General features: G+C 52.9%; 120 protein-coding genes, 1 tRNA gene and 1 pseudogene (1 of these 122 running past the window's edge). 81 read left to right on the plus strand and 41 right to left on the minus strand.

What is annotated here, in order from left to right:
- Positions 1–63: 63 nt before the first annotated feature.
- A protein-coding gene (locus tag OGW13_RS17810; RefSeq protein WP_287116334.1) for an IS3 family transposase occupies positions 64–1,211 on the plus strand; the annotation gives its coding sequence in 2 pieces (ribosomal slippage) (positions 64–301 and positions 301–1,211; 1,149 coding nt in all).
- 181 nt (positions 1,212–1,392) lie between these two features.
- Here the strand turns inward: OGW13_RS17810 and OGW13_RS17815 are convergent.
- From OGW13_RS17815 to OGW13_RS17830, 4 genes are read right to left on the minus strand one after another with little or no spacing between them, the layout of a single operon-like run.
- On the minus strand, positions 1,393–2,577 hold the full coding sequence (locus tag OGW13_RS17815; protein ID WP_200016610.1) for a phage integrase Arm DNA-binding domain-containing protein: 1,185 nt from the start codon (positions 2,575–2,577) through the stop codon (positions 1,393–1,395).
- A 2-nt stretch (positions 2,578–2,579) separates the two neighbouring features.
- Complete coding sequence (locus OGW13_RS17820; RefSeq protein ID WP_150391003.1) at positions 2,580–2,789, minus strand: hypothetical protein; 210 nt, start codon at positions 2,787–2,789, stop codon at positions 2,580–2,582.
- Positions 2,790–2,831: 42 nt separating this feature from the next.
- The gene (locus tag OGW13_RS17825) at positions 2,832–3,551 is read right to left on the minus strand and encodes a hypothetical protein (protein WP_233622516.1); all 720 of its coding nucleotides are present in this window, start codon (positions 3,549–3,551) and stop codon (positions 2,832–2,834) included.
- A 6-nt stretch (positions 3,552–3,557) separates the two neighbouring features.
- Positions 3,558–4,100, minus strand: a complete 543-nt coding sequence (locus OGW13_RS17830) for an HD family hydrolase (protein WP_200016611.1) — start codon at positions 4,098–4,100, stop codon at positions 3,558–3,560.
- Positions 4,101–4,618: 518 nt separating this feature from the next.
- On the opposite strand from OGW13_RS17830, the gene OGW13_RS17835 reads away from it, so the two are divergent.
- A complete protein-coding gene (locus OGW13_RS17835) occupies positions 4,619–4,972 on the plus strand; it encodes a hypothetical protein (protein WP_395242236.1) in 354 nt (117 codons plus the stop codon).
- Here the strand turns inward: OGW13_RS17835 and OGW13_RS17840 are convergent.
- Positions 4,947–5,189, minus strand: coding sequence for a hypothetical protein (locus OGW13_RS17840; RefSeq protein ID WP_233622517.1), 243 nt, complete (start codon positions 5,187–5,189; stop codon positions 4,947–4,949). The two genes, OGW13_RS17835 and OGW13_RS17840, sit on opposite strands and share 26 nt — an antisense overlap.
- A 257-nt stretch (positions 5,190–5,446) precedes the next feature.
- On the opposite strand from OGW13_RS17840, the gene OGW13_RS17845 reads away from it, so the two are divergent.
- On the plus strand, positions 5,447–5,647 hold the full coding sequence (locus OGW13_RS17845; RefSeq protein ID WP_156594907.1) for a hypothetical protein: 201 nt from the start codon (positions 5,447–5,449) through the stop codon (positions 5,645–5,647).
- Between the two features lie 25 nt (positions 5,648–5,672).
- Here OGW13_RS17845 and OGW13_RS17850 read toward each other — a convergent pair whose 3' ends face one another.
- The 4 genes from OGW13_RS17850 to OGW13_RS17865 form a co-directional block, all read right to left on the minus strand.
- Entirely contained in the window at positions 5,673–6,098 is a 426-nt protein-coding gene (locus OGW13_RS17850; protein WP_156594906.1) for a hypothetical protein, read from the minus strand.
- Positions 6,095–6,553: a type II toxin-antitoxin system HicB family antitoxin gene (locus OGW13_RS17855; RefSeq protein WP_156594905.1), complete on the minus strand. Its 459-nt coding sequence runs from the start codon at positions 6,551–6,553 to the stop codon at positions 6,095–6,097. The genes OGW13_RS17850 and OGW13_RS17855 overlap by 4 nt, the downstream gene beginning before the upstream one ends.
- Positions 6,550–6,795 (minus strand): type II toxin-antitoxin system HicA family toxin, encoded by a 246-nt coding sequence (locus OGW13_RS17860; protein WP_156594904.1) that lies wholly within the window; start codon positions 6,793–6,795, stop codon positions 6,550–6,552. The genes OGW13_RS17855 and OGW13_RS17860 overlap by 4 nt, the downstream gene beginning before the upstream one ends.
- Before the next feature lie 71 nt (positions 6,796–6,866).
- Positions 6,867–7,571, minus strand: coding sequence for an XRE family transcriptional regulator (locus OGW13_RS17865; RefSeq protein WP_156594903.1), 705 nt, complete (start codon positions 7,569–7,571; stop codon positions 6,867–6,869).
- Positions 7,572–7,677: 106 nt separating this feature from the next.
- On the opposite strand from OGW13_RS17865, the gene OGW13_RS17870 reads away from it, so the two are divergent.
- The 20 genes from OGW13_RS17870 (at position 7,678) to OGW13_RS17965 (ending at position 20,153) form a co-directional block, all read left to right on the plus strand.
- Positions 7,678–7,941: a transcriptional regulator gene (locus tag OGW13_RS17870; protein ID WP_090049459.1), complete on the plus strand. Its 264-nt coding sequence runs from the start codon at positions 7,678–7,680 to the stop codon at positions 7,939–7,941.
- 28 nt (positions 7,942–7,969) lie between these two features.
- Positions 7,970–8,524: a YmfL family putative regulatory protein gene (locus OGW13_RS17875; RefSeq protein ID WP_200016613.1), complete on the plus strand. Its 555-nt coding sequence runs from the start codon at positions 7,970–7,972 to the stop codon at positions 8,522–8,524.
- A 163-nt stretch (positions 8,525–8,687) separates the two neighbouring features.
- Positions 8,688–8,867: a DUF4222 domain-containing protein gene (locus OGW13_RS17880; protein ID WP_044256264.1), complete on the plus strand. Its 180-nt coding sequence runs from the start codon at positions 8,688–8,690 to the stop codon at positions 8,865–8,867.
- Complete coding sequence (locus OGW13_RS17885; RefSeq protein WP_090049453.1) at positions 8,857–9,711, plus strand: conserved phage C-terminal domain-containing protein; 855 nt, start codon at positions 8,857–8,859, stop codon at positions 9,709–9,711. Before OGW13_RS17880 ends, OGW13_RS17885 begins: the two co-directional genes overlap by 11 nt.
- The gene (locus tag OGW13_RS17890) at positions 9,711–10,589 is read left to right on the plus strand and encodes a phage N-6-adenine-methyltransferase (RefSeq protein ID WP_156594901.1); all 879 of its coding nucleotides are present in this window, start codon (positions 9,711–9,713) and stop codon (positions 10,587–10,589) included. The genes OGW13_RS17885 and OGW13_RS17890 overlap by 1 nt, the downstream gene beginning before the upstream one ends.
- Positions 10,582–12,564 (plus strand): DNA cytosine methyltransferase, encoded by a 1,983-nt coding sequence (locus tag OGW13_RS17895; RefSeq protein ID WP_156594900.1) that lies wholly within the window; start codon positions 10,582–10,584, stop codon positions 12,562–12,564. The genes OGW13_RS17890 and OGW13_RS17895 overlap by 8 nt, the downstream gene beginning before the upstream one ends.
- The gene (locus OGW13_RS17900) at positions 12,561–12,881 is read left to right on the plus strand and encodes a LexA family protein (RefSeq protein ID WP_320338654.1); all 321 of its coding nucleotides are present in this window, start codon (positions 12,561–12,563) and stop codon (positions 12,879–12,881) included. The genes OGW13_RS17895 and OGW13_RS17900 overlap by 4 nt, the downstream gene beginning before the upstream one ends.
- A complete protein-coding gene (locus OGW13_RS17905) occupies positions 12,878–13,267 on the plus strand; it encodes a RusA family crossover junction endodeoxyribonuclease (RefSeq protein ID WP_046401832.1) in 390 nt (129 codons plus the stop codon). Before OGW13_RS17900 ends, OGW13_RS17905 begins: the two co-directional genes overlap by 4 nt.
- A 16-nt stretch (positions 13,268–13,283) precedes the next feature.
- A complete protein-coding gene (locus OGW13_RS17910) occupies positions 13,284–13,967 on the plus strand; it encodes a phage antirepressor KilAC domain-containing protein (RefSeq protein ID WP_156594898.1) in 684 nt (227 codons plus the stop codon).
- A complete protein-coding gene (locus OGW13_RS17915) occupies positions 13,964–14,953 on the plus strand; it encodes a DUF968 domain-containing protein (protein WP_156594897.1) in 990 nt (329 codons plus the stop codon). The genes OGW13_RS17910 and OGW13_RS17915 overlap by 4 nt, the downstream gene beginning before the upstream one ends.
- A gap of 13 nt (positions 14,954–14,966) precedes the next feature.
- A complete protein-coding gene (locus OGW13_RS17920; protein WP_141227573.1) occupies positions 14,967–15,725 on the plus strand; it encodes an antitermination protein in 759 nt (252 codons plus the stop codon).
- 194 nt (positions 15,726–15,919) lie between these two features.
- Complete coding sequence (locus OGW13_RS17925; RefSeq protein WP_156594895.1) at positions 15,920–16,132, plus strand: hypothetical protein; 213 nt, start codon at positions 15,920–15,922, stop codon at positions 16,130–16,132.
- A 202-nt stretch (positions 16,133–16,334) separates the two neighbouring features.
- A complete protein-coding gene (locus tag OGW13_RS17930) occupies positions 16,335–17,387 on the plus strand; it encodes a DNA-methyltransferase (RefSeq protein ID WP_141227572.1) in 1,053 nt (350 codons plus the stop codon).
- Between the two features lie 143 nt (positions 17,388–17,530).
- Positions 17,531–17,854: a phage holin, lambda family gene (locus OGW13_RS17935; protein ID WP_090049440.1), complete on the plus strand. Its 324-nt coding sequence runs from the start codon at positions 17,531–17,533 to the stop codon at positions 17,852–17,854.
- A complete protein-coding gene (locus tag OGW13_RS17940) occupies positions 17,838–18,287 on the plus strand; it encodes a lysozyme (RefSeq protein ID WP_046401840.1) in 450 nt (149 codons plus the stop codon). Before OGW13_RS17935 ends, OGW13_RS17940 begins: the two co-directional genes overlap by 17 nt.
- On the plus strand, positions 18,284–18,820 hold the full coding sequence (locus OGW13_RS17945; RefSeq protein WP_046401841.1) for a DUF2514 domain-containing protein: 537 nt from the start codon (positions 18,284–18,286) through the stop codon (positions 18,818–18,820). Before OGW13_RS17940 ends, OGW13_RS17945 begins: the two co-directional genes overlap by 4 nt.
- A 243-nt stretch (positions 18,821–19,063) precedes the next feature.
- Complete coding sequence (cspE, locus tag OGW13_RS17950) at positions 19,064–19,276, plus strand: transcription antiterminator/RNA stability regulator CspE (RefSeq protein ID WP_042319517.1); 213 nt, start codon at positions 19,064–19,066, stop codon at positions 19,274–19,276.
- Positions 19,277–19,286: 10 nt separating this feature from the next.
- Positions 19,287–19,475 carry a cold shock small protein YmcF gene (gene ymcF / locus OGW13_RS17955; RefSeq protein WP_071887719.1) on the plus strand — a complete coding sequence of 63 codons (189 nt, stop codon included), beginning with the start codon at positions 19,287–19,289 and terminating at the stop codon, positions 19,473–19,475.
- 65 nt (positions 19,476–19,540) lie between these two features.
- The gene (locus OGW13_RS17960) at positions 19,541–19,771 is read left to right on the plus strand and encodes a hypothetical protein (protein WP_043001123.1); all 231 of its coding nucleotides are present in this window, start codon (positions 19,541–19,543) and stop codon (positions 19,769–19,771) included.
- Between the two features lie 208 nt (positions 19,772–19,979).
- Positions 19,980–20,153: a GnsA/GnsB family addiction module toxin gene (locus OGW13_RS17965; RefSeq protein ID WP_141227697.1), complete on the plus strand. Its 174-nt coding sequence runs from the start codon at positions 19,980–19,982 to the stop codon at positions 20,151–20,153.
- A 3-nt stretch (positions 20,154–20,156) separates the two neighbouring features.
- Here the strand turns inward: OGW13_RS17965 and OGW13_RS17970 are convergent, their stop codons facing one another.
- The gene (locus OGW13_RS17970; protein ID WP_197069167.1) at positions 20,157–20,534 is read right to left on the minus strand and encodes a hypothetical protein; all 378 of its coding nucleotides are present in this window, start codon (positions 20,532–20,534) and stop codon (positions 20,157–20,159) included.
- Between OGW13_RS17970 and OGW13_RS17975 the strand changes: the two genes are divergently transcribed.
- The 24 genes and pseudogenes from OGW13_RS17975 (at position 20,503) to OGW13_RS18095 (ending at position 43,422) form a co-directional block, all read left to right on the plus strand.
- Positions 20,503–21,048: a terminase small subunit gene (locus tag OGW13_RS17975; RefSeq protein WP_044258782.1), complete on the plus strand. Its 546-nt coding sequence runs from the start codon at positions 20,503–20,505 to the stop codon at positions 21,046–21,048. The two genes, OGW13_RS17970 and OGW13_RS17975, sit on opposite strands and share 32 nt — an antisense overlap.
- On the plus strand, positions 21,023–22,945 hold the full coding sequence (locus OGW13_RS17980) for a phage terminase large subunit family protein (protein ID WP_141227571.1): 1,923 nt from the start codon (positions 21,023–21,025) through the stop codon (positions 22,943–22,945). The genes OGW13_RS17975 and OGW13_RS17980 overlap by 26 nt, the downstream gene beginning before the upstream one ends.
- Positions 22,945–23,151 (plus strand): phage head-tail joining protein, encoded by a 207-nt coding sequence (locus OGW13_RS17985; RefSeq protein ID WP_043001120.1) that lies wholly within the window; start codon positions 22,945–22,947, stop codon positions 23,149–23,151. Before OGW13_RS17980 ends, OGW13_RS17985 begins: the two co-directional genes overlap by 1 nt.
- Positions 23,148–24,740, plus strand: a complete 1,593-nt coding sequence (locus OGW13_RS17990) for a phage portal protein (protein WP_141227570.1) — start codon at positions 23,148–23,150, stop codon at positions 24,738–24,740. Before OGW13_RS17985 ends, OGW13_RS17990 begins: the two co-directional genes overlap by 4 nt.
- On the plus strand, positions 24,721–26,046 hold the full coding sequence (locus tag OGW13_RS17995) for a S49 family peptidase (RefSeq protein WP_141227569.1): 1,326 nt from the start codon (positions 24,721–24,723) through the stop codon (positions 26,044–26,046). Before OGW13_RS17990 ends, OGW13_RS17995 begins: the two co-directional genes overlap by 20 nt.
- Before the next feature lie 9 nt (positions 26,047–26,055).
- A complete protein-coding gene (locus OGW13_RS18000) occupies positions 26,056–26,385 on the plus strand; it encodes a head decoration protein (RefSeq protein ID WP_094465318.1) in 330 nt (109 codons plus the stop codon).
- Between the two features lie 70 nt (positions 26,386–26,455).
- Positions 26,456–27,481, plus strand: coding sequence for a major capsid protein (locus OGW13_RS18005; protein ID WP_125339894.1), 1,026 nt, complete (start codon positions 26,456–26,458; stop codon positions 27,479–27,481).
- 46 nt (positions 27,482–27,527) lie between these two features.
- On the plus strand, positions 27,528–27,926 hold the full coding sequence (gene gpFI / locus OGW13_RS18010; RefSeq protein ID WP_125339893.1) for a DNA-packaging protein FI: 399 nt from the start codon (positions 27,528–27,530) through the stop codon (positions 27,924–27,926).
- An 11-nt stretch (positions 27,927–27,937) separates the two neighbouring features.
- Positions 27,938–28,291 (plus strand): head-tail joining protein, encoded by a 354-nt coding sequence (locus tag OGW13_RS18015; RefSeq protein ID WP_125339892.1) that lies wholly within the window; start codon positions 27,938–27,940, stop codon positions 28,289–28,291.
- A 9-nt stretch (positions 28,292–28,300) separates the two neighbouring features.
- On the plus strand, positions 28,301–28,855 hold the full coding sequence (locus OGW13_RS18020; RefSeq protein WP_200016476.1) for a phage tail protein: 555 nt from the start codon (positions 28,301–28,303) through the stop codon (positions 28,853–28,855).
- Positions 28,852–29,250 (plus strand): phage minor tail U family protein, encoded by a 399-nt coding sequence (locus OGW13_RS18025; RefSeq protein ID WP_125339890.1) that lies wholly within the window; start codon positions 28,852–28,854, stop codon positions 29,248–29,250. Before OGW13_RS18020 ends, OGW13_RS18025 begins: the two co-directional genes overlap by 4 nt.
- A 7-nt stretch (positions 29,251–29,257) precedes the next feature.
- Positions 29,258–29,995, plus strand: a complete 738-nt coding sequence (locus OGW13_RS18030; RefSeq protein ID WP_125339889.1) for a phage tail protein — start codon at positions 29,258–29,260, stop codon at positions 29,993–29,995.
- A gap of 34 nt (positions 29,996–30,029) precedes the next feature.
- Positions 30,030–30,443, plus strand: a complete 414-nt coding sequence (gene gpG / locus OGW13_RS18035) for a phage tail assembly chaperone G (protein WP_125339888.1) — start codon at positions 30,030–30,032, stop codon at positions 30,441–30,443.
- Between the two features lie 8 nt (positions 30,444–30,451).
- Positions 30,452–30,766 (plus strand): annotated as a pseudogene (locus tag OGW13_RS18040) (phage tail assembly protein T); the annotation flags it as partial.
- Complete coding sequence (locus tag OGW13_RS18045; RefSeq protein ID WP_125339887.1) at positions 30,750–33,263, plus strand: phage tail tape measure protein; 2,514 nt, start codon at positions 30,750–30,752, stop codon at positions 33,261–33,263. The pseudogene OGW13_RS18040 and the gene OGW13_RS18045, both read left to right, overlap by 17 nt.
- Positions 33,264–33,268: 5 nt before the next feature.
- Positions 33,269–33,616, plus strand: coding sequence for a phage tail protein (locus OGW13_RS18050; RefSeq protein WP_043001107.1), 348 nt, complete (start codon positions 33,269–33,271; stop codon positions 33,614–33,616).
- Positions 33,613–34,368, plus strand: coding sequence for a phage minor tail protein L (locus OGW13_RS18055; protein WP_044258177.1), 756 nt, complete (start codon positions 33,613–33,615; stop codon positions 34,366–34,368). The genes OGW13_RS18050 and OGW13_RS18055 overlap by 4 nt, the downstream gene beginning before the upstream one ends.
- A gap of 1 nt (position 34,369) precedes the next feature.
- Entirely contained in the window at positions 34,370–35,080 is a 711-nt protein-coding gene (locus OGW13_RS18060) for a C40 family peptidase (RefSeq protein WP_043001105.1), read from the plus strand.
- 91 nt (positions 35,081–35,171) lie between these two features.
- Complete coding sequence (gene yecR, locus OGW13_RS18065; RefSeq protein ID WP_043001104.1) at positions 35,172–35,498, plus strand: YecR family lipoprotein; 327 nt, start codon at positions 35,172–35,174, stop codon at positions 35,496–35,498.
- 56 nt (positions 35,499–35,554) lie between these two features.
- The gene (locus OGW13_RS18070) at positions 35,555–36,145 is read left to right on the plus strand and encodes a tail assembly protein (RefSeq protein WP_043001103.1); all 591 of its coding nucleotides are present in this window, start codon (positions 35,555–35,557) and stop codon (positions 36,143–36,145) included.
- A 52-nt stretch (positions 36,146–36,197) separates the two neighbouring features.
- The gene (locus tag OGW13_RS18075) at positions 36,198–39,401 is read left to right on the plus strand and encodes a TipJ family phage tail tip protein (protein ID WP_287116335.1); all 3,204 of its coding nucleotides are present in this window, start codon (positions 36,198–36,200) and stop codon (positions 39,399–39,401) included.
- A 7-nt stretch (positions 39,402–39,408) separates the two neighbouring features.
- Positions 39,409–40,371, plus strand: coding sequence for a DUF6453 family protein (locus tag OGW13_RS18080; RefSeq protein ID WP_287116336.1), 963 nt, complete (start codon positions 39,409–39,411; stop codon positions 40,369–40,371).
- Between the two features lie 9 nt (positions 40,372–40,380).
- Positions 40,381–42,738, plus strand: coding sequence for a tail fiber domain-containing protein (locus tag OGW13_RS25770; RefSeq protein WP_353622488.1), 2,358 nt, complete (start codon positions 40,381–40,383; stop codon positions 42,736–42,738).
- A 282-nt stretch (positions 42,739–43,020) separates the two neighbouring features.
- Positions 43,021–43,422, plus strand: coding sequence for a hypothetical protein (locus OGW13_RS18095; protein ID WP_125340102.1), 402 nt, complete (start codon positions 43,021–43,023; stop codon positions 43,420–43,422).
- 125 nt (positions 43,423–43,547) lie between these two features.
- Here the strand turns inward: OGW13_RS18095 and OGW13_RS18100 are convergent, their stop codons facing one another.
- Positions 43,548–43,787 (minus strand): DinI family protein, encoded by a 240-nt coding sequence (locus tag OGW13_RS18100; RefSeq protein WP_044258164.1) that lies wholly within the window; start codon positions 43,785–43,787, stop codon positions 43,548–43,550.
- 82 nt (positions 43,788–43,869) lie between these two features.
- Between OGW13_RS18100 and OGW13_RS18105 the strand changes: the two genes are divergently transcribed.
- The gene (locus OGW13_RS18105; RefSeq protein ID WP_287116337.1) at positions 43,870–44,259 is read left to right on the plus strand and encodes a HumD family translesion DNA polymerase; all 390 of its coding nucleotides are present in this window, start codon (positions 43,870–43,872) and stop codon (positions 44,257–44,259) included.
- 100 nt (positions 44,260–44,359) lie between these two features.
- On the opposite strand, the gene OGW13_RS18110 is transcribed toward OGW13_RS18105, so the two are convergent.
- The 3 genes from OGW13_RS18110 to OGW13_RS18120 form a co-directional block, all read right to left on the minus strand.
- Positions 44,360–44,436 (minus strand) — tRNA-Pro (locus OGW13_RS18110).
- A gap of 73 nt (positions 44,437–44,509) precedes the next feature.
- Positions 44,510–46,270: an LPS biosynthesis-modulating metalloenzyme YejM gene (gene yejM / locus OGW13_RS18115; RefSeq protein WP_061069852.1), complete on the minus strand. Its 1,761-nt coding sequence runs from the start codon at positions 46,268–46,270 to the stop codon at positions 44,510–44,512.
- A gap of 31 nt (positions 46,271–46,301) precedes the next feature.
- Positions 46,302–46,529 (minus strand): YejL family protein, encoded by a 228-nt coding sequence (locus tag OGW13_RS18120; protein ID WP_042317936.1) that lies wholly within the window; start codon positions 46,527–46,529, stop codon positions 46,302–46,304.
- A 180-nt stretch (positions 46,530–46,709) separates the two neighbouring features.
- On the opposite strand from OGW13_RS18120, the gene yejK reads away from it, so the two are divergent.
- The gene (gene yejK, locus OGW13_RS18125) at positions 46,710–47,717 is read left to right on the plus strand and encodes a nucleoid-associated protein YejK (protein ID WP_044268661.1); all 1,008 of its coding nucleotides are present in this window, start codon (positions 46,710–46,712) and stop codon (positions 47,715–47,717) included.
- Between the two features lie 51 nt (positions 47,718–47,768).
- Here the strand turns inward: yejK and rplY are convergent, their stop codons facing one another.
- Together rplY and radD are read right to left on the minus strand one after the other, a co-directional pair.
- Positions 47,769–48,053, minus strand: coding sequence for a 50S ribosomal protein L25 (rplY, locus tag OGW13_RS18130; protein WP_043000095.1), 285 nt, complete (start codon positions 48,051–48,053; stop codon positions 47,769–47,771).
- Between the two features lie 124 nt (positions 48,054–48,177).
- Positions 48,178–49,938 (minus strand): DNA repair helicase RadD, encoded by a 1,761-nt coding sequence (gene radD, locus OGW13_RS18135; RefSeq protein ID WP_054175996.1) that lies wholly within the window; start codon positions 49,936–49,938, stop codon positions 48,178–48,180.
- 151 nt (positions 49,939–50,089) lie between these two features.
- Between radD and rsuA the strand changes: the two genes are divergently transcribed.
- The 3 genes from rsuA (at position 50,090) to OGW13_RS18150 (ending at position 52,690) form a co-directional block, all read left to right on the plus strand.
- Entirely contained in the window at positions 50,090–50,797 is a 708-nt protein-coding gene (gene rsuA, locus OGW13_RS18140; protein WP_043000097.1) for a 16S rRNA pseudouridine(516) synthase RsuA, read from the plus strand.
- 15 nt (positions 50,798–50,812) lie between these two features.
- Positions 50,813–52,003 carry a Bcr/CflA family multidrug efflux MFS transporter gene (locus OGW13_RS18145; RefSeq protein WP_043000098.1) on the plus strand — a complete coding sequence of 397 codons (1,191 nt, stop codon included), beginning with the start codon at positions 50,813–50,815 and terminating at the stop codon, positions 52,001–52,003.
- Positions 52,004–52,345: 342 nt separating this feature from the next.
- Positions 52,346–52,690, plus strand: coding sequence for a YejG family protein (locus OGW13_RS18150; protein WP_043000099.1), 345 nt, complete (start codon positions 52,346–52,348; stop codon positions 52,688–52,690).
- A gap of 3 nt (positions 52,691–52,693) precedes the next feature.
- On the opposite strand, the gene yejF is transcribed toward OGW13_RS18150, so the two are convergent.
- The 9 genes from yejF to OGW13_RS18195 all read right to left on the minus strand — a co-directional run bounded on the left by yejF (position 52,694) and on the right by OGW13_RS18195 (position 64,368).
- On the minus strand, positions 52,694–54,283 hold the full coding sequence (gene yejF, locus OGW13_RS18155) for a microcin C ABC transporter ATP-binding protein YejF (RefSeq protein WP_061069854.1): 1,590 nt from the start codon (positions 54,281–54,283) through the stop codon (positions 52,694–52,696).
- Position 54,284: 1 nt separating this feature from the next.
- Complete coding sequence (locus OGW13_RS18160) at positions 54,285–55,310, minus strand: ABC transporter permease (protein ID WP_043000101.1); 1,026 nt, start codon at positions 55,308–55,310, stop codon at positions 54,285–54,287.
- Entirely contained in the window at positions 55,310–56,404 is a 1,095-nt protein-coding gene (locus OGW13_RS18165) for a microcin C ABC transporter permease YejB (RefSeq protein WP_044258612.1), read from the minus strand. Before OGW13_RS18165 ends, OGW13_RS18160 begins: the two co-directional genes overlap by 1 nt.
- A complete protein-coding gene (locus OGW13_RS18170) occupies positions 56,405–58,219 on the minus strand; it encodes an extracellular solute-binding protein (RefSeq protein ID WP_044258738.1) in 1,815 nt (604 codons plus the stop codon). It lies immediately after the preceding gene.
- 102 nt (positions 58,220–58,321) lie between these two features.
- Positions 58,322–59,878 carry a cyclic di-GMP phosphodiesterase gene (locus OGW13_RS18175; RefSeq protein ID WP_043000103.1) on the minus strand — a complete coding sequence of 519 codons (1,557 nt, stop codon included), beginning with the start codon at positions 59,876–59,878 and terminating at the stop codon, positions 58,322–58,324.
- Between the two features lie 185 nt (positions 59,879–60,063).
- Positions 60,064–60,633 carry a bifunctional murein DD-endopeptidase/murein LD-carboxypeptidase gene (gene mepS / locus OGW13_RS18180; RefSeq protein ID WP_043000104.1) on the minus strand — a complete coding sequence of 190 codons (570 nt, stop codon included), beginning with the start codon at positions 60,631–60,633 and terminating at the stop codon, positions 60,064–60,066.
- Between the two features lie 413 nt (positions 60,634–61,046).
- Positions 61,047–61,760 carry a phosphatase PAP2 family protein gene (locus OGW13_RS18185; protein WP_043001882.1) on the minus strand — a complete coding sequence of 238 codons (714 nt, stop codon included), beginning with the start codon at positions 61,758–61,760 and terminating at the stop codon, positions 61,047–61,049.
- A 38-nt stretch (positions 61,761–61,798) separates the two neighbouring features.
- Positions 61,799–62,785 (minus strand): CobW family GTP-binding protein, encoded by a 987-nt coding sequence (locus OGW13_RS18190; protein WP_187250956.1) that lies wholly within the window; start codon positions 62,783–62,785, stop codon positions 61,799–61,801.
- 116 nt (positions 62,786–62,901) lie between these two features.
- Entirely contained in the window at positions 62,902–64,368 is a 1,467-nt protein-coding gene (locus tag OGW13_RS18195; RefSeq protein ID WP_287116338.1) for a mannitol dehydrogenase family protein, read from the minus strand.
- Positions 64,369–64,573: 205 nt separating this feature from the next.
- Between OGW13_RS18195 and uxuA the strand changes: the two genes are divergently transcribed.
- Positions 64,574–65,764: a mannonate dehydratase gene (gene uxuA / locus OGW13_RS18200; protein ID WP_216081305.1), complete on the plus strand. Its 1,191-nt coding sequence runs from the start codon at positions 64,574–64,576 to the stop codon at positions 65,762–65,764.
- Positions 65,765–65,987: 223 nt separating this feature from the next.
- Here the strand turns inward: uxuA and yeiP are convergent, their stop codons facing one another.
- Positions 65,988–66,560: an elongation factor P-like protein YeiP gene (yeiP, locus tag OGW13_RS18205; RefSeq protein ID WP_287116339.1), complete on the minus strand. Its 573-nt coding sequence runs from the start codon at positions 66,558–66,560 to the stop codon at positions 65,988–65,990.
- Between the two features lie 150 nt (positions 66,561–66,710).
- Between yeiP and OGW13_RS18210 the strand changes: the two genes are divergently transcribed.
- Entirely contained in the window at positions 66,711–66,965 is a 255-nt protein-coding gene (locus OGW13_RS18210; protein WP_043000107.1) for a YkgJ family cysteine cluster protein, read from the plus strand.
- Here the strand turns inward: OGW13_RS18210 and setB are convergent.
- A complete protein-coding gene (gene setB, locus OGW13_RS18215; RefSeq protein WP_044326537.1) occupies positions 66,962–68,143 on the minus strand; it encodes a sugar efflux transporter SetB in 1,182 nt (393 codons plus the stop codon). The genes OGW13_RS18210 and setB overlap by 4 nt on opposite strands.
- A gap of 369 nt (positions 68,144–68,512) precedes the next feature.
- On the opposite strand from setB, the gene fruB reads away from it, so the two are divergent.
- From fruB to OGW13_RS18245, 6 genes are all read left to right on the plus strand, one after another.
- Positions 68,513–69,643 (plus strand): fused PTS fructose transporter subunit IIA/HPr protein, encoded by a 1,131-nt coding sequence (fruB, locus tag OGW13_RS18220; protein ID WP_044266153.1) that lies wholly within the window; start codon positions 68,513–68,515, stop codon positions 69,641–69,643.
- Entirely contained in the window at positions 69,643–70,581 is a 939-nt protein-coding gene (gene fruK / locus OGW13_RS18225) for a 1-phosphofructokinase (RefSeq protein WP_043000110.1), read from the plus strand. Before fruB ends, fruK begins: the two co-directional genes overlap by 1 nt.
- Before the next feature lie 16 nt (positions 70,582–70,597).
- Positions 70,598–72,289 carry a PTS fructose transporter subunit IIBC gene (gene fruA, locus OGW13_RS18230; protein WP_044258626.1) on the plus strand — a complete coding sequence of 564 codons (1,692 nt, stop codon included), beginning with the start codon at positions 70,598–70,600 and terminating at the stop codon, positions 72,287–72,289.
- Between the two features lie 283 nt (positions 72,290–72,572).
- Positions 72,573–73,514 (plus strand): pseudouridine kinase, encoded by a 942-nt coding sequence (locus OGW13_RS18235; RefSeq protein WP_044258740.1) that lies wholly within the window; start codon positions 72,573–72,575, stop codon positions 73,512–73,514.
- Positions 73,502–74,437, plus strand: coding sequence for a pseudouridine-5'-phosphate glycosidase (locus OGW13_RS18240; protein ID WP_044258629.1), 936 nt, complete (start codon positions 73,502–73,504; stop codon positions 74,435–74,437). The genes OGW13_RS18235 and OGW13_RS18240 overlap by 13 nt, the downstream gene beginning before the upstream one ends.
- An 85-nt stretch (positions 74,438–74,522) precedes the next feature.
- Entirely contained in the window at positions 74,523–75,773 is a 1,251-nt protein-coding gene (locus tag OGW13_RS18245) for a NupC/NupG family nucleoside CNT transporter (protein ID WP_043000113.1), read from the plus strand.
- A gap of 55 nt (positions 75,774–75,828) precedes the next feature.
- Here OGW13_RS18245 and OGW13_RS18250 read toward each other — a convergent pair whose 3' ends face one another.
- The 3 genes from OGW13_RS18250 to OGW13_RS18260 form a co-directional block, all read right to left on the minus strand.
- Positions 75,829–76,920, minus strand: coding sequence for a sugar kinase (locus OGW13_RS18250; RefSeq protein WP_043000114.1), 1,092 nt, complete (start codon positions 76,918–76,920; stop codon positions 75,829–75,831).
- 2 nt (positions 76,921–76,922) lie between these two features.
- The gene (gene nfo / locus OGW13_RS18255; protein WP_043000115.1) at positions 76,923–77,780 is read right to left on the minus strand and encodes a deoxyribonuclease IV; all 858 of its coding nucleotides are present in this window, start codon (positions 77,778–77,780) and stop codon (positions 76,923–76,925) included.
- A 103-nt stretch (positions 77,781–77,883) separates the two neighbouring features.
- A complete protein-coding gene (locus OGW13_RS18260; protein WP_043000116.1) occupies positions 77,884–78,933 on the minus strand; it encodes a YeiH family protein in 1,050 nt (349 codons plus the stop codon).
- Between the two features lie 99 nt (positions 78,934–79,032).
- On the opposite strand from OGW13_RS18260, the gene yieE reads away from it, so the two are divergent.
- Positions 79,033–79,896 carry a DNA-binding transcriptional regulator YeiE gene (gene yieE, locus OGW13_RS18265; RefSeq protein ID WP_054176002.1) on the plus strand — a complete coding sequence of 288 codons (864 nt, stop codon included), beginning with the start codon at positions 79,033–79,035 and terminating at the stop codon, positions 79,894–79,896.
- 185 nt (positions 79,897–80,081) lie between these two features.
- Complete coding sequence (gene lysP, locus OGW13_RS18270) at positions 80,082–81,551, plus strand: lysine-specific permease (protein ID WP_044258633.1); 1,470 nt, start codon at positions 80,082–80,084, stop codon at positions 81,549–81,551.
- Between the two features lie 64 nt (positions 81,552–81,615).
- Here the strand turns inward: lysP and OGW13_RS18275 are convergent, their stop codons facing one another.
- The gene (locus OGW13_RS18275) at positions 81,616–83,601 is read right to left on the minus strand and encodes a ligand-gated channel protein (RefSeq protein WP_090049695.1); all 1,986 of its coding nucleotides are present in this window, start codon (positions 83,599–83,601) and stop codon (positions 81,616–81,618) included.
- A 284-nt stretch (positions 83,602–83,885) separates the two neighbouring features.
- Entirely contained in the window at positions 83,886–84,722 is an 837-nt protein-coding gene (gene fghA / locus OGW13_RS18280; protein WP_061069857.1) for an S-formylglutathione hydrolase, read from the minus strand.
- Between the two features lie 308 nt (positions 84,723–85,030).
- Here fghA and folE point away from each other — a divergent pair, with 308 nt between their 5' ends.
- The 6 genes from folE (at position 85,031) to mglC (ending at position 91,945) form a co-directional block, all read left to right on the plus strand.
- A complete protein-coding gene (gene folE / locus OGW13_RS18285; protein WP_043000121.1) occupies positions 85,031–85,699 on the plus strand; it encodes a GTP cyclohydrolase I FolE in 669 nt (222 codons plus the stop codon).
- A gap of 14 nt (positions 85,700–85,713) precedes the next feature.
- On the plus strand, positions 85,714–86,871 hold the full coding sequence (yeiB, locus tag OGW13_RS18290; RefSeq protein WP_287116340.1) for a DUF418 domain-containing protein YeiB: 1,158 nt from the start codon (positions 85,714–85,716) through the stop codon (positions 86,869–86,871).
- A gap of 142 nt (positions 86,872–87,013) precedes the next feature.
- Entirely contained in the window at positions 87,014–88,039 is a 1,026-nt protein-coding gene (galS, locus tag OGW13_RS18295) for an HTH-type transcriptional regulator GalS (protein WP_044258641.1), read from the plus strand.
- 294 nt (positions 88,040–88,333) lie between these two features.
- Positions 88,334–89,332, plus strand: coding sequence for a galactose/glucose ABC transporter substrate-binding protein MglB (gene mglB / locus OGW13_RS18300; protein WP_043000124.1), 999 nt, complete (start codon positions 88,334–88,336; stop codon positions 89,330–89,332).
- A gap of 66 nt (positions 89,333–89,398) precedes the next feature.
- Complete coding sequence (gene mglA / locus OGW13_RS18305; RefSeq protein ID WP_043000125.1) at positions 89,399–90,919, plus strand: galactose/methyl galactoside ABC transporter ATP-binding protein MglA; 1,521 nt, start codon at positions 89,399–89,401, stop codon at positions 90,917–90,919.
- Between the two features lie 15 nt (positions 90,920–90,934).
- Entirely contained in the window at positions 90,935–91,945 is a 1,011-nt protein-coding gene (gene mglC / locus OGW13_RS18310; RefSeq protein WP_043000126.1) for a galactose/methyl galactoside ABC transporter permease MglC, read from the plus strand.
- Between the two features lie 51 nt (positions 91,946–91,996).
- On the opposite strand, the gene OGW13_RS18315 is transcribed toward mglC, so the two are convergent.
- From OGW13_RS18315 to OGW13_RS18340, 6 genes are all read right to left on the minus strand, one after another.
- Positions 91,997–92,236: a DUF2542 family protein gene (locus OGW13_RS18315; protein ID WP_043000128.1), complete on the minus strand. Its 240-nt coding sequence runs from the start codon at positions 92,234–92,236 to the stop codon at positions 91,997–91,999.
- Between the two features lie 2 nt (positions 92,237–92,238).
- Positions 92,239–92,958: an outer membrane permeability protein SanA gene (gene sanA / locus OGW13_RS18320; protein WP_043000129.1), complete on the minus strand. Its 720-nt coding sequence runs from the start codon at positions 92,956–92,958 to the stop codon at positions 92,239–92,241.
- Between the two features lie 202 nt (positions 92,959–93,160).
- A complete protein-coding gene (gene cdd / locus OGW13_RS18325) occupies positions 93,161–94,045 on the minus strand; it encodes a cytidine deaminase (protein ID WP_043000130.1) in 885 nt (294 codons plus the stop codon).
- 129 nt (positions 94,046–94,174) lie between these two features.
- Positions 94,175–94,870 (minus strand): CidB/LrgB family autolysis modulator, encoded by a 696-nt coding sequence (locus tag OGW13_RS18330; protein WP_044258648.1) that lies wholly within the window; start codon positions 94,868–94,870, stop codon positions 94,175–94,177.
- Complete coding sequence (locus OGW13_RS18335) at positions 94,867–95,265, minus strand: CidA/LrgA family protein (RefSeq protein ID WP_043000132.1); 399 nt, start codon at positions 95,263–95,265, stop codon at positions 94,867–94,869. Before OGW13_RS18335 ends, OGW13_RS18330 begins: the two co-directional genes overlap by 4 nt.
- Before the next feature lie 131 nt (positions 95,266–95,396).
- Positions 95,397–96,305 (minus strand): LysR family transcriptional regulator, encoded by a 909-nt coding sequence (locus tag OGW13_RS18340; RefSeq protein WP_042317990.1) that lies wholly within the window; start codon positions 96,303–96,305, stop codon positions 95,397–95,399.
- A 126-nt stretch (positions 96,306–96,431) separates the two neighbouring features.
- On the opposite strand from OGW13_RS18340, the gene mhbT reads away from it, so the two are divergent.
- From mhbT to OGW13_RS18380, 8 genes are all read left to right on the plus strand, one after another.
- Complete coding sequence (mhbT, locus tag OGW13_RS18345) at positions 96,432–97,790, plus strand: 3-hydroxybenzoate transporter MhbT (protein WP_043000133.1); 1,359 nt, start codon at positions 96,432–96,434, stop codon at positions 97,788–97,790.
- 11 nt (positions 97,791–97,801) lie between these two features.
- A complete protein-coding gene (gene gtdA, locus OGW13_RS18350) occupies positions 97,802–98,839 on the plus strand; it encodes a gentisate 1,2-dioxygenase (protein WP_090049700.1) in 1,038 nt (345 codons plus the stop codon).
- Between the two features lie 14 nt (positions 98,840–98,853).
- Positions 98,854–99,555, plus strand: coding sequence for a fumarylacetoacetate hydrolase family protein (locus tag OGW13_RS18355; protein ID WP_181627631.1), 702 nt, complete (start codon positions 98,854–98,856; stop codon positions 99,553–99,555).
- Positions 99,556–99,563: 8 nt separating this feature from the next.
- On the plus strand, positions 99,564–100,208 hold the full coding sequence (maiA, locus tag OGW13_RS18360) for a maleylacetoacetate isomerase (protein ID WP_043000136.1): 645 nt from the start codon (positions 99,564–99,566) through the stop codon (positions 100,206–100,208).
- Between the two features lie 14 nt (positions 100,209–100,222).
- Positions 100,223–101,416, plus strand: a complete 1,194-nt coding sequence (locus tag OGW13_RS18365; protein ID WP_043000137.1) for a 3-hydroxybenzoate 6-monooxygenase — start codon at positions 100,223–100,225, stop codon at positions 101,414–101,416.
- Between the two features lie 93 nt (positions 101,417–101,509).
- A complete protein-coding gene (dusC, locus tag OGW13_RS18370) occupies positions 101,510–102,448 on the plus strand; it encodes a tRNA dihydrouridine(16) synthase DusC (RefSeq protein WP_187250961.1) in 939 nt (312 codons plus the stop codon).
- 144 nt (positions 102,449–102,592) lie between these two features.
- On the plus strand, positions 102,593–104,032 hold the full coding sequence (gene mdtQ, locus OGW13_RS18375) for a multidrug resistance outer membrane protein MdtQ (RefSeq protein ID WP_287116341.1): 1,440 nt from the start codon (positions 102,593–102,595) through the stop codon (positions 104,030–104,032).
- A 67-nt stretch (positions 104,033–104,099) separates the two neighbouring features.
- Complete coding sequence (locus OGW13_RS18380; protein ID WP_044258656.1) at positions 104,100–104,861, plus strand: SDR family oxidoreductase; 762 nt, start codon at positions 104,100–104,102, stop codon at positions 104,859–104,861.
- A 5-nt stretch (positions 104,862–104,866) separates the two neighbouring features.
- Here the strand turns inward: OGW13_RS18380 and OGW13_RS18385 are convergent, their stop codons facing one another.
- Positions 104,867–105,436 (minus strand): DedA family protein, encoded by a 570-nt coding sequence (locus tag OGW13_RS18385; protein WP_043000141.1) that lies wholly within the window; start codon positions 105,434–105,436, stop codon positions 104,867–104,869.
- 163 nt (positions 105,437–105,599) lie between these two features.
- Here OGW13_RS18385 and OGW13_RS18390 point away from each other — a divergent pair, with 163 nt between their 5' ends.
- Entirely contained in the window at positions 105,600–106,187 is a 588-nt protein-coding gene (locus OGW13_RS18390; RefSeq protein ID WP_043000142.1) for a Yip1 family protein, read from the plus strand.
- 165 nt (positions 106,188–106,352) lie between these two features.
- The gene (pbpG, locus tag OGW13_RS18395; RefSeq protein ID WP_044258658.1) at positions 106,353–107,300 is read left to right on the plus strand and encodes a D-alanyl-D-alanine endopeptidase; all 948 of its coding nucleotides are present in this window, start codon (positions 106,353–106,355) and stop codon (positions 107,298–107,300) included.
- Here the strand turns inward: pbpG and OGW13_RS18400 are convergent, their stop codons facing one another.
- Positions 107,301–107,855: a GNAT family N-acetyltransferase gene (locus OGW13_RS18400; RefSeq protein WP_043000144.1), complete on the minus strand. Its 555-nt coding sequence runs from the start codon at positions 107,853–107,855 to the stop codon at positions 107,301–107,303. It abuts the gene before it with no gap.
- Between the two features lie 112 nt (positions 107,856–107,967).
- Complete coding sequence (dld, locus tag OGW13_RS18405; RefSeq protein WP_044258660.1) at positions 107,968–109,689, minus strand: D-lactate dehydrogenase; 1,722 nt, start codon at positions 109,687–109,689, stop codon at positions 107,968–107,970.
- Positions 109,690–109,905: 216 nt separating this feature from the next.
- Here dld and bglX point away from each other — a divergent pair, with 216 nt between their 5' ends.
- The 3 genes from bglX to OGW13_RS18420 all read left to right on the plus strand — a co-directional run.
- Positions 109,906–112,203: a beta-glucosidase BglX gene (gene bglX, locus OGW13_RS18410; protein ID WP_090049707.1), complete on the plus strand. Its 2,298-nt coding sequence runs from the start codon at positions 109,906–109,908 to the stop codon at positions 112,201–112,203.
- Positions 112,204–112,344: 141 nt separating this feature from the next.
- The gene (gene osmF / locus OGW13_RS18415) at positions 112,345–113,262 is read left to right on the plus strand and encodes a glycine betaine ABC transporter substrate-binding protein OsmF (RefSeq protein ID WP_044258663.1); all 918 of its coding nucleotides are present in this window, start codon (positions 112,345–112,347) and stop codon (positions 113,260–113,262) included.
- Between the two features lie 15 nt (positions 113,263–113,277).
- Positions 113,278–113,780, plus strand: partial view of an ABC transporter permease gene (locus tag OGW13_RS18420; RefSeq protein ID WP_043000148.1) — the start only. The gene runs 664 nt beyond the window's last position; 503 of the gene's 1,167 nt are visible here — the first part of the coding sequence; it begins with the start codon at positions 113,278–113,280; the stop codon falls past the right edge of the window.

The raw sequence follows: 113,780 nt of genomic DNA on the forward strand, positions 1-113,780 counted from the left end.
TGAATCGCCACGGGTTTAACAGACACCTCAGAGTCATTTAAGATGGCTTAAAGAGAGGTGCCCATGAGCGGTAAGCGTTATCCCGAAGAGTTTAAAATTGAAGCAGTCAAACAGGTTGTTGATCGCGGTTATTCTGTTGCCAGCGTTGCAACACGTCTCGATATCACCACCCACAGCCTTTACGCCTGGATAAAGAAGTACGGTCCAGATTCTTCCACTAATAAAGAAGAGTCAGATGCTCAGGCCGAGATCCGCCGTCTCCAGAAAGAGCTGAAGCGGGTTACCGACGAACGGGACATATTAAAAAAAGCCGCGGCGTACTTCGCAAAGCTGTCCGACTGAGGTACGCCTTTATCCGTGACAACACCTGTTGCTGGCCTGTTCGCCTGCTCTGTCGGGTGCTGGATGTTCATCCCAGTGGTTTTTACGCCTGGCTTCAGCAGCCGCATTCACAACGCCATCAGGCAGACCTGAGGCTGACAGGGCAGATTAAACAGTTCTGGCTGGAATCGGGATGCGTCTATGGTTATCGCAAAATCCATTTGGATCTGCGGGACAGCGGGCAACAGTGCGGAGTGAACAGAGTCTGGCGACTGATGAAACGTGTCGGGATAAAGGCTCAGGTCGGATACCGGAGCCCGCGGGCACGTAAAGGCGAGGCCAGTATCGTGTCGCCCAACAGGCTCCAGCGACAGTTCAATCCGGATGCTCCGGATGAGAGTTGGGTAACGGACATAACCTACATCAGGACCCACGAAGGCTGGCTGTATCTTGCCGTGGTTGTTGATCTGTTCTCACGCAAAATTATCGGCTGGTCCATACAATCCCGGATGACAAAGGACATTGTCCTGAACGCACTGCTGATGGCTGTATGGCGGCGTAATCCCCAAAAACAGGTGCTGGTTCATTCGGATCAGGGCAGTCAGTACACAAGCCATGAGTGGCAGTCGTTCCTGAAATCACACGGCCTGGAGGGCAGCATGAGCCGTCGCGGTAACTGCCATGATAATGCGGTTGCAGAAAGCTTTTTCCAGTTGTTGAAACGTGAACGGATAAAGAAAAAAATCTACGGAACGCGGGAAGAAGCCCGCAGCGATATTTTTGATTACATCGAAATGTTTTATAACAGTAAGCGTCGGCATGGTTCCAGCGATCAGATGTCACCGACAGAATATGAAAACCAGTATTATCAACGGCTAGGAAGTGTCTAGATTATCCGTGGCGATTCAGTCTCTCAAAGATCAAAGGATCATTTGTGACTACAGACTATGCGATACGATAACCGGCACTCAGTCAAGCGTTGCGATAAGAACTGCAGAGAAACTAATGCAGCGCTGTGTCGATATGAAAAAGTCGTAAGCCTCTTAAAAAAGGCCTCATTTGAGGCCTTTTTTATTTTCTACTGCAGTAGATTTCCCCATGTGGAACGACAATCCAATCTATATGGTTTTGCGTATAAATCTTGGTTGACTTCGCATCGCTGTGCGCCATTCTTCCTTGCGGATCTATGCCCTGTTTATCAAACAGGTGGGCAGCTAAAGCACGTATTTCATGGAAGGTTGGCCTTTCATCCATAGCTAGGTGGTTGCATAACCCGAGCTTGTCGCGTACAGCAGAGAATGATCGGCTTAAATAGTCCGGGGCCACTTGAGTGGGATGCGAGACCTCTTTACTCCGTTTTACCTGTCGTTCCGGGATCCGATGAACAACATACGGACTGGCCACATTATCCCGGCTATCATCAATGATGCGTTTTAACTCATCACCGATGGGGATCGCAACGTGAGACGCCTCCTTCTTCTGTACCTTTTGGCGGTGTATGTACAGAGTTCCATATATGTCGTTTTCTGGCTGTTCGAGCCAGACACAACCACATACACCGTTTTTCGGTTCCCGAATTGAATACCGGATCCGCGATACCTCGAGGCGAGCATGTGTTGTCTGTAGGGCCAAGTCCATCGCTGTTCTTAACCATGGTTCCGCAGCGCGACGGATAGCCATGAAATGATCGAGAGACAGACGTTGTCTTTTCTTCTCTTCGGTCCTGCGCATTTTCTTCCGGGTTGCCGGGTTATCAAGCATCAGGGATTCATCGACCGCATACGAAAACAGCTTTTTAAGGAAGCTGACTTTTCTGTTTTGCACGTTCGCAGACGCGCCGGAATGGTATTGATTGATGTATGCGTTAACGTGCTCCAGATCAATATCGCAGGCCGGAACATTAACGAAGAACTCTTTCACGCGTAGAGCGTCATTATTCCAGTCATCCAGGGTGCTCTGAGAAGGGCGCTCGTCCTCAATAGCTCGGGCCATTATGTGATCCACATGTTCAGCAAATGGTTTGGCTTCTCCAGTAACCCCACCTGATTCTCTAATGAGATTATCAACCGACGGGGAAAGCTCTGGTCTCATTCTCAGGTTGTACTCTCGGGCGATAGCTATTGCTATGGCTCGATCCTTACCTATATTTTTTTTCTTTCCGGTAATAAGTGTGAATTTATAAACACCGCGATCTTTATCAAAAACCAGATAGTCTGGCAGATGTCGGTATTCTCTTTTTCTTGGCCTTGCCGCCATGGTCAGCCCTCATTAATTAACTGGCGAACAGCTTGACTAACCATTGAGTCGACACCCCATTTTTCTGTTTCGCAGACAAAAACAGAACCGTCCACGATACGCCCCATGAGTAAACCATTCTCGACCCAACGTTTAATAGTTCGATTGTCAGGAACTGAGTCATTGGTGAATTCACGACGCCCCCATTGACTCGCCTTCATTAGCTTTGCCATGGCTGTTTCTCCACTTAGCCCGGCTGCACCCGGGCTGTAACATCAAATATCAGTGCTGGTGGCTGAATGCAATGGTGATGCAGCGAGCATCTTCTGATAAGCGGCATCCATTGCTGTAAATGAACCCGTTAGCCCAAGCAGAAGAAGCATCGCTTCAGTCGGTTCTTTTGGTACCAGCGCATAGCCATCCGGAATTACTGGAGAGCTCAACTCATCACCATTACTTACAGGTTGGCTACCTTTGGCGCCGCGGCAGACATCAGGAGGAGTAAACCCGATAACCTGATCGCCCTCGGTCACCAGGCGAATTAACATGGCCAGGTTATCGATCAGCTCGTATTCAACCTTGTTCCAGTCCCCACGCCCTTCCGTGTAGTGGATAACCTCTTTAATAACCTCTCCGCTTTCTTCTGCCACTTTGTTCAGAACATAGTTCGGTTGCGGAAATTTAAGCATTGCTTTATGTGCCCGTATACGCGCAGCGGCGATAAGTGATGAAAAGTAATCATCCTGCGCTGGCGGTACGGTGTAGAGAGGACTAGGAGCAACATCATGACGGCGCCAGCGGATGTCGCACTGGCGCTCCTCGTTAGGTGATGACCATGCCACTACGTCAGCCACAGGCTCAGCCTCCAGCGATGCCAGCGCGATTTCAGCAAGAACCAGATCCTTTTCTGCATTTTCAACGCCCGGAAAATCTTCGGCTTGTGATTTTCTCTCCCGCGCCCACTCTATTAACTGCTCTTTTGTAAATTTCATCATTCCTCCTTACCGATGCCAGCGGCGGCGCAGCTCCATCAGTTCATTGAACCGGTTAATGAACAGGCCGAAGGCCTGGCCGGGGCGCAAAGGATGAATTTCGAATAAATCTGTGGGTGGAATACCTTCAAGAATCGGCCATATGGAGCCGTCGTCGATATCCAGATCCCGGCGTTCGGTCGCGAGCATTGTCAGGTCGGCATATTTAACGAGGGATGTCTCGTCGAGCGGCAGGCCGAATTTCAGGCGGATCAGTTGATCCGTGCGCGTCTCGATCCGGCGGTAATCTGGCAACAATGCTTTCAGCGGGGCTGGGATGTCTAGGCAGTACGCCTCTGCCGCGTCATGCATCAGTGCTTCAAAGGCGAACTCTGGCGCCACGAGTTGACTGCACAGAACGGAATGCTGCGCCACGCTGTAAAACTCCGACAGGTGCCCCGCGAAGCGGCAGATATTTGAAAGCGCACCGGCGATATCCTCGATATCAATATCGTCAATGGTGGAGTTGATATAATCGAACTTCTTACCGGAAAGAGTCTGGATAAAACTCATCGTTAGTTCTCCTTAGTTGGTGCGCTGCACCGCACGATTTTTGGTTGCACGAATCCCTAACCATAAGGCGATTAAAAGTTTTGGTTTCGTTTCAGTAAATGCCCCATCCAGAGGCACTTAGTGCAACGGGCGACCGCCATCGCCAGTTAGTTTCTCCACAAAACAGACAAGAGCACCTGCGGTTGCAGCCGCCCGGGTGGATTGGGTTATGAGCCCGTCACCCGGTGATGCTCTTGTCTGTTTTGTAAAAAAGGCGGTACCCAGGTAGAACATTATCTTCGTCCCCCTTTTGTCAGGTTGAAGACCCTGGTACCGCCAAGACTACACACAGCTTTCTTTCTTCCTGGTACCACGCTGGCTACGTGATTGGGTTGTGGCGCCAGATGCTTATCTTCTGGTTACCTCTAAGGGCTGCAATTCACCACAACTGCAAGCGCACTCCGCCGTTTCACACCTGTCACCCATAACTGGTAAGTGAAGGAGTGCGCTTGCATGTTGTGCCCTGAAAAGGCTGGCGGTTGCCGGAAATACACGGGAAAACACCGGGCCGCCAGAACAGGGATGAACTTCTTATTGTTTTTATCCACATCAGGCGTGGTGGTATCCTTATTGGTGCCCATACCAAGCAAGGAAAACAGATGCTTAAGTCAACACTTATTGCTAAATGCCTCACTCGCTGCGGAATGCTTCCTGATATCGCAACTGGTGAAGCTGCTGTACGTGATATTTTTGAAGAGTATTTCCCACGTCACAGCTTTGAAAAATGGAACACTCATCTTGATGATGATGTCATTCAGCATTACCTCGAGGCATCGCGAGGAGCTGGGACCATCAAGGTTAATTTTTTTATTGAGGATCTCTGGGATTACTGATCGTCATCGAACCAAAAGTTTTGAAATCTGGATGTAAAATCGTTTTCCCGGAGGCGTTGGCTTCGCATTCCAGCTTTTCCGGGTCCATCAAAGCTTTAGTCACTGCTTCCATAAAACTTATGTAATCTGCAGCGACGGCGGTTTCAGTTTTAATTGCAGTAAACAATGCACCGTTTACCCGAATCTCAATCATTCGTCCTGGCTTGCTCTTTTGCATAATCAACTCATTAATCATCTAAATCACAGTTGCGAATCATCCGGTCATTCATACGCCACCGGCGGCTACTTCGTGGGCGTCCTACCTGTTCGCTGTCATTGAAATGATATTGCTACTTAAAGTAGTAAAAATCAACTACAAAAAGTAGAAATATCAGGTAAACTAAACCTATTTCACTTAACCAACTGAATTAAAAGATAAAATATTATATTTTGAGTTTGTGGTATGATTAAAAAACACTAGGTGGGGGATAAGAAATGGGTTACGGTGAGGATAAGGCAGGATTGATAGTCAACGCATTGGGTTTGGCCGTGGTTGATCTGATAGCAGCAGGAGTACCGATCACGAAAGATAACTTAATCGAACAACTTGTGCGTAACCAGCAAGATGCCACCAAAGTGATAGAGAAGAAGACAAACAGGGATGCTGCTGAACTGGTGAGAAAGGGCAATAAATAACCCGGCGTGAAAGCCGGGTTTATGCCTAAGTGATTTTTCTATGCCAGGGTAGTTTTATTGTTTCTATCATTGTATTTTTTAACAATGATTCGAGAGCTAATTTTCCAGAAAGGGATATATAATTCTCGAAAAACCATAGGTTACTTTCAAATTCTTCATTTGTAAGCTCTTTATCTGATAAGTATTTGAAAACTAATGATAAAGAAACATCACATTCAAACGCCAGATTCTCATCAAGGTATTCTTCTGTTGAGAGGCCATTGTAGGCTTTCAGTATGGCAACGGTTTCTAAGTAAATGTATTGAAGTTCTTCTGATTCTTTTTCTGCTGTAAACTTGAGTTCAGTAAAATCGACATTGAATCTACCCCCTTCAACATCGGAATTATCGTGGTCAACAAATCGTGATGAAGTTACATCGAATCCATCGAAGAATATTTTCTTTGTGATCAATGTTGTATTCTCCCTTCGTCTTGTGCGGTCCATACAAAATTTGACTGTTTTCTATGTGAAGTAGTAAATCGACCTCTCGATATTGCCGTAACCGATTCAAAATGATAATGAATTTCTTTTTTGGCGCTTAACTTTTCACTAACAGCCTGCTTGATGAACTCATTTAACTTCATACCATTTTCAGTTGCTGCCAGATATGCTTTCTGATGTAACTCAGAACCAATTCTAATGTTAAAGGTGCCGCTCATCGGTTTTTCTGGCTTTTTGCCTAGGCTTTTGCATGTGTCTAGGTAATCGTCGACAGCTTCTCTAAAAGCTGCTTCAAGATCGTTAATGGTTTCTGCTTCGTAGGTCACAAGGTCATTGATGCATTCAATTTTTCCATGGAGAATCTTGTCTTCATATGAAAGCTCAATGCTGCCATAAAAGTCTTTATATTTAAGAATGCCGCTCATAGATTATCCAACTCATCAAGTACCAATTTCACGTTTTTCAACGCATATTGCTTCACTATGCTCCCTGGGTGAGGGCAGTGAATACTAATCACTCTGTTGCTTGCGTTAACGAACTTTCGTCTTGAACCAGAGCCATTGAGCATACTAAAACCGTAACTATTTAGGAGCGTCACTAGCTCATCCCAAGTGTAGTTCTTAGGTATAGAGTTTAGGCGCTCTCTAAGCTTCTGCTGTTTACTCACAGTTAGTATATCCTTACCCAATGGAGTAGCAACTAAAAACTAGTTGCAAACTATAACAGGGACTGAACAACTTACAATTTATTGTATTTTATAGATTCATGAATCAATGCCTTACCCATAACGTAAAGCTGGTCTTGCGATTTTTCATCGATGTACCATTTTTCATAGGCTGGGTTATCAGACAGGACGGCCAACTTATCACCCTGCATTTGCAAGCGCTTAACATGGAATGTCTTACCGTATACGAAAGAGTAAACGCCGTCGGTCTGGAAGTGACGAACTGAGATGTCGACGAATAGTCGATCACCCGAAACGAGGGTTGGGGACATACTGTCGCCGTTAACGGTCATGACCTTCACATCTTCTGGATCGCGATTTCCAAAAAGTACTCTGGCATGTTCAGTAGTGAACTCGATGGCGTAGAGCACTTCAACATGATCCGAAAGCATGTAGGTACCTGGGCCGGCACTAACCGCTAGATCCAAAACCTCTACGCGGTATACGTTAAGATTTTCAGGTGAGCTTTTGCTCTCCATCTTCTTACCATCTCCCTTATCGCCAACACCATACTCTAGATATGAAGCTGATGATCCCAGCGCCATAGCAAGCTTATTCATTACTTTAGCACGAGGTTTTGCCGCACCGATTGTGTACCGGCGCACCATCTCATATGTCACGCCAGTTAGACCCGTGAGCTGAGTAACAGATATACCTCTGTCAGCCATTAACTCACTCAGTCGTTTAGCGAAATCAGGGTGTTTTTGTTCTTCTACCATAGGTAGAAGATTACGCACATAACACGAAGTAGTCATTTCTATTTTAAGTAGTTGCTATTTGCTACTTTAGGTAGCATTATTCCTCTACACTTTAGAGGAGCCGTATATGTCATCTCAAAATCTCACCGAGAAAGCTGTTAAAGCAGCGGGGAAATCTCTATCTGAGGTAGCCCGGCGCTTTGGTTTCAAATCAACACAATCCGTCGCTAATTGGGTGATTAATAATCAAGTTCCATCTGAAAGAGTTTTACAACTCTGTGAGCTTGGTTGCTGGTCAGTGACCCCTCATGAATTGAGACCAGATATTTACCCAAATCCTAGCGATGGTCTTCCTGAAGAACCCTTAAAAACTAACGTGTCGGCTGCATAAGAGTAACCACATAAAAATGGGGGTAACCGTGGGTAAAGAACCTGAATGGAAAGTCGAACGTCAGCCTAGTTGGCTGGTGGCCGCAATTAAAAAGACCATTACCGATCTGCCTGGTGGTTATGCTGAGGCGGCAGAGTGGTTGGGGGTAACAGAGAACGCGCTATTTAACCGCCTACGCGTAGATGGCGATCAGATCTTCCCTATGGGCTGGGCGATGGTGTTACAGAAAGCTGCAGGTGTTAGCTACATAGCTGATGCGTTTTCTCGTCAAACAGATAACGGGATCCACATTCCAGGCGCTGCGCCAGAGATAGAGAACGAGGAGATAGGTTTAAAGCTGGCTGAGCTGGTGGGCAGACTCGGGGATCTGGTCAATGCATACCGTTGGTATATCGACGACGGCGTTGTTGATAAGGGCGAGTGGCAGAGCCTTAACGACATCGCATATCAGTTCAGGGTGACCCTGATGACCTTCCTGAATTTGATTTCTCGTGTTTACTGCCTGCCAGAAAAGAGTGACGCCCGCGAGTGTGCAGCTCCGGGCGCCGTGGCGTGTCGTATCAGTGGAGAAACTAACGCATGAACAGTTTAACGGTAAAGAACCGCATACCGCAACTACGTGCATTCCCTGTTCGGGGTTACATCATGTTTAGGTATGAGCGCATGGTATCAGGCCGCTGGGTTCCCTGTAACCACAGTCGGGCGATGGCAATTGTGGGGGGATGGCGCCGTAGAGGGGAGTCCTTATGCGAGAACTTAACCGATGGTTCAAAGACCACTACGGCATCCCGGTTCGCGTTATCAGATGGGAACCGGAAACCCGCCGCGTTATCTACCTGCGTAAAGGCTATGAGCATGAGTGTTTCAGCCCGCTTGAGCAGTTTCAGCGAAAGTTCAGGGAAATAGAGGGCGACTATGAGCACTAAATTGACAGGCTATGTATGGGATGCCTGTGCAGCGTCAGGAATGAAGTTATCCAGCGTGGCCATCATGGCGCGCCTGGCTGATTTCAGCAATGACGAAGGTGTCTGCTGGCCTTCCATCGAAACAATCGCGAGACAGCTTGGTGCAGGCGTCAGCACTGTCAGAACGGCAATAGCGAAGCTTGAAGCCGATGGCTGGTTGTCACGCAAAGCGCGGCGACAGGGCAACCGAAATGCCTCCAATGTTTATCAGTTGAATGTGGCAAAACTCCAGACAGTTGCATTCGCTCACCTGTCAGATTCTGACCCGTCAAAATCTGACGCATCAAAATCTGACCCGTCAAAATTTGAGGCGTCAAAATCCGGTCAGAATGGCGGTTTTCACCCGTCAGAATCTGGCGGGGATCCGTCAGTAAATTCAACTACTGATCCATCAGGTAAAAAACCTTCTTGTCCGGTTGCGTCGCAACCAGACCCTGAAGTTGCGATCACCGATAACGCCATTCTGGTTTTAACCCATTTGAACCAGGTCAGCGGCTCGCGGTATCAGAAATCTAAAACCTCGCTGGAAAATATTCGTGCTCGTCTGCGTGAAGGTTACAGCGTTGCTGACCTGCAACTGGTTATCGACCTGAAACACGAGCACTGGAACGGCAACGATGAGCAGTACCAGTACATGCGCCCTGAAACACTGTTTGGCCCGAAAAAATTTGAGGGGTATCTGCAAAGCGGGATCCGCTGGGACAAGAAGGGGCGTCCGCCACGTGAATCCTGGGGCGAAAAGAAACATGACCCAATGAAGGTCGGTCCGGTTGATACCAAAATTCCAGAGGGGTTCAGGGGATAATGACAAACAAATATTGCCAGGCGCTGGCGGAATTGCGTAGCAAACCAGCCCACGAACTGAAAGAGGTTGGCGATCAATGGCGTACTCCGGAGCTGTTGTTTTGGGGGATTAACGCAATATTTGGGCCGTTGGTTCTGGATCTGTTTGCTGACGACGATAACGCGAAGTGCCCGGTCTGGTACACAGCCGAAGATAACGCGCTGATGCAGGATTGGTCGGAAATGCTGGAGTCAATCGGCGGGGCCGCATTCGGTAATCCACCCTATAGCCGCTCTCAGTACCACGAGAAGCAGGCGATCACCGGCATGACCCACATCATGGATCACACAATGGAGATGCGTGAAAAGGGTGGGCGTTACGTGTTCCTCATTAAAGCGGCGACAAGTGAAACATGGTGGCCGGAAGACGCCGATCACATCATGTTTATTCGCGGTCGCATTGGTTTCGATCTCCCTATGTGGTTTGTTCCTGCTGACGATAAGCAGAAACCCACTGGTGCTTTCTTTGCTGGCGCCATTGCAATCTTCGATAAGTCATGGCGCGGCGAGCGTTTCAGCTACATCAGCCGTACCGATCTGGAGGAAAAAGGGAAGGCGTTTATGTCGCTGGTCACATTTGCCGCTGGCAAGGCCCAGCAGGCAGAAACAGTACAGCCACCTGCGCCGCTGACATTACCAGAAGTCGAATCGCGTATCTGGCCTCTCGAGGTTGGTCTGGTGTTTAACCAGGTGGATGGCGTCGACGCCCTGACTGAGTCACAGCAGAACAAGCTGAAAGGCAATATCAATCAGCTATGGCTTGAACGTATGCCCACCAGCGAGATTATTGCCGTTGCCTCTGGTCTTGCCAGCAGCATGCAGGGGGTGACTCATGCGTGAGATTATCGTTGATAACTTTGCTGGCGGTGGCGGCGCGTCAACCGGTATTGAAATGGCGATTGGTCGTAGTGTTGATATCGCGATCAACCATGACGAGAACGCGATCGCGATGCACAAGACGAACCACCCGGACACACTCCATTACTGTGAATCTGTATTTGAAGTGGATCCGCGCGCGGCGACAGGCGGGCTACCGGTTGCCCTGGCATGGTTCAGTCCTGATTGTCGCCATTTTTCGAAAGCCAAAGGTGCGAAGCCAGTAGAAAAAGCGATTCGTGGTCTGGCCTGGGTTGTTCTGCGCTGGGCACTCGATGTTAAACCCCGTGTGATGAAGCTGGAGAACGTCGAAGAGTTCAGAACGTGGGGACCGCTTCTCGCCGGTGAAATGCGCCCGGATCCTGCCCGTGCTGGTGAAACTTTCGAGGCATTCATCGGCATGCTGACTACCGGCATTCCTGCAAATCATCCGGCGCTGGCGGAGTGCTGTGAATTCCTGGGTATTCCTCTCGACAGCGAGGACGCCGCCAGACTGGTAAAAGGTCTGGGTTATGTCGTTGAGTATCGCGAACTGCGCGCCTGTGATTACGGTGCGCCGACGATCAGAAAACGCTTCTTCATGGTTATGCGCTGTGACGGGAAACCGATAGTGTGGCCGGAGCCAACACATGGGGATCCGAAATCACCAGCGGTTCAGGCTGGCAAGCGGATGCCGTGGCGCACCGCTGCGGAGTGTATCGACTGGACTATTCCTGCGCCGTCGATCTTCGACCGCAAAAAGCCACTGGCAGTGAACACGCTCAAGCGCATCGCACGCGGTATTCAGCGTTTCGTTATCGACAGCGCATCGCCGTTTATCGTGAAGTGCAACCATACCAGCACCAAAACGCATTACGATTGCTTCCGGGGCCAGTCGCTGGAAGAACCTCTGCAGACAATCACCAAAACGCATGGTTACGCGGTTGCCGTGCCGCACCTGACGAAGTTCAGAACAGGCGCGACAGGGCAGGATGTCACACAACCAGTCCCGACAATCACCGCTGGCACATCGCGGCGCCCGGGAGGGAATGGACATGCCCTCGGCATCGTTGAGACCGCGCTTACACCGTTCCTGGCTGGTAACGGTGGCAGTGAGTACCAGGCAAAGCCGCGCCCGCTGGATAAACCCGCTCACACTATCCTGAAACAGTCCCGTGCCTGTCTGGTTGCGCCGGTTATCGCTCGCCAGTTTGGGGCCAGCATCGGTCACCGGGCAGACGAGCCGAGTGCGACGATTACGGCGGGCGGCGGCGGTCATTCACAGCTGGTGACGCCAACGTTGATCCAGATGGGTTACGGCGAAAGGCCGGGGCAGGACCCGCGTGTGTTGCAGCTTGAAAAGCCGCTGGGGACTGTAACCGCTGGCGGTAACAAGTTCGCCGTGGCCAGCGCATTTCTGGCGAAGCACTACGGCGGCAACTATACGGGACCGGGCGTCGGGCTGGATGAACCAGTCCACTCGGTGACGACGGTCGATCATCATGCTGTTGTGGCTTCTCACCTGGTAAAACTGCGCGGCACCTGTCGCGATGGTCAGCCCACGAGTGAACCAATGCCGACAGTTACGGCCGGCGGTCTGCATGTCGGGGAAGTCAAAACCACTCTGGCGGTCGAAGACTTCGACGAACAGCGCGCACAGCAGGCGCTGGCGTTCCTGCGTGAATACTGCGGCGAGGAATGCACCGGGATGGTCGACATCGATGGGATAACGTATCGCATCGTCGATATCGGTATGCGCATGCTTCAGCCGCACGAACTCTATCGCGCACAGGGCTTCCCTGACTGGTACATCATCGATCAGGATTATCGCGGAAAGCGCTACGCCAAAGATAAACAAGTGGCCCGCTGCGGCAATGCTGTCCCGCCACCGTTCGCTGAAGCGCTGGTGCGCGCCAATTTGCCTGAGTTATGTGTGAGCAAGGAGGAACAGGCAGCATGATGAACTTAACGGCTCGCCAGCAGCATGTACTGGATACCCTGATCAGCTTTCAACGCGAGCATGGCTATCCTCCAACTAATACAGAACTTTCGGGACTGCTGGGATGCAGTTCCCCAAATGCCGCTGCGGATCATCTGCGCGCGCTGGAGAGAAAAGGAGCTATCACCCTGACGCGTGGCGTTTCGCGGGGAATAGCCATCAACGATCTGGAGAACGTTGCTGATGCAGATTCCCTGCTGCATGCGCTTGTGAATGGTGAGGATGGTGCGAAGGACCGCGCAATCGCCTATCTCAAAAACAAGGGGATCCGGATATGAAACTGGTGCTGCCGTTTCCTCCAAGTGTGAACACGTACTGGCGCGCCCCGAATAAGGGGCCGCTGGCGGGGCGTCACCTGATTAGTGCCAAAGGTCGCCAGTTCCAGTCGTCAGCATGTGCGGCAATCATTGAACAACTGCGCATGCTCCCTAAGCCGTCATCGTCACCGGCGGCTGTCGAAATAATCCTGTTCCCGCCGGACAACCGGATCCGGGATCTGGATAACTACAACAAAGCGCTGTTTGACGCTCTTACCCATGCGGGGATCTGGGAGGACGACAGCCAGGTAAAAAGAATGCTGGTGGAGTGGGGGCCGATTATCCCGAAGGGGAAAGTGGAAATCACTATCACCAAATTTGAACCGGGGGCGGGTGCAGCCGCCTGATAAGTGGAGAGCAATTATGAATCAGTTAGCAACCGCGGCGTTAACCATGTCCAGCAGTGATATCGCTGATTTAGTGGAATCACGTCATGATCACGTTAAGCGCTCAATTGAACGGCTGGCAGAGCGCGGTGTTATTAAACTCCCCCCGATGGGGGAAGTTAAAAATCACCTCAATCAGTCGGTAGCCGTCTACCTGATAGGAAAGCGGGACAGTTATGTGGTTGTGGCTCAGTTGTCGCCAGAGTTCACTGCGCGGCTTGTTGATCGATGGCAGGGACTGGAGCAGGCGCAACAGCAGGCGATCCCTCAGTCATTCTCTGAAGCACTGCGGCTTGCCGCCGATCTGGCGGAGCAAAAGCAGAAACTAGCCATTGAACTGGCTGCCGCGGCGCCAAAGGTGGAATTTGTCGATCGCTACTGCTCTGCCAGTGGGTCAATGTCGTTCCGGCAGGTGGCAAAATTACTTAAGGCAAAGGAAAACGAGTTCCGTCTGTTTCTGATAGATCGCGGCATCCTTTACCGCCTGGGCGGTACGCTTACACCGATGGCGGCGCACATTGATGCGGGGCGATTTGAGGTTAAGACGGGGACCTCTGTTACTTCAAACCACGCATTCAGCCAGGCGCGGTTTACGGCTAAGGGGGTGCGCTGGATCGGCGGTCTATGGGCGGAACATATTGCTAAGGGGCAGGCAGCGTGAGGGCTTTGCTGACACCTGAAATTGCTCATCGAATGGGGGTTGTGCTTTTCCGTCCCGGTGCTGAACTGATGCCGCTATTCATGCGCGGTCGGGTTTTACTCGAGCCAGAACCGGAAAGCATGGCCTCTTACGATACTGGTTATGTGCCGGCAGCGGTTCAGCCACTGGCAGACGATCCGGTAATGAGTGAGATATTTGAGGATCAGCGCGTTATTCAGCGCGCTGGTGGATTGTCTTCGCTTGATGGCTGGTTAAACAAAAAGTTCGAATGCCAGTGGCCCCATTCAACATGGCACGACAAGAATTTCACGATAATGCGCCATCAGCCTGGTAGCATCCGGTTGTGCTGGCACTGTGACCACACTCTCGCTGGTCAATACACGGAACAGCTTGCAGATATAGCCAGCAAAAACCTGGTATCCTGGATTTTGTCAGTCATTGGAACAGATTTAGGTTTTTCTGAGTCGCATGTTCTGACTCTTCCGGAGTTGTGCTGGTGGATGGTCAGAAATGATCTGGGTGATGTGATCCCGGAAAGCGTTGCACATAAAGCGCTGCGACTACCGGGTGAAGAGCCGAAATCCATCATGCGAGAAAGCGATATTGTGCCCTCGTTACCGGCCACCAGCATTGTGCAGGAGAAGGCGAAAAAGGTACTGACACTCAGGATTGATCCGGAATCGCCGGAAAGCTTCATGCTACGCCCGAAGCGGAGACGCTGGGAAAATGAGACATACACGCGATGGGTGAAGGCCCAGCCGTGCGCCTGCTGTGGTAAGCAGGCAGATGATCCGCACCACCTGATAGGTCACGGTCAGGGCGGCATGGGGACAAAAGCGCATGACCTCTGGGTGTTGCCTTTGTGCAGAAAGCATCACGACGAGTTACATGCGGATACCGTGGCATTCGAAGAGAAATACGGCTCGCAGCTGGAGTTGATATTTCGTTTTATCGATCGCGCGCTTGCAATTGGTGTGCTGGCGTAAGTGGAGAACAAGTATGAACCTTGAATCATTACCAAAATTTTACTCACCAAAATCACCGAAACTAAATGATGAAACGCCGGGAACCAGCTCTGAGGCGTTAACAATCACTGATGTGATGGCTGCACAGGGCATGGTGCAGTCAGTGGCACCACTTGGGTTTAATCTGTTTCTGGCAAAGATGGGAATACAGGATCCAGCACCTGCACTGGAGGGGCTTTTTAACTACGCCCTGGCAATGAAAAATCCGGTATTACAAAAACTAAGTGAGAAGTCTCGCCTTGAAATTCTTCCTGTACTGGTGAAGTTTGCATATGAGGACTATTCCCGTTCGGCGGCGAGTAAATCAGTTTGCCCACATTGCAATGGTGAAGGGGTGTTACGTTCAATGTGTGATGTTGTAAAACATCCAGGCGTAAAAGGTGTAGAGCCTATGATCCGCCATGAGGAAGTTGAAGAAGTTTGTCAGCACTGTAACGGTAAGGGAACTGTCTCGACAGCATGCAGAGGATGTAGGGGGAAGGGAACTGTACTTGATGAGAAGCGCACTAAACTCCACGGCGTGCCGGTAATGAAAGTATGCGGTCGCTGTAATGGCAATCGTTACAGCAGGCTGCCAACAACTATTGCCCGGGCGCAGGTGCAAAAGGTCATTCCTGATTTGACGAATTACACCTGGTACAGCGGTTATGGTGAAGTGATCAATAAGCTGGTCACTAAATGCTGGCAGGAAGAAGCATTCGCAGAGCTGCAATTACGGAAAGTGACACGATAGCTACATTTTTAATGATTTTCGCTGCACGATGCTTGCAATTTTCAAAAAATGTGGTTAGTATTTTCGTAACGATGGGCTTTGAATGTCTAACGTTTATAAACCCGCTCAGGCGGGTTTTTTGTTGCATGTTTTTTAAACTGCTGATAGTGTGATCTATGTCGCACTTTTGCGGCGTTGGCATACAGGAGTTAGCCATGTTTAAAAATAGATTAGCGACCAAGAAGGTCGTAGCTATTACAGGAAACATTGAGATTGGCACAGTATCAGTGTCTGCTAGTCAGAAAAGTATTTCGCTGAATACTGGTTGGGAATTACCAATTATAAAAGTAGACAAGCCGTCTCATTCCTATGAGGTTTACATCAAGCCTCGTCATAAAACCCTTCATCCTTCGCGATGGTGGAAGTAAGATTTTTAAGGCTGCCTACGGGCGGCCTTTTTTATACCTGCGGCTTCCTTTTAAGGAGGCTTTTGCTGTGGAAATGGGCGGCTGGTGGGTGTTGACGCACCCAGCCAGCCATCAGCTCATGCTTTCAGGTCACAAGCTAACCAGGGCCCACTGCTTTAGCGCAAAAGCATAGTGAGCCTACCAGAGTTACGCTTACTGATCTATGAAAAATACTGTAAAAATAAACAGTGTTGAGTTAATCAACGCTGACTCCCTGCATTACATCGCTTCTCTCCCTGATAACTCCATTGACCTTATCGTTACGGATCCACCTTACTTCAGGGTGAAGCCTGAAGGATGGGACAACCAGTGGAAAGGGGACGAGGATTTTTTACGCTGGCTTGATGGATACCTGGCTGAGTTCTGGCGTGTTTTGAAACCCGCCGGTAGCCTTTATCTGTTCTGTGGGCATCGCCTTGCGTCTGATATTGAAATCATGATGCGGGAGCGGTTCAGTGTCCTTAATCACATCATCTGGGCAAAACCTTCCGGTCGCTGGAATGGCTGCAACAAAGAAAGCCTGCGGTCATACTTCCCTGCGACTGAGCGCATTCTCTTCGCTGAACATTACCAGGGCCCATATAAGCTCAAGAGTGATGGATACGCAGAGAAAAGTAACGAGCTCAAACAGCATGTGCTGACGCCGCTGATTTCATATTTCCGTGACGCGCGTGAATCGCTGGGGGTTTCCTCTAAGCAGATCGCCGATGCGACCGGGAAAAAGAATATGGTGTCCCACTGGTTCGGTGCATCTCAATGGCAACTGCCGGGCGAAGCGGATTACCAGAAACTGCAGGAACTATTCACTCAGGTTGCATTCGATAAGCATCGAAACAATGAACTCGACACACCACACCACCAACTGGTGGCCACGTGGCATTCGTTGAACCGGAAGTATTCAGAATTGCTGGAAGAGTATAAGTCTCTCCGGCGGTTCTTTTCTGTTTCAGTCTCTGTTCCTTTCACCGATGTCTGGACGCATAAGCCGGTTCAGTTTTACCCCGGGAAACACCCCTGTGAAAAGCCAGCAGACATGTTGCAGCAGATCATTAACGCCAGCAGCAGGCCGGGTGATGTTGTGGCTGATTTCTTCATGGGATCAGGTTCGACCATTAAAGCGGCTATGAGGCTGGGGCGACGGGCAATCGGTGTTGAGCTGGAAACAGAGCGATTTATTCAGACTGTGGAGGAAATCCGCGAACTGGATAAGACATAACGATCATCACGTCATCCCGCTGTGGTGATCATCATCTTCAGGCTCCGGGAATCACCTTCTTTTTTCACGTTTACAAAAGAGCCCGGAAGCCTGATTTCTTTCAATCACACACAGCGCCATCCGAACTATCGGAGGTGAGGCCTATGAAAATGCCATACAAACAAGATTTCATCGCTGCGCTATTTGCCGCTAAGGAGCAGGGTATTGGTGCAATGCTGGCTTTTATTATGGCGTACCTGCGTGGTCGCTATAACGGTGGCGCCAAGATGAAGACGCTAATTGATGCGCTGATGTGCGCGATGATCGCCTGGTTTATTCGTGACCTGCTCGACTTCTCCGGATTGAGTAGCAACCTCGCATACATTGCCAGCGTCTTTATTGGATACATCGGCACCGATTCGATCGGCAACCTGATTAAAAAATTCGCAGCCAAAAAGGCGGGAGTTGACGATGCAAACCAGTCCTGACGGCATTGCGCTGATAAAAAAATTCGAAGGTTGCCGGCTGTCCGCCTATCCAGATCCGGGAACAGGCGGCGCACCGTGGACGATTGGCTACGGCTGGACCTACCCGGTAGATGGCAAGCCAGTAAAGCCTGGAATGACTATCGACCAGACCACTGCTGATCGGCTGCTGAAAACGGGGCTGGTGAGTTATGAAAACGATGTGCTGAAACTGGTCAGAGTGAAACTGACACAAGGCCAGTTTGATGCGCTGGTATCGTTCGCTTACAACGTTGGCTCGAGTGCGCTATCAACATCCACGCTGTTGAAGAAATTGAACGCTGGCGATATCAAAGGCGCTGCAGATGAGTTTCTGCGCTGGAATAAAGCTGGTGGAAAAGTTATGCCGGGGCTCACGAATCGCCGCAAGGCTGAGCGTGATGTGTTCCTGTCATGATGGGCATCCTGGAGAAATACTGGAAACCACTGGTGATGATGTTGCTGGTGGCCGCCTTATTCATTGCCGGAAATGTCTGGAGTGATCGGGGTTGGGAAAAGAAGTGGGCAGAACGCGACAGCGCTGAGTCGTCACAGACAGTGAACGCGCAGACCGCCGCCCGCATGATTGAACAAGGGCGCATAATTGCCCGTGATGAGGCTGTAAAAGATGCACAAGCACAAGCCGCCAAAGCTGCTGCCACTGCTGCTGGCCTGTCTGCCACTGTTAACAAGCTGCGCACCGAAGCAACAAAACTTGCCACCCGCCTGGACGCCGCAAAGCACACCGCAGATCTTGCCGCTGCCGTCAGAAGCAAAACAGCCAGAGCCGACGCCGGAATGCTCGCCGACATGCTCGGAGATATTGCAGCAGAAGCTAAACGTTATGCTGCAATCGCTGACGAACGCTACATTGCAGGAGTGACTTGTCAACGTACATATGAATCCTTAAGGCAAACTAAAAGTGTATTGCAGAGGGATGAATCAAAATAAAATTCGTCAATTAACATAAAAACATGTGCAGTAGCAGAGTGTTACTGCCTTACAAAACTATATCTTGCTATGTAGTGTTAATCATGCGTTAATGGGGCTCTGGTTTGTTACAAATTTATCTGAAGCAGTCACTGTAATAATTTTATTATTTGTTCCTATTGAGATTTCCTTGTCGGCTTTTTCTCTCTGATAATTTTTTTCGGACCATTCTGCCCAAGGGCTTACTCAAAAAAGGTAATGATTATGTCTAACAAAATGACTGGTTTAGTTAAATGGTTCAATCCTGAAAAAGGGTTTGGTTTTATCACTCCAAAAGATGGTAGTAAGGATGTATTTGTACATTTTTCTGCTATCCAAAGTAACGATTTTAAGACGCTGAATGAGAATCAGGAAGTCGAGTTTGGTGTTGAACAGGGCCCTAAAGGTCCCTCGGCAGTTAATGTCGTAGCCCTTTAAGGAAACTGTTATTACTAATAATATTCACTTCAGATGCCCTTGTTGCCATGGGTCTCAGTACAGAACATCATCTTTTGATGTCACAGATAGCAATCCTTTCGGCGCGAAATGTATTTTTTGCAAAACTACAATGATTACATTCGATAATATTGCAATGTACATTCGTTCTGGTCAGTCTCCATTAGATTTCAGAAAATAAAAATCAGGCCCCTTATGGGGCCTTTTTTATGCGGTTCTTATTGACAGGGTGTACACGGGAGAATTATGAAAAAAGTGATAGTGTTTTTTAATTCAGAATCCGCTGTAGTAGTATCAGTAATGAAGGGTATTACTACAATAATGCGCGAGTACCCTAATGGGGAAAAAGCACATCTACAAGTAATGTCTGCAGGTTTTCCGTCTATAACCGGAGATCATAAGATTGTTTATGTTGCCTCAGACCGGGATGTTACTTCTGAAGAAATTCTTGAAGCAGCATCAAAACTCTTTAAATGATTACTGTTCATACCTTTATGAATGTGGCTAAAGTAGTGAATGGTTGTTTGATTATTGAGCGAAATTCGTATAAACAATATGCACTAACCCCTTGATTATTGAAACTTTCCAACTTATTGTTTATAGATACCAATGGTTGTTCAAGTTATCACATGAATCATGGGATCTGCCGGGCATAGATGCCAATACAGACCAGAAGAGGTGCATGATGAAAATCGAAGAGTTAAAAAGAAAAACTGAAGCGGATATTTCTGATTTCATTACTAAAAAAATAAATGAGCTCAAAAAAAAGACAGGTAAAGAAGTTGCTGATATCCAGTTTACTGCTCGGGAAAAAATGACTGGACTGGAAAGCTATGACATAAAAATTAATTTAATCTAATCGTCATCGACGGCCAGTTCTAATAAAAGCATCATCTTTCTCAAGAGATGATGCTTTTTTATTTCGGCATTTGAAGTTGAGTAAGTGATTCAGCTTGAACTTCATCACATTTTGTTTGCTTTGTTTTTGTGGGTCCTTTCTGGCGATCTGGTCTGTTACGGGGCGGCGTCCGCGCAGATTCTCGCTATTTATGAAAATTTTCGGGTTTTTGCCGTTTCCGTTCTTCTTCTCGTTAATCCATTGTTTTAAAAGAAAACACCCCCTCAAAAGAAAGGAAACGTTAAGCCAGAAAAATGGGTAAAAAACCAGAGATTGTTTCCGTTCTCTTTTTTTGCGCACGGAGTGAGCTATGGAGGTCAACAAAAAGCGGCTTTCTGACATCTTCGGTGTCAGTGTGCGCACGATACAGAACTGGCAGGATCAGGGGATGCCGGTTGCGCGCGGTGGTGGAAAAGGTAACGAAGTACTCTATGACTCAGCCGCAGCTATCGAGTGGTATTCCGCGCGCGACGCGGAGATTGAGAATGAGAAATTACGGAAAGAGGTAGAGGATCTTCGCATTGCTTCGGAATCCGACCTCCATCCCGGCACGATTGAATATGAGCGGCACCGGCTAACCCGAGCACAGGCTGACGCCCAGGAGCTAAAAAATGCCAAAGATACCGCTGAGGTGGTGGAGACCGCATTCTGCACGTTCGTGCTGTCACGGATCGCCGGTGAAATAGCCAGTATTCTCGATGGGATCCCTCTGTCGGTTCAGCGGCGTTTTCCGGAACTGGAAAACCGACATATTGATTTCCTCAAAAAGGACATCATCAAAGCCATGAACAAAGCAGCTGCGCTGGATGAAATCATACCGGGGTTGCTGAGTGAATATATCGAACAGTCAGGTTAAGGGACTGCAGCACTCTGCGAGTGCGGGGCTTCATTCCCTGTACAGGCCAGAGCCGCAGACGGCAGTTGAATGGGCTGATACCCATTATTATCTCCCGAAAGAATCTGCTTATCAGGAAGGGCGCTGGGAAACATTGCCTTTTCAGCGCGCGATCATGAATGCGATGGGAAACGACTATATCCGCGAGGTGAACGTCGTTAAATCTGCCCGTGTTGGCTATTCAAAAATGTTGCTCGGGGTTTATGCATATTTTATTGAGCACAAACAGCGAAACACCCTGATCTGGCTTCCTACCGACGGCGACGCCGAAAACTTCATGAAGTCGCATGTTGAGCCGACTATCCGGGATATTCCTTCACTGCTTTCACTGGCACCGTGGTACGGCAAAAAGCACCGTGACAACACGCTCAGTATGAAGCGTTTTTCTAACGGTCGCGGCTTCTGGTGCCTGGGCGGAAAGGCGGCAAAAAACTACCGTGAAAAATCAGTGGATATTGCCGGATACGATGAGCTCGCAGCATTCGACGACGATATTGAAAAAGAGGGATCTCCGACCTTTCTCGGTGATAAGCGTATTGAGGGTTCGGTGTGGCCCAAATCAATCCGCGGCTCTACGCCCAAAGTGAAAGGAACATGCCAGATTGAGCGTGCGGCAAAAGAGTCAGAACACTTCATGCGTTTCCACGTTGCCTGCCCGCACTGCGGCGAGGAGCAATATCTTAAGTTTGGTGATAAAGAAACGCCATTCGGGCTGAAGTGGACGCCCGGTGAACCGGCCAGTGTTTTTTACCTTTGTGAACATAACGCCTGCGTGATTAAACAGCAGGAACTGGACTTTACTGAGGCCAGGTACATCTGTGATACCACAGGGATCTGGACGCGTGACGGTTTATCCTGGTTTTCATCAACAGGCGCAGAAATTGACCCGCCGGACAGCGTGACGTTTCACATCTGGACGGCATACAGCCCGTTCACTACCTGGGTACAGATCGTCAAGGACTGGATCAAAACGAAGGGGGATACCGGAAAGCGCAAAACCTTCGTGAATACCACGCTGGGTGAAACGTGGGAGCCGAAAATCGGTGAACGGCCTGACGCGGATGTGATGGCTGAGCGTAAGGAACACTTTGAAGCCTCAGTCCCTGATCGGGTTGCCTATCTGACCGCCGGGATCGACTCCCAGCTTGATCGATACGAAATGCGCGTCTGGGGATGGGGGCCTGGCGAAGAAAGCTGGCTCATTGACCGGCAGATCATCATGGGCCGTCATGATGATGAGGCGACGCTTCTCAGGGTTGATGAAGCGCTCAACAAAACATATCCCCGACACAATGGCGTTGAAATGTCGATATCCCGTATCTGCTGGGATATTGGCGGTATTGATCCCACCATTGTCTATAACCGCTCGAAAAAACATGGTCTGTTCCGTGTGATCCCGATAAAAGGGGCATCCGTTTACGGCAAGCCCGTCGCGAATATGCCTCGCAAGCGCAATAAGAACGGTGTCTATCTGACGGAAGTCGGTACTGATACCGCGAAAGAGCAGATTTACAACCGTTTCACCCTGGTAGCCGAAGGTGATGAACCGTTGCCGGGGGCCGTTCACTTCCCCAACAACCCTGATATTTACGACCTGACTGAGGCACAGCAGCTGACCGCCGAGGAACAGGTTGAGAAATGGGTGGACGGGCGGAAGAAAATAGTCTGGGACAGCAAAAAGCGCCGCAATGAGGCACTCGACTGTTTTGTGTATGCGCTGGCGGCACTGCGGATCAGTATTTCCCGCTGGCAGTTGAACCTTGATTCTCTTCTGGTAAGCCTGCTGGAGGAAGAAGGGGCGCGTAAACCGAAAAAGACCGTGGCAGATTACGCCAGGGCATTATCTGGAGATGAGTAATGGCGTCACAATCCGATCTCGACAGCGCCCGCGCCGCACTGCATGACCTGATGACGGGAAAGCGGGTGGCGACGGTACAAAAGGACGGTCGCCGGGTGGAGTTTACGGTGACTTCGGTGAGCGACCTTAAAAAATACATTGCTGATCTGGAGGTTCAGGTCGGTATCACTCAACGTCGCCGGGGGCCGGCAGGATTTTACGTATGAAAACACCTGCACTTTTGGGGCCGGACGGCAGGACGTCGTTACGGGAATACGCCGGTTATCACGGCGGTGGTCATGGTTTTGGTGGTCAACTCAGGGGGTGGCAACCGCAGAGCGAAAGCCCTGATGCGGCATTACTGCCCAATTTTGTGCGCGGTAACGCCCGCGCAGACGATCTGGTCAGGAATAACGGCTATGCCGCAAATGCGATACAACTGCACCAGGATCATATCGTCGGCTCATTCTTTCGCCTGAGCCACCGTCCGAGCTGGCGTTTTCTTGGCATTTCTGAAGAGGATGCCCGGGCTTTCTCCCGCGAGGTGGAAGCCGCATGGAAAGAGTTTGCCGAAGACGACAACTGCTTTATCGATGCGGAGCGCAAACGCACTTTCACGATGATGATCCGTGAAGGCGTGGCAATGCACTCCTTTAATGGTGAATTGTGTGTGCAGCCCGCGTGGGACAGCAGCCCCGGACGCCTTTTCCGTACACAGTTCAAAATGGTCAGTCCGAAGCGTATCAGTAACCCGAATAACACGGGCGACACGCGAAACTGTCGCGCCGGTGTGGCGGTGAACAACACCGGGGCCGCGGTGGGGTATTACGTCAGCGATGATGGTTATCCTGGCTGGATGCCGCAGAAATGGACGTATATCCCGCGTGAACTGGCTGGTGGGCGCACTTCATTTATTCACATTTTTGAGCCGCTTGAGGACGGCCAGACCCGCGGCGCCAACCAGTTTTACAGCGTTATGGAGCAAATGAAGATGCTCGATACGTTGCAGAACACACAGTTGCAGAGCGCTATCGTGAAGGCAATGTATGCTGCCACTATCGAGAGCGAACTCGATACCCAGACTGCGATGGATTTTATTCTCGGCGCTGATAATAAAGAGCAGCAGAACAAATTCACGGGCTGGCTGGCGGAAATGGCGTCGTACTACTCTGCGGCGCCGGTTCGCCTGGGTGGGGCTAAAGTACCGCACCTTATGCCGGGTGATTCCCTGAATCTCCAGTCGCCACCGAACGCGGATAACGGCTATTCGGTCTTCGAACAGTCGCTGTTGAGGTATATCTCTGCCGGGCTTGGCGTTTCGTTTGAACAACTGTCCCGGAATTACTCCCAGATGAGTTACTCCACCGCCCGCGCCAGCGCCAATGAATCATGGGCGTTTTTTATGGGGCGCCGGAAATTCGTGGCGTCCCGTCAGGCGTGCATGATGTTTCTCTGCTGGCTGGAGGAGGCCATTATCCGTCGGGTTGTGACATTGCCTTCCCGGGCAAGGTTCAGCTTTCAGGAAGCGCGAAGCGCCTGGGGAAACTGCGACTGGATTGGTTCCGGGCGTATGGCTATTGACGGACTGAAAGAGGTTCAGGAAGCGGTCATGCTGATTGAAGCGGGCCTCAGTACGTATGAAAAAGAGTGCGCCAAACGCGGTGAAGATTATCAGGAAATTTTCGCGCAGCAGGTTCGCGAAACGATGGAGCGCCGCGCCGCCGGGCTCAAACCGCCTTCATGGGCTGCTGCTGCCTTCCAGTCCGGGTTAGAGAATTCCACTAAGGAGGAGAAAGATGACGCCCGAGCTGCGTAATCTCCCGCATATTGCCAGCCTGGCTTTTAATGAGCCGCTGCTACTTGAACCCGCCTATGCGCGGGTTTTCTTTTGCGCGCTGGCGGGCCAGTTGGGTATTACCCGTCTGACAGATACCGTTTCCGGCGTCACTCTCAGCGGTGAACAGATTGCTGAACCTCTTGCGCTGTTTGGTGACGATGAAGAGATGGGGCCGCGCCCGTCACGCAGTTACCAGGTGATCGACGGTATCGCGGTTTTGCCGGTTTCTGGCACGCTGGTGAGTAAAACCCGTTCGCTGAAACCGTATTCAGGTATGACGGGTTACAACGGCATTATTGCCCGCTTGCAACAGGCTATCAGTGATCCCGGCGTGGACGGCATTCTTCTGGATATGGATACACCTGGCGGCATGGTATCCGGTGCTTTTGACTGCGCTGACATTATTGCCCGTCTGCGGGATATCAAACCGGTCTGGGCGCTGGCGAACGACATGAACTGTAGCGCCGGGCAGCTTATCGCCAGCGCGACATCCCGTCGTCTTGTTACACAGACCGCCAGAACCGGTTCGATCGGCGTCATGATGGCGCACAGCAACTACGGTGCTGCACTCAAGACCAGCGGCGTCGAAGTCACGCTCATCTACAGCGGCGATCACAAGGTCGACGGAAACCCTTACGAAAAGTTGCCTAAGGATGTGCGTGCTGATTTTCAGTCACGTATTGATGCCACCCGACAGATGTTTGCTGAGAAGGTGGCCGGGTACACCGGCCTGACTGTTCAGGCGGTACTGGATACCGAAGCGGCGGTTTTCACCGGACAGGAATCCATTGAGAACGGAATCGCAGACGAACTCGTCAATAACACCGACGCGCTCAGTGTGATGCGCGATGCACTTGATAAACGAAAGAAAATAACCCTCGGAGGAAATATGAAAACTACCACTGCATCCGCTGAAACAACTCAGCCTGTAGCGGACGCATCAGCCGGAGTCACTCTCGACGGTGCGATGCCTGCCGCGGCGGTAAATGCTGCACCCGCCGATATCAGCGCGCAGGTTTCAGCGGCGGTAAATGCCGAAAACAGCCGAATCATGGGGATCCTGAACTGTGAAGAGGCGAAGGGCCGTGAATCGCAGGCGCGGGTGCTCGCGGCAACACCGGGTATGACGATTGAAAATGCGCAACTGATCCTCGCCGCGGCGCCAGCGAGCGCGCAGGTCAGAACGGATACCGCACTTGATCGCCTGATGGACACCGCGCCTGGTGCTGTCAGTGCCGCCAGCCAGGCATCTGATACCGATGACCTGATGAACACACCTGTATAAGAGGTTCCAATGCCAAACGAAGAATTTAAGCATTATCAGCCGCTGGGTAACAGTGACCCGGCACATACCGCATCCGCACCCGGTGCCTTAACGGACAGTGTTCCGGCGATGACGCCGCTGATGCTTGATCCCGCTGCCGGAAAGCTGGTTGTCTGGGACGGTGCTGCCGCTGGCACAGCGACAGGCATTCTCGCGATTGACGCCGATCAGAACAGTGCTCAACTGACGTTCTTTAAAACGGGCTCTTTCCGGATTGAAGATGTGTTGTGGCCTGATGCTGCGGCAACCGATAACGTCAGACGCAACGCCTTCGCCGGTACCTCCATCAGTATTGTGTGACCCCTTAACCAGCCAGTTATCTCCATCCATAAAGGCCGCATGAGCGGCCTTTTTTCTACGGGAAAAAACTATGTCTATGTATACCACTGCCCAGTTGCTGGCGGTTACCGAGAAAAAATTCAAATTCGATCCGCTGTTTCTGCGTATCTTCTTTCGTGAAAGCTATCCGTTTTCCACCGAAAAAGTTTACCTTTCTCAGATCCCCGGACTGGTGAATATGGCGCTGTATGTGTCGCCGATTGTCTCCGGCAATGTGATCCGCTCACGCGGCGGTAACACTTCCGAATTCACGCCGGGTTATGTGAAACCGAAGCACGAGGTAAACCCGCAAATGACGCTTCGTCGCCTGCCTGACGAAGATCCGCAGAACCTCGCCGATCCGGCATACCGCCGTCGCCGCATCATCCTCCAGAACATTAAAGATGAAGAGCTGGCGATTGCGCAGGTTGAAGAGATGCAGGCGGTTTCGGCTGTGCTCTATGGTAAATACACCATGACAGGGGATAAGTTTGACCCGGTTGAGGTGGATATGGGGCGCAGTGCCGTCAACAACATCACCCAGGCTGGCGGGGCTGCATGGTCCGGCAAAGACAAAGAAACGTATGACCCGACGGAGGACATCGAAGCGTATGCGCTTAATGCCAGCGGCGTGGTCAATATTATTGTTTTTGACCCGAAAGGCTGGGCACTGTTCCGTTCTTTCAAGGCAGTAAGAGAGAAACTGGATACCCGTCGTGGCTCAAACTCCGAGCTGGAAACCGCGCTCAAGGACCTGGGCAGGGCGGTGTCTTACAAGGGCATGTACGGCGATGTCGCGATTGTGGTTTACGCCGGGCAGTACATTGAAGGTGACGCCAAAAAGAACTACCTGCCGGATCTTTCTATGGTGCTGGGCAACACTCTGGCGCGCGGTCTGCGTACCTATGGCGCAATTCAGGACGTTGATGCACTGAATGACGGTATCAACTCCTCCACGCGTTATCCGAAAAACTGGATCCAGACTGGCGATCCGGCGCGTGAGTTTACGATGGTCCAGTCTGCGCCACTGATGCTGCTGGCCGATCCTGATGAATTTGTGTCGGTAAAACTCGCGTAATTCCTCTCGTATGGCCCTCCGGGGCCATTTCTCTGGAGCACTATCCATGACAGCAAAAGAAAAACTGGTTGAGCGCCTGAAAGCGCTTGGCGCACAACTTGGGCGTGATGTGAACGTTACCGGCACTGTCGAAGAACTGACGATGCGAGTTGCAGAGCTTGAGGAAGAGCTTGACGACGGTAACGATGACGAACAGTCCGGTAATAACGGGATTAACGCGCAGGAAAACGCCACGGACAATCCTGATGGTGATCAGGTGCAGGAGAAACCCGCGGTAACGGATGCCGGGCTGGTGACGGTTATTACGCGCGCCACCCTGCACATCGATGCGCTGCATGAAACAGAAAATACGCCTGTCGCCATCGCCGTGACAGGGATGTCGATCCGTGTTCTGCCGCATGAAGCCGAAGCACTGATTGCTGGTGGGCTTGCCAGCGAAAAATAACCGGGGGCGACGTGGCTGATTTAGACAACATTTTCGATGCTGCTCTGTCCCGTGCTGATGATGTTATTCGTTGCGCTATGGGGGTGGAAGCCTCAGTGACTTCCGGTGAAATGGCGGGGCAAACGATACGTGGTGTTTTTGATGATCCCGAGAGTGTCGCATATGCGGGCAGTGGTGTCCGGGTGGAAGGTACAAGCCCGTCACTGTTCGTGGAGACATCTTCTGTCAGCGAGTTGCGGCGCCACGATACCCTGGTGATCAACGGTTCGTCTTACTGGGTTGATCGTATCGGGCCGGATGATTGCGGAAGCTGTCATGTTTTCCTTGGTAAAGGTTCGCCGCCGGTATCAAACCGACGGCATTAAGGGGGAGGCATGTCCATTAAAGGTCTGGAACAGGCAATCGCAAACCTGAACAGTATCAGCACTACCGCCGTGCCGCGTGCTTCAGCGCAGGCGGTTAACCGTGTTGCGACACGCGCGGTTAATAAAAGCGTCTCTGTCGTATCGAAAGACACCCGGGTGCCACGCAAGCTGGTTAAACAGCGCGCAAGGGTAAGACGTGCCACGGTGAAGAAGCCGCGGGCGTTAATTCGTGTAAACCGGGGTAACCTGCCGGCGATCAAACTCGGTACCGCCAGTGTCAGACTTTCCCGCCGTAAACGTGACAGGCGAGGAGCAAACAGTGTGTTGCGTATTGGTCCGTTTCGTTTTCCGGGCGCATTTATTCAGCAACTGAAAAACGGTCGCTGGCATGTTATACGGCGAACGGCAAAACCCCGCTACCCGATTGAGGTCGTCAGCATCCCGCTGGCGGTGCCACTGACAACGGCGTTTAAGGATGAACTGCCAAAACTGATGGAAACCGATATGCCCAAAGAGCTACGGGCATCCCTTAAAAACCAACTCAGGCTGATTCTGAAACGATGAAACACAGTGATATCCGACAGGCGATTATCGATGCCCTTGAAGGGACTATCGGTCATGACGCGATTTATTTTGACGGCCGGCCGGTGGCATTTGAAGAAAATGAATTTCCGGCAGTGGCTGTTTTTCTGACGGACGCAGAACCAACAGATGCTGTCCTTGATGCAAATGAATGGCAGGCCACCCTGCATATCGAAGTTTTTCTGCCTGCCCAGGTCCCTGATTCCGAACTGGATGAGTGGATGGAGTCACGTGTTTACCCGGCTATGGCGGATATTCCGGCGCTGGAGGGGATCGTTACGCTCATGAATGTCCTGGGGTATGACTACCAGCGCGATGAGAATCTGGCGCTGTGGAGTTCCGCCGACCTTAAATATTCCATTACTTACGAAATGTGAGGATGCTATGCCAACACCAAACCCGCTTGAGCCTGTAAAAGGTGCAGGCACCACGCTGTGGATTTATACCGGCACGGGGAATCCGTTCGCCAACCCGCTTTCGGATATCGACTGGAGCCGCCTGGCGAAAATCAAGGATCTGACACCGGGAGAAATGACGGCTGAACCGTATGATGATACCTATCTCGACGATGAAGATGCAGACTGGAGTGCAACGGCTCAGGGGGAAAAATCAGCCGGGGATACGTCCTTTACGCTGGCCTGGAAGCCGGGTGAAGCCGGTCAGAAAGACCTGGTAACCTGGTTTAATGATGGCTCGGTTCGCGCTTACAAAATCAAATACCCGAACGGTGCTGTTGATGTGTTCCGCGGCTGGTGCAGCAGTCTCGGCAAGGCGATCCCTGCCAAAGAAGTCATCACCCGCACAGCAAAAGTCACCAATACCGGCAAACCTGGACTGGCAGAAGAAAGCGGCGAGCCGGTTGTTCCGGTAACCGGCGTCACGCTGGATAAAGAGACTGCAGCGGTGGGTATTGGTGACACGACCACAGTGGTCGTCGGGATTACTCCTGCAGGGGCATCAGATAAAACCTTCCGCCTTTCCTCATCCGATCCGTCAGTGGCGACAGCAACTGCCAGTGATGACACCGTCACGATTACGGGGGCGGCGGCAGGTACCGCAGATATTGTGGTCATGACCAATGATGGCCTTTTCGTGGCGATCTGCAGCGTAACAGTTTCCTGAATACCGGGGCTTCGGCCCCGTCCCGGAGTTAATCATGTTTCTGAAAAGCGAACCGCTAAAGCAAAACGGTGCGAGCGTTACGTTGTATGAGCTGTCGGCGCTGCAGCGTATTGAGCATCTTGAATACCTGAAAAAAATTGAAGCCGTTGATGAAGGGGATATCCAGACAGCCATGGAAACCACTGTGCGTGGCAGTGCATTTGTGGTGGCGATGTCACTATGGCATGCCCATGCACTGAAAGGCACGCTGCCTGGTGGTGCTGCCGAAGAGGTTAAAAAAATACAGGATGAGGTGCTGTCTACCTGGCCTCTCGAGGTGCTGGCACTGGCTGAATACAGGATAAAAATCCTGTCCGGTATGTTACCGCCGCCAGAAGACGTTACTGAACCTGAAAGCGACGTTCAGGCAGAGCCGGTCACCGCGGAAAAGTCCTCGCCAGCGAGCTGACGTTCGTCATGAAGCTGGCGCGTGAGTTCAGTCGTCCTGACTGGCGCGCAATGCTGGCTGGCATGTCCTCCACGGAATACAGCGACTGGCGTATTTTCTACCGGGACAATTATTTTCATGACGTGCAGCTTGATGCTCACTTTTCAGGTTTGCTCTACACCCTTTCATCGATGTTTTTCCGTGACCCGGATTTGACTCCTGCCATCTTCAGCATACTGACACCGACTCCCGACGATTTGCCACCGGAAGAGCCTGATGACGATATGTTGATGGCGAAGGCGTCAGGAATGACAGGAGGCGTTCGCTATGGCCCAGACGGCAGTCGGGGATCTGGTTGTTAACCTTGACGTTAACTCGACAAAATTTAATGAACAGATAACCCACGTTAAGCGACAGTTCAGACAAACAGGGGATGCGGCTAATGATACGGAGTTACGTATCCGGCAGGCGTTCTCGCGTCAGGAAATTGCGGCAAAAAAAGCCGGTCTTTCCGTGGGGCAGTACTCGAATGCGATGCGTATGCTGCCCGCACAATTTACAGATATTGCGACGCAGCTGGCGGGCGGGCAGAGTCCGTGGCTCATTATGCTGCAGCAGGGCGGGCAGGTTAAAGACTCATTCGGCGGGATTATTCCCACGTTCCGGGCTTTGACGGGGGCCATATCTCCGCTGATGGTGGGTGTTGGCGCATTGTCAGTGGCAACGGGGGCGTTATTTTATTCGTGGTACCAGGGCTCATCCACGCTTTCAGATTTCAATAAAACGCTCGTTCTTTCAGGTAATTCGGCTGGCCTGACGGCAGACAGAATGCTGGTTCTGGCAAGAAACGGACAGAGTGCCGGGCTGACGTTCAGCCAGACGAGTGAGGCGCTGACGGAACTGGTTAATGCCGGCGTGCGCGCCGGGGCGAATTTCGATGCGATGAGCCAGTCAGTTTCCCGCTTTACTGAAGTGTCCGGCGTTCCGGTTGATAAGGTTGCTGCAGCGTTTGGCAAACTGACGAATGATCCTACCTCCGGTCTTATCGCGATGGCCCAGCAGTTCCATAACGTGACGGCTGAGCAGATTGCGTATGTTGCGCAGTTGCAACGTGCCGGTGATGAGGCTGCTGCCCTGCAGGCGGCTAATGATGCGGCAACCAGCGGGTTTAACGAACAGACAAAATCCCTGCGCGACAATATGGGGACCATTGAGTCAGCAGCGGATTCCCTGAAGCGCGCTTTTAAATCGATGTGGGATGCGGCGCTGGACGTCGGGCGACCGGATACAGCGCAGGAGATGGTCAGTAAGGCAGAAGCCGCGTTTAAGCGTGCGGATGAAATCTGGAACCTGCGTAGAAACGACGGGTACGTGAACAGTGAAGCGCGTGACCGGTTCTGGAATGACAGGGAAACAGCCAGGATGGCGCTGGAAATGGCACAGCAGCAAGCGGGTGTTGCAAGGGCGAATGAGGAGAATGCCTCCCGTGAAGCGGTTGCTGAGTCTGACAGGCAGAAATATGCCGCCCAGGCACAGGCTAACTATGCAAAAACACAGTCTGCACTTGAGAAGTACACACAAAGGCAGAATGAGCTGAATAAGGCGCTGAAAGAAGGGCGCATTCTTCAGGCAGATTACAACATTAATATGTCGGCGGCGAAAAAGGAGTACGAGGATTCACTGAAAAAGCCGGGCAAGGCTCCGGCGGTGAAAACGCCCTCCGGCGTCAGGGCCGTCGATACCGCCAGCGCACAGACGATTGAACTGCAGGCGCAACTGAGAACACTTCAGGAGCACCGCAGTATTACTGACACCATCAGCCAGCAGCGGCAGGAGCTCTGGCGCCAGCAGTCACGGTTTACTGTCCTTGAAGAAGCCGCGAAAACACGAACCCTTTCCACTCAGGAAAAATCCTTACTGGCCAGCAAGGATGAAGTCCTTTCCCGCGCAGAGGTTAACGCGCGCCTCGGTGATCAGATCATGGCGCAGGAGCGCCTGAACCGCCTGCAGGATACCTCCCGGAAATACGTCACGCAGATCGGCGAGAAAACGCGGGCGCTGGTTGCTGGTGGTGCGATGAGCAGCCGGGCCGCGCAACGTCAGAATGAAGAGGCGCAACTTCGTCAGGGATGGCTCAATGCGGGGGGGACTGATGCCAACCAGGGTTATCAGAATGAACTGGCCGCACTGAAAAACTACTACGCAGCGCAGGACAATCTGCGCGGTGACTGGCTGTCTGGTGCTAAATCAGCATGGGCTGATTATGCAGATTCAGCAACCGATGCTTATGGACAGATGAAGTCAGCCGCAGCCAGTACCTTTGATGGTATGTCGCAAAATCTGTCTGACATGTTGATAACAGGTAAGGCGAAAATGGCTGATTTTACCAGAGCGACATTGTCGATGTTGACTCAGATCCTGATGAAGCAGGCTCTGGTAGGAATTGTTGGCTCAGCAACTTCGGCTATCGGTTTTGCTGGTGGCGGTTTCACTGGTTCAGGTGGGAAGTATGAGCCCGCCGGGGTGGTTCACCGTGGTGAATTTGTTTTCACAAAAGAGGCTACCAGCCGGATCGGCGTCAGCAACCTGTACCGGATGATGAAGGGCTATGCCTCTGGTGGTCTGGTAGGTGGAGGTTCAACAGGTCCGGCGGCACCCTTCGGCGTCAGTGTCTATGCGCCGGTGACGGTTGAAAATCCCTCCTCCGGTATACAGCAGCAGAACAACGGGGAAGCGCTGGGACGAGCCTATCAGCAGGTGATTAATAAATCGGTGAATGAAGGGATTGCCAAAGCGATCCAGCCTGGCGGTCTAATCTGGAATGCGACAAAAGGCAGGTAGGTTTTATGGCAATAGAAACTTTTACCTGGCGTATCCAGGCGGCAAGTCAGCCGACAACGGGCAGCAGGGATGCAGTCCGGAAGGTGCAGTTTGGTGACGGGTATACGCAGATCAGCGGATCGGGCCTGAATGATGAAGTGCTCACTTATGAGTTTTCATATACAGGAAACCCGAAAACAGCGCTGGAAATCTACGCGTTTTTACGCCGGCATAAAACGAAGTCCTTTGTTTTTACGCCCCCTTACGAGGATAAAAACCTGTGGAGGGTTGAGGCTGACAGCCTCAGGAAGGTGGTCAAAAACAAAAAGGTTATGACCATTACAGCAACATTCGAGCAGGCATTTGCACCATGACATTGCACACAGATTATCAGAAGCTTGAGCCAGGCAATCCGGTGCGGCTTTTTGAAGTCGACGGAACCGCGTTTGGTGTGTCTGACGTGATGCATTTTCACGCGCATAACGTCGCGTATACGCCGGAGGAAATTGACGCTGCCGGCGGTGATGAAAGTAAACTCCCGGCAAAGTCGATCTGGTGGCAGGGGAATGAATATAAAGCCTGGCCATGTCAGATCGAAGGCATTGAGGCAACCACTGACGGCACCAGCCCACAACCCAAGCTCAGCGTAGCCAATCTCGACAGTTCGATTACTGCCCTGTGTCTTGCTTATGATGATCTTCTGCAAGCGAAAGTGTCTGTCCACGACACCCTGGCGAAGTATCTTGATGCCAGAAATTTTACTGGCGGTAACCCGACAGCCGATCCGACGCAGGAGAAGCTGAAGGTTTTCTACATTGACGCTAAAAGCAGCGAGACCAACGAGGTTGTTGAATTTACGCTGACCAGCCCGATGGACCTGCAGGGGCTGATGATCCCGACGCGCCAGTTGCATTCTCTGTGTACCTGGTGCATTCGCAATAAGTATCGTTCCGGCGATGGCTGTGATTATGCCGGCACGCGCTATTTCGATAAAAACAACAAGCCCGTCAGTGATCCTTCCCTGGATGAATGTAACGGTACTCTTACGGCCTGCAAACTGCGACATGGTGAAAGTAACGAGTTACCGTTTGGCGGGTTCCCCGGCACCTCTTTAATCAGGAGTTAATATGCGGCAAAAAACCATTAGTGCCATTATGGCGCATGCCGCTGCCGAGTATCCTCGGGAATCCTGCGGTGTGGTAGCGCAGAAAAGCCGTGTTGAGCGTTACTTTCCGTGCCGCAATCTGGCAGCAGAACCGACAGAGCATTTTCATCTTTCACCGGAGGATTATGCGACCGCAGAAGACTGGGGAACGGTGATCGCTATCGTTCACAGCCATCCGGATGCAACAACGCAACCGAGTGAACTGGATAAGGCTCAGTGTGACGCAACGCTTCTCCCCTGGCATATTGTCAGCTGGCCGGAAGGTGATTTACGGACCATTCAGCCTCGCGGGGAGCTACCGTTGCTCGAGCGACCGTTTGTTCTTGGTCACTTCGATTGCTGGGGGCTGGTGATGAGCTACTTCCGGCAAACCCACGGGATAGAACTTCAGGATTACCGCGTGGATTATCCGTGGTGGGAAGATCAGTATCCGGATAATTTTTATCAGGAGTGCTGGTTTGAATGTGGATTCCGGGAGTTTGAAGGTGCGCCACAACCAGGCGATATGGTGATCATGCAGGTCCAGGCGAATAAGTGGAACCATGCCGGGATCCTGCTGGACGGTAACATGTTGCTGCATCACCTTTATGGGCATCTCAGCCAACGGGTTCCGTATGGTGGATATTGGAAGGAAAGAACGATGAAAATCCTGAGATATGAGTCACTATTCTAATTTGAAGCGTGTAGATACAAAGATAAGCATAGTTTCGATAACTTTGTGTTGATGTTAAGATGTTTCCGATTGCAAACAAGGGAAACTAAAAATGCAAAAAGTTATCGTGGCAACACTGGCCATTATGATTTTATCTGGCTGCTCAGTTCGTAAAGAAATGGTCCCTATGGGGGGAAGTAAAGCCGATGGTACAGTGAGAATGGGTTATACAGTTGGTCAGTTTGAAAAGCCTGTTGTCGATCTAAATCAGGCTTCTTTATTGGCAGGACAGAAATGCAAAACATGGGGATATGAAGGGGCAGAACCTTTTGGCGGTCAGACTGTTCAATGTGGTCAAACAGATGGCTGGGGTAGTTGCATTGTTTCGAATGTCTCTGTTGAATATCAATGCACGGGCGGAAAAGCCGCTCAAAACTGATAAATGATTACATTCTAAAAAAACCGCTGCGGCGGTTTTTTTTATGGAGTTTTTAAATGTCAGAAATACTAACTCGCATAGAACTTTACGGTGTGTTAGGGAAAATTTTTGGTCGAACTCATTATCGTCTTATTCGGACGACAGGAGAGGCTGCTTATTCATTAACAAAAACTATTAATGGTTTTGAAAAGTATCTAAACACTAGCCGTATGAGAGGGATTACGTATGCGGTATATAAAGGGAAAAATAATATTGGTGTTGATGATCTCGGATTTCCTGTTACGGGGGAAGTGATCAAAATCATTCCTGTTATTATAGGCAGCAAAAAAGCAGGTTTGTTACAAACAATACTGGGAGTTGTTTTGGTGGCAGTTGGTGCTATTGCTACATACTTCGGTGGGGGCGCTGTAGGTGTGCCATTGATGAAGTTTGGTGCTGCTTTAGCAATTGGAGGAGTCATACAAATGTTGTCTCCTCAATCAACCGGTCTAGCCAGCAAACAGGATGCTGCTAATCAGGCCAGTTACGCTTTCGGTGGCGTGACGAATACCGCCGCACAGGGTTACCCCGTTCCTCTCTTATACGGAAAGCGTCGCATCGGTGGCGCAATCATCTCCGCCGGCATCTACGTCGAAGATCAGCAATAAAAAATCACTTTCCTCCAGGCCACCTTAGGGTGGCTTTTTTTATGGGTACGATATGGCAACTGCAACCGCTATTAAGGGCCGCAAGGGCGGCAGTTCAAAAACCCGCACGCCAACCGAACAACCCGATGATCTGCAGTCTGTTGCAAAAGCAAAAATCCTGATTGCGCTGGGTGAAGGCGAATTTGCAGGCCAGTTGACCGGGAAAGACATCTACCTTGACGGAACGCCCATTGAAAACTCTGACGGTTCGAAAAACTTCGGTGGAGTGGCCTGGGAATTTCGTCCTGGTACTCAGGCGCAAAAATATATTCAGGGGATACCGGGCACCGAAAATGAAATTAATGTGGGTACGGCGATCTCCAGCAGTACGGCATGGACGCATACCTTCACAAATATCCAGCTTTCAGCCATCCGCCTGCGTCTGAAATGGCCCTCACTTTTCAGGCAGGAAGACGACGGCGATCTGGTCGGATACTCGATTAATTATGCGATCGATCTGCAGACCGACGGTGGCGCATGGCAGACAGTGATCAACACGCGTGTGACCGGGAAAACCACATCAGGTTATGAGCGCAGCCATCGCATTGCTCTGCCGCAGGCAGGAACGACGTGGACAGTGCGACTTCGCAAAATTACCGCTGATGCCAATAGTGCAAAAATTGGTGATGCGATGACGCTGCAAAGCTACACGGAAGTGATCGATGCCAAGCTGCGCTATCCGAACACTGCACTGCTCTACATTGAATTTGATTCCAGTCAGTTTAATGGCTCCATTCCGCAAATTTCCTGCGAGCCGCGCGGGCGCGTAATTCGTGTTCCGGATAATTACAACCCCGAAACCCGGACTTATGGTGGTACATGGACTGGCGCGTTTAAATGGGCGTGGACAGACAACCCGGCATGGGTTTTTTACGATCTGGTTGTGACGGATCGTTTTGGTCTGGGGAATCGCCTGACGGCGGCAAACATTGATAAATGGACGTTGTACCAGGTGGCGCAGTATTGCGATCAGCCAGTGCCGGACGGAAAGGGTGGCAGTGGTACCGAACCACGTTATATCTGCAACGTTTACGTGCAGAACCGGAATGAGGCATACACCGTGCAGCGGGATTTCGCAGCCATATTCCGCGGGATGACTTACTGGGGCGGCGATCAGATAGTGGCGCTGGCGGACATGCCCCGCGATATCGACTACACCTATACACGCGCCAACGTCATTGACGGGCAGTTCGTCTATTCAAGCAGCACGACAAAAACCCGCTATACAACGGCGCTGGTCTCCTGGTCCGATCCGGATAATGCTTATGCGGACGCGATGGAGCCGGTGTTTGAACAGTCGCTTGTTGCCCGGTACGGCTTCAATCAGCTCGAGCTCACTGCAATCGGCTGCACCCGGCAATCTGAGGCAAACCGTAAGGGGCGCTGGGGGATCCTGACCAATAACAAAGATCGGGTAGTGACTTTCTCTGTTGGTCTGGACGGTAACATCCCGCAACCAGGTTACGTCATTGCGGTCGCTGACGAAATGCTGTCGGGTAAAGTCACCGGCGGTCGTATCAGTTCGGTGAACGGCAGGGTTCTCACCCTGGATCGTGTGGCTGATATCGCTCCCGGTAACCGTCTTATTGTGAACCTGCCGTCCGGCGTGTCGCAGGCCAGAACAGTCCAGGCGGTGAACGGCAGGGTCATTACAGTCACGACAGCCTACGGAGAAACACCGCAGGCTGAATGTGTATGGGTTGCTGAATCAGATGAGCTCTATGCGCAGCAGTACCGCGTTGTGAGTGTGGCCGATAATAACGATGGTACATTCACGATTTCCGGGGCTTATCATGATCCGGATAAATATGCCCGCATCGATACTGGCGCCATCATTGATCAGCGGCCTGTCAGTGTCGTTCCTCCGGGTAATCAGCATGCGCCGGAAAACATCATTATCAGTTCGTTTTCCGTTGTTCAGCAGGGTATCAGCGTCGAGACGATGCGTGCCAGCTGGGACCAGGCACCCAATGCTATCGCTTATGAAGCGCAGTGGCGCCGCAATGATGGCAACTGGGTAAACGTACCACGCAGCTCCACCACATCTTTCGACATTCCGGGGATTTATGCCGGGCGCTATCTGGTGCGTGTGCGTGCCATTAACGCCGCGGAAATCTCCTCCGGATGGGGTTACTCGGAAGAGAAAACACTGACGGGTAAGGTGGGCAACCCGCCGAAGCCGGTTGGTTTTACGGCAACGGGCATCAACTGGGGTATTCGTCTGAACTGGGGGTTCCCGGCAAACACTGCGGATACGCTGAAAACGGAGATTCAGTATACCGCGAACAGTGATTTTTCGGATCCGTTGCTGCTTTCTGATGTGCCGTATCCTTCGTCGGAATATACACAACTCGGACTGAGAGCCGGGCAGGAATTCTGGTACCGCGCGCAACTGGTGGATAAGACCGGAAACGAATCGGGATATACCGACTGGATCCGCGGCATGTCCAACGATAACGCCGATGACTATCTCGGCGATATTGCGGGTGGTTTCCTGACTTCCGAAGATGGCGATCGCCTGACCGGAGACATTGACACCAGTCTGGAAGCCGCCCTGCAAAATGCTCTGGCGAATCATGCGACCGTTGAGCATCAGTGGGCACAGTTGGGTGAGGTCCGTGCGGATATCCTGATTGTTAAAACAACCATCGCTGATGTTGATAAAGCGATGGCTGAACTGTCCACAAAGGTTCAGGCGCAGATCGAGGATGTGACCGCCACGCTGGAGGACAAGCTCACTGCGGTAGTTGATGCGGACGGGGCGACGGCAATTCATACGCTGAAGGCTGGTGTGCGAATCAACGGCGTGATGTACAACGCCGGGATGTCGATTGCTGTGCTGGCGCAGGCTGGTCAGCCTGTGATTACCCGCGTCGGTTTTAACGCCAACCAGTTTGTGCTGATGAGTGGCAGTGGAACGACTCAGTATTCACCATTTGCCGTTGTAAACGGCCAGGTGTTTATCAGTTCGGCGTTTATCCAGGACGGAACGATCACTAATGCCAAAATTGCAAACTATATCCGCTCGAATAATTTCCTCGCCGGAGCACGTGGCTGGAATATAGATAAGAGTGGTGACTGTGAATTTCACGGGAAGTTTTATGCTGACAGTGGTCAGTTTGCTTTTAATGGTGTGAATAATACGGTCGTTATTAACGGCAATGGAATTACTGTCAATCTGTCTGGTGGCGGGCGTGTTGTCGTTGGTAAATGGTAGGTGAGTTATGCCAGAAGGTATTCTGATTGATTATAACGATGGTCGCCCGGTCATGGCGATTACAGCGGGGCTTCGTGCCCCGTCGTTTTGCACGAACTTTTCGGGGCGCGGTACGGCTGGTAATCAAATGACAATAAGCACACCGCTAACAGCTGGGTCACAGGTGATTGTCGTACCAACGAAGCCGGCAGAAGTACAGGAAATCATCGATAACCAGGTATTTCTTCAAATCCCAGTATCAATGGCGTCAGTTGCACGAAATGGAAATAGCGGAGTAATCATCAACGGCGGTCCCCAGTTCGGTTACAACCTCACCCCGCAGGACTGGCGCGGCACGGTTCTTGAGATATTGCCTGCTGGAACTTATAACACCGGCCTGCTTGTGGCTGACTCTACCGATTTCACCGCTATATCGAACAACGCAAAATTAATGACATGCGCATGGGTTGGGCAGTGGGTTGTGAATGGGTCCCGCGCCCTTCCTGTTAGCGGGATACCCTTCGCCCGCTGGGATAATGGCGGTGTATCAGTAGGATTCGACGGCACCAATATTATTGTGCGGGATACTAATTACACCGGGGCCGATGACGTTACAGGGAGTGTTACATTAGACCTGGTTATATTCAATAATACCGCTCCGGTTGGGGGACCTGGTATCACCATGACCAACTCAGCGGGGCAGGTGACATTTTCCACACTCAAGCGACCGTTTATTTACGAACGCCTTCTTACCGTGTCCGACAGTAACCAGACAGTCGGAACCAGCTTTACACAATTATGCTTCGTCGGGTCAAATAGCCGCAAGATTGGTGACTACGATAATGTGCGCTTTAAGGGGATGATTCGGTCCGGGAATAATATTCGCGCCGGGCTTAGTCGGGTTGTCGGTAATTATTATAACCAGGGGTTTAACAATAATTTTAACCAGAACATCGCAATGCCAATTCTTGTCCTTCCCCCCATGTATTGAGGAAATAATATGTCAGCAGGAACGTTAACCCTGACCAATAACTCAGATTTGGTCTCCGGGGTAGGCACCTCATTTTCCACGGAACTGACCGCTGGTGATTTTGTTGTCGCTACCGTTGGTGGCGTTACTTACACGCTGCCGGTTAAGTCCGTTGAAGGTGATACTGAAATCACCCTCATCAGCAAATATCCCGGACCGACACATCAAGGTTCTGCGTGGAATGCAGTACCACGTGCCACACAGAACCAGGTGACAGCGGCGCTGGTAGTGCAGAGCACCGAGGCGTTGCGTGGGCTGAACTATGACAAACAAAACTGGCAGGCTGTATTCAGTGTGGACGGTCATATCACCGTCATGTTACCGGATGGCTCCTCCTTCTCTGGCCCCTCGTGGTTAAGTATTGCAAACATTCTGAACACACTGGATGTTGAGTATCTCGATCAACTTGCTGCACAAATCAAACAGGATGCGCAGCAGGTTGAAGCCGATAAAAACACGGTCGTTGACACTGCTCAGCAGGTATCAACTGATGCGCAGACTGCATCCACTGCTGCAACCGGCGCGCAAGGCTCAGCCACTGAGGCTGCCCAGAGCGAAACGAATGCTGAAGGCTATAAGGAGCTGGCTCGTAAATATGCGCTTAATCCGGAGGATGACCCGGTAACAGGTAACGAATATTCAGCGCTTCACTATTCGGAGAAAGCGAAGAAATCCGCAGCAGAAGCGGCATCTCACAATCCTGCTGAGGCACTCGTTAAATCGCTGAACCTGTCAGACCTGGCGGACCGTGCCGCCGCCTGGCTTAACGTTCGCCCGATCGGGTCAACCCCGTTAGCGGGAGACCCGGTAAACCCATATGACGCAACGACGCAACGTTGGGTGGAGAACTATGTATCTGGCGGAGGTGGAACCGGGCCAACCATGAACGGGGTACAAAACTTCGGCGTGGGTATGCCGATTTTGTGGACCAGTCGCGCCTTTACTCCGGCGTGGGCGGTGGTGTCGGACGGGCAGATCCTTAACCGTGCCGACTGGCCTGAACTATGGGTGCACGCGCAAATGCACACGCCGATCGACGATGCCGATTGGTTGGCTAACCCTGGGAAGCGAGGCAACTACTCAAACGGCGATGGATCGACTACTTTCAGGGTGCCAGACTTTAACGGTGTTCAAAGCGGGTCAATTCCGGGGCTATTTGGTCGGGGCGATCAGGGTGGATTATTGCCAGCGGGTAACGTTTACGAAAGTGCCGCGCCTAACATATCAGGGCGTATTGGTGCTGTTGATGCAGCCGGGAGGGCGGTAGCATCCAGCGGGACAGGTGCCTTTAGTGTTCGCGAGACTGATCTCACAAACGGATTTGTTACGTCATCGGCTACCGGCACACCAAACCGATACACTTATGTGTATTTTGATGCTAATTCTAAAAACCCTGTATATGGGCGTAGCGCTAACCAGGTATGGCCTAACTCTTTTGTTGGCGTCTGGATCATCTGCGCGTCTGGAGGCTTCACGGCGGCTAACACGTTATGGTCCGTTATCAACGAAGACGCAGAGGCACCCGGTGCCGGTGTGGTTACTCGTGGCGGAGATGTGCGCAGTTCTTATAAAATCGCAGGGGTAGAAGTAGCGCGCGGTTCGCTGTATGCAACGCATAGCACGTTTTCTTCCGGTTTCAGAAATGTGAGCGCGGTGATAGAGGCCTGGAGCACAGACGCTTCGGCTTCCTGGTCATTTAACCACGCGGGATACATCACGGCTAATATTCCTGGCGGGAACTTTAACTTACAAGCTGATCCCGGTGTTACCGGAGGTATGTTTGCAAATGGTGATCGGTTCGTAGGTATGGGCCTTCGAGACCAGAATACAGCAAACGCCGACGCCGTTGGTAAAACGTGGATGATGGCGTTGAACGGGGTTTCAGGCTTGCAGTTTATCGCCCGTAACAGAGCGCAGTCTAACGTAGGCCAGCTTGTTATTAATATGCCGTACTCCAACGGTACATTAGCCCTTCAGGGGACATCCGGTCTGGCCTATAAACACGATGTGACGGACGCGGATCTGACGGAAGCAGTAAACCGCATTGACGCGCTTCGCATGGTTAACTTCGTGTACAACGACGACGAGCAAGAACGCCTGCGATTCGGGATTATCGCGGAAGAGGCCGAGAAGGTGGCGCCGCAATACATCAAACACAATTCAGAAGAAATCGCCGATATCATGGACGACGACGGCAACAAGATCGGGGCGAAAACTCGTGACCGGCCATCTGTAGACAACAACCCGATCGTGATGGACTTACTGGGGTATGTGAAGCACCTGAAGGCAGAGATCGAAATGTTGAAAACTGCATTGAATGGTAAATGAACTGAGGGGGCCAGTAGGCCCCTTTTTTTTGGGTTCAGTCTCTGAACAGTGATCTATGAGTTTAAAGATCAGCAAGATACTCAGCGTTAAATATTGATAGTTTCCGCCTGTATTAAACTGTGTCGAACCGGGCATGATAGTCCATTTCGGCATACTAAAACCTGTAATATTTGCGTATCCGAAGGCTTGTAATCATTATAAAAATTTAGCTCAATTTAGGTAACTAGTAGATATCGTCTATCAGTCTGTAGTAAACAATATAGAAGGATTTTCTTGCGTAAAATGGGGGAGAGGGATTTGCTTACGTTTTATGAGATTGCATCAATCAACCATAGATTGCTGGATATCAGTGATACATGGGCCGATTTGTGGGTGTGCCTTCACTATTTACCAGTTGGTATCGGAAGGGTAAGAATGCTTCGCTATACTAACTTGGTTGGTAGTAATTTGACCTTTGAGCAAAGAGGAAGATTGAAGGAAATAAATATAATAGCTCCTTCGCCGGTTCGAAACATAATTTTACGCAGAAGGGAAATTTATCCTGATGATGTTTATGTTTTCCAGAGTCATTCTAATCGAGTTAAAGCAGAGGAAAAACCCGTGACAGTTGTTGCATTTAACCGGGCGCTTAAGCTCGCCTCTTCGGGGGTTACGACAAAGAATGTCACCAGTAAATGCGCCTGAAAAAAGTTGCCGTTGTTCGTCGTATGCAGGAACGGACGGCGGCTGGCGATCGTTCGATAGTGCGAGTATTGAATGATTGCCAGCCGGTGCGGATTCTACATATGCAATATGACAAAACAATGCTCTTATTCTGACACCAGCCACATATCAGATTCTTCAAACATTTCCTCAAGCATGCGGTTCAGCCGTTCTTTCTCAGTTTTGGTGCAGTCGCTGTTTAAGGCGTTAGCCTGCATTGGCTTTACCCTCACCTCAGCATCGGGAAAAATCCGGTGCACCCGCTTCGTCAATTCGGCCAGAATGATGTTACTTGCACCTGGAAACCCGGCAACGTTTCTCTTGTCATAAACCAGCTCAACAAACATTTTTACCTTCTCCCTTTACTGGTTGGATATACAGTATATATACTGTGTTTTTATCCAGTGTCAATAGTAGATAGAGGTAACTATGGGCTTCCCTTCTCCGACAGCGGACTACGTTGAGCGCCACATATCGCTAGACGAGAAATTTATTGAGCATCCATCAGCTACATACTTCATGAGAGCAGGGCAGACATACTGGAGAGAAGGCATCATGAATGGTGCCTTGTTAGTGGTAGATAGCTCCCTGATACCTTGCGATGGCTCTCTGCTCATCTGTAGGTTAGATGGTGAGCTAAAGATAAAGCGCTTCCGCTTGCACCCAAGACCTCACCTGGTGAACCTGGAGAACGGTAAGCGCGAAGAGATACCAGACTCAACGGGTGACTACAATGTGACTTCGCCAGTATTTGGGGTGATCGCTTACATCATCAATGATGCACGATCGGGAGAGTTTGATAGCTGCCCTGTCATCTAATATGACGGTGGTTTCACCCCCATTTCACCCCAGTTTCACCCCGTACAAATTTCAGGCATAAAAAAACCAGCCGTAAGAGGCTGGTTCTTAAGGAGTATTTTGGTCGGCACGAGAGGATTTGAACCTCCGACCCCCGACACCCCATGACGGTGCGCTACCAGGCTGCGCTACGTGCCGACTCGTGGGAGCTAATACTACCGCTTTCCGTACCGAATGCAAGGGGACATCCAGCTAACTGATTAATAATAAATCAGTTAGCGATAAAACGCTTCTCGTCTGTCAGCACCTGTAATAACAGACTCAACTGTGGCTTCTGATCTTTAATCTTCTCGCCGCGTAAATCGTATGTCTGGTACTTGCCGTTGTTGTTCAGCACCAGCGTCATTTCCGGCGTGGTGATTGCCAGCGTACTGAGATCGGCCGCCGTTACCCAGTAGTGACGACGATTGGCATTGAACAGATCCTGCCCCTGCGAATATTCATTAGCAGGCGTGCTGACGTGGAGCAGACGCTGCATCAACGTGGTCATGACGTCTGTGTGATCGGTCAGGCTGTTGATCCGCTGTGCGGGAGTCCCCGGCCAGTGAATAATGAGCGGAACCTGCAGGTGACCGCGCGACCAGGCGAAGTTTTTCTCTTCATCGCTCAACGCGACGCCGCGACCGGCGGTGATTATCACCACCGTGTTATCCAGTTTACCGGACTCACGCAGCGCGCCGAGCACACGGTTGATCTGCTTATCAACATCTCCCGCCGCGCGAGCGTAGCGGCGAACGAAGTTAGACTGGTTGCTGTCGTCAACGTTGGTGCCGTTAAACGAAACCCACGAGAACCAGCGGTTGTCTTCCTGCGCGTAACGCCCCAGCCAGTTGATCCACTGGCTGGCGGTCTGTTCGTCAGACTGCGTCTGTACGCTTGGCATCGAGAAATCAGACAGTAACGCCTGGCGGTAGAGCGGGCTGGTAAAGCCGTCGGAAGAGAACAGTCCCAGCTGATAGCCTTGCTGATTCAGAGCCGAAATCAGCGCAGCCGGCGTTCGGGTGGACAGAATACCGTCCATATAGCTCGGCGACACGCCGTAAAACAGGCCAAAAATACCGTTATCGGTGGTGTTGCCGGAACTCATGTGGCGCGTGAAGGCAATGTTTTGCCCGGCAAATTCGGCAAGTGCCGGCATCTGCTTTTCATAGCGCGAATAGTTCAGGCCATCGACCGTGATCAGCAGGACATTTTGCCCGGTTCCCATATCGCGATAGCGTAATTCGCTTAGTGGGTACTGCACGGACACCGCTTCCGGATTCCCCTGTTCGACCAGACGGCGCTGATACTCCTGCGCATCCAGCAGGCCATGTTTTTCCAGAAACCGGCGCGCGGTCATCGGATAGGAGAGCGGCAGATTGGCGCGCTGCATGGTGATCGGACGATAGAAATTGGCATCCGCCCAGATATAGACCACATGTGAAGCAATAAATGACACAAAGAAGAAGGCGGCCAGCGGCTTGGCGAAGTGACGACGACGCGTCAGGCTGCGCAGTTTTTGCCAGCTCCAGGTCGCAAACAGCATTTCAATCAATAAGATAACCGGCACGCTGATAAACATCAGCTGCCAGTCGCGCGCCATTTCATTTTGGTCGGGGTTAATCACCAGTTCCCAGACGATGGGATTAAGATGCAGGTGGAAACGGGTAAACACTTCGCTGTCGATCAGCAGAAGCGTCATTCCGGCCGTCGCCAGAATGGCTGACAGGAAACGCATCAGCCTCTGGGACATCACAATGAACGTCAGCGGGAACAGAATCAGCAGATAGGTGGCAAACACCAGAAAGCTGAAATGGCCGACGATACTCAGATAAGAGTAAACGCGACCGGCCAGCGTTGTCGGCCAGTCGGCGACAAACAGGTAACGGCTGCCGAGCACGATAGCCAGCAGAATGTTGAACAGTGCAAACCAGTGCCCCCAACTAACCATCTGGGAGACTTTTTCACGGTAGCGCTGACGATGAGTTACCATAACGTGTCGTTCGTTTCCCCAAAATCGGCTTTTAGTGCGCTTTGTCGTCGTTAACCGAGGACTGCAATGCGCGGGCAAAAGAGTTCGCAATCGCCTGGCGCTGAGCCGGGGCAATGCTGGTATTAATAAGGTTGGTGACCATGTTTCCCAGCACCATCAGGGAAAGATCAGTCGGTGCCTTATGTTTTTCCAGTACGTTGAGCATCTCGGTGAGCAGTTGTTCAACGTGTTCGTCACTATAGCGGGAGATTTGTGGCATAAATCGACATCAGTTTATTCATGAAAGGGCAACATATTACCGTAGCAACAGTTTTTTTTCCGCTTTTTTATCCTCAATAATTCGCGCTACCGTGCGACAGGCAAAACGGCGCTGCATCTTCTGTTGCGTCGCCTCGCCGGTGGTGGTTGAATACCGCCCGGTCTTTAAGGAGAGTTTATCATGAGTCTGGATATCAACCAGATTGCCCTGCACCAGCTTATCAAGCGTGATGAGCAAAACCTTGAGCTGGTCCTGCGCGATTCATTACTGGAACCGACAAACACCGTTGTCGATATGATGGCTGAACTGCATCGGGTCTATAGCGCGAAAAACAAAGCGTATGGTCTGTTCAGCGAAGAGAGCGAACTGGCGCAAGCGCTGCGCTTACAGCGCCAGGGTGAGGAAGATTTTCTCGCCTTTAGCCGTGCGGCGACCGGACGTTTACGTGACGAGCTCGCCAAATACCCGTTTGCTGACGGCGGCATTGTGCTGTTCTGTCATTATCGCTATCTGGCGGTAGAGTATTTACTGGTGGCGGTGCTGAACAACTTAAGCAGCATGCGCGTCAATGAGAATCTGGATATCAACCCGACGCACTATCTGGATATCAACCATGCGGATATCGTCGCGCGTATCGATCTGACCGAGTGGGAAACCAATCCGGAATCCACCCGCTATCTGACCTTCCTGAAGGGGCGGGTAGGGCGAAAAGTGGCTGACTTCTTTATGGATTTCCTCGGAGCCAGCGAAGGTCTCAACGCCAAGGCGCAAAACCGTGGACTGCTGCAGGCGGTCGATGACTTCACCGCTGAAGCGCAACTGGATAAAGCTGAGCGCCAAAACGTGCGCCAGCAGGTGTACAGCTACTGCAACGAGCAGCTTCAGGCCGGTGAGGAAATTGAGCTGGAGTCGCTGTCAAAAGAACTTTCTGGCGTCAGTGAAGTGAGTTTTAGCGAGTTTACGGCAGAGAAGGGCTATGAGCTGGAAGAGAGCTTCCCGGCCGATCGCAGCACGCTGCGCCAACTGACCAAATATGCCGGCAGCGGCGGTGGGTTAACCATTAACTTTGACGCGATGCTACTGGGCGAGCGTATTTTCTGGGATCCGGCAACGGATACGTTGACCATTAAAGGCACGCCGCCGAACCTGCGCGATCAGCTTCAGCGCCGTACGTCTGGCGGTAATTAAAAGCCATAAAAAAACCCCGCCGGAGCGGGGTTTTCTTCAACTTGTTGGCGATTACGCGCGAACGAAGTCGATGTGAGTCAGCTTCGGCTTGAACGCGTGACGCTGTACAGCCTGAGCTTTAACTTTTACTTCTTTACCGTCAACAACGATGGTCAGAACGTCGCTATAGAAACCTTCTTTAGCTTGCATGTTCATGATGGAATCGTGGTCCAGTTCGATAGCAATCGGGGCTTCTTTGCCACCGTAGATGATTGCCGGGAACTTGTTAGCGGCACGCAGGCGGCGGCTCGCACCCTTACCCTGCTCTTTACGTACTTCAGCGTTGATAGTAAACATTTAAATCTCTCTTTAATAATTCCTGCTACAGGCGACCCAGCAACAGGTAAGTGATCTGCTTTGCGTATGCAAAAGCGGGCGAGATTCTATCCTCAAACGCCCGTTACATCAATCAAAAGTACGATTAACCGCGTAATTCATGTGCCCGACGGAAACGCCCCTCGTAATCGAATACCTTTTCCCGCACCTGCCAGTACAGGCCTTTCATCCGCGCCACCACAAAGTCGGGATGGCGTAACAAGGGTTGTTGCGCGAGGATATCCGCCGCGGTGATCCAGCGTAGCGGCACACCTGGCGTGCGGGTATGCGGGCGGATAAACAGTTGTTCAAATGCCGTACGTTGGGCAGGGGTTTGCAGGCGAAAGCGCTCGCTAACGTCCGCGCCATCTTCGTCATAGTAGGTGATTTTCAGCCATTCGCCTTTCTCGTCATGGCCGTGCTGCAACGTCATGCCGCTACAGCGGAGCACCAGCGCGTCTTTCAGTTTCAACGCTGCTTTCAGCATGTCGTCGGGATCGACAAGGATCGTATCGCATTCCCGACAGCGGCGAGCGGCAATGTCGTTTTCGGCGTTGCACTGCGGGCAATTTTTAAAGCGGAAGCGAAAATCGCACTGCTCGCGATGTCCTTCATCATCTTCAAACCAACCCTGACAGCGGCGGCCAAAATGTTCGAGCAGCGTACCGTCAGCGGTAGTTTTGCCCCAGAAGGTATTTGCGAAACCGCAGGCCGGGCAGAAGACCTGGACCGGCACGTTATCACTTTTGCCTTTCGGGCTCCCCACCTCCGGAGAATAGAGATCGTGCGGATTACCGGCGTAATCCAGAATCAAACAGTCCGTTTTTCCCGGTGCGAGACGCAGGCCGCGACCCACAATTTGTTGGTACAGACTGACTGACTCGGTGGGGCGCAGAATGGCAATGAGATCGACGTGCGGGGCATCGAAGCCCGTGGTTAAGACGGAGACGTTGACCAGATAACGAAAACGCTGAGCCTTAAACGCGTCTATCAGCTCATCACGTTCAGGACCCGGCGTGTCGCCGGTAATCAGCGCGGAATCCGCTTTCGGCAGCAGTCCGGCAATCTCTTTGGCATGCTCGACGGTGGCGGCAAAAATCATCACCCCTTTGCGGGTCTGGGCGAATTCAATAATCTGGCTGATGATATGCGGTGTGATACGCTGCTGCTTTTTCAGCTCACGATTCAGATCGGCTTCGCTAAACAGACCGTTGCTTTGCGCCTGCAGGCGGCTGAAATCGTACTGCACCACCGGCATGTCGAGGCGTTCCGGCGGCGTAAGATAGCCGTGCTTAATCATGTAGCGCAGCGGCAGTTCGTAAATGCAGTCGCGAAACAGCGCCTTGTCGTCGCCGCGCACCATACCGTGGTAGTGAAAATGATAGATCCAGCCTTTGCCCAGACGAAAAGGGGTGGCGGTCAGCCCCAGCAGGCGAATGTGGGGATTGGCGTTGCTCAGATGGGTGAGTATCTGTTGATACTGGCTCTCTTCGTCATCGCCGATACGATGGCATTCATCAACAATCAGCAGCGAAAACTCGCTCTGGAAGGCGTCCAGATTGCGAGCCACGGACTGAACGCTGCCGAACACCACTTTACCGTGGCTCTCTTTACGTTTAAGTCCGGCGGCAAAAATATCGGCTTCCAGCCCCAGTGCGCAGTATTTGGCATGGTTTTGCGCCACCAGCTCTTTCACATGCGCCAGAACCAGCACGCGGCCTCTGGCGACGCGCGCCAGTTCAGCAATCACCAGGCTTTTACCGGCGCCAGTGGGCAGAACAATCACCGCAGGCGTGCGATGGCGACGGAAATGGTTGAGCGTGGCATCCACGGCTTCTTGCTGGTAGGGGCGAAGTGTAAAAATCATGGTCTCACAATACGTAACGAACTCGGGTATAGTATGCCACGAATCGTTTTCCCTTGAGGGATGTTGTTAGCCCGCTATACTGGGCAGATAACGGCTCCACTTTTCGGGCGACGCGCCCGACTCCCGTATTTTTACAGGCAAAATCACACTCATGCGACTTGATAAATTTATCGCTCAGCAACTCGGCGTCAGCCGCGCTATTGCCGGGCGTGAAATCCGCGGTAGCCGTGTTACCGTGGATGGTGAAATCATCCGGAATACTGCGTTCAAACTGCTGCCAGAACACGACGTAGCATATGACGGCAACACGCTGGTTCAGCAAAACGGCCCACGTTACTTTATGCTTAATAAACCCCAGGGCTATGTGTGTTCGACGGATGACCCGGATCATCCGACAATCCTGTATTTCCTGGATGAGCCGGTCGCGCATAAATTACACGCTGCGGGTCGCCTGGATATCGACACCACCGGTCTGGTGCTGATGACCGACGACGGGCAGTGGTCGCACCGCATCACCTCTCCGCGTCACCACTGCGAGAAAACGTATCTGGTCACGCTGGAGTCGCCCGTCGCCGAAGATACCGCCGCGCAGTTTGCAAAAGGCGTGCAGTTACATAATGAAAAAGATCTCACCAAACCGGCTGTGCTTGAGGTTATCACCCCGACGCAGGTGCGTCTGACCATCAGCGAAGGACGCTATCATCAGGTGAAACGGATGTTTGCCGCCGTGGGTAACCACGTGGTCGAACTGCACCGTGAGCGGATAGGCGCCATTACCCTTGATGCTGACCTTGAACCCGGTGAGTATCGCCCTTTGACCGAAGCCGAAATTGCCAGCGTCGGCATGTCGTCCAGCTAAATTCAGGAGTTTTTTGTGACCACCCGGCAGCACTCGTCCTTTGCCATTGTTTTTATTCTCGGTCTGCTGGCGATGTTAATGCCGCTGTCGATCGATATGTACCTTCCGGCGCTACCGGTGATCTCCGAGCAGTTTGGCGTGCCGGCGGGCAGCGCACAGATGACGCTTAGCACCTATATTCTGGGCTTCGCAGTCGGGCAGTTATTGTATGGGCCGATGGCGGATAGCCTTGGGCGAAAACCGGTGATCCTCGGTGGCACGCTGGTGTTCGCTGCCGCCGCCGTAGCCTGTGCGCTGGCGCAGACCATCGATCAGCTGATTGTGATGCGATTCTTCCACGGTCTGGCTGCAGCCGCTGCCAGCGTGGTGATCAATGCGCTGATGCGCGATATGTATCCTAAAGAAGAGTTCTCCCGCATGATGTCGTTCGTCATGCTGGTGACCACGATTGCACCGCTGATGGCACCAATCATCGGCGGCTGGGTGCTGGTGTGGTTGAGCTGGCACTCTATCTTCTGGATCCTGGCGATCGCCGCGGTTCTGGCCTCTGTCATGATCGCAACGCTCATTAAAGAGACGTTACCGGTTGAAAAGCGCCAGCCGTTCCATATCCGCACGACAATAGGTAACTTTGCCTCGCTGTTTCGCCATAAGCGGGTGCTGAGCTATATGCTGGCAAGCGGCTTTAGCTTTGCCGGGATGTTCTCTTTTCTCAGCGCCGGGCCGTTCGTGTATATCGAAATCAACCACGTATCGCCGCAGGATTTTGGCTACTACTTCGCGCTAAACATCGTCTTTTTATTCATTATGACGATTTTTAACAGTCGCTTCGTACGCCGGATCGGTGCGCTGAACATGTTCCGTACCGGATTGTGGATCCAACTGGCGATGGCGGTGTGGATGGTGCTGAGTGCGCTGTTTGGCATCGGTTTCTGGGCGCTGGTGCTGGGGGTGGCAGTCTTTGTCGGTTGCGTGTCGATGATCTCTTCCAATGCGATGGCGGTGATCCTCGATGAGTTCCCACACATGGCGGGAACGGCCTCATCGCTGGCGGGCACTTTCCGCTTTGGCATTGGCGCGCTTGTTGGCGCGTTACTCTCTCTGGCAACGTTTAACTCAGCCTGGCCGATGATTTGGTCTATTGCCTTCTGTGCAAGCTGTTCAATTTTGTTCTATCTCTATGCGAGCCGCCCGAAAAAACGGTGATCAAATACACAATATGGAAGCCGTTCGGCTTCCTTTGTTGATGTATGTCAACGACAATCCTATCATTCCCCCGATATATGTTTATTTTATGTAAAATCAATTTATGTAAAAAGTCACATCATTGTAGTTAAAAAGGTTGAGTTAGATCGCAGAAACGGGTACATATAGCCCGCGCTCCTGTCCCGACTGGAAATCTCTATTTTAATAAAGGCCATACCCCACATACTGGCCACGCGGGAGAAGGATTGCCACGTTATGCATCCGTTTAAGGACGGATTGTCAATGATGTGTTAATATAGATGTAAATAAATTGTGAAGTGATTGTGCTTCCGGGGAAAGAAAGTGACAACATTACAGCTCTCAATCGTTCATCGCTTACCACAGAACTATCGTTGGTCTGCGGGTTTCGCAGGTTCGAAAGTTGAACCGATTCCGCAAAATGGCCAAAGCGTCGAAAACAGTCTGGTGGCGCTTAAACTGCTGAGTCCGGATGGCGATAGCGCCTGGCCGGTGATGCATAAACTCAGTCAGGCGCTCAGTGATATCGAAGTGCCATGTTCCGTACTGGAATGTGAAGGCGAACCGTGTCTGTTTGTGAATCGCCAGGACGAATTTGCCGCGACCTGTCGTCTGAAAAACTTTGGCGTGGCCATTGCCGAACCGTTTTCTAACAACAATCCATTTTGAGCGTCAGCTTAGCGTGAGAAGTTGACGCGTATACGCCTGTTGCGGTGCGCTAAAGACGCGCTCGCATTGCCCCTGCTCAATAACCTCTCCCTGTTTCAGCACAATCACCTGATGGCATAGCGCACGTACCACGTGCAGATCGTGACTTATGAAGATATAGGCCAGGCGATGCTTTTGCTGTAGCGATTTCAACAGCGCGAGAATTTGCGCCTGCACGGTCCGGTCGAGAGATGATGTTGGTTCATCAAGAACAATCAATGACGGCTTCAGGATCAGCGCTCTGGCAATCGCAATCCGCTGGCGCTGACCGCCGGAAAACTCCGCCGGATAGCGGTGGCGCGTGTCGGCATCCAGTCCCACTTCCGCCATCACCGCCATGACCTGCTGCTCGCGCTGTTCGGCTGAGAGCGATGGTTGATGAACGCGCAGTCCCTCTTCAATGATTTGTAACACGCTCAGACGCGGATTCAGCGAGGAGTTGGGATCCTGGAAGACCACCTGAATACGATGACGTACGGGCAACAACTGTCGGCGGTTAAGATGTTGTAACTGTTGGCCGTCAAATTCTATGCTGCCCTGAGAGGTGATAAGCCGCAGGAGCGCCAGCCCGGTGGTACTTTTCCCTGACCCTGACTCACCAACCAGCCCCAGCGTTTCACCCGGTTGCAGACTGAAACTGATGCCTTTCACCACCTCATTGTTTGCCACCACGCGCTTGAGAATCCCTTTGCGAATGGGGAAGGCGACGCGCAAATCCTCGACCTTTAGCAGAGGTGAATGTCCGGCTGGTAGCGGTACGGGGTCGCCTGTCGGCTCGCTGTTGAGCAATTTCTGCGTATAGGGATGCGTGGGCGCGTGGAGAAGGGGAGCGGCCCGGTTTTGCTCAACGCATTGCCCGTTTTGCATCACCGCTATGCTGTCGGCGAGCTTCCTGACAATACTGAGATTATGGGTGATAAACAGCATCCCCATGTTCAGCTCGCGCTGGAGTTCGCGCAACAGTTGCAGGATCTGCGCCTGTACCGAGACATCCAGCGCGGTAGTCGGCTCGTCGGCGATGAGTAATTCGGGTCGCGTTAACAGCGCCATCGCAATCATCACCCTCTGACGCTCGCCGCCGGAAAGCTGGTGCGGATAATCGCCCAGCCGGGTTGCAGCCTGCCGAATACCGACCCGATCGAGGCAGCTTATTATCTCTGCGCGTGCCGCCTCCCGGCGCATACCGCGGTGCAGGGAAAGGACTTCATAGAGCTGTTTTTCGAGGTTATGGAGCGGGTTCAGCGACACCATCGGCTCCTGAAAAATCATGGCGATCTTGTTGCCGCGCACGCCGCGTAGCGTCTGCTCGCTGGCGTGGAGTAATGACTCGCCGTGAAAACGGATATCGCCGCTAAGATATACGGCGGGCGGCGTGGGCAACAGGCGCAGAATCGACAGTGCGGTAACACTCTTGCCGGAACCGGATTCTCCTACCAGCGCCAGCGTTTCGCCGGCCTCCACGCGCAACGACACCGCGTTAACTACCGTACGAACCGTTTCCTGCTTACGAAATCCCAGCGTCAGATTGTCTATATCGAGCAAAGGTTGCGTCATGTTACACCGCCTTGTTGGGATCGAATGCGTCACGGACGGCCTCGCCAATAAAGATCAGCAGCGAGAGGAGAATGGCGACCGACAAAAACGCAGTAATACCCAGCCACGGCGCCTGCAGGTTGTTTTTGCCTTGCAGGAGTAACTCACCGAGCGAAGGAGAACCTAACGGTAAACCAAAGCCAAGAAAATCGAGCGACGTCAGAGTGGTGATGGAACTGCATAAAATGAACGGTAAGAAGGTCAGGGTGGCAACCATCGCGTTGGGCAGCATATGGCGAAAGATAATACTGCGGTCGCTGACGCCGAGCGCCTGGGCGGCCCGGATATAGTCGAAGTTTCGCGTGCGTAAGAACTCCGCACGCACCACGCCGACCAGACTCATCCAGCCAAACAGCACCGTAATCGCCAGCAGCCACCAGAAGTTAGGCTGCACGACGCTGGAGAGCAAAATAATCAGGAACAGCGTCGGCATACCCGACCAGACCTCGATAAACCGTTGGCCCCATAAATCCACTTTGCCACCGTAGTAGCCCTGTAGCGCTCCGGCCAGTACACCCATGACGCTTGAACACAAAGTCAGCATCAGGCCGAAAAGAATGGAGATCCGCGTGCCGTAAAGCACTCGCGCCAGCACGTCGCCGCCGTTGGCATCGGTACCCAGCCAGTTCTGCGCCGAAGGGGGCGAGGGGAAGGGTTTGTCAGTCGCAAAGTTGATGCTGTTCGCCCCAAAGCGCACCGGAGCCCAGAGGACCCACCCGCGGCTTTCCAGTTGTTGCTTCAGCCACGGGTCCTGGTAATCCGCCCTTGTTGCCAGCGGCCCGCCAAAATCGCTCTCACTGTAGTTCTTGACCAGCGGGAAATACCAGCTTCCGTCGTAGCGCACTAACAGCGGTTTATCGTTAGCAATCAATTCAGAACACAGACTCAGACCAAACAGGACGAGAAAAATCCACAGCGACCAGAAGCCACGACGATGATGGCGAAAACGCGCCCAGCGGGCCTGATTGACGGGGCTTAAATGGGCCATTAACGTCCCTCAAAATCAATGCGCGGATCGACCAGCGTATAGCTGATATCACTGAGAATATTCAGCAGCAGGCCGATCAAGGTGAAGATGTACAGCGTGCCAAACATCACCGGGTAGTCGCGTGACACCGTTGCCTCATAACCCAACAGGCCCAGACCGTTGAGGGAAAACATCACTTCGATCAGCAGCGAACCGGTAAAAAACATGCTGATGAAGGTGGCCGGAAAACCGGCGATCACCAGCAGCATGGCGTTACGAAAAACGTGCTTCCGCAGGATATTCCCTTCACTGACCCCTTTGGCGCGGGCAGTGACGACATACTGCTTGCGCACTTCATCAAGAAAGGAATTTTTGGTCAGCATCGTTAATGCAGCAAACCCGCCAATGACTGTCGCCAGGACGGGTAAGGTGATGTGCCACAGATAGTCGGTTACCTTTTGATACCACGGCAGCGTGTCAAAATTCGCCGAGACCAGACCACGCAGCGGGAAGAGGTCGTAATAGCTGCCGCCGGCAAAGAAGACAATCAACAGTATTGCGAACAGAAACGCCGGGATAGCGTAGCCGATGATAATAAACGCGCTACTCCAGACGTCAAACCGGCTGCCGTTATGCACGGCCTTGCGGATCCCCAACGGAATCGACACCAGATAGATGATGAGCGTACTCCACAACCCCAGGGTGATCGACACCGGCAGACTCTCTTTGATGAGCGTCAGTACCGAGGCGCTACGAAACAGGCTGTCGCCGAAATCAAAGCGGATATAGTTCCACAGCATGGTGAAATAGCGCTCGTGCAGTGGCTTATCGAAACCGTAGCGTTGGGTGATTTCGGCAATCACTTCCGGATCAAGGCCGCGTCCCCCGCGATAGTTGCTGTCGCTGATATTTCCCACCCCGGTTCGGGCATGGCTGGCGCGAACACCTTCGCTCCCGGCACCGGGCAGCGCGCTCGTTTGACCAAATTCGATGGCGGCAATCGCCTGATCGACCGGGCCGCCGGGGGCAATTTGCACGATAAAAAAGTTGATGGTGATGATTGCCCAGAGCGTCGGGATAACCAGCAACAAACGACGAATCAGGTACGCGCCCATTTATTCACCCTGCCGTCTGGCGGCAGGTAACTTCGCTGCCCGGTTTACGTCATACCACCAGTTATCCAGGCCAATGGTATAAATTGGACGAATGCCTGGACGGGAAAATTTATCCCACCAGGCCAGTCGATCTTCCGCCATGTACCACATCGGCAACATGTAGTAATTCCAGGTCAGCACGCGGTCCAGCGCACGTCCAAGCGGCAGCAGTTTGTTTTTATCACCCTGTGCGGCGATGATTTGAGCGATCAGTTTATCGACCACCGGACTTTTCACACCAGGAGAATTATAACTTGAGTCGATATACTCGGACGCCCAGGAGATTTGCAGATCGGAACTGGGCCACGGCATCGCCCGCCACAGGGTCGGCATCATGTCGTAGTCCCGGCTGCGCAGGCGATTGGTGAGCTGTGAGTTATCCACCTGACGAATAGTCATCGTAATCCCCAGACGCTGGAGATTATGCTGGAAGGGCAAGACCCACTGGCTGTTACTGGCGGCGGAAATGAGCAGTTCAAAATTCAGCGGTTTGCCAGTGACCGTGTTAATCCGTTGCTGACCTTTCAGTTCCCAGCCCGCGTCTTTCAGTAATTTATCCGCTTTTAACAGGTTTTCCCGATCGTAACCGTCACCTTTGGATACGGGAGGCTGATAAATCTGGCTGAAGACTTCCGGCGGCAGATCCTTTTTCATCGGCGCAAGCAGGACCAGTTCAGCCGCATCGGGGTAGTTTCTGGCCGCATACTCGGTGTTCTGGAAATAGCTGTTTGCCCGGCTCCAGGCGTTGTAGAACAGCGCTTTATTCATCCATTCAAAATCAAACGCCAGCGTAACGGCTTCACGGACGCGTCGATCATTGAAAACGGGGCGCTGAATGTTGAACGCCAGCCAGCGCGTATCCTGCGCTGATTCATTTTTCTGCTCATCTTTGATGATGTACTGATTATCAAAGTTTTTGCCAACATAGCGCGTCGCCCAGTTTTTGGCATCGCTCTCCAGGCGCAAATCAAACGCGCCGGCCTTAAAGGCCTCAAAGGCTACGTTGTCGTCGAGATAATAGTCATAACGAATGACATCGAAGTTCCAACGGCCACGATTGACCGGCAGATTGGCCGCCCAGTAATCCTTCACGCGCGTATAGACAATATATTGCCCCATCTTCCACTGACTAATGCGATAAGGACCACCACCCAGCGGCGGTCTGGACAACGGGTCGCTGAGCTTATGATCTTTCCAGTACGCTTGTGGCATTACGGGTAATGAGAACAGACTGAGCATATCCTCTTTACCCGGCTTCGCGAGCTCCATGCGTACGGTGAGTGGGGCAATGGCTTTAACCGTTGTGCCTTTGTAGACCAGACGAAACTGTGGCACGCCTTCAGTCATAAATTTGTTGAAAGTGAAGGCGACATCTTTGGCCATGACGGGCGAGCCATCATGAAAACGAGCGCGGGGGTTGATCGTGATTTCCACCCACGAATAATCCTCTGCATAGCGTGCGCTCTCGGCGATCAGCGGATAATAGCTGCCGGGCTCGTCATCAGAGGTGGTAAACAGGGTGTCGTAAAGCTGTTCGGTCCGGGCGCCGGGGTTACCTCGCAGGGCGTAGCGGTTGAAGTTGTCGAAGGTGCCGAGCGCGGAAAGGGTAATCTGACCGCCTTTGGGGGCGGCGGGATTGGCGTAATCAAAATGATCAAAGTTGAACGCGTATTTAGGCTCTCCCAGTACCGCGAAGGCATAACTCTCTTTGATCGCCTGCGCCTGGACACTCGCGCTTATCAACATGACAAACAGCAGCAATATGCGAACGATTATCTGCAAAGGGATTCCTTGTCTTGCTTACCTGCCCGCGCAGGTCACTCTGATGCCTGAATAATAGGGCAGGTGGCGTCTGTTGTGAATCCACGCGTTGGGACTTTACCATTTCAGCGCGTGTGGCTGTGAAACCCAATCAACAAATTCGTCGAGCGGCAGCGGGCGGCTAATCCAGTAGCCCTGCAGGAAGCGAACCCCGCGTTCATGCAGCCATTTTGCCTGCTCAGGCGTTTCCACCCCTTCGGCTACCGTCATCATATCGAGGCGTTTAGCGAGCGTCAGCACTGCATCCAGCACCGGCGAAGTGACGGTTTCTGTTCCAATGGCGTTAATAAAACCGCGATCGATTTTCAGATAATCCAGGGTGTAGCGTTCCAGATAAATCAGCGCACTGTGGCCGGTGCCGAAGTCGTCTATCGCAATTTCGAAGCCCGCGGCGTGCAGCCACTCAAATAACTGTGACGCTTCATGTTGCTTGAGCATGTCGCGTTCAGTAATTTCCAGCACGATCTGGAAGTGGTTGGGCGGCATCGCGGCGACTAACTGCCGAACGTCATCTTTAAAACTGCTGCTGTGCAGGTGATCAGGCGCAATATTGATACCGTACTTCGCGCCGACCGGGAGGACTTTTTGCAGCGTAGGGGCGTCCCGCGCCACCAGCTTAAACAGATGTTGGGTCAGCGGCACAATCATGTGCTGGGCCTCAGCGTAATGAATAAACGCATCAGGTGGGATTTCTCCTGCCGTTGGGTGTCTCCAGCGCAGCAACACTTCCAGCCCGGTGACCTTCAGCGACTGCGTATCCACGACAGGCTGATAGACGACGTAGAACTGATCGCGTTTGATCCCGGTGAGGATCTCTTTTCCGGGCCGCAAGCGAATGCTCATGACGTAGTAGCAGAGTAAACCCGCAATGATCCCACCCATCCCGCCGAGAAGCAGGGCATACCATAAGTCGGGCCAGGTCCAGTTGGTTGCGTATAGCCTGATTGTCACCGGAACACCGGCAATTTTTGCTTCGCGCTCCGGTGAACCGTCGAGTTCATCAACGGTGAGCAGATGGTCTGAAAAGGTCGACAACACGGTGTTGCCGACGATGATGGCAATCCCGTCAAAGTCTTCCTGGCGGGCGGTATAGAGCAAATACGGCGTAAGGTTGATATTCAGGGAGGTGAAAACGCCGCTATTCATCATCAGGGGATTACGATACCAAATCACCATCGCGGGTTTATTGGGCATCATCGGCGTTCCCGGGATAATCGCCATATCGATATCTTTACCAATATCGAGGCTGGGGACCAGTTCAGTCAGCAGCGTATCCATGCCTCCGGTTGCCGATGAGCAAAATGCTTTCTTATCCTTGACCAGCAAAAAGGCACGAACGTTCAGGCTAAAGGCGGCACGGGAAGTGAGTTCTGCGCTGACTTGTTTACAGGTCTTTAAAGTCAACGGTTGAAGAATGTCGGTAGTACTTTTGAGATCGGCAAAATAGCTAACCAGGTAATGCTGAATGTCAGAAACCAGCGTGTCGTATTTAACTTCCCGCTTATGCCACGCCATCACGAATTGTAAGCTACTGATAACAATAGCAACGACAACCCCGGTAATCAGGCAGGTAAGCACGATTTTTCGACCAGTCGTTAAGGCGTGAGTGAACATGATGCCTGGCTTTATCCTGAGATTGCGATGATGATAAATGTGATGGAATAACAAGACTATAGCCTGGATTGCTTCGGCGAGTCATGCTTTTCCACAGGGAGAAAAAGGGAATCAAAAAAAAGCACCGCCGAAGCGATGCTTTTCGTCTGTCTCGTCAGGGTCGCCAAGGGATAGCAACCAAACGATTAACTGCGGCTCAGAACCCGACGCGCTTCGTTATAGCGCTTCTTCCAGTATGGCTCGTTCATGCTGGAGATGATGACACCGCTGCTGGTAGAGGCATGAACAAACTGGTTGTTGCCAATGTAAATACCAACATGACGGCCCGTCGAACCTGCGCGGAACAGAACCAGATCGCCAGTACGCAGATTAGTGCGCGAAACGGATTTACCGGTTTCCTGTTGCTCGTAGGTGGAGCGTGGGAGTTCTAAACCAAACTGTTCACGGAATGTACGCTGTACAAAGCTGGAACAATCAATACCTTTTTTGGAGTTGCCGCCGAGACGATAGCGCACGCCTTTCCAGTCAGCGTACTGATCCATAATCCGCGATTTAACATCGAGGTTACGTACCATACTCTCAAATTCATCCTGAGAAGCTTGCAGTGAGGAAGCTTCTTGATTCACACCAAGCGTCTCAGAATGCGTGTTCTTTGCGGTGTTTGTGGTAGTGCTACATGCAGAAAGCAGTACCGCGACTGCTATCGCGGGGATCCCGCGCAAGATATATCTCAAGATCGGTTGAGATTTGACCATTTTGTTTGTTTTCCCTTGAAGTCCTTAACGATAAATATCGTTATAAAAAATGCCAAACGTGACGAGACTAATTACCTGCGCACAATGAGACAATTCTTTAAGCGCAAAACTGTGGCAGAACGCACAAATTTATTCGCGAAGAGAATAATAACCCAGCGAGGCAAAACGAGTTCGAGGTTACCCGATCGTTTCAGGCTTGGCGAGTGATTTTATCTGAATTTTAATAAGAAAATGTGATACAGAAAGTGAATAAACGGGATTGGTCAATTTAAACGCAAAATGGCGGAAAAACAGGCAACTCATTCATTCTAAAAGGTAATGTCATGACAAAATAATGACGATGAGATGAATAATTTATCTTAACACATCATCAGGGCGTAAGAATAAACCCTGATAATGTTAATAACTGTGGGTTATTTGTTTAAGATTTGTGTGTTTTTGCCGGGAAGATAATTGTCGAAAAGCGCGATAAGGCGATCGCTTAACGGGGTCAGGAGACACCAGGGCAGGCCAATTAGAACCACGGTTAATGATCCTACGGCGATATCGGTGAACCAGTGGGCGCCGATCATGACACGTGGGAAAGCAAAAACCACAACAATAATAAGGCCGATAAATCCTGCGGCTTTTCCGAAATAGCGCAACATAAATGCGGCGAAAATAAGCAGCATCATCCCGTGATCGCCAGGGAAACTATCTTTGGAGGCATCCTTCGTCGAAATATGCAGCAATTCGCTGACGCGATAAATATTAGCAAAACTGAGCGTAGGACTGGCGCGTTTTACAGGCAGCAGCGCCTGACCTGCCTGGTTCAGAACCACGGCGGTAAGCAGCATCACCAGACCGATGATGACAATACGGCGGCGGCCAGCAGGCGTTTCTTTCAGCCAGAAATTCAGCATCAGACAACCCATCGCCAGCAGGGAACAGGCGTCAAACGCCCGATTATTGGTGATGGCGACCAGCCACAGGAAGGCCTGGCTCTCTACCAGTTTCTGGTTAAAGAAGTGGAAAATGCCAGCGTCAACCGGGAACCAGAATCCATGATTCACGGGCATATACCAGCTCATGAATAACGCCAGACCGGCAACATTCAGCAGAAGTATCAGTGGTAACCGGATTTTCATATTTAACGTGTTCGCTGTTCAATAAATCGCAGGCAACCTTACGCGTGTTCAGCTAAACGAAGCTTCAACAATGCGCTCTGCAACGTATTCCAGTCTGCCTCGGTGCTGGAAATCAGTTCAATACGACTGTCCGGCGGCGCGACATTCTGCGTTTCAATGTGCAGATCTTCGCCCTGGCGATTAATGCGCACGAGGCCTTCCGGAATACGCATGACTCCCTTCACCCGGCCAACCGGCGCCAGTCGTGCCCATTCCAGCAGTCCGATGGTGTCAAAGACCGTATCGGCATCAAAAATCCAGCCGCAGGCCTGATGCCCCTGACCGCTGTTCAGGCTACGACGCCAGCGTTGTTGAGTTGGCAGGCTCAGCGCCGCCAATCCTCGCGGTTCTGGATGGCTGTGCGAATGCGCGGCGCTGGTGGGCAATTCAGCCAGATTCAGACGCGGTAAATCGAGCAACTGTCTGTCAATCTGACCATGCGTGGCCTGCACTAACTGACGGTGGCCGCCAAACTGTTGCCACCAGGTTTGCAGCGCACGTTCACTTTCCGCAGTCGCACGATCGGTTTTATTCGCCACAATGATATCTGCTGCCGCTAACTGATCGCGGAAGTTCTCATTGGTAACGCTTTTTTCATCCAGCAATCCGCGAGGATCAAGAATGCACAACGTGGCGCGCAGGTCGATCCAGGGTTCATACACCGGTGCTGTGAGGAGGGAGAGGATCTGTTTCGGATGCCCCAGTCCAGTTGGTTCGATCAGCAGGCGGTCTGGTTTTCCCTGACGCAGCAGGGTATTCAGTCCAACCTGCATGGGCAGGCCGTTCACGCAGCACATACAGCCGCCGGGGATCTCTTTGAGCAACGCGCCGCTATCAGCAAGCAGAGCGCCGTCAATGCCGACCTCACCGAACTCATTGACCAGTACCGCCCATTTTTCGGTGGGGTCTTTGTGCGCTAACAGATGGAGGATAGAAGTGGTTTTTCCGCTGCCGAGGAAACCGGTGATGAGGTTAGTTTTGGTCACGCCTGCTCCAGAATAATGTACCGTAACGGTTTCCATTAATCCTGGCGAAAAAAAGTGAAAAAGAGAAGGACGGGGCGAACGAAGACGGCCTCCGTTCACCTTAATGGCAGAAATTGTTAATTTTTTAACGTATCAATCACCGCCTGATGTGCACCGTGTTGCGCGATACGCTGCCAGGCCGTTTCAATCGCCTGGACAAAAACCGGATTGTGCGGGAGGTCGTTGCCGAAAATTTCCGATAAAGAGAGCAGTGCCGACACGCGCTGATCCTCATGATGGGTGGTCACTATAGCGCGGATTTTATCATTCAGCGGGTCGCGAACGTCGATGGTCACACCGGCATCATCGACGCCGCTGACGTAGCGCATCCATCCCGCCACGCCAAGCGCCAGTAATGGCCATGCGGTTTCGCGCGCCAGATGAAGGCGAATACCCGCCAGCATCCGCTGAGGCAGTTTCTGACTGCCGTCCATCGCGATTTGCCAGGTTTTATGCTTCAGTGCCGGGTTCGCAAAGCGTTCAATCAGGCTTTGCGCGTAGCCGGTCAAATCCACGTCAGTAATAGTGAGCGTCGGCGCCTGTTCGTCCATCATCAGTCGGTACGCGGCTTCGCGGAATGCGATGTCCTGCATGCATTCATTAATATGCTGAAATCCGGAAAGATAACCGAGATACGCGAGAAACGAGTGGCTGCCATTAAGCATCCGTAATTTCATCTCTTCCCAGGGACGCACATCGCTGACCATCTGCACGCCAGCCGCTTCCCATGCGGGACGACCGGCGACAAAGTGGTCTTCAACCACCCATTGAATGAACGGTTCACAGCTGATGGCGCAAGGATCGGTCACACCCAGTTCGCGGGTGATTTCTGCCAGTGAATCTTCTGTGGCGGCCGGAACAATGCGGTCAACCATCGTGGCAGGGAAGCTGACGTGCTCGCGGATCCAGTCTGCCAGCGCGGGGGATCGTTTTTCCGCCATCCCCAGCACGGCGTTCTTCACGACGTGGCCGTTATCAGGAATGTTATCGCAGGAGAGTACAGAAAAAGCTGCCAGGCCGCGTGCCTGCCGACGTGACAGTGCTTCCACCAGAATACCCGGTGCTGAATGGGGTTCATCAGGCGATTGCAGGTCGTGAACAATGCGCGGATTTGTCAGGTCCAGCGCACCGGTAGCCGGATCGATGCAATACCCTTTTTCGGTGATGGTCAGTGAGACAATCGCCACTTGAGGTTCGCAGAATTTTTCGATTATAGCGGCGAGCGAATCGAGTTTCGCATTCAGGCATTCGTTGACGGCACCGACAATAATCGCCTGATTGCCGTCTGCGCCTTTTTCCAGCACGGTGTATAAATGATCCTGCTCGCGGAGTTGACGCATCAGCGTGTCGCCGCTGAACAGGCTGATTTCACAAATTCCCCAATCTCCGCCCTGGGCGTTCAGCACCCGCTCGGTCAGTAATGCCTGATGCGCACGATGAAAGGCACCAAAACCGAAATGCACCATGCGGGTTTTCAGTTGCTGGCGGTCATAGCGTGGCGTTTGTACGCCATCCGGCAATATTGCTGAGGCAATTGTAGTCATTTATTACACACCTGATTAACCATAAATTAACAACGCCAGTGTAAAGTTATATGACAACAAATTAAATTGGTAAGCCTGATTTATCCGGGTAATGTGAGCTGGATCAATCAATCACGCCCCTTTTATTGATCACCTCGCAGAAGCCTGTATGGTAGTCGTCATTCAGGTAAGCTAATTTGGTATAACAACTTTGTGAGGTAAAGCAATGGAACAAACCTGGCGTTGGTACGGGCCTAACGATCCGGTATCGCTTGATGATGTGCGTCAGGCTGGTGCAACGGGTGTTGTGACAGCATTGCACCACATTCCGAACGGCGAAGTGTGGCCGGTCGATGAGATTAAAAAACGTCAGGCGATTCTGGCGGAAAAAGGGTTAACCTGGTCGGTGGTCGAAAGTATTCCGGTTCATGAAGAGATCAAGACCCGCTCCGGTCAGTATCAGACATGGATCGCAAATTATCAGCAGAGCATCCGTAATCTGGCAGCCTGCGGCATCGACACCGTCTGCTATAACTTTATGCCGATTCTGGACTGGACGCGTACCGACCTTGAGTACGAATTGCCAGACGGTTCGAAAGCGCTGCGTTTCGATCAAATAGCCTTCGCCGCTTTTGAGTTGCATATCCTCAAGCGTGCGGGTGCGGAAGCGGACTATAGCGAAGAAGAACAGCGTCAGGCGTTGGCTTATTTCAATACCATGAGCGACGCGGATATCGAAAAACTGACCCGTAATATCATTGCCGGTCTGCCTGGTGCGGAAGAGGGTTATACGCTCGATCAGTTCCGTGCGCGTCTGGCCGAGTATGACGGCATCAGCAAAGACGATCTGCGTGACAATATGGCCGTGTTCCTGCGTGCGATTGTCCCGGTGGCTGAAGAAGTGGGCGTGCGTCTGGCAGTGCATCCTGACGATCCGCCGCGTCCGATTCTCGGGTTACCACGCATTGTCTCCACCATTGAAGATATGCAGTGGCTGAAAGAGACCGTCGACAGCATCTACAACGGTTTCACCATGTGCACAGGCTCTTACGGCGTTCGTGCGGATAACGATCTGGTGAAAATGATTGAAACCTATGGCGATCGTATCCACTTTACCCATCTGCGCTCGACGTGCCGCGAAGCGAACCCGAAAACCTTCCATGAAGGCGCACATTTGCAGGGTGATGTGAATATGGTCGCGGTGGTGACGGCGATTCTGACCGAAGAGCAGCGCCGTAAGAAGGCGGGGGATTTGCGTCCCATTCCGATGCGCCCCGATCACGGTCATCAAATGCTGGACGATCTGCATAAGAAAACCAACCCGGGTTATTCCGCGATTGGCCGTCTGAAAGGGCTGGCGGAAGTGCGCGGTGTAGAACTGGCGCTGAAAATGACCCAGTTCCGCGACCTGCTGTAAAACAGCAAATGACAAAAAAGGACAGCTCAGGCTGTCCTTTGAGAGTGATGACAAACTTCTTTCCGATACCGGACAAGCACAGATCACCTTATTAAAAACCAGGAAAATCAATTCATTGATTTTCGGCTGATAACCACAAAGAAGGAAAAACCACGTTTTTTCCTTCTTTGTCAGCAGCCTGAAAGGACAGCTCAGGCTGTCCTTTTTTACATCCATTCAAAAATTAATCCGCACGGCCCATATAGCGGCGCTCTTCGATATGAATGCGGATTTTCTCACCGGCGCTCAGGTATTCTGGCACCTGAATAACCAGACCGGTGCTCAGCGTCGCGGGTTTGTTACGCGCACTGGCAGAAGCGCCTTTGATGCCTGGAGCGGTTTCCACGATTTCCAGATCTACCGTCTGCGGCAGTTCGAGCGCCAGCAGTTGGCCGTCCCAGGTCAGCACCTGCATATCCGTCATTCCACCTTCCGGGATAAACAGCAGCTCTTCTTCGATCTGATCTTTGGTGAAGGTATAAGGCGTGTAGTCTTCTTTATCCATGAACACGTATTCGTTGCCATCGATATAGGAGAAATCGACGCCACGGCGGCTCAGGGTCACGGTATCGACAATGTCATCGCCCTTGAAACGCTCTTCCACTTTCAGACCCGTGCGGACATCGGAGAACCGCATTTTGTACAGCGTTGCCGCGCCACGGGCTGTCGGGGACTGAATATCGATATCTTTCACAATCAGCAGTTTGCCGTTGTAATTCAGTACCATACTTTTTTTGATTTCGTTCGCTCTTGGCATCGAAAAGATCCTGTTATAGAGATTAGCTAAATTATCGCGTCAAACTACTCGCGCCGGGTCATTCAGGCAAGTGGAATTCACCTTTAGCTGGTGCAAAAAAGGTGGTACTGTGCGCGCCTGTCCGGTGGTCACAATAAAGAGAGTCAGATTATGGAATGCCGTCCGGATTGTGGGGCGTGTTGTATTGCCCCTTCTATTTCCAGCCCCATCCCCGGCATGCCGCAGGGAAAGCCTGCAAATGTCAGGTGCGTGCAGCTCTCAGATGACAACCTGTGCCGTATCTTTGGCTCCAGCCTCCGCCCCAACGTCTGTCGCAGCCTCAAACCGTCCCAGGAAATGTGCTTAACGAACCGCGACGAGGCGATGACCTGGCTTATTGATCTTGAAGCGCTGACCGCGCCCTAAACATCCTTAATGCGCGACAGGCAGGCCATGGTGGCGACAATCATCACCAGCGCAAACCAGAAAACGGCATGGTAGTTCCAGATTTCAGCGGCAATGCCCGCCAGCGATCCGGCGATAATCCAGCCGACGCGGATGGTATTGGTGTAGAGCGTGGTGGCGGACCCTGCCTGACCAGGCATCAGATCCTGAAAATAGAGCATACCGATGCCGCCGAGAATACCGATATAGATGGCGTTCAGCAATTGTAAACCCAGCAGCACAACAGGGGAGTGCGCGATCAGCATTCCTGCGTAAAAGCAAAAACCGGCAGCGACCGCAATGCACATTAGCAGACGTTTACCCAGACGTTTTGCGAAGTAGCCAGCAATCAACATGGTCGGGATTTCCAGACCGGCCGCTGTCCCCATCATCACACCCGCCAGTTTCTCCGGCAGATGCAGCTCATTAATAATAAACAGCGGCATATTAATGATATACAGGCTGTTGGTACCCCACATTAAAGTACAAATGGCAAACAGCAGCAGGGTATCGCGACGGTTACGACGCGGCGCTTCCAGCGTACCGATCGCCAGTGCGGTCTCTTTGCGCATGGACGGTAAGAAAAACCATACCATTGCACCGCAAACTACAAACGCCACCGCGGCACTGAGGTACATCACCGTAAAGCTGAAGCCCATTGCCAGCGCGTAAGCCAGCGGCGGGCCGATCACCCACGCGAGGGAAACCTGGGCGCGCAATATGGAGCTGAACATCACCGCTTCACGGCCTGTGCGGTCAGCATGTTCGCGGGCCAGGGCAAACATTTGCGGGTTGGCGGTCGAACCAAAACTGCTGAGAAACACCCCGACAAACAGCAAAATAAAGTAGTTACGATTCCAGGCAAATAACACGCACGCCAGCATGCCCAGCGCACAGCAGAAGACGATCAGCTTTTTGCGATCGCCTTTTTTATCTGAACGTCCCGCCAGAAACTGGCTCACCAGGATGCCGATCACCGCACTGCCGGTAAAAAAGAAGCCGACCATTGCTGGGCGCGCATGGACTTCATCAGTCAGAAAAAGGCTTAGCGTGGGGGTCTGTAGCGCACCGGCGATACCGGTGAGAAAGGCGACAATAAGGAAAGCCGTAGACGTCAGGTCAAACGTTTTTGGCGAGGCGGCAGCGGGGGTATTGTGCATGTTTGGATATCAGTAGTGTGACGAGACGCGGAGTTTACGCCGCTTAGTGAGAAATAAACAGATAACTAAATCAAAATCGCCACGAAAAATCAAAATGGCATTTCACTCTGACAATGCTGTTAGCTGACGCTGCTGAACCTTAAGTGAAATGACGCTGTATTGACTTCAGCAACCTACCGCCAGTGAGGCAAAAATGTGCATTGCTTCTAAATTTTGCGATCAAAAATGCAACTTTACTTGCGTGCTGAAGCAGAAAGCGCAAGACTTCTTGAAACGTTTCAGCGCTGTCGAGTTTCAGTTGAGGGAACCGTATAGCGTCTTTTTTCTCATGTAAGCTGAATCGTTTCAATTCAGCAGGAGAGGAGAACCATGTTTCAGTTATCCGTTCAGGACATTCATCCGGGCGAGCAGGCCGGAGACAAACAGGAAGCCATCCGTCAGGTTGCCGCTGCGTTAGTGCAGGCTGGCAACGTTGCGGACGGCTACGTAGACGGCATGCTTGCTCGCGAGCAGCAGACGTCCACTTTTCTCGGCAACGGGATTGCGATTCCGCATGGCACAACCGACACCCGCGATCAGGTGCTGAAAACCGGTGTACAGGTTTTTCAGTTCCCGCAGGGCGTAACCTGGGGTGACGGTCAGGTGGCATATGTGGCGATTGGCATTGCCGCCAGCTCCGATGAGCACCTTGGTCTGCTGCGTCAGCTGACGCACGTGCTGAGCGATGACTCCGTAGCTGAACAGCTTAAGTCAGCGACCACGGCTGAAGAACTGCGTGCGTTGTTGATGGGCGAAAAGCAGAGTGAGCAGCTGAAGCTCGACAACGACACGCTGATGCTGGATGTCGTCGCGACCGATTTAGTGACGTTGCAGGCGCTGAATGCGGCACGTCTGAAAGAGGCTGGCGCCGTAGATGCGGCGTTTGTCGCGAAAGTGATTAACGAACAGCCGATGAACCTGGGGCAGGGGATCTGGCTCAGCGACAGTGCTGAAGGCAACCTGCGCAGCGCCGTGGCGGTGAGTCGTGCGGTAAATGCTTTTGACGTACAGGGCGAAAAAGCGGCGCTGCTAGTGACCGTTGCCATGGCTGACGACCAGCCCGTCGCCGTGCTGAAGCGTCTGGGCGATCTGCTGCTGGAGACGAAAGCTGACCGTCTGCTAAACGCCGACACGGCGACTGTCCTGGCACTGCTGACCAGCGATGACGCACTGACTGATGATGTGCTGAACGCCGAGTTTGTGGTCCGCAATGAGCACGGCCTGCATGCCCGTCCGGGGACCATGCTGGTCAATACGATTAAACAATTCAACAGTGAAATTACCGTGGCAAACCTTGATGGAACCGGCAAACCGGCAAATGGACGTAGTCTGATGAAAGTGGTGGCGCTGGGCGTGAAGAAAGGACATCGCCTGCGCTTTACGGCGCAGGGGGCTGATGCTGAACAGGCGCTGAAAGCGATTGGCGATGCCATCGCTGCCGGTCTTGGGGAGGGCGCGTAATGAGCAGACGTGTTGCGACCATCACGCTAAACCCGGCCTACGATCTGGTGGGGTTCTGTCCTGAAATTGAGCGCGGTGAAGTTAACCTGGTGAAAACGACCGGTCTGCACGCGGCGGGGAAAGGGATCAACGTCGCCAAAGTGCTGAAGGATCTCGGGATCGACGTGACGGTCGGCGGTTTCCTCGGCAAAGATAACCAGGACGGTTTTCAGCAGTTGTTCAGCGAACTGGGAATTGCTAACCGTTTTCAGGTGGTGCAGGGGCGTACCCGCATCAACGTCAAGCTGACGGAAAAAGACGGTGAAGTCACCGACTTCAACTTCTCCGGTTTTGAGGTCACGCCTGCCGACTGGGAGCGTTTTGTTAATGATTCCCTGAGCTGGTTGGGTCAGTTTGACATGGTGTGCGTCAGCGGCAGTCTGCCATCCGGCGTGAGTCCGGAAGCCTTCACCGACTGGATGACGCGTCTGCGCAGTCAGTGTCCATGCATTATCTTTGATAGTAGTCGTGAAGCCCTGGTTGCAGGACTAAAAGCCGCGCCGTGGCTGGTGAAACCGAACCGCCGTGAACTGGAAATCTGGGCCGGCCGCAAGCTGCCAGAAATGAAAGATGTGATTGAGGCGGCGCATGCGTTACGTGAACAGGGTATCGCACATGTGGTGATCTCCCTGGGAGCAGAAGGCGCGCTGTGGGTGAACGCCTCGGGAGAATGGCTCGCCAAACCGCCTTCGGTTGACGTGGTCAGCACCGTAGGCGCCGGGGATTCGATGGTTGGCGGCCTGATTTACGGTCTGCTGATGCGTGAATCCAGCGAACATACGCTGCGTCTGGCAACAGCCGTTGCTGCGCTGGCAGTCAGTCAGAGCAATGTCGGTATTACCGATCGTCCTCAGTTGGCCGCAATGATGTCGCGTGTCGACTTACAACCGTTTAACTGACAGCAGGAGAGGCATAATGAAAACGCTGCTGATTATTGACGCTAACCTCGGGCAGGCTCGCGCTTACATGGCGAAAACTCTGCTCGGTGCGGCGGCGCATAAAGCAAATCTGGATATCATCGACAATCCAAATGACGCTGAACTGGCGATCGTACTGGCCGATGCCATCCCTAATGACAACGCGTTGAACGGCAAAAAAGTCTGGCTGGGTGATATTGCCCGGGCGGTGGCGCATCCTGAGCTATTTCTTAGCGAAGCCAAGGGTCACGCGAAGCCTTATAGCGCACCGGTTGCTGTAGCGCCTGTTGCCACAACCAGCGGTCCGAAACGCGTCGTGGCCGTGACGGCATGCCCAACCGGCGTAGCACATACCTTTATGGCGGCGGAAGCGATCGAAACCGAAGCGAAAAAACGCGGCTGGTGGGTGAAAGTCGAAACCCGCGGTTCTGTGGGCGCTGGCAATGCCATTACACCGGAAGAAGTGGCCCAGGCGGATCTGGTGATTGTGGCGGCAGATATTGAAGTGGATCTGGCGAAATTTGCTGGTAAACCCATGTACCGTACCTCTACCGGTCTGGCGCTGAAGAAAACCGCGCAGGAACTGGATAATGCCGTGGCGCAAGCCGTGGTATATGAGCCCGCCGGCAAAGCGCAGGCTGCGGCGAATGAAGGGAAAAAAGAGAGTGCTGGCGCGTATCGTCACCTGCTGACGGGCGTGTCCTACATGCTGCCGATGGTGGTTGCCGGCGGTCTGTGTATCGCGCTTTCCTTCGCCTTTGGTATCGAAGCGTTTAAAGTCGAAGGGACACTGGCGGCCGCGCTGATGCAAATTGGCGGCGGTTCAGCCTTTGCGCTGATGGTGCCGGTTCTGGCGGGCTACATTGCTTTCTCGATTGCTGACCGTCCGGGCCTGACGCCAGGTCTTATCGGCGGTATGCTCGCCGTCAGCACGGGTTCTGGCTTTATTGGCGGGATCATTGCGGGCTTCCTTGCAGGCTATGTGGCGAAGGCCATCAGCACGAAGTTGAAGCTGCCGCAGAGTATGGAAGCGCTGAAACCGATCCTGATTATTCCGCTGATTTCCAGCCTCGTGGTGGGTCTGGCTATGATCTACCTCATCGGTAAACCGGTCGCCGGGATCCTCGAAGGGTTAACGCACTGGCTGCAAACCATGGGGACGGCGAATGCGGTGCTGCTGGGTGCGATCCTCGGTGGGATGATGTGTACCGACATGGGGGGGCCGGTTAACAAGGCGGCATACGCGTTTGGCGTCGGTTTGCTGAGTACACAAACCTACGCGCCAATGGCGGCTATTATGGCGGCAGGCATGGTGCCACCGCTGGCGCTGGGTCTGGCAACCATTGTTGCGCGTCGTAAGTTCGACAAGGCGCAGCAGGAAGGGGGTAAAGCGGCGCTGGTACTGGGTCTGTGCTTTATCACCGAAGGAGCCATTCCTTTCGCCGCGCGCGACCCGATGCGTGTTCTGCCGTGCTGTATCGTTGGCGGCGCGCTGACGGGGGCGATCTCAATGGCGGTTGGGGCGAAACTGATGGCACCGCATGGTGGTCTGTTTGTTCTGCTGATCCCAGGGGCGATTACCCCGGTGTTGGGATACCTGATTGCCATTGTCGCCGGTACGCTGGTTGCGGGTCTGGCCTATGCCTTCCTGAAACGTCCGGAAGAAGATGCCGTCGCCAAAGCGGCATAAAGTCATCATTTCACACCAGGGCAGAGAGTTCTCTGCCCTTTTTTTATCTTCGTTTTGTGTCCTTCCTCTCAAATATTTCCTCGCTTGCAAACTGTATCTATAAAAAATTGTGATTCTGTTCATATCTGGCGGTTTTTGCTCTTGCCAGTGCGTTTACTTTCATAAAAACAGGCTTACTATAAACACATGTTTGAATATAAACATGTGCTCTAATAAGTCGTTTGAGCCGTGAATAGTCTTAACAATCTCAAAGTCATGGTATTTTCGTACCAGGAGATGTGCTATGCGCGAAAAGGAATACATCATCACGATTGGTTCTGCCAATATGGACGTTGCAGGATATTCGCATGCTTCCTTGAATTATGCGGACTCAAATCCGGGGAAAATTAAATTTACACCCGGCGGGGTTGGTCGCAATATCGCTCACAATCTTGCATTGCTCGGGAAAAATTCCTGGTTAATGACGGCGGTTGGCAATGATTTCTATGGCCAATCGTTATTGGCGCAGACGAATCAGTCAGGCGTGCATGTGGATAATTGCCTGATTGTTGCCGGTGAGAACACCTCAAGTTATTTATCGCTTCTCGATAATACCGGTGAAATGCTGGTGGCAATCAATGACATGAGCATTACCGAACATATTTCGGCGGCGTTTCTGGCGCAGCATCTCGATTTTATCCGGGGTGCCCGTGTCATTGTGGCAGATTGTAATATTAGTGAACAGACGCTGGCCTGGTTACTGGATAACGTGGGGGATGTACCGGTGTTTGTTGACCCGGTATCGGCGTGGAAATGCGTCAAGATCCGCGAGCGTCTGGCCCAAATTCATACCCTCAAACCTAATCGTCTTGAGGCGGAAACTCTCAGCGGCATTGCGCTTTCAGGGCGCGAAGATGTTGCGAAAGTCGCTGCCTGGTTCCATGCGCGTGGCCTGCACCGTCTGGTACTCAGCATGGGGGGCGATGGGGTCTATTACAGTGAAAAAGACGGGGAGAGCGGCTGGTCGCTACCGATAAAAACCCATGTCGTTAACGTTACCGGAGCGGGAGATGCCATGATGGCGGGACTCGCTTCCTGCTGGGTTGAAGGCATGCCCTTCATTGATTCTATTCGATTTGCACAGGGTTGTTCCTCAATGGCGCTGGCCAGTGAATATACCAATAACCCTGAATTATCTGTTGCGAACGTTAAAACCCTTGTGGAGAACACAGAATGTCTGAATTAACGATTTCCTCTGAATTACTGCATATTTCGCCAGAAGTCCAGGACGCTATTAACAGTAAAAAACCGATTGTTGCGCTTGAATCGACAATTATTTCTCACGGTATGCCTTTTCCACAAAATGCGCAGACGGCAATTGAAGTCGAAGAAACTATTCGTAAGCACGGTGCTGTGCCGGCAACGATTGCCATTATTGGCGGAGTAATGAAAGTCGGCCTGAGTAAAGAAGAAATTGAATTATTAGGTCGCGAAGGACATAGCGTAACTAAAGTCAGTCGTCGTGATTTACCGTTTGTGGTAGCCGCCGGAAAAAATGGCGCGACCACGGTTGCTTCAACCATGATTATTGCCGCCCTTGCGGGTATTCACGTTTTTGCTACCGGGGGTATTGGCGGCGTTCATCGCGGTGCGGAACATACGTTTGATATTTCCGCCGATCTTCAGGAACTGGCTCATACCAATGTAACCGTGGTTTGTGCCGGTGCGAAATCTATTCTCGATTTAGGTTTAACCACGGAATATTTAGAAACGTTCGGTGTGCCGTTAATTGGATATCAGACCACTGCGTTACCGGCATTTTTCTGCCGTACCAGTCCGTTTGAGGTCAGTATCCGTCTCGACAGCGCGAAGGAAATTGCCCGGGCGATGGCAGTGAAATGGCAAACCGGCCTGAACGGAGGTCTGGTGGTCGCCAATCCAATCCCGGAAACCTACGCCATGGCGGAAGAGAAAATCAATGCGGCGATTGACCAGGCCGTCCGGGAAGCGGAAGAGCAGGGCGTTATCGGTAAAGAGAGCACGCCGTTCCTGCTGGCGCGCGTTGCTGAATTAACCGGAGGCGACAGCCTGAAGTCCAACATCCAACTGGTGTTTAACAACGCCGTACTGGCCTGCGAGATTGCGAAGGAATATCAACGCCTCGCCTGATCGAAACGAACGGGCAGCGTGCGGTCGCCCGAAACCACCAAAACCTGGCCTCGCGCCGGGTTTCCTGGCATGAAGGGAAATCATTATGGATATAATGAGAAGTGTTGTGGGTATGGCGGTACTGCTGGTGATCGCATACTTACTGTCAGTGAATAAAAAACACATCAGCTTACGTACCGTGGGCGCAGCGCTGGTGCTGCAAATTGCGATTGGCGGGATCATGCTCTATTTCCCTCCGGGCAAATGGCTGGTTGAACAGGCCGCGCTGGGCGTGCATAAGGTCATGTCTTACAGTGACGCGGGCAGTGCCTTTATTTTTGGCTCTCTGGTTGGGCCAAAAATGGATGTGCTGTTTGATGGCGCCGGTTTTATCTTCGCCTTCCGCGTGCTCCCGGCGATCATTTTTGTCACCGCGCTTATCAGCCTGTTGTACTACATTGGCGTGATGGGACTGCTGATTCGCATCCTGGGCGGGATTTTCCAGAAGGCCCTGAATATCAGTAAGATTGAATCGTTCGTTGCGGTCACGACGATTTTCCTCGGGCAAAACGAGATCCCGGCGATTGTGAAGCCGTTTATTGACCGCCTGAATCGCAATGAACTGTTTACCGCGATCTGTAGCGGGATGGCCTCGATTGCGGGCTCGATGATGATTGGCTACGCCGGTATGGGCGTGCCGATTGATTATCTGCTGGCGGCCTCGCTGATGGCGATTCCTGGCGGGATCCTGTTTGCGCGTATTCTGAGTCCAGCAACGGAAGAGTCAAAAGTCACTTTCGAAAACCTCTCTTTCACCGAAACGCCACCAAAAAGCATTATCGAAGCCGCGGCAAGCGGTGCGATGACCGGGCTGAAAATTGCCGCAGGCGTGGCAACGGTGGTCATGGCGTTTGTCGCAATTATCGCACTGCTTAACGGCATTATCGGCGGAATTGGCGGCTGGTTTGGCTATGGGCATGCGACGCTTGAAGGGATCTTCGGCTGGGTGTTAGCCCCGCTGGCGTGGATCATGGGCGTTGACTGGAGCGATGCCACTCTGGCAGGGAGCCTGATTGGGCAGAAGCTGGCAATCAACGAATTTGTCGCTTACCTCAACCTGTCGCCTTATTTGCAGGATGGCGGCACCCTGGATGTGAAAACCATCGCCATCATCTCTTTTGCGCTGTGTGGGTTTGCCAATTTTGGTTCCATTGGCGTAGTGGTCGGGGCGTTCTCGGCTATTTCGCCTCAGCGCGCGCCGGAAATCGCCCAGTTGGGTATGCGGGCGCTGGCGGCAGCCACGCTCTCTAACCTGATGAGTGCGACCATTGCCGGGTTCTTTATTGGGCTGGCGTAGCGTGGCTGATGACTTATCCGGTCAGGGGACCGACCCTGGGCCGGATAAGCCGTTTTCACTGGCTTGTTTTTAACAGATACAGCGCGTTATCAGCGGAAAGGGTGGGGTTGTTGATACTGACGCTGGCGCGTGACAGGGCCGCACAGGCCATTGCGAAATTCGCGCTTTCGCGAAAATCGCTCCCTTCCAGAAAGCAATAGATCAGTCCGGCCATAAAACCGTCATCGGCACCGAAGCTGTCGACCACCGTATGCGCGGGCGGCGTGAGCAAGAATTGCTCACCATCTTTCTCGCTACAAAAGACTGACTCATCTTCCAGACAGACAAAAATCTGTTGAATGCCCTGTTGATGAAGGGCATTCACCGCGCTGAGTCGATCGGCATCGCTGTTGATGGGGTGACCCCATAAGATCTCCAGCTCTTTTTGTGTCGGTTTCAGCGTATGGATGCGCGTAAACCAGGTTTTCACCTTCGTCGCTTTGAACTCGGAAACGGTATCAATAAATACCGGAATGTCATCAGCAACCGTAAAGACCCATTCGATGGCTTCCGGCGTCAGGTTGCAGTCCGCCAGCACCACTCCGGCGTGACGGATTAAATCCCGCGAGCTGTTCAGCAACTGCGGCGTCAGCTGTTGCAGGATATGGGTATCATTAATTGCCAGCACCGTCTCTTCTTGCTGATTGGCGATGGAGAGATAAGTTGAGGTGTTATGCCCGTGCAGGCGAATGCAACTGGAGATATTGACGCCTGCCTGGCGTGTTTGTTCCAGCAACGTCTCGCCGTAAAAATCACTGCCGACAGCGGAAATCAGATGCACATCGCGACCCAGCAGGGCGAGGTTATGGGCAATGTTGCGCCCGACGCCACCTGCAGAACAGTGGATACTGCCCGGGTTAGACGCGGCCTGCGGGTAGTGGATATCCGCCATCCCACGAATATCCATGTTAATCGCCCCTACCACCACGCAATAGGCCTGTTCGGTAAGAATGTAACCTTTTCCTTTGATTGCCCCTTTACGCATCAGGTCCATGATGTGCGCGGCGACGCGTGAACGGCTGATCTGCAAAATATCAGCGATTTCGTTTTGCTGAATCAGCGGGTTGCGGCGCAGAATTTTGAGTATCTGTTTTTCCCTGTCGTTCATGATTACGCAACCGCCTTTTCAGTTTGCTGCGCTTTCAGCCACGCGATCTCTTCTGCCCAGATGTCGGGATTGATGGTTTCCAGCACCAGCGGAATGCCGTCGAAACGGGCGTCCTGCATGATCCAGCGGAACGCGTCATGACCAATGTTGCCTTCGCCCAGACTGTGGTGACGGTCGACCCGGCTGCCAAAGGCACTCTTGGCATCGTTCAGGTGCATACCGCGCAGATACTGGAAACCGACGATGCGCTCGAATTCGGCAAAGGTTTTTTCGCATTCGGCGGCGGAACGCAAGTCGTAACCCGCGGCGAAAGCGTGGCAGGTGTCAATGCAAACGCCGACGCGTGATTTGTCTTCTACACCATCGATGATGGCGGCAAGGTGCTCGAATTTGAATCCGAGGTTGCTGCCCTGACCGGCAGTATTTTCAATCACCGCAGTCACCCCTTCGGTCTGGGCGAGTGTGATGTTGATTGACTCAGCAATCTTTGCCAGACACTCGTCTTCCGAAATTTGCATCAGGTGGCTGCCTGGATGGAAGTTAAGCAGAGATAAGCCGAGTTGTTCACAACGCTGCATTTCATCAAGAAAAGCCGCGCGGGATTTTTCCAGCGCCTCGCCGACCGGGTGGCCCAGGTTGATCAGATAGCTATCGTGCGGCAGGATTTGAGCGGATGTGAAGTGGTATTGCTCACAGGCGGCTTTAAAGTCATCGATGATTTGCGCGGTAAGAGGGGCGGCGCGCCATTGACGCTGATTTTTAGTAAAGAGTGCAAACGCGGTTGCCTCGATTTCAGCGGCGCGAATTGCGGCATTTGCCAGCCCGCCAGCTGCGCTGACGTGTGCTCCGATGTATTTCATTAAAGACTCCTGTTAACCCACCAGATGTGGCCTGGCGGATTTGTGTATCCGGAAATTGAATCTTGCCAATCATAGCGGGTTAACAGGGTCAGGATGTAGTGAATTATGCAATAACGTGCTGGACCAGTACGTTAATCACGCCACCGCCGACAATCAGCCAGATGAACAGCACCAGTGCCATCAACAGCGGTTTCGCTCCAGCTTTCTTCAGCGCGCTGACATGCGTCGTCAGCCCCAGTGCCGCCATTGCCATAGCCAGCAGGACCGTATCCAGTGTGACCAGCATGTTCACCACCGCCTGCGGTAGCAGATGGAACGAGTTGAAAATGGCGACCACAATGAACAGGATGGCAAACCACGGAATGGTGATTTTGCTTTTTTCCCCACCGTTGGCCGGTGACAGTTGCTTAACGCGAGCGGCCATAAAGATGAGGAACGGAGCCAGCATCATGACGCGAAGCATTTTGGCAATCACCGCTGCGTTTTCGGCGTCCGGGCTAATTGCGTGTCCTGCCGCCACAACCTGAGCAACTTCATGCATGGTGGAGCCAATGAAGATGCCGTAGGTTTCCGGACTAAACCAGTGCGCCAGCAGCGGATACATCGCCGGGTAGAGGAAAATCGCCATCGTCCCGAAGATCACGACCGTTGCGACGGCAACCGTGACTTTGCTGGCTTCGGCTTTCACAACCGGTTCCGTCGCCAGTACCGCCGCCGCGCCGCAAATGCTGCTACCCGCGCCGATCAGCCAACTGGTCTGGCGATCCAGCCCAAAGACTTTTTGCCCCAGAAAGCACGCCAGCATAAAGGTGCTGGACAGCGTCAGGATGTCGATCAGAATGCCGCTGACACCTACGTCAGCAATTTGCGCGAAGGTGAGGCGAAAGCCGTAGAGAATGATCCCCAGGCGCAATAAATGTTGTTTGGCAAACAGAACGCCGCCGTCACAGCTTTTCCAGATCTGGGGATAGACGGTGTTACCGATCACCATCCCCAATAAAATCGCTAAGGTGAGGGCGCTGAATCCGGCACCCGCCACGGCGGGAATGGACCCGCCCCATAAGGCGACTCCGGTAATCACTGCACTCAGGGCAAGCCCCGGAATAAAATGCCACATTGTTCGACGATGATTCGTTAAGGTGAGTTCTGTCATTGCCTTCTCCTCTTTTATGGGCAAAAGGTTACGGCGAACTGGCTTAAAAATAAAATTGATTATATATTTATAATTAATCTTTATAAGTGGTAAGCGACCATGCACATCACCCTGCGGCAACTCGAAGTCTTCACCGAAGTTTTGAAAAGCGGCTCAACAACGCAGGCATCGGTGATGCTGGCGCTATCGCAATCGGCAGTCAGCGCGGCGCTGACCGATCTGGAAGGTCAACTGGGCGTTCAGCTTTTCGACCGCGTAGGCAAACGGCTGGTGGTGAATGAGCACGGGCGCTTGCTTTACCCGCGGGCGCTGGCGTTGCTGGAGCAGGCGGTGGAGATCGAGCAGTTGTTCCGCGAAGACAACGGCGCGATACGCGTGTATGCCAGCAGCACCATCGGCAACTATATCCTTCCGGGGGTGATTGCCCGTTATCGGCGAGATTTCCCCGCGCTGCCGCTGGAACTTAGCGTCGGCAACAGTCAGGATGTGATTACAGCGGTGCTCGATTTTCGGGTCGACATTGGGCTTATCGAAGGGCCGTGTCACAATACGGAGATCATCTCGGAGCCGTGGCTGGAAGATGAACTGGTGGTCTTCGCCGCACCATCTTCACCCCTGGCGCAGGGACCGGTGACGCTTGAACAGCTCGCAGCCGCCCCCTGGATCCTGCGCGAACGCGGTTCCGGGACGCGCGAAATTGTCGATTATCTGCTGCTGTCGCACCTGCCCAAATTTGAAATGGCGATGGAGCTGGGAAACTCCGAAGCCATCAAGCATGCCGTTCGTCATGGGCTGGGCATTAGCTGTCTGTCACGACGCGTGATTGATGAACAACTCCAGGCGGGAACGCTGAGCGAAGTGGCAGTGCCGCTTCCGCGTCTGGTGCGTACGCTCTGGCGGATCCATCATCGCCAGAAACACCTCTCTAATGCGCTCCAGCGCTTCCTCAGTTATTGCGAATAATGCCTGCCGGGGACCGATCGCCTGACGGTGATACGTCCTGGGGGCAGTAAGTTCCCCATTCTCTGCTATTACTTATAATCCGCGGCCAGTCATGAAGGTCTCTTATAACAGCGCATTTGTGCCGGAAGACGAGCGTTTCGTCTGCTACAATCGCGCCTCATTTTTTGGATGGATAGCATTTTCACATGGTTTCCGAAACTAAAACCACAGAAGCGCCCGCGTTACGTCGCGAACTGAAGGCGCGTCACCTGACGATGATCGCGATTGGCGGTTCTATCGGTACAGGTCTTTTCGTGGCATCTGGTGCCACCATTTCCGCAGCGGGTCCAGGCGGTGCGCTGTTTTCCTATATTCTGATTGGCCTGATGGTGTACTTCCTGATGACCAGTCTGGGCGAACTGGCGGCGTATATGCCGGTGTCCGGTTCGTTTGCGACCTATGGTCAGAACTATGTTGAAGAGGGCTTCGGCTTCGCGCTGGGCTGGAACTACTGGTACAACTGGGCGGTGACCATCGCTGTTGACCTTGTGGCGGCACAACTGGTGATGAGCTGGTGGTTCCCTGATACCCCAGGCTGGATCTGGAGTGCGCTGTTCCTCGGCGTCATCTTCCTGCTGAACTACATCTCGGTCAGAGGTTTTGGTGAAGCGGAATACTGGTTCTCACTGATCAAAGTGGCCACTGTGATTATCTTCATCATTGTTGGCGTTATGATGATCGTCGGTATTTTCAAAGGCACTCAGCCGGTGGGCTGGAGCAACTGGACGACGGGCGATGCGCCGTTTGCCGGTGGCTTTGCGGCGATGATTGGCGTGGCGATGATTGTCGGTTTCTCCTTCCAGGGGACGGAACTGATTGGTATTGCCGCCGGTGAATCTGAAGATCCGGAGAAGAACATTCCGCGTGCGGTGCGTCAGGTGTTCTGGCGAATCCTGCTGTTCTATGTCTTCGCGATTCTGATTATCAGCCTGATCATTCCGTACACCGATCCGAGCCTGCTGCGTAACGATGTTAAAGACATCAGCGTCAGCCCGTTCACGCTGGTCTTCCAGCATGCCGGTCTGCTCTCTGCGGCGGCAGTGATGAATGCGGTGATCCTGACGGCGGTGCTGTCGGCGGGTAACTCCGGGATGTACGCCTCAACCCGTATGCTATACACCCTGGCCTGCGATGGTAAAGCGCCGCGTATTTTTGCGAAACTGTCTCGCGGCGGTGTTCCGCGTAATGCGCTGTATGCCACGACGGTGATTGCCGGTCTGTGCTTCCTGACCTCAATGTTCGGTAACCAGACGGTGTACCTGTGGCTGCTGAATACTTCCGGGATGACGGGCTTTATCGCCTGGCTGGGGATTGCCATCAGCCACTATCGTTTCCGTCGTGGGTATGTTCTGCAAGGGCATGACGTGAAGGATCTGCCGTATCGTTCCGGCTTCTTCCCGCTGGGGCCGATCTTCGCGTTTGTTCTGTGTCTTATCATCACGCTGGGCCAGAACTATGAAGCGTTCCTGAAAGACACCATTGACTGGGGCGGCGTGGCGGCAACCTATATTGGTATCCCGCTGTTCCTGATTATCTGGTTCGGCTATAAGCTGACCCGCGGGACTCACTTCGTACGTTACAATGAAATGCACTTCCCGGAACGCGTGAAGAAATAGTCGTCACCGCATGAATAAAGCGATAAAAAAGCCTCCGTTGCGGAGGCTTTTTTTTGGGAGGGACTCAGAAGTTGTACGTCAGACCTACCGTATAACGACGACCATCGAGAATGGTGTCATAGGTATCGTAATCAATCTGTTTATCCAGCGCGTTATACACCCCGGCTGTCACCAGCAGGTTTTTGTTCGCGTTGTAACGCAGACCGACATCAACCTGCGTATAGGACGGTGTGCCCTGCGACATTGAGGTGCGGCTCAGGTATTCAGACGTTTTACCGCGGAAGTTCAGACGGCTCCAGAAGCCGACGGTCTCCGTTGCCTGCCAGTCCAGCGTGGTGTTAAACATATGCTTTGGCATTTTGTTTAATGGCTTGCCTTCAAACTGGCCGCTCTTCTGTTCTGACTCGGTATAGGTGTAGTTAGCCGTCCAGTTGAGGTCGCGGGTCATCTTCCAACCGAATGTGGATTCCACGCCGCGCATGTTGGCTTTATCGACGTTCACGCGATCGCTGACGAAATCATAGCTTTCGCTGCCAATCGTACAGGCCGGATCGGCGCTGCTGTTGCAGCGACGAACTTCGGTGATCTTGTCTTTGAAATCAGTATTGAACAGGGTGATGCCGGCATTAAGGTTATCGCCGTTATCCCACAGCAGTCCCAGCTCTTCGCTCAGGCTCTTTTCCGGTTTCAGATCCGGGTTGCCGACAATAATGCCATTCAAACGACCGCCACCGGTGACCTGACCCCAGTTTGCGGAGGATTGACGCAGATCGGGTGCGCGGTAGCCTGCGGAGACGCCACCTTTTAAGGTCCATTGATCGCTCAGATGCCAGACGCCATAACCGCGCGGTGTCCAGTTGTCGCCGTAGTTTTCGTCCTTATCCATACGGATCCCACCGGTCAGGGTAAAACTATCGGTCATCGCCCATTCGTCTTCTGCAAACAGCGCCCAGCTCCAGCGGGTCAGTTTATTCAGACCGTCAGCCGCTTCCAGTTGGTTACCGTTATCGCGCAGTTTTTCATAACGGTACTGACCGCCCAGCGTCATCGTATGGGCGCCGAGGAAAATCTGGTTCTGGTTATTGAAGATCGTGTTGTATGACTTCATCTCACGACCCGGATTGTGGGTCTCTTCCTGCTGGATATAGCTGGTGCTGTTGAAATAATCGTAATAGCCGCTGTGCGTCAGTGAATACGTGGTGTGCTCATAGCGGTTTTCACTTTTCGTGTTTGGCTTACAGGTGCCTTTCCGGCAGGTTTCCTCGGCCATCGATTTGCCTGGTGTACTGTCGCGATCCTGCAATTCACGAGCGATATCAAAATCGATGTCGTTCTTATCGTCCGGTGTAAAGTTAAGGGTCAGACCGCCGTTACGCAGGCGCTGCTCATTGTAACCGTTGACGATCTGATCTTCCGCGCGGCGGGACAGCAGTCCGGTGACTTTCGCACCCAGCAAGCCGTCGATCAGCGGACCAGAAGCATAGGCATTGGTCTGGAACAGATCGCCGGAGTCGCTGTTTTCCTGGAAAGTAGCGTCACCGTGCAGAGAACCGGTCCAGCCTTTGGTGTTAGAGACTTTTTTGGTGATCACGTTAATCACGCCGCCCATCGCATCGGATCCGTACAGCGAGGACATCGGGCCACGGATGACTTCGATACGCTCGATGGACTCCAGCGGCGGCAGCCAGCCCTGCTCGATCCCAGAATTATCGCTGTTCGGACGCGTACCGCGAGTGCTGATGCGTTTACCGTTCACCAGGAACAGCGTGTATTGCGACGCCATCCCTCGGATGCTGATATCACTGCTGCTGCCCCCGCCAGTGACGACTACGCCAGGGACATCTTTCAGTGCATCGGTAACGTCACGGTAAGCTTTGTCTTCAATTTGCTGTTTTGAAATAACCGAAATTGACGCTGGGGCGTTCTGGATTTTCTGCTCAAATCCCGTCGCGGTAACCACAACGGTATCCTGATCGGCAGCATGAACGAGCGATGGGAGGCATGCCGCGCTGACGACGATGGCAATAGCCTTAACGTGAGGTATAGTCATTTTGTCATTCCATTAAACGAATAAAAACCGCGTGCCATGTAAAAGGCCATGACAACTGTATGTGTTTGTCTTTTAAGAACTCTTAGCGGTAAAGAAGCGGGGGAAATTGTACAAAAGAATGAATATTTGTAAACACAAATGATAATTGAAATCATTTGTGTTTGTTTGGTTTGTAAGGGAAAACCTTTTAAGTCAATAAGATAGCGGAACGTAAATGTGAGGAAAAAATGAAGAAATCATGGAGAAAGGGAGAAGAAAAAGGAGGGCGCATTGCCCTCCTGCGGTTATTTCATCAAATGTTCGGCATGGAAGCGCAGATGATCCTCAATGAATGAGGCAATAAAGTAATAGCTATGATCGTAACCAGGCTGAATACGCAGCGTCATCGGCCATGCGGTCTGGCGTGCGGCTTCAGCCAGAACCGCGGGTTGGAGCTGATCGGCCAGAAACTGATCGCTGTCGCCCTGGTCAATCAGCGTCGGGATGGCGTCTTCCGGCTGGCTGGCGTACATCAACTCACAGCTATCCCATTGCGTCCATGCGGCGCGATCCTCGCCGAGATAGGCGAGAAACGCTTTTTCTCCCCACGGGACGCGGCACGGGTTAACGATGGGGGCGAATGCAGAAACGCTGGTGTATTTGCCTGGATTTTTCAACGCCATGATCAGCGCACCGTGACCGCCCATGGAATGTCCACTGATCGCGCAGCGATCGCTGACGTTAAAATGCGCCTGAATCAGCGACGGGAGTTCGTCCCGCACGTAATCATACATGCGGAAATGAGCAGCCCAGGGTTGCTGCGTCGCATTGAGATAAAAACCGGCCCCCTGACCAAGATCATACCCCTCATCGTTGGCGACCTGTTCACCGCGCGGACTGGTATCCGGCATGACTAAAACGATGCCTAATTCAGCCGCGATACGCTGCGCACCGGCCTTAGTGGTAAAGTTTTCATCATTACAGGTTAACCCGGACAGCCAGTACAGAACCGGCGGAGGGGTAGTATCACGAGGGGGAGGGAGAAAAATGCTGAACGTCATTGCACAGTTCAGCGTGGTGGAGTCGTGACGCCAGCGTTGCTGCCAGCCTTCAAAACAGCGGTGCTCTTCGAGCATTTCCATGCGTGGCTCCTTGTTATGTTGAACCTGAATGTGTTCGCAAACTCCCCATAATACAGATAATTCATGGCACTGTGAGTAACTTTCACTTCCGCATCGCGCAGACTTGCTTCATCATTGAGCACACGTCGATGTAACCCTTCCCGTCCCCTTTTACGAAACGTGGTTTGAAAGGCAACGGCGATTTCAATAATTATCGTTGTGAATACTGGATTATGTGCGCGGCCTCACGCACAATAATCAGGCTGTCAACAGCCTACAAACTTTGCCCCACGCAGGGCAGAGGCGCCACACCTGCAGGAGAAGAATAAATGTCATCACTCAGTAAAGAAGCGGCCCTGGTTCATGAAGCGCTGGTAGCGCGAGGGCTGGAAACGCCGCTGCGCCCGCCCGTGCATGAGATGGATAACGAAACGCGCAAACGTCTTATCTCAGGCCATATGACCGAGATCATGCAGTTGCTGAACCTCGACCTGAGCGATGACAGCCTGATGGAAACCCCGCATCGCATCGCCAAAATGTATGTCGATGAGATTTTCTCAGGCCTGGATTACGCCAATTTCCCGAAAATCACCGTCATTGAAAACAAAATGAAAGTCGATGAGATGGTCACCGTACGCGACATCACTCTCACCAGCACGTGTGAACACCATTTTGTGACCATTGATGGTAAAGCCACCGTGGCCTATATCCCGAAAGAGTCGGTGATTGGTTTGTCGAAGATCAACCGCATCGTCCAGTTCTTTGCCCAACGTCCGCAGGTACAGGAGCGTCTGACGCAACAGATCCTGACCGCGCTGCAAACTCTGCTGGGAACCAATAACGTGGCCGTATCGATTGATGCGGTGCATTACTGCGTGAAAGCACGCGGTATTCGTGATGCCACCAGTGCAACCACCACCACCTCGCTTGGCGGTCTGTTTAAATCGAGCCAGAATACGCGTCAGGAATTTTTGCGCGCGGTCCGTCATCACAACTGATAAAGGCAGGAGCTATGGAGCGTAATGTCACGCTGGATTTTGTCCGTGGCGTCGCCATCCTTGGCATCCTGCTGTTAAATATCAGCGCCTTTGGTTTGCCAAAGGCGGCTTACCTCAATCCCGCCTGGTACGGAAATATCACGGCTTCAGATGCCTGGACATGGGCCATTCTGGATCTGTTCGCGCAGGTAAAATTTCTCACTTTGTTTGCACTGCTGTTTGGCGCGGGCCTGCAAATGCTGCTGCCGCGCGGTAAGCGCTGGATCCAGTCCCGTCTGACTCTACTGGTGCTCCTTGGTTTTATTCATGCCTTGCTGTTTTGGGACGGCGATATTCTGCTGGCCTATGGGCTGGTGGGGCTGATCTGCTGGCGACTGATGCGCGATGCACCATCGGTGAAAAGCCTGTTTAACACCGGCGTGATGCTCTATCTGGTCGGCATTGCCGTTCTGCTGCTGCTTGGCGCGATCTCCGGCAGTGAAACAAACCGCGCCTGGACGCCGGATGCGTCTGCGTTGCTGTATGAACAATACTGGAAGGTGAATGGCGGCGTGGAAGCCATCAGTAATCGGGTCGATGCCTTATCGAATAGCCTGCTGGCGTTGGGCGCGCAGTACGGCTGGCAACTGGCGGGTATGATGTTGCTCGGGGCGGCACTGATGCGCAGTGGCTGGCTGAAAGGGCAGTTTCGTCTTTCGCATTACCGACGCAGCGGTTTTTTACTGATCGTCGTGGGTCTACTTATTAACCTGCCTGCCGTGGTCGTACAGTGGCAACTGGAGTGGAGCTATCGCTGGTGCGCGTTCTTGTTACAGGCTCCGCGTGAGCTTAGCGCACCATTTCAGACGCTCGGCTATACCGCGCTGATGTTTGGTTACTGGCCGCAGTTAAGCCGCAGCAAAATCGCTCATGCGATTGCCTGTGTCGGGCGAATGGCGCTGACAAATTATCTGCTGCAAACTGTGATTTGCACCACGCTGTTTTATCAATTCGGCTTATTTATGAAATTTGACCGACTGGAACTGCTGCTGTTTGTCATCCCGGTGTGGCTGGCAAACCTGCTTTTCTCCGTGATCTGGTTACGATTCCTGCCTCAGGGCCCGATGGAGTGGCTCTGGCGGCAATTAACCCTGCGAGCGTCAGGGACGTCATTGTCCCATACATCCAGATAACGATCTGGATCACAATCATTAACAAAATGGATGTAAGCGCTTTCATCGCTGTGACCGCACTCACGTAGTCCTTTTCCCTCCGCTGACAAAATAGCCGCCAGTTATGCAGCGAGTGGCTGCAATTCCAGACAGGGTAGTGAATATGATCACCATTCGTGATGTGGCGCGTCAGGCAGGCGTATCGGTAGCGACGGTTTCCCGCGTGTTAAATAACAGCGCGCTGGTCAGTCCTGATACGCGCGAGGCGGTAATGAAGGCGGTGACGCTGCTGGGCTATCGGCCAAACGCCAATGCCCAGGCGCTGGCCACGCAGGTCAGTGAAACCATCGGCGTGGTGGTGATGGACGTGTCCGATGCGTTTTTTGGCGCGCTGGTGAAAGCGGTGGATTTGGTCGCTCAACAGCATCAAAAATATGTGCTGATCGGCAACAGCTATCATGAAGCCGAAAAAGAGCGTCATGCCATTGAGGTGTTGATCCGCCAGCGCTGTAACGCGCTGATCGTTCACTCAAAAGCGTTAAGCGATCGGGAACTGGGCGAGTTTATGGATCAGATCCCCGGTATGGTGCTGATCAACCGCATTGTCCCTGGCTACGCCCACCGCTGCGTGTGCCTGGACAATATCAGCGGCGCGAAAATGGCGACCCGTATGTTATTGAATAATGGTCATCAGCGGATTGGCTATCTGGCTTCCAGCCACCGCATTGAAGATGACGTCATGCGCCGGGAAGGGTGGAGCAGTGCGCTTAAGGAGCAGGGCATTGTGGCGCCTGAAAGCTGGATTGGCATCGGATCGCCGGATATGCAGGGCGGTGAGGCGGCAATGGTTGAGCTGCTGGGGCGCAACCTGCAGCTAAGCGCCGTGTTTGCCTATAACGACAATATGGCCGCGGGCGCGCTGACGGCGCTAAAGGACAACGGCATTTCCATTCCCTTACACCTTTCAATCATTGGTTTCGACGATATTCCCATCGCCCGTTACACCGATCCCCAGTTGACAACGGTGCGCTATCCCATTGCTTCTATGGCAAAACTGGCGACAGAACTCGCATTACAGGGCGCTGCGGGAACGCTGGATTTATCCGCGACCCACTGCTTTATGCCGACCCTCGTGCGGCGTCATTCGGTTGCTGTACGACAGAATGCGGCGGCGATCACTAACTTATGATTTCGCCAGATGTAACCGCTTTCAATATGTGAGTAAATTCACAGTATCTTAACATTGTGATAGCTATGATGGCACCGCTTGTCGCACTGTAACTACGATGTAACTGTGAGTAATCACTTTTACCGAGGTAAAAGCGCTTTAAGCGAAATTAAAGCCTATTTCTGGAGCGTTACCGGGCAAGGAAGAGAGATTTTTTTAAAATGAGCTTCGGCGTTTACATAACACTTCATTAACGTTTTGTCCCGCCGGGCATTTATCTTACGTACTACCCTGCATAATAAAACCGGAGTTACCATGAATAAGAAGGTGTTGACCCTTTCTGCCGTTATGGCAAGCATGTTATTCGGCGCGGCTGCGCACGCTGCGGATACTCGCATCGGTGTGACAATCTACAAATATGACGATAACTTTATGTCCGTGGTGCGTAAGGCTATCGAAGCAGATGCGAAAACGGCGCCAGATGTGCAACTGCTGATGAACGACTCGCAGAACGACCAGTCCAAACAAAACGATCAGATCGACGTGCTGCTGGCAAAAGGCGTTAAAGCGCTGGCCATCAACCTGGTTGACCCGGCGGCTGCGGGCACCGTTATCGAAAAAGCGCGCGGTCAGAATGTGCCTGTGGTCTTCTTCAACAAAGAACCTTCCCGTAAAGCGCTGGACAGCTATGACAAGGCTTACTACGTCGGTACTGACTCCAAAGAATCCGGTATTATCCAGGGCGATCTGATTGCCAAACACTGGGCGGCAAACCAGGGCTGGGATCTGAACAAAGACGGTCAGATTCAGTTCGTGCTGCTGAAAGGCGAGCCGGGTCATCCGGATGCTGAAGCGCGTACCACTTACGTTATCAAAGAGCTGAACGACAAAGGCATCAAAACCGAACAGCTGCAGTTAGATACCGCCATGTGGGACACCGCAATGGCGAAGGACAAAATGGATGCGTGGCTTTCCGGTCCGAACGCCAACAAAATTGAAGTGGTTATTGCCAACAACGATGCGATGGCAATGGGCGCCGTTGAAGCGCTGAAAGCACACAACAAAACCAGCGTACCGGTATTTGGCGTCGATGCGCTGCCAGAAGCGCTGGCACTGGTGAAATCCGGCGCACTGGCCGGTACTGTGCTGAACGATGCGAACAACCAGGCAAAAGCGACCTTTGACCTGGCGAAAAACCTTGCCGATGGCAAGGGGGCGGCTGACGGCACTGAGTGGAAAATCGAAAATAAAATCGTCCGCGTTCCTTACGTAGGCGTTGATAAAGATAACCTGGCCGAGTTCACTAAGAAGTAAGTTTGTGGGGCGCGATGTTATCGCGCCCTTTCATCACGCACTCTGCGAGGCCAACAAGGTATAATTATGGTCAGCACAACTACTCAGCCGTCAGGCGAATTCTTGTTGGAAATGAGCGGCATCAACAAGTCTTTTCCCGGCGTTAAGGCACTTGATAATGTTAATTTAAAAGTCCGCCCACATTCGATTCATGCATTAATGGGAGAGAATGGCGCAGGAAAGTCGACACTATTAAAATGTCTTTTTGGGATCTATCAAAAAGATTCTGGCAGCATATTATTTCAGGGTAAAGAAATCGATTTTCATTCAGCCAAAGAAGCGCTGGAGAATGGTATTTCAATGGTACACCAGGAATTAAACCTGGTATTACAACGTTCTGTTATGGACAACATGTGGCTGGGGCGTTATCCCACCAAAGGCATGTTTGTCGATCAGGATAAAATGTACCGCGATACCAAAGCGATTTTTGACGAGCTGGATATTGATATCGATCCGCGTGCGCGCGTCGGAACATTGTCCGTCTCGCAAATGCAGATGATTGAAATTGCCAAAGCGTTTTCGTATAACGCCAAAATTGTGATTATGGATGAACCGACCTCTTCATTAACCGAAAAAGAGGTCAACCATCTGTTCACCATTATTCGCAAGCTGAAAGAACGCGGTTGCGGTATTGTCTACATCTCCCACAAAATGGAAGAAATTTTCCAGTTGTGTGATGAAATTACCGTGTTGCGCGACGGACAGTGGATTGCGACGCAACCGCTGGAAGGGCTGGATATGGACAAGATCATCGCCATGATGGTCGGCCGTTCCTTGAACCAGCGATTCCCGGATAAATCCAACAATCCGGGGGAAGTGATTCTTGAAGTGCGCAACCTGACCTCGCTGCGTCAGCCGTCTATTCGGGATGTTTCCTTTGATTTGCATAAAGGCGAGATCCTCGGTATCGCAGGACTGGTCGGCGCTAAGCGTACTGACATCGTTGAAACGCTGTTTGGTATCCGTGAGAAATCATCGGGCACCATTACGCTGCACGGCAAAAAGATTAATAACCACAGTGCGAATGAAGCCATTAACCACGGTTTCGCGCTGGTCACCGAAGAGCGTCGTTCTACCGGGATTTATGCTTATCTGGACATTGGTTTTAACTCCTTAATTTCCAATATTCAGAATTACAAAAATAAAGTGGGTCTGTTAGATAACTCACGAATGAAAAGTGATACCCAATGGGTTATTGACTCTATGCGGGTAAAAACGCCAGGTCACAAGACGCAAATTGGTTCGCTTTCGGGCGGTAACCAGCAGAAAGTGGTTATTGGTCGCTGGCTGCTGACGCAACCGGAAATTTTAATGCTCGACGAACCCACCCGTGGGATCGACGTCGGTGCGAAGTTTGAAATTTATCAGTTAATTGCGGAACTGGCGAAAAAAGGTAAGGGGATCATTATTATCTCCTCCGAAATGCCGGAATTGTTAGGGATAACGGATCGTATTCTGGTCATGAGCAACGGCCTCGTTTCTGGAATTGTTGATACAAAAACGACAACGCAAAACGAAATTCTGCGTCTTGCGTCTTTGCACCTTTAAGATCAGGGGCTCCTCATGAGTGCGTTAAATAAGAAAAGTTTTCTTACTTATCTGAAAGAGGGCGGTATTTACGTCGTTCTTTTAGTCTTGCTGGCCATTATTATTTTCCAGGATCCCACGTTCTTAAGTCTGCTTAACTTAAGTAATATTCTGACCCAGTCTTCCGTGCGTATTATCATTGCACTGGGCGTCGCCGGTCTGATAGTCACCCAGGGGACAGACCTGTCAGCGGGTCGTCAGGTGGGTCTGGCGGCGGTGGTGGCGGCAACGTTGCTACAGTCGATGGAGAACGCCAATAAAGTGTTCCCCGAAATGGCGACCATGCCGATTGCGCTGGTTATCCTGATCGTCTGTGCTATTGGCGCGGTCATCGGTCTGGTGAACGGGATTATCATTGCTTACCTGAACGTAACACCGTTTATTACGACGCTCGGCACGATGATTATCGTCTACGGGATCAACTCCCTGTATTACGACTTCGTGGGGGCTTCACCGATTTCGGGCTTTGATAGCGGCTTCTCGACCTTTGCGCAGGGCTTTATCGCACTGGGCAGCTTCCGGCTGTCGTATATCACGTTCTATGCGCTAATCGCCGTGGCGTTTGTCTGGGTGCTGTGGAATAAAACCCGCTTCGGTAAAAACATTTTCGCCATCGGCGGTAACCCGGAAGCGGCTAAGGTATCAGGCGTGAACGTGGCGCTGAACCTGCTGATGATCTATGCGCTGTCCGGTGTGTTCTATGCCTTCGGCGGTCTGCTGGAAGCGGGGCGTATCGGCTCGGCAACCAACAACCTGGGCTTTATGTACGAACTGGATGCGATCGCGGCGTGCGTGGTCGGCGGCGTGTCGTTTAGCGGTGGGGTGGGAACGGTGTTCGGCGTGGTGACCGGTGTGATCATCTTTACCGTCATCAACTACGGTCTGACCTACATCGGCGTTAACCCGTACTGGCAGTACATCATCAAGGGCGGCATCATTATCTTTGCGGTCGCACTGGATTCACTGAAATACGCGCGTAAGAAGTAATCCCTTCAGGGCAGAATCAAACCGGTGCAGACGTGCTCTGCGCCGGTTTTTTTATTTGATAAAAACTAACCAGATGCCGACAAGCAGCGCGCCGACCGAAAGGCCAAAGTAGACGCCAATATAGCTCCAGTAAGCGCCAGGTTCCTCTGCGCGCTGAATTAAGCGCGGCGTTTGCGAACCTTTGACCGTTTTCTCAACGACGCCAGAGCGTAACCCTTTAATACCTTCCCGCAGGGTCCAGGCGACGATCATCAGTACGCCAATCACGATAAAAAGCGTTTTGTCTTCCATGCTTATTTTCCTTGTCTCTTTTGCAGTTCAAGCAATTGTTCCGGTGTTACGGCCGGATAGCCCTGGGCATCGTCGGGAACCTGATGCAGGGAGGGAATTGGCACTAACGGGCCGAGGAAACGGGGTTCACGTTTAAACAGATACAGATCGGCCAGCGCGCCAAAACGTGCGCCAAACTCGCGTACCCGAACCGTCAGCATATCTTTTGGCGACGGCACGGCGTAGCACTGTGCCTGAATCCCCATATGCAACGCGATAAACAGCGCGCGTTCGCAGTGGAAACGCTGGGTAATGATGATGAAGTCATTGGTGTCAAAGACTTTACGGGTGCGGACAATCGAATCGAGCGTGCGGAATCCGGCGTAATCTAACACAATATCGGCAGGATCGACGCCAGCGGCAATCAGGTCTTTGCGCATCGTCATCGGTTCGTTATAGCTTTGCAGGGCGTTGTCGCCGCTGAGCAGCAGATAGTTAACTTTGCCGCTGTTATAGGCGTTCAGCGCACCCTGAATACGGTAGCGATAATACTGGTTGATCACCCCGGTACGATAATATTTGGCCGTGCCGAGCACCACGCCAACCTGGCGGTAGGGCAGGTCCTGAAGCTCGTCGTAAATATAGGGGGCAGTTTTCCAGCTCATCCAGCGATCAAGGCCCAGCACGATCAACAGCAGCAAGCCGATCAGGACCAACAGGCTGTAGAGGGCGCGCTTTAGCATGAAGAAAACTCTGTCACTGGATGAAATTTCAATCAGGCTACTGTACCCGCTGGCGAAGCGCAAGAAACAGCAGTCTGATTGGGGGGATTTTCAGCAATACGTGAAACAAGCGTAGGCCTGATAAACGTTGCGCCATCAGGTGGTTAGACCGGATAGCGATAAAAACGCCTTATCTGGCCTGTGCGCGGACGCCATCAGACAATTAGCCCAAAAGTACGCGATCGATGTTGCTGCAGCCCAGCGCTTTCAGCGTGGCGGCGGTGGCATCCCACTGGATCAGCGGCGCGTCGGCTTTTTCCGCCAGCACCGCACGCTGAATATCGGCATAACCATAGCCGTTCAGATTCAACATAATCAGCGCGCCCTGTAGCGGTGGGATGGTCGGATTAAATGCGGCGTTTTCGCCATAGCTTCCGCTAAAGATACGTCCATCTTTGCACTCCAGCGCTACACCGCTCGGTGACTGGCTGTACGGCATATGACTGCGGCTCGCGGCGGCAATGGCCGCTTGCGTCAGCGCATCTCCCTGAGGGGCGAAACCGTGATCCTGTTCGTCCATCAGTAGCGTTTTGATGTCGAGATCTTTCGGCCCAAACGCATCCGGCAAATAGTCGCGCAGCGTATGCGGTTCCCGACCTGGCAGATGAATGCGCAGATCCAGCCCGCTGTTGAGTTCGTTCATAAACTGGCGGCAGTGGCCGCACGGGGTGTAGTTAACGGTGATTGCGGCGAGACCTTTCTCGCCGCGCAACCAGGCGTGGCTGATGGCGCTTTGTTCAGCGTGAACCGTTTGTTGCATCGTCGCGCCGAGGAATTCCATATTGGCGCCGAAATACCACGTTCCGCTCACGCCGCGCGCAATTGCGCCAACGTTAAAGTTCGACAACGGCGTACAGGCGCAGGCCGCCGCCAGCGGCAGCAGCGCGAATGCCAGTGCGTCTTCGTCCAGTCCCGTTGCGCTTTTAAGCATTGATACCTGCTCAGCCGTCAGCGACGCGGGGAAATGCGTATCTGCGAGAATGGGCGCCAGCGCGGATTGCAGGTTGTCCGCAAGTTGGCTAAACGCAGTGTGAAAACGTGGGTGCATGGCGTTGCCTCATAACAATGTATTGGGATCGTAGTGTACGGGCCTGTTATGGCTATATGTGTGATCAAATTCTCATTGTGTATGCAACTTATGAAACATAAATTAAAAATGCGCGACGTATCGCAAATTTTAGCCCACAACCGCGAGAATAACCGGAAACAGGAACGGGGCGATCAGCGAGGTAATAATCCCGCAAATCACCAGCGCCAGCGAACTGAATGCGCCTTCCTGATAATCCAGCTCCGCACAGCGGGCGGTGCCGAGGGCGTGGGACGCGGTGCCCATCGCCAGTCCGCGTGCGGCTTTGGTTTTAATGCGCATGGCGTTTAACAGGGTATGACCAAAGACAGCGCCGAGTATACCGACGAAAATCACGCACACGGCGCTGACCGCCGGAATGCCGCCGATGCTGCCGCCCACGGCCATCGCAATCGGCGTAGTGACGGATTTCGGTAAGACGGAGGCGGCGATTTCAGGCGTGGCGCCCATCAACAGCGCCACTGTGGTGCCGGTCACCATCGCCACAACGCTGCCAACAAAACAGATAGTAATGATTGACTTCCAGCGGGCGCGAATCTGATGCAGCTGTTCATACAGTGGATAGGCCAGCGCCACGACCGCCGGTTGCAGCAGGTCATTCAGCACTTCGCTACCTTTAAAATAGCTGTCGTAGGAGATGCCGGTCAGCAGGAGGAACGGGATAATCACCACCATCGCCACCAGCAGCGGATTCAGTAAGGGAAATTTAAACCGTGTCGCCAGTTTGCGCGCACCGAAAAAAACCGCCAGCGTCAGCGGTAAAGACCACCAGATTGACGACATCATTCTTTAGATCCTTCCTGACCCACCACTTTCCGTTCACCGTGAACCAGATGTGAACTCCAGCTCACGACCAGAAACACCACCAGCGTACTGATCGCACACGACACCACCACCGGGCCAAACTGCGCGCGCAGCAGATCGAAGTACTGCATCACGCCGACGCCAATCGGCACAAATAACAGCGCCATATAGCGAATCAGCACATAGCAGCCAGGATTCACCCATTTCGCCGGGATAATTTGCAGCGCCAGCAGCACAAACAAGATCAGCATCCCGATGATGCTGCCAGAAATGGCGACAGGCAGCAGGGACGCAATAAAAATGCCTGCATACAGACAGGCATAAATCAGCACGAAAGCGCGTAAGTATTGCCAGATGATATTCAATGTCTTGCTCATGTTGAAATTCCTCGAAGCGACGGATTCATCATACAATTAAACTTTAAAACGTGCTATCGATCACATCATGAATTCTTAGCATACTGAACATAGACAGCGGGAACATTGGGCAATATCCCCAATACGTGATGCTAAACTTGTGCCAGCAGTTGCAGAAAACGACTCAGCGCGCTGGACGGCGTCTCATTATTGCGCCAGAACACGCCCACGCTGCCTTTTTGTTCAATCTTCGGCAGGTTGAGGATCACCAGCTGTCCCTGGCTGGCATAGCGCTGCGCCAGCCGTAAAGAAAGGATAGAGATCATATCGCTGCTTTGCAGCAGGTTAGTACTGACGTTCATCGATGCCGACTCGATGGTGTTCTCCGGCAACATCACTCCGTTATCGACCAGCGCGTTATCAATGCTCAGGCGGATAGGCGTTCCCGTCGGCCAGACGATCCAGCGCCAGTGCGCTAGATCGGCCCAGCTCAGGGTGTCAAACTTCGCTAATGGATGGTGGGGACGGGCGACAAAGCAAACGGGTTCGGTATACAGCACCTGATAATTGAGCGGAAGCTGCAGCGCTCGCCCACCGACGCGGCCGACCACGACATCCACGGAACCGGCAAGCAGGTCGTGCAGCAGCGGCGTCATGACCTTTTCTTCAATGTTAAGGTGCAGCGTCGGCATCTCCACGAGCAGATTAAGGATCGCCTGCGACACACAGTCGGTCGCCACTGGCGAGCAGCCAATCTTCAGGCTCCCTACCAGCCCGCCTTCTTTAAAGCGTGCCATTTCATACTGTGAACGCTCCATGTCATTGATTAAGCGCTGGGCGTGTTGCAGCAGCAACTTGCCGCCTTCCGATGGGCGCAGGCCTTTACTGTGACGTTCAAAGAGCGTGATCCCCATCTCATCTTCGAGCTGTGACAGCCATTTCGACAGCGCGGGCTGGGTGATATTCATCATTCGTGCAACGTGCGTGAGATTCCCTTGTTCGCCCAGCGCCACCAGCATTTGCAGATGGTGCAGCTTCAGTTTTTGCGCCCAGTTTGCCATCAGCGATAACCTCCAGGTTATGTCTCTGCATGAAATGCCATTGTACATTTTATCGCCCAGTCTACAAACTCGTAACATACCAAAAACAAAACAACATCTGTCCCTACCTGCACCGAGGCATTCACTATGACTCAACGACGTGAACTACAAGCCCTGATCGATGCTGCTCCTGTCAGCAAGACACAGTGGCGGGTGATCATCTGCTGCTTTCTGGTGGTCATGCTTGATGGTTTTGATACCGCAGCCATTGGCTTTATTGCACCCGATATTCGTACCCACTGGCAGTTAACTGCCGGAGACCTCGCTCCGCTGTTTGGCGCAGGTCTGTTAGGACTTACCGCCGGCGCCTTACTTTGCGGACCGCTGTCTGACCGTTTCGGTCGCAAACGGGTGATTGAGCTCTGCGTGGCATTGTTTGGTGCGCTGAGCCTGATCTCCGCCTTTTCGCCGGATTTGCAAACGCTGGTTATCCTGCGCTTTCTGACCGGTCTGGGCCTCGGCGGTGCCATGCCCAACACCATCACCATGACCTCTGAATACTTGCCCGCCCGCCGCCGCGGTGCGCTGGTCACCCTGATGTTCTGTGGCTTTACGCTCGGTTCAGCGATGGGCGGAATTGTCAGCGCGCAGCTGGTGCCGGTTATTGGCTGGCACGGGATCCTGGTCCTCGGCGGCGTGTTACCGCTGATGCTGTTCTTCGTCCTGCTCGCGGTCCTGCCGGAATCTCCACGCTGGCAGGTCCGTCGCCAGTTGCCGCAGGCAACCATCGCCAGAACGGTCAGCGCGATCACCGGCGAACGTTACGACAATACCCAGTTTTACCTCCAGGAGGCGGCGGCGATAGCCAAAGGCAGCATTCGTCAGCTGTTTGTTGGCCGTCAGTTGCCCATTACCCTGATGTTATGGGTGGTGTTCTTCATGAGCCTGTTAATCATCTATCTGCTGTCGAGCTGGATGCCGACGCTGTTGAACCATCGTGGGATTGACCTGCAGCAGGCTTCCTGGGTGACGGCGGCGTTCCAGATTGGCGGTACGCTCGGCGCGCTGGCATTGGGCGTGCTGATGGATAAACACAATCCCTTCCGGGTGCTGGCTACGAGCTACGCGCTGGGAGCGGTATGCATTGTCATGATTGGCCTGAGCGAAAACGGTTTATGGCTGATGGCGCTGGCGATTTTCGGTACCGGGGTAGGTATCAGCGGATCGCAGGTGGGCCTCAATGCCTTAACCGCCACGCTCTATCCCACCCAGAGTCGGGCGACGGGCGTGAGCTGGTCCAACGCGGTGGGGCGCTGCGGAGCGATTGTCGGTTCGCTTTCCGGCGGCGTGATGATGGCGATGAATTTCTCTTTCGACACCTTGTTTTTCATTATCGCTGTTCCGGCGGCCATTAGCGCGGTGATGTTAGCCGTACTTACGGTAGTTGTCCGCCAGTCAGCCTCTGTCCCTGATGCTATGCCGCACGCAAGCGTCGTGAACGAATAAGGAGAATCCCTATGTCAGACCATAATCAGGATGTTAAAAATAGCCGTCAGCAGTTTTACCAGCATATTTCGGGGCAGAACCTGACCCCGCTGTGGGAATCGCTGCATCATCTGGTACCACAAACGCCGAATCCGACCTGTGCGCCAGCATACTGGAACTACCAGGAAATTCGTCCGCTGCTGCTGGAAAGCGGCAACCTGATTGGCGCAAAAGAGGCGATTCGTCGCGTGCTGGTACTGGAAAACCCGATGCTGCGCGGTCAGTCCTCTATTACGTCAACGCTCTATGCGGGACTGCAGCTCATCATGCCGGGCGAAGTCGCTCCCAGCCATCGTCATAACCAGTCGGCGTTACGCTTTATTGTGGAAGGGAAAGGGGCATTTACCGCCGTGGACGGTGAACGCACCCAGATGCACACCGGCGATTTTATTCTGACCCCGCAGTGGCAATGGCACGACCACGGCAACCCTGGCGATGAGCCGGTTGTCTGGCTGGACGGTCTGGATCTGCCGCTGGTTAACATTCTGGGCTGTGGTTTTGCCGAGGATTACCCGGAAGATCAGCAGCCGGTTTCACGCAAAGAGGGCGACTATCTGCCGCGCTATGCCGCCAATATGCTGCCGCTGCGCCATCAGAAAGGCAATTCATCGCCAATTTTCAACTATCGCTATGACCGCAGCCGCGACGCGCTGCAAGACCTGACCCGTCTGGGCGATGCCGACGAGTGGGATGGCTACAAAATGCGCTATGTCAACCCGGTAACCGGCGGCTACCCGATGCCATCGATGGGGACGTTCCTGCAATTGTTGCCAAAAGGCTTTACCTCGCGGGTGGCGCGTACCACTGACAGCACCATTTATCACGTGGTTGAAGGGGCGGGTGATGTCACCGTCGGCAACGAGACGTTCCATTTCTCAGCCAAAGATATTTTTGTGGTTCCGACGTGGCACGGCGTGTCATTCAAAACCACCGATGAGACCGTTTTATTCAGTTTTTCGGACCGACCGGTACAGGAAGCCCTCGGGTTGTTCCGCGAAGCCCGCTATTAATTTGGGAGAGAACCATGACTCAGTATGTATTTACACCACAGGCCCCCGTTACTGTCCCGGTTGTCGGCAGCGATGCGCAGTTCCCCGTCCGTCGCGTGTACTGTGTGGGGCGTAACTACGCCGCCCATGCCCGCGAAATGGGGTTTGATCCGGACCGAGAGCCGCCGTTCTTTTTCTGTAAGCCTGCCGATGCGATTGTGCCGGTTGCCGCAGGCGAAACGTTAGCGCTGCCATACCCGGCGCAAACGGATAACTATCACTATGAAATTGAGCTGGTGGTCGCCATCGGCAAAAAGGGCAGCGATATCCCGTTAGAAAACGCTCATGAGTATATCTGGGGCTATGCCACCGGACTGGACATGACCCGCCGCGATCGCCAGATGGAGATGCGTCAGATGGGACGTCCGTGGGAAATCGGCAAAGCGTTCGATCTCTCTGCGCCCATCGCGCCGCTGCATAAAGCGGATGAAATTGCGGATATCACCTCTGCGCCCATCTGGTTACAGGTGAATGGCGACGATCATCAGCGCAGCGATATTCGCCATCTAATCTGGTCGGTAAATGAAACGATCAGCTATCTGTCCGGCTTCTTCGAACTGCAACCGGGCGACCTGATCTTCACCGGCACGCCGGAAGGCGTGGGTGCCGTAGTGAAAGGGGATGTGATCACCGGAGGCGTGGACGGACTGACGCCTATCGCTGTGAAGATTGTCTGAGGTGATGTATGAAGCTGTACAGTTTTTTTAACAGTTCGGCGTCGTACCGCGTGCGTATCGCGCTGGCATTAAAGGGCATCGACTACCACACGGTGGGCGTCAATATCCGTATTGGGCAGCAAAATGAACTGGCCTACCGGCGGATGAATCCGGTGGGGCTGGTACCAACGCTGGTAACCGATGATGGCGAAGCGCTGGGCCAGTCGCTGGCGATTATCGACTGGCTGGACCGGCATTTTCCGCAATCACGCTTGCTGCCCGTCAGCGATCCGGCGCGCACGCAGGTGCTGGAGATTGTCTATGCCATCGCTTGCGATATTCATCCGGTTAATAACCTGCGGGTGCTGCGCTATCTGAGCGAGGAACTGAAGGTCAGTGAAGAAGAGAAAAAACGCTGGTACGCGCACTGGATCCAGCAGGGGTTAAGCGCCGTTGAGCAGCTACTGCGTCAGAGTCAGTCGCAGAACTTCTGCGTGGGTAATGCACCGACGCTTGCCGACTGCTGTCTGGTCCCGCAATGGGCGAATGCGTTAAGAATGGGGTGCGATCTGAGCGGCTATCCGCGCTGCAAAGCCGTGTATGACGCCTGCACACAGCTCCCGGCGTTCATCGCCGCCGCCCCGGAAAATCAACAAGATAAAATCTCAGCCTGAGAAGGAGAATGACAATGGCTAAAGTGACGAGCGCAATTATCGTCGGCGGCGGAATTGGCGGGGCAGCCACCGCGCTTTCGCTAGCGCGTCAGGGTATCAAAGTGATGCTGCTGGAAAAAGCCCATGAAATTGGTGAGATCGGCGCGGGCATTCAGCTCGGTCCCAACGCCTTCTCTGCGCTGGACAGCCTCGGCGTCGGCGACGTCGCGCGTCAGCGTGCGGTGTTTACCGACCACATCACCATGATGGATGCCGTGAACGCGGAAGAAGTGGTGCACATCGAGACCGGGCAGGCCTTTCGCGACCACTTCGGCGGTCCGTATGCGGTTATCCATCGGGTCGATATTCACGCTTCCGTCTGGGAATCCGTACTGACTCATCCAAACGTTGAGTACCGGACCTCGACCAATGTGGTCGACATTCGCCAGACGGCGGACGACGTAACGGTGTTCGACGAGCAGGGGAATAGCTGGACCGCTGATATTCTGGTCGGTTGTGATGGCGTGAAGTCGGTGGTGCGTCAGAGTTTGCTGGGCGATTCGCCGCGCGTGACCGGACACGTCGTTTACCGTGCGGTGATTGACTGTGCGGACATGCCGGAAGACCTGCGCATTAACGCGCCAGTGCTCTGGGCCGGGCCGCATTGCCACCTCGTGCACTACCCGCTGCGCGGTGGCAAGCAGTACAACCTGGTCGTCACCTTCCACAGCCGCCAGCAGGAGGAGTGGGGCGTGAAAGACGGCAGTAAGGAAGAGGTGCTGTCGTATTTCGCCGGGATCCATCCGCGCCCGCGGCAGATGCTGGATAAACCCACGACCTGGCGTCGCTGGTCAACCGCCGATCGCGAACCGGTAGAGAAATGGGGCACTGAGCGCATCACGCTGGTGGGCGATGCCGCGCACCCGGTGGCGCAGTACATGGCGCAGGGTGCCTGTATGGCGCTGGAAGATGCTGTGACGCTGGGTAAAGCGCTGGAGCAGTGCGATGGCGATGCGGCGAAAGCCTTTGCGCTGTATGAGTCGGTACGCATTCCACGCACGGCGCGCATCGTCTGGTCGACGCGCGAAATGGGACGCGTGTATCACGCAGCAGGCGTGGAGCGTCAGGTGCGAAACCTGTTGTGGAAAGGTAAATCGCAGGCGGAGTTTTATCGCGGCATGGAATGGCTGTACGGCTGGAAAGAAGATAACTGTCTTCTGCCACGCTGAGAATACAGGCGCTTTGCGCCGTCATCCGGCAAAAGGTTTTGCTCATCGCACAGAGGCGCTATGATAGCGCCTCTTTTTTTTGCGGATAACGATATGCGTGTTTTACTGGCGCCGATGGAAGGCGTACTTGATTCACTGGTGCGCGAACTTCTGACGGAAGTGAATGACTACGATCTTTGCATCACCGAATTTGTGCGCGTGGTGGATCAACTCTTGCCAGTAAAAGTCTTTCATCGACTCTGTCCCGAACTGCTCAACGGCAGCCGGACTCCATCCGGCACCTTAGTGCGCGTGCAACTGTTAGGGCAGTATCCCCAGTGGCTGGCGGAAAATGCCGCCCGCGCCGTGGAACTCGGTTCTTACGGTGTTGATCTTAACTGCGGGTGTCCGTCAAAAATGGTCAACGGCAGCGGCGGCGGTGCGACGCTGCTGAAGGACCCGGAACTCATCTATCAGGGCGCGAAAGCGATGCGTGAAGCGGTGCCGGCGCATCTGCCGGTGACGGTGAAAGTGCGTCTGGGCTGGGACAGCGGCGACAAAAAGTTTGAGATTGCAGATGCCGTCCAGCAAGCCGGGGCGAGTGAACTGGTTGTACACGGGCGCACCAAAGAGCAGGGCTATAAGGCGGAACATATCAACTGGCAGGCGATTGGCGAAATTCGCGAGCGACTGTCTATTCCGGTGGTTGCCAATGGTGAAATCTGGGACTGGCAAAGCGCCCAGGAATGCCAGGCCGTCAGTGGCTGTGACGCGGTGATGATTGGCCGCGGGGCACTGAACATTCCCAACCTCAGCCGGGTGGTGAAGTATAACGAGCCGCGAATGCCATGGCCGCAGGTTGTCGAACTGCTGAAAAAGTATACCCGTCTGGAAAAACAGGGCGACACCGGTTTATATCATGTCGCACGTATTAAACAATGGCTGGGCTATTTGCGAAAAGAATATGAAGAAGCCACGGACGTCTTCCAGTCTATCCGCGCGTTAAATAATTCACCGGATATTGCCCGCGCGATCCAGTCGATAGAAATTTAATATTATTGAGCTGCATATATTCTGCTTAGATATATTTTGCCAGGTGTGACTTTTCATTGCTGAAGATGTTATGCCACGCGTAACTAAAAAAGCGCGCACAACAACGGGTAAGCTCCGCGCACCTTTTCTTATCAGAATATTTTAATGACTCGTTACTCTTTTCACGCGCTGAAAGCGGGCTTTCCGCTGGTTATTCTGCTCGCGGGATGTGCTCCCATGCATGACACTCAACAGACGCTGACTCAGCAACTTCCCGCTTCTCACGTAGATTCGGCGCTGCCGCCAGCGTTGAAGAACGGGTGGCCCGGAAGCCAGTGGTGGCAGGATTATCATGACGCACAGTTGAACGAGTTAGTGAAGAACGCACTTTCCCGTTCTCCGGATATGCAGGTGGCGGAACAGCGAATCAGACTGGCCGAAGCGCAGGCTAAAGCCGTTGAAGCCCAGGACGGGCCGCAGGTCGATTTCTCCGCCAATGCCGAACGGCAGAAAATGTCCGCGGAAGGCATCATGGGGCCGTTTGCCCTGAACGATCCGGCCGCAGGCACGACGGGGCCGTGGTACACCAACGGTACGTTTGGCCTGACGGCCGGTTGGGATCTCGATTTATGGGGCAAGAACCGCGCGGAAGTGACCGCGCGCATCGGGGCGGTGAAAGCGCGGGAAGCCGAGCGTGAGCAAACCCGTCAACTGTTAGCCAGCGGCGTGACGCGGCTTTACTGGGAATGGCAGACCGAGGCGGCGCTGAGCAAACTGCTGACTCAAATTGAACGGGAACAGCGTAACATCATTGCTAGCGATCGCCAGTTGTACAATAACGGCATCACCTCTTCGGTAGAAGGCGTGGAAACAGATATCGATGACAGTAAAACCCAGCAGCAGTTGAATGAGGTTGCCGGGAAGATGAAGGTGATTGAAGCGCGTCTGAGCGCGCTGACCAACATGCAGTCGGCGGCGCTGAAGCTGCATCCGGTGAGCCTGCCAAAAGTGGAAAGCCAGTTACCGACGCAGCTGGGCTACTCCTTACTGGCGCGCAGAGCGGATTTACAGGCGGCGCACTGGGTGATCGAATCGTCAATGAGCAGCGTGGAGGCGGCGAAGGCGGCGTTCTACCCCGACGTCAATCTGATGGCCTTTTTGCAACAGGATGCGCTGCATCTGAGCGATCTGTTCCGCAGTTCCGCCCAGCAGATGGGCGTGACCGCGGGCCTGACGCTGCCGATCTTCGACAGTGGCAGACTGAATGCCAACCTTGATATCGCTCAGGCGCAGAACAATTTGTCGATCGCCAGTTATAACAAAGCCGTCGTTGATGCGGTAAATGACGTGGCGCGCACGGCCAGTCAGGTGGCGACGCTGATGCAGAAAAATCAGCATCAGCAGCAGATTGAACATGACGCCGATCGAGTGGTCAGCCTGGCGCAGGCGCGCTATAACGCCGGGATTATCGCAGGCTCTCTCGTTAGCAAGGCCAGAATTCCCGCGCTGCGCGAGCAGAGTAACGGACTGATTTTGCAGGGACAGTGGCTGGATGCTTCCATCCAGCTTACCAGCGCGCTCGGCGGCGGTTACCATCATTCCTGATTATTTCGGTTGCTTCGAAGAGAGTTTCTATACTTAAGGCTCAGTTCTGTTGCAACCGGAGGATGATATGGCAAAAGCAGCAATCGTGACGGCTTCCGATTCAGGTATTGGCAAGGCGTGCGCCCTTCAGTTAGCGAAAGCGGGATTTGATATCGGCATCACCTGGCATTCAGACGAGCAGGGAGCGCGTGATACCGCCCGTGAGGTGGAAAGTCATGGCGTCCGGGCGGAGACCCTTCAACTGGACCTGAGCCAGCTGCCGCAGGGTGCACAGGCGCTGGAACATCTGATTGCGCGCTTTGGCCGGATCGACGTGCTGGTCAATAACGCGGGAACGATGAGCAAATCCGCATTCCTGGAGACCTCCTTTGACGACTGGCGGCAGATATTTACGGTCGATGTCGATGGGGCGTTTCTCTGCTCACAGTTGGCGGCCCGCCAGATGGTGAAGCAGGGACAGGGGGGGCGCATTATCAATATTACCTCGGTGCACGAACATACCCCGTTACCTGAGGCCAGCGCCTACACGGCGGCGAAACATGCTCTCGGCGGACTCACCAAAGCCATGGCGCTTGAGCTGGTCCGCCATAACATTCTGGTTAACGCTGTGGCGCCTGGGGCGATAGCCACGCCGATGAATGATATGGATGACAGTGACGTTAAGCCGGGAACCGAGCCGTCAATCCCGCTGGGAAGACCTGGGTCGACGCGGGAAATCGCCAGTCTGGTCGCCTGGCTGTGCTCGGAAGAGGCGGGTTATACCACCGGGCAATCGTTTATTGTGGATGGGGGATTTATGCTGGCCAATCCCCAGTTCAGGCCGGAATAACCCGCTTACCCCACCTGTTTACGGCTGCGGCGTTTCAGCCACCAGCGAACGCCGATCACCAGCACCACTGCCAGAATCAGCCAGATCCAATGTTTGAGATGCTGATCGAGATGATGCAACCATGGCGCGACCACTTCACCTCCTGCATAACCCAGGGTGGTGAAGATCAGCGCCCAGACCAGCGCGCCAAGGATATTCAGCGGTAAAAAAATCTTTGGCGGCAGATGGCTGGCGCCAATCAACAGCGGGCCAATCACGCGAAACCCGTACATAAATCGGGTGCCGATCACGAACAGATACGGGCGACGCTGGATCATCTTCTGCGCCTGACGAATTTTGTCACGATGACGAGCAAAGCGGCGCAGGATCCTGCCACCAAAGCGGCGTCCCAGCAGATAAAGTAACTGATCGCCTATCATGCCGCCTAAGGCCACGGCCACGACCACGAGGGGGAACTTGAGTAATCCCTGATGCGCCGCCACGCCCCCCAGCAGAGTAATGGTTTCGCCTTCCGCCAGACTTCCAACCACCAGCGCGGCATAACCGTATTGCGCAATAAGACTGTTTATATCCATACGTATGTATGACCTCCACAATGGTAAGCATACACCCTCTGAATTCGTGATGCTCAAAAAGGGCCATCAGGCGCGGCGGCATTTCTTTATCTGTACAATAAATAATCGCAAAGCTGAATTATACTTGAAGTGTTAGGTTCACAGCTGACAACAAGGGGGCGGTATGAACCATGTCTGGGGGCTGTTTTCTCATCCCAATCGTGAAATGCAGGTGATCAACAGCGAGAACGAAACGGTTTCGCATCACTACACCCACCATGTGCTTTTGATGGCGGCCATCCCGGTCATTTGTGCCTTCATTGGTACGACGCAAATCGGCTGGAATTTTGGCGACGGCACTGTCCTGAAGCTTTCTCTGTTTACGGGCCTGGTGCTGGCTGTTCTGTTCTATGCCGTGATGCTGGCGGGCGTGGCGATCATGGGGCGCGTGATCTGGTGGATGGCGCGGAGTTATCCGCAGCGTCCGTCTTTGACGCACTGTATGGTGTTTGCCGGTTATGTGGCGACGCCGCTGTTTCTTAGCGGTCTGGTGGCGCTGTATCCGCTGGTGTGGCTTTGCGCATTTGTCGGGACGGTAGCGTTGTTCTATACCGGCTATCTGCTCTATGTAGGCATTCCGACATTCCTGAATATCAATAAGGACGAAGGGCTGAGCTTCTCCAGTTCAACCCTGGCTATCGGCGTACTGGTACTGGAAGTGCTGCTGGCGCTGACCGTCATCCTCTGGGGATACGGCTATCGCTTGTTCTGATTATCGTGCTGCGTTGCTGGTGCAAAAGCCAGCAACGCAGCCTTTCCTGACGATTCTCTTCTGGCGGCAAGGTCATTAGCTCGCTATGATTCCTCTGCTAGCCTGAGCCATCCTGACTTCGGCGGTGCGTGTCATCACGCGTGAATCATTTTCTGAAATCTCATCATGCTGAAATTCCGAGTTTCCATACTGAGCCTGGCGCTGATGCTGGCTGTGCCTTATGCGCCGCAAGCGCTGGCAAAAACGGCGGCGGCTGCCGCGGCGTCTCAACCTGAGATTGCCTCCGGTAGCGCGATGATCGTGGATCTGAACACCAATAAGGTGATCTATTCGAACCATCCGGACCTGGTGCGTCCGATTGCGTCGATAACCAAATTAATGACGGCGATGGTGGTGCTTGATGCACGGCTGCCGCTGAACGAAAAACTGAAAGTGGATATCAGCCAGACGCCAGAGATGAAAGGGATCTACTCTCGCGTGCGGCTGAACAGTGAAATCAGCCGTAAAGATATGTTACTGCTGGCGCTGATGTCCTCGGAAAACCGGGCCGCAGCAAGCCTGGCGCACCATTATCCGGGCGGCTATAACGCCTTTATTAAGGCGATGAACGCGAAGGCAAAAGCGCTGGGCATGACCCGGACGCATTTTGTGGAACCAACCGGTTTGTCGATTCACAACGTGTCGACCGCGCGCGATCTCACCAAACTGCTGATCGCCAGCAAGCAGTATCCGCTGATTGGGCAACTGAGCACCACGCGTGAAGATATGGCGACCTTCGCCAACCCGGCGTATACGCTGCCGTTTCGCAATACCAACCATCTGGTGTATCGCGACAACTGGAATATTCAGCTCACTAAAACTGGTTTCACCAACGCCGCAGGGCATTGCCTGGTGATGCGCACGGTAATCAACAATAAACCGGTGGCGCTGGTGGTAATGGATGCATTCGGCAAGTACACTCATTTTGCCGATGCCAGTCGTTTACGCACGTGGATCGAAACCGGGAAAGTGATGCCGGTTCCGGCGGCGGCATTGAGCTATAAAAAGCAAAAAGCCGCACAGATGGCTGCAGCGGGCGGCAATGCGGGTGAGCAGACGGCGCAAAACGATTAATTACTCCGGCAGCGTCCAGTCACCTTCGTTGAGTGGGCGCTGCATAATCAACGTATCCCGCCAGTCTCCTTTCTTATACCCGACGCTACGCAATTGTCCGGCAATCTCGAAACCGTGTTTTTTATGCAACCGCAGCGACCCGGGATTGTTATGCCCGTCGCCAATCACCGCCACCATCTGCCGCCATGGCCCTTCCTCGCAGCGGGTGATTAACGTCTGCATCAGCAGGCTGCCAATGCCGCGTCCGGTCATGCTGGCATCGACATAAATCGACTCTTCCAGGGTATAGCGATAGGCCGGGCGCGGGCGATATTGTGTGGCGTAGCAATAACCGACAACCACGCCGCGATAGAGCGCCACCAGCCACGGCAGACCATACTGCGCGACCGTACGCATACGTCGGCGCATCTCATCGATCGTCGGAGGCGTTTCTTCAAAAGAGGCGCGGCCATTCAACACATGCCACGCATATAACGAGGAGATCGCCTCTACGTCGTCGGGCAGCGCGTCGCGCACCGCAATATCGTTATCAGAAAGCGTATCGGCAACAGACATGGTTCTCACCTTTGCGAAGAAAACCGGAGTCCTCACGACTCCGGTACATCTGCTTACTTTTGCACGATATTTCGTGCAAATCCAGCCTGCGCCATTAAGCAGTTTACTGGAGTTAATCAGAAGAGGGGACTTTCCAGAATTTCTGCTTACTGGTCTTGCCTATTCCGGGATTCATACTGTTGGTCGGGTCATTTTCGCGATAAAAACGGGTCAGCGCGGGCGGTGCTTCATACAGATGCCCGACGTTATGCTCCGCCGGATATTGCGCACCGCGCTGTTGCAGCAGTTCCAGCATTTGCTCTTTCAACGCGTGAGCATCCACGCCTTTCTTCACGATGTAATCCTGGTGGAAGACATAGCACATAAAGTGACCGTAATAGAGTTTATGTACCAGTTGGCTGTCGATTTCCGCCGGCAAATGTTCATACCATTCGGTGTCATTGCGGCGCAGGGCGATATCCAGCGCCAGAATATCCTCCACCTCATCGGCATGAACCGCCTGGTAGCGAATCGCTGCGCCAGCGGCTGCAAAGCGGTGCAGGAAGGCCTTGCTGCCTTCTTCCGGCGTGCAGGCAAAGAAGTCGCCTTCTGCGGTTTTAAAAAATTCCGTGAGCCAGTTTTGCGCTTCAGCGACGCCATCGCCCGCCATTTTTAACAGCAGATGATGTTCATATTTATCGCGCCAGCTTTTCATGCGCGGCGGCAGATGACTCGGGAACAAGTGACCAAACTTTTGCATCGCGCGGTCGGTAAAGTGCGGACGGAAGAATTTCACCTTTTCCAGCATCGCATCGGTGCGGCCCTTCAGCGTGAAGAAGAACGGCATTTTGTCGGTGCCGAGCTTGTCAATCATCAGGAAGGTGTCTTTGCCGTATTGTTCAGCAATGTCGTAGATATCGCGGTGCATGTATTCACCCGCGACCGGCAGATTGTCGAACGTCGACAGAATATGGCGACGGAGCGCTGTCAGCACCTCGGGTTGGTTGGTGCCAATGTAAAATACCTGCTGGTTTTTTTCCGCTTCAAAGGTGTCGAGACGCACGGCGAAGACCGCCAGTTTCCCGGCGCAGCCGGAGGACTCGAACAGGCGCTCCGGGTCAGCGTTATAGCGCGCGGGGGTGTCGGCATCAATGTCTCTGACGCGGGTGACGTAGTCGTGGTCATGCGCATGACGCCCGTCGTGGCGGACATTTTCCTCTTTGATCCGCTCATCGTCCAATTGACTCAGGATCTGCTCCGGCGTTTGTCCCAGATCGATCCCCAAATGGTTAACCAGTTGCAGCTTGCCGTTTTCATCAATGCGGGCAAACAGGGACATTTCGGTATACGCTGGGCCTCTTTGCACCAGCGAGCCACCGGAGTTATTACAGATCCCACCAATGACCGACGCGCCGATACATGATGAGCCAATCACCGAGTGCGGTTCACGCCCCAGGGGTTTCAGCGCTTTTTCCAGTGAGTACAGCGTGGTACCTGGATACGCCAATACCTGCTCGCCTTTGCCCAACACGTGCAGTTTGTCGAGGCGCAGGGTGCTGATAATCACAATCTCGCGGTCATAGTCATTGCCGTTCGGCGTGGAACCTTCGGTCAGGCCGGTATTGGCGGCCTGCATCAGGATAATTTTATCGGCGTTGACGCAGGCGTTCAGCACGCGCCAGAGTTCCAGCAGCGATCCGGGAAAGACCACCGCCAGGGCGTCGCCCTGACCGGAACGGAAGCCCTTGCGATAGCGGGCGGTTTTAGCCGGTTCGGTAAGCAGGTGTGAATGTCCCACCAGACGGGCGAGCTCATTCAGGAAGGTTTTATTATCAGTTGTTGTAATGGAAGACATTTTCCACTCCTTGTGGTGGGACAAAATATCAGGTTCAAGCATAGCGCTTTGTATGACAATACGCTTTCTCATTCACGCTGTCTTTGAATTGGCGGCGTTGAAAATTAAGAGAATAACCTTAGCTTTCTGCCGCGCTGCCGTTTAGGCTTATGGCAAAATGTGGTTTTTGCTATATTTTCGCTGCCACGTCGGGCTTTAGAGGAAGAGAGAATCAACATGAAATGGCTATGTTCTGTAGGTGTCGCAGTTAGTCTGGCATTGCAACCCGCGCTGGCGGAGGAGCTGTTCGGAAACCATCCGCTGACGCCGGAAGCGCGGGACGCGTTTGTCACCCAGTTGCTGACGAAAATGACTGTCGATGAAAAGATTGGTCAGTTGCGTTTAATCAGCGTCGGTCCGGATAACCCGAAAGAAGCGATCCGCGAGATGATCAAAGACGGCCAGGTGGGGGCAATTTTTAACACCGTTACCCGTCAGGATATCCGCAAAATGCAGGATCAGGTGATGGAACTGAGCCGCCTGAAAATCCCTCTCTTTTTTGCCTACGACGTATTGCACGGCCAGCGTACCGTCTTCCCGATTAGCCTCGGACTGGCGTCCTCTTTTAACCTCGACGCGGTGAAAACCGTCGGACGCATCTCGGCGTATGAAGCCGCCGACGACGGCCTGAACATGACCTGGGCGCCGATGGTCGATGTCTCCCGCGATCCGCGCTGGGGACGCGCCTCGGAAGGCTTTGGCGAAGATACGTATCTGACCTCCATCATGGGAAAAACGATGGTGGAAGCGATGCAGGGCAAAAGCCCAGCGGATCGCTATTCGGTGATGACCAGCGTTAAGCACTTCGCCGCCTACGGCGCCGTGGAGGGCGGTAAAGAGTACAACACCGTCGACATGAGCCCGCAGCGCCTGTTTAACGACTACATGCCGCCGTACAAAGCCGGTCTGGATGCAGGTAGCGGCGCGGTGATGGTGGCGCTGAACTCATTGAACGGCACGCCAGCGACCTCTGATGCCTGGCTGCTGAAAGACATTCTGCGCGACAAGTGGGGCTTCAAAGGTATTACCGTTTCTGACCATGGTGCTATCAAAGAGCTGATTAAACACGGCACCGCCTCCGACCCGGAAGATGCCGTCCGCGTGGCGCTCAAGTCCGGCATTAACATGAGTATGAGCGACGAGTATTACAGCAAATATCTGCCAGGGCTGATTAAATCCGGCAAAGTGACGATGGCGGAGCTGGATGACGCGACGCGGCATGTACTCAACGTGAAATATGACATGGGGCTGTTTAACGATCCGTACAGCCATCTGGGAGCAAAAGAGTCTGATCCGGTGGATACCAACGCCGAAAGCCGTCTGCACCGGAAAGAGGCGCGTGAAGTGGCGCGTGAAAGTCTGGTGCTGTTGAAAAACCGCCTCGACACGCTGCCGCTGAAAAAATCGGGGACGATTGCGGTTGTTGGCCCGCTGGCGGACAGCAAACGCGACGTGATGGGCAGTTGGTCCGCCGCAGGCGTTGCCGATCAGTCCATCACGGTGCTGACCGGCATTAAAAATGCTCTCGGTACAAAGGGTAAAGTGGTGTACGCCCATGGGGCCAACGTCACTAACGATAAAGACATTGTCACCTTCCTCAATCAGTACGAAGAGGCGGTGAAGGTGGATCCACGTTCACCTCAGGAGATGATTGATGAAGCCGTCAAGGCGGCGAAGCAGTCTGACGTAGTTGTCGCCGTAGTGGGTGAGGCGCAGGGCATGGCACATGAAGCGTCAAGCCGTACGGATATCACGCTGCCACAGAGCCAGCGCGATCTGATTGCGGCCCTGAAAGCGACCGGCAAACCGCTGGTGCTGGTGCTAATGAACGGTCGTCCGCTGGCGTTGGTGAAAGAAGATCAACAGGCCGATGCGATTCTGGAAACCTGGTTTGCCGGTACGGAAGGCGGCAACGCGATCGCCGACGTCCTGTTTGGCGACTACAACCCGTCGGGCAAACTGCCCATGTCTTTCCCGCGTTCGGTAGGGCAGATCCCGACCTATTACAGCCACCTCAACACCGGTCGTCCGTATAACGCCGACAAGCCGAACAAATACACCTCTCGCTACTTTGACGAAGCGAACGGTCCGCTCTATCCATTTGGTTATGGTCTGAGTTACACCACGTTTGACGTTTCTGACGTGACGCTCTCTGCGCCAACCCTGAAACGCGACGGCAGCGTGACGGCAAGTGTGAAGGTGACCAACACCGGTAAGCGTGAAGGTGAGACGGTGATCCAGCTGTATGTGCAGGACGTCACGGCTTCCCTGAGCCGCCCGGTGAAAGAGCTGAAAGGCTTTAAGAAAGTGAACCTGAAACCTGGTGAAACGCAAGCCGTTAGTTTCCCGATTGATATCAATGCGTTGAAGTTCTGGAATCAGCAGATGAAGTTCGATGCCGAACCCGGCAAGTTCAACGTCTTTATCGGCGTCGATTCTGCCCGCGTGAAGCAGGGGTCGTTTGAATTGCTGTAACGGTTACAGGGGGAACTGACCAATGGGTTCCCCCTTGTTGGTCCCGTGAAAATACGGAAATGTCGGGTTAACCGAATACTTTTCGACTATGCTTTCCCCTCAAGTCGCTGAAAAAGTCGGCAAAAAGATGAGGAAAGCTTCATGACAATCTCAAAGATTTGGGCCGGTTCGCTGGCGCTGTTAGCGGCAGTGAGCTTACCCTTGCAGGCGGCGTCGCCGGTAAAGGTCGGTTCTAAAATTGACACCGAAGGCGCGCTGCTCGGCAACATCATTTTGCAGGTGCTGGAAAGCCACGGCGTCAAAACGGTCAATAAAGTCCAGTTGGGCACCACGCCGGTCGTGCGCGGCGCGATCACCTCAGGCGAACTGGATATCTACCCTGAATATACCGGTAACGGCGCGTTCTTTTTCAAAGATGAAAACGATCCGGCGTGGAAAAACGCACAAGCTGGCTTTGAGAAAGTCAAAAAACTCGATGCGGAGCAAAACAAGCTGGTCTGGTTAACGCCGGCGCCAGCCAATAATACCTGGACTATCGCGGTGCGCAGCGATGTCGCCGAAAAAAATAAACTCACCTCACTGGCCGATCTCGGGCGTTATCTGAAAGAGGGCGGTACTTTCAAACTGGCCGCCTCCGCTGAATTTATCGAGCGTGCAGACGCGCTGCCCGCTTTCGAAAAAGCCTACGATTTCAAACTCAGTCAGGATCAGTTGCTGTCGCTGGCAGGGGGTGACACCGCCGTGACCATCAAAGCGGCCGCGCAGCAAACGTCCGGCGTCAATGCCGCGATGGCCTACGGTACGGATGGTCCGGTCGCCGCGCTGGGGCTACAGACCTTAAGCGATCCTAAAGGCGTTCAGCCCATTTATGCGCCAGCGCCTGTGGTGCGTGAGGCGGTACTGAAGGAATACCCGCAGATGGCAGAATGGCTGCAACCGGTGTTTGCCAGCCTCGATGAAAAAACGTTGCAACAACTTAATGCCAGCATTGCCGTTGAAGGGTTGGACGCCAAAAAAGTGGCGGCGGACTATCTGAAACAAAAGGGATGGGTGAAGTAAACGGACTGAAAAAGGTTGGGTGACGTGTCAAAAGTCAGTATTCAGCGCGTACTGTTGCTGCTGGTTATTCTTTCAGCCGCTGCTGTCGCGCTGCCGTTTGTGAATTATGCGCCGAATCGCCTGGTATCGGGCGAGGGACGCCAGCTCTGGATGCTCTGGCCAGGTTCGGTGTCGATGCTCACCGGCGCGGGTTGCGCCATGTTGACCTTGTGCTTTGTGCCGGGAAGAAAGGGGGCCGTGTGCACGCTGGTGGTGGCGCAACTGCTGGTGATCCTGATGTTGTGGAGCGTCGGCAAGGCGGCGACGTATCTGGCTGAAACCGGGACGCCGCTGGCGCGAACCAGTGTGGGAAGCGGTCTGTGGCTGGGGCTTGCGCTCGGATTGCTCGCCTGCAGCGATGCCATCCGGCGGATCACCGTGCAACCTCTCTGGCGCTGGGCGTTACATACGCAGATAGCGATTGTTCCCGTCCTACTCCTGTTGACGGGAACGTTCGACGATCTCTCGTTACTCAAAGA

It is taken from the genome of Citrobacter sp. Ca225 (assembly GCF_030337175.1).
Classification (GTDB): domain Bacteria; phylum Pseudomonadota; class Gammaproteobacteria; order Enterobacterales; family Enterobacteriaceae; genus Citrobacter_A; species Citrobacter_A amalonaticus.

Bases quoted from the DNA above. Each gene is read 5' to 3' on its own strand.
- OGW13_RS18120 (WP_042317936.1), bottom strand. From the start codon at position 46,529: ATGCCACAAATCTCCCGCTATAGTGACGAACACGTTGAACAACTGCTC.
- gpG (WP_125339888.1), top strand. From the start codon at position 30,030: ATGTTTCTGAAAAGCGAACCGCTAAAGCAAAACGGTGCGAGCGTTACG.
- gtdA (WP_090049700.1), top strand. From the start codon at position 97,802: ATGTCAGACCATAATCAGGATGTTAAAAATAGCCGTCAGCAGTTTTAC.
- yieE (WP_054176002.1), top strand. From the start codon at position 79,033: ATGCACATCACCCTGCGGCAACTCGAAGTCTTCACCGAAGTTTTGAAA.
- mepS (WP_043000104.1), bottom strand. From the start codon at position 60,633: ATGGTCAAATCTCAACCGATCTTGAGATATATCTTGCGCGGGATCCCC.
- rplY (WP_043000095.1), bottom strand. From the start codon at position 48,053: ATGTTTACTATCAACGCTGAAGTACGTAAAGAGCAGGGTAAGGGTGCG.
- OGW13_RS17885 (WP_090049453.1), top strand. From the start codon at position 8,857: ATGAGCACTAAATTGACAGGCTATGTATGGGATGCCTGTGCAGCGTCA.
- yejK (WP_044268661.1), top strand. From the start codon at position 46,710: ATGAGTCTGGATATCAACCAGATTGCCCTGCACCAGCTTATCAAGCGT.
- OGW13_RS18060 (WP_043001105.1), top strand. From the start codon at position 34,370: ATGCGGCAAAAAACCATTAGTGCCATTATGGCGCATGCCGCTGCCGAG.
- OGW13_RS18095 (WP_125340102.1), top strand. From the start codon at position 43,021: ATGGGGGAGAGGGATTTGCTTACGTTTTATGAGATTGCATCAATCAAC.
- OGW13_RS18330 (WP_044258648.1), bottom strand. From the start codon at position 94,870: ATGATGTCGTCAATCTGGTGGTCTTTACCGCTGACGCTGGCGGTTTTT.
- OGW13_RS17830 (WP_200016611.1), bottom strand. From the start codon at position 4,100: ATGAGTTTTATCCAGACTCTTTCCGGTAAGAAGTTCGATTATATCAAC.
- yejM (WP_061069852.1), bottom strand. From the start codon at position 46,270: ATGGTAACTCATCGTCAGCGCTACCGTGAAAAAGTCTCCCAGATGGTT.
- yejF (WP_061069854.1), bottom strand. From the start codon at position 54,283: ATGACGCAACCTTTGCTCGATATAGACAATCTGACGCTGGGATTTCGT.
- OGW13_RS18315 (WP_043000128.1), bottom strand. From the start codon at position 92,236: ATGGAAGACAAAACGCTTTTTATCGTGATTGGCGTACTGATGATCGTC.
- OGW13_RS17975 (WP_044258782.1), top strand. From the start codon at position 20,503: ATGGAGGTCAACAAAAAGCGGCTTTCTGACATCTTCGGTGTCAGTGTG.
- OGW13_RS17920 (WP_141227573.1), top strand. From the start codon at position 14,967: ATGAACCTTGAATCATTACCAAAATTTTACTCACCAAAATCACCGAAA.
- OGW13_RS25770 (WP_353622488.1), top strand. From the start codon at position 40,381: ATGTCAGCAGGAACGTTAACCCTGACCAATAACTCAGATTTGGTCTCC.
- mhbT (WP_043000133.1), top strand. From the start codon at position 96,432: ATGACTCAACGACGTGAACTACAAGCCCTGATCGATGCTGCTCCTGTC.
- OGW13_RS18020 (WP_200016476.1), top strand. From the start codon at position 28,301: ATGTCCATTAAAGGTCTGGAACAGGCAATCGCAAACCTGAACAGTATC.
- OGW13_RS18105 (WP_287116337.1), top strand. From the start codon at position 43,870: ATGGGCTTCCCTTCTCCGACAGCGGACTACGTTGAGCGCCACATATCG.
- OGW13_RS18195 (WP_287116338.1), bottom strand. From the start codon at position 64,368: ATGACTACAATTGCCTCAGCAATATTGCCGGATGGCGTACAAACGCCA.
- OGW13_RS17970 (WP_197069167.1), bottom strand. From the start codon at position 20,534: ATGTCAGAAAGCCGCTTTTTGTTGACCTCCATAGCTCACTCCGTGCGC.
- bglX (WP_090049707.1), top strand. From the start codon at position 109,906: ATGAAATGGCTATGTTCTGTAGGTGTCGCAGTTAGTCTGGCATTGCAA.
- OGW13_RS18340 (WP_042317990.1), bottom strand. From the start codon at position 96,305: ATGGCAAACTGGGCGCAAAAACTGAAGCTGCACCATCTGCAAATGCTG.
- OGW13_RS18335 (WP_043000132.1), bottom strand. From the start codon at position 95,265: ATGAGCAAGACATTGAATATCATCTGGCAATACTTACGCGCTTTCGTG.
- setB (WP_044326537.1), bottom strand. From the start codon at position 68,143: ATGCACAATACCCCCGCTGCCGCCTCGCCAAAAACGTTTGACCTGACG.
- sanA (WP_043000129.1), bottom strand. From the start codon at position 92,958: ATGCTAAAGCGCGCCCTCTACAGCCTGTTGGTCCTGATCGGCTTGCTG.
- OGW13_RS17840 (WP_233622517.1), bottom strand. From the start codon at position 5,189: ATGCAAAAGAGCAAGCCAGGACGAATGATTGAGATTCGGGTAAACGGT.
- OGW13_RS18070 (WP_043001103.1), top strand. From the start codon at position 35,555: ATGTCAGAAATACTAACTCGCATAGAACTTTACGGTGTGTTAGGGAAA.
- OGW13_RS18250 (WP_043000114.1), bottom strand. From the start codon at position 76,920: ATGAACGACAGGGAAAAACAGATACTCAAAATTCTGCGCCGCAACCCG.
- OGW13_RS18100 (WP_044258164.1), bottom strand. From the start codon at position 43,787: ATGTTTGTTGAGCTGGTTTATGACAAGAGAAACGTTGCCGGGTTTCCA.
- OGW13_RS18245 (WP_043000113.1), top strand. From the start codon at position 74,523: ATGGATATAATGAGAAGTGTTGTGGGTATGGCGGTACTGCTGGTGATC.
- OGW13_RS17815 (WP_200016610.1), bottom strand. From the start codon at position 2,577: ATGGCGGCAAGGCCAAGAAAAAGAGAATACCGACATCTGCCAGACTAT.
- OGW13_RS17845 (WP_156594907.1), top strand. From the start codon at position 5,447: ATGGGTTACGGTGAGGATAAGGCAGGATTGATAGTCAACGCATTGGGT.
- OGW13_RS17930 (WP_141227572.1), top strand. From the start codon at position 16,335: ATGAAAAATACTGTAAAAATAAACAGTGTTGAGTTAATCAACGCTGAC.
- OGW13_RS17910 (WP_156594898.1), top strand. From the start codon at position 13,284: ATGAATCAGTTAGCAACCGCGGCGTTAACCATGTCCAGCAGTGATATC.
- OGW13_RS18400 (WP_043000144.1), bottom strand. From the start codon at position 107,855: ATGTCTGTTGCCGATACGCTTTCTGATAACGATATTGCGGTGCGCGAC.
- OGW13_RS18275 (WP_090049695.1), bottom strand. From the start codon at position 83,601: ATGACTATACCTCACGTTAAGGCTATTGCCATCGTCGTCAGCGCGGCA.
- OGW13_RS17940 (WP_046401840.1), top strand. From the start codon at position 17,838: ATGCAAACCAGTCCTGACGGCATTGCGCTGATAAAAAAATTCGAAGGT.
- OGW13_RS18005 (WP_125339894.1), top strand. From the start codon at position 26,456: ATGTCTATGTATACCACTGCCCAGTTGCTGGCGGTTACCGAGAAAAAA.
- osmF (WP_044258663.1), top strand. From the start codon at position 112,345: ATGACAATCTCAAAGATTTGGGCCGGTTCGCTGGCGCTGTTAGCGGCA.
- OGW13_RS17945 (WP_046401841.1), top strand. From the start codon at position 18,284: ATGATGGGCATCCTGGAGAAATACTGGAAACCACTGGTGATGATGTTG.
- lysP (WP_044258633.1), top strand. From the start codon at position 80,082: ATGGTTTCCGAAACTAAAACCACAGAAGCGCCCGCGTTACGTCGCGAA.
- OGW13_RS18075 (WP_287116335.1), top strand. From the start codon at position 36,198: ATGGCAACTGCAACCGCTATTAAGGGCCGCAAGGGCGGCAGTTCAAAA.
- OGW13_RS18235 (WP_044258740.1), top strand. From the start codon at position 72,573: ATGCGCGAAAAGGAATACATCATCACGATTGGTTCTGCCAATATGGAC.
- fruA (WP_044258626.1), top strand. From the start codon at position 70,598: ATGAAAACGCTGCTGATTATTGACGCTAACCTCGGGCAGGCTCGCGCT.
- pbpG (WP_044258658.1), top strand. From the start codon at position 106,353: ATGCTGAAATTCCGAGTTTCCATACTGAGCCTGGCGCTGATGCTGGCT.
- OGW13_RS17865 (WP_156594903.1), bottom strand. From the start codon at position 7,571: ATGGTAGAAGAACAAAAACACCCTGATTTCGCTAAACGACTGAGTGAG.
- OGW13_RS17990 (WP_141227570.1), top strand. From the start codon at position 23,148: ATGAAAACACCTGCACTTTTGGGGCCGGACGGCAGGACGTCGTTACGG.
- OGW13_RS18080 (WP_287116336.1), top strand. From the start codon at position 39,409: ATGCCAGAAGGTATTCTGATTGATTATAACGATGGTCGCCCGGTCATG.
- OGW13_RS17935 (WP_090049440.1), top strand. From the start codon at position 17,531: ATGAAAATGCCATACAAACAAGATTTCATCGCTGCGCTATTTGCCGCT.
- OGW13_RS17960 (WP_043001123.1), top strand. From the start codon at position 19,541: ATGAAAAAAGTGATAGTGTTTTTTAATTCAGAATCCGCTGTAGTAGTA.
- yeiP (WP_287116339.1), bottom strand. From the start codon at position 66,560: ATGCCAAGAGCGAACGAAATCAAAAAAAGTATGGTACTGAATTACAAC.
- OGW13_RS17895 (WP_156594900.1), top strand. From the start codon at position 10,582: ATGCGTGAGATTATCGTTGATAACTTTGCTGGCGGTGGCGGCGCGTCA.
- OGW13_RS18160 (WP_043000101.1), bottom strand. From the start codon at position 55,310: ATGGCCCATTTAAGCCCCGTCAATCAGGCCCGCTGGGCGCGTTTTCGC.
- OGW13_RS18045 (WP_125339887.1), top strand. From the start codon at position 30,750: ATGGCCCAGACGGCAGTCGGGGATCTGGTTGTTAACCTTGACGTTAAC.
- yecR (WP_043001104.1), top strand. From the start codon at position 35,172: ATGCAAAAAGTTATCGTGGCAACACTGGCCATTATGATTTTATCTGGC.
- OGW13_RS18055 (WP_044258177.1), top strand. From the start codon at position 33,613: ATGACATTGCACACAGATTATCAGAAGCTTGAGCCAGGCAATCCGGTG.
- cdd (WP_043000130.1), bottom strand. From the start codon at position 94,045: ATGCACCCACGTTTTCACACTGCGTTTAGCCAACTTGCGGACAACCTG.
- OGW13_RS18025 (WP_125339890.1), top strand. From the start codon at position 28,852: ATGAAACACAGTGATATCCGACAGGCGATTATCGATGCCCTTGAAGGG.
- galS (WP_044258641.1), top strand. From the start codon at position 87,014: ATGATCACCATTCGTGATGTGGCGCGTCAGGCAGGCGTATCGGTAGCG.
- fghA (WP_061069857.1), bottom strand. From the start codon at position 84,722: ATGGAAATGCTCGAAGAGCACCGCTGTTTTGAAGGCTGGCAGCAACGC.
- OGW13_RS17985 (WP_043001120.1), top strand. From the start codon at position 22,945: ATGGCGTCACAATCCGATCTCGACAGCGCCCGCGCCGCACTGCATGAC.
- OGW13_RS18050 (WP_043001107.1), top strand. From the start codon at position 33,269: ATGGCAATAGAAACTTTTACCTGGCGTATCCAGGCGGCAAGTCAGCCG.
- OGW13_RS18185 (WP_043001882.1), bottom strand. From the start codon at position 61,760: ATGAAAATCCGGTTACCACTGATACTTCTGCTGAATGTTGCCGGTCTG.
- OGW13_RS18355 (WP_181627631.1), top strand. From the start codon at position 98,854: ATGACTCAGTATGTATTTACACCACAGGCCCCCGTTACTGTCCCGGTT.
- OGW13_RS18165 (WP_044258612.1), bottom strand. From the start codon at position 56,404: ATGGGCGCGTACCTGATTCGTCGTTTGTTGCTGGTTATCCCGACGCTC.
- OGW13_RS18175 (WP_043000103.1), bottom strand. From the start codon at position 59,878: ATGTTCACTCACGCCTTAACGACTGGTCGAAAAATCGTGCTTACCTGC.
- OGW13_RS17825 (WP_233622516.1), bottom strand. From the start codon at position 3,551: ATGATGAAATTTACAAAAGAGCAGTTAATAGAGTGGGCGCGGGAGAGA.
- OGW13_RS18385 (WP_043000141.1), bottom strand. From the start codon at position 105,436: ATGGATATAAACAGTCTTATTGCGCAATACGGTTATGCCGCGCTGGTG.
- OGW13_RS18030 (WP_125339889.1), top strand. From the start codon at position 29,258: ATGCCAACACCAAACCCGCTTGAGCCTGTAAAAGGTGCAGGCACCACG.
- uxuA (WP_216081305.1), top strand. From the start codon at position 64,574: ATGGAACAAACCTGGCGTTGGTACGGGCCTAACGATCCGGTATCGCTT.
- fruK (WP_043000110.1), top strand. From the start codon at position 69,643: ATGAGCAGACGTGTTGCGACCATCACGCTAAACCCGGCCTACGATCTG.
- OGW13_RS18365 (WP_043000137.1), top strand. From the start codon at position 100,223: ATGGCTAAAGTGACGAGCGCAATTATCGTCGGCGGCGGAATTGGCGGG.
- OGW13_RS17995 (WP_141227569.1), top strand. From the start codon at position 24,721: ATGACGCCCGAGCTGCGTAATCTCCCGCATATTGCCAGCCTGGCTTTT.
- OGW13_RS17855 (WP_156594905.1), bottom strand. From the start codon at position 6,553: ATGAGCGGCATTCTTAAATATAAAGACTTTTATGGCAGCATTGAGCTT.
- OGW13_RS17900 (WP_320338654.1), top strand. From the start codon at position 12,561: ATGATGAACTTAACGGCTCGCCAGCAGCATGTACTGGATACCCTGATC.
- OGW13_RS17965 (WP_141227697.1), top strand. From the start codon at position 19,980: ATGAAAATCGAAGAGTTAAAAAGAAAAACTGAAGCGGATATTTCTGAT.
- dusC (WP_187250961.1), top strand. From the start codon at position 101,510: ATGCGTGTTTTACTGGCGCCGATGGAAGGCGTACTTGATTCACTGGTG.
- cspE (WP_042319517.1), top strand. From the start codon at position 19,064: ATGTCTAACAAAATGACTGGTTTAGTTAAATGGTTCAATCCTGAAAAA.
- mglA (WP_043000125.1), top strand. From the start codon at position 89,399: ATGGTCAGCACAACTACTCAGCCGTCAGGCGAATTCTTGTTGGAAATG.
- OGW13_RS17905 (WP_046401832.1), top strand. From the start codon at position 12,878: ATGAAACTGGTGCTGCCGTTTCCTCCAAGTGTGAACACGTACTGGCGC.
- OGW13_RS17870 (WP_090049459.1), top strand. From the start codon at position 7,678: ATGTCATCTCAAAATCTCACCGAGAAAGCTGTTAAAGCAGCGGGGAAA.
- mglB (WP_043000124.1), top strand. From the start codon at position 88,334: ATGAATAAGAAGGTGTTGACCCTTTCTGCCGTTATGGCAAGCATGTTA.
- OGW13_RS17820 (WP_150391003.1), bottom strand. From the start codon at position 2,789: ATGGCAAAGCTAATGAAGGCGAGTCAATGGGGGCGTCGTGAATTCACC.
- OGW13_RS18000 (WP_094465318.1), top strand. From the start codon at position 26,056: ATGCCAAACGAAGAATTTAAGCATTATCAGCCGCTGGGTAACAGTGAC.
- OGW13_RS18380 (WP_044258656.1), top strand. From the start codon at position 104,100: ATGGCAAAAGCAGCAATCGTGACGGCTTCCGATTCAGGTATTGGCAAG.
- yeiB (WP_287116340.1), top strand. From the start codon at position 85,714: ATGGAGCGTAATGTCACGCTGGATTTTGTCCGTGGCGTCGCCATCCTT.
- OGW13_RS18210 (WP_043000107.1), top strand. From the start codon at position 66,711: ATGGAATGCCGTCCGGATTGTGGGGCGTGTTGTATTGCCCCTTCTATT.
- OGW13_RS18240 (WP_044258629.1), top strand. From the start codon at position 73,502: ATGTCTGAATTAACGATTTCCTCTGAATTACTGCATATTTCGCCAGAA.
- dld (WP_044258660.1), bottom strand. From the start codon at position 109,689: ATGTCTTCCATTACAACAACTGATAATAAAACCTTCCTGAATGAGCTC.
- OGW13_RS18390 (WP_043000142.1), top strand. From the start codon at position 105,600: ATGAACCATGTCTGGGGGCTGTTTTCTCATCCCAATCGTGAAATGCAG.
- OGW13_RS17925 (WP_156594895.1), top strand. From the start codon at position 15,920: ATGTTTAAAAATAGATTAGCGACCAAGAAGGTCGTAGCTATTACAGGA.
- folE (WP_043000121.1), top strand. From the start codon at position 85,031: ATGTCATCACTCAGTAAAGAAGCGGCCCTGGTTCATGAAGCGCTGGTA.
- maiA (WP_043000136.1), top strand. From the start codon at position 99,564: ATGAAGCTGTACAGTTTTTTTAACAGTTCGGCGTCGTACCGCGTGCGT.
- nfo (WP_043000115.1), bottom strand. From the start codon at position 77,780: ATGAAATACATCGGAGCACACGTCAGCGCAGCTGGCGGGCTGGCAAAT.
- gpFI (WP_125339893.1), top strand. From the start codon at position 27,528: ATGACAGCAAAAGAAAAACTGGTTGAGCGCCTGAAAGCGCTTGGCGCA.
- OGW13_RS18260 (WP_043000116.1), bottom strand. From the start codon at position 78,933: ATGACAGAACTCACCTTAACGAATCATCGTCGAACAATGTGGCATTTT.
- mdtQ (WP_287116341.1), top strand. From the start codon at position 102,593: ATGACTCGTTACTCTTTTCACGCGCTGAAAGCGGGCTTTCCGCTGGTT.
- fruB (WP_044266153.1), top strand. From the start codon at position 68,513: ATGTTTCAGTTATCCGTTCAGGACATTCATCCGGGCGAGCAGGCCGGA.
- OGW13_RS17890 (WP_156594901.1), top strand. From the start codon at position 9,711: ATGACAAACAAATATTGCCAGGCGCTGGCGGAATTGCGTAGCAAACCA.
- rsuA (WP_043000097.1), top strand. From the start codon at position 50,090: ATGCGACTTGATAAATTTATCGCTCAGCAACTCGGCGTCAGCCGCGCT.
- radD (WP_054175996.1), bottom strand. From the start codon at position 49,938: ATGATTTTTACACTTCGCCCCTACCAGCAAGAAGCCGTGGATGCCACG.
- mglC (WP_043000126.1), top strand. From the start codon at position 90,935: ATGAGTGCGTTAAATAAGAAAAGTTTTCTTACTTATCTGAAAGAGGGC.
- OGW13_RS17880 (WP_044256264.1), top strand. From the start codon at position 8,688: ATGCGAGAACTTAACCGATGGTTCAAAGACCACTACGGCATCCCGGTT.